We start from the raw sequence: 111,733 nt of genomic DNA, 5'->3' as shown, positions 1-111,733 counted from the left end.
ACGATCGACGGGTGGTGCGGCTGCGGATCACGCCGCAGGGCCGTGAACGCCTGGCTGCCGCCCACGACGACGTGGTGCGGAGACTGCGGGCCGCGTTGCCGGATCCGGCGCCGGAGGACGCCGAGATCGTCCGCCGGTACCTGCTGGCGGTGCTCGCGGCGACTGCCGATGCCGAGTCCGAGATCTTGTGAGGTTAGGGTTACCTCATGAGTTCTGGGTGGGTGGACCGGCCGTCGCGCCGGTCGTCGGGCAGGTGGACGTGCTGGGGCCTCGCCCTCGCGCTGGCGGCGGTGCTGGCCACGGGCTGCGCCGCGCAGCAGCCGGATGCGGGGAGCGGCACCGGCGACAAGGAGGTGGCCACCGGCGGCAGGCTCTTCTCCACGGCCGACGCGGAGACCGCGAAGCTGGGCGCCGACGTCGGGCCGGGCGTCTTCCCCCGCACGATCACCCACGCCCGCGGCACCGTCCGGCTGGAGGCGAAGCCCACGCGCGTGGTCGTGCTCGACAGCGGCGAGCTCGACGCCGTCCTGTCGCTCGGCATCACGCCGGTCGGGATGGCGAACCCCAACGGGCAGCCGCCGTCCTACCTCGCCGACAAGATCGCGGGCGTGACCAGGGTCGGGGACACCAACAACCTCGACCTCGAAGCCGTCGCGGCGCTGCACCCGGACCTGATCCTCGGCAGCAAGCTCCGCGTCGACCAGCTCTACGAGCCGTTGAGCGCCATCGCGCCCACCGTGCTCAGCATCCGGCCCGGATTCCCGTGGAAGGAGGACTTCCTGCTGGTCGCAGCCTCGCTGGGCGAGGAGGCCAAGGCCACCGAGGTCCTCAACGACTACCAGAAGCGGGCCGACGCGGTGAAGGCGTCGCTGTCGGGCGGCGCGCCCGCGATCTCGCTGGTGCGCTTCATGCCCGGCCGGATCCGGCTCTACGGGAACCTGTCGTTCATCGGCGTCATCCTCAAGGACGTGGGGCTGCCCCGCGCACCGGGCCAGGACTTCGACGAGCTGGCGCAGGAGGTCTCCACGGAGACCATCAACCGCGCCGACGGCGACTGGATCTTCTACTCGAGCTACGGGGCACCGGAGTCCACCGACCAGAACTCCGTGGTCAACGGGGGGCTCTGGAGCCGCCTCGGCGCGGTGCAGGCCGGCCACGTGCGCCCCGTCGACGACGAGGTCTGGTTCCTGGGCCTCGGGCCGATCGGCGCGATGATCGTTCTCGACGATCTCCAGAAGATCCTCGCCACTCCGTGACCGCGCCGCTTGGCCGGTAGCGTCCCGGCGGTGGCGCTGCGCGGGCTGCTGATGGACTACGCCGGAGTGCTCACCGACGGGCCGGAGCTGAGCGCGCTGGTGGAGCGGGCGCGGGCGGCGGGTGTGGCCACCGCTCTGGTGTCCGACGCCCACGAGGTGCCCGGCGAGTGCTCCGTGCTCTTCGACGCGGTGGTGCTCGGCCCGGCGCTCGGCGTGCGCAAGCCCGACCCGGAGGTCTTCCGCCGGGCCGCGGAACTTCTCGGGCTGCCGATCGGGCAGTGCGTGGTGGTGGACGACCAGATTCGCAACATCCGCGGCGCGCGGTCAGCGGGCGCGGTGGTGGTGCACCACCGCGACGCCGCCACCACGGCCGCCGAGATCGAGATCCTGCTCGATCTGCCTCCCGCCTGACGGCTACCGCTGCGGCGGTGTGCCGGGCGGCGCCTCGTCCGGGGCGTGGTCGCGGGTGGTGTCGCCTGCGCCCGTCCTCTGCTGGACCTGGTCGACGCCCTGGTCGATCTGGCTGTCGTGGCCCGCGACCCGGCCCTTGGCGGTCTCACCCGCCTTGTCGAGGCCCTGGTCGACCTTGTCGTCGTGCTTGTTCAGCAGATCCTTGGCCTTGTCCATGAAACCCATCACTGCACCCTCGTCCTGTCGCGGCGGTTCCGCTGACCGAGCTCACCCGTTCGGGCGAAGGCGGACGTGATGGGGGCGCAGTTCGTCCACGCTGGTGACGCCCATGAGCTGCAGGGTCCTGACGATCTCGCCGGCCAGGATGGTGACCGCCTTCTCCACCCCGAGGCGCCCGCCCGCCATGAGTCCGTAGAGGTAGGCGCGCCCGACGAGCGCGGCCCGCGCACCGAGCGCGATCGCCGCCAGCACGTCGGCGCCATGGGTGATGCCGGTGTCGACGAGCACCTCCGCACGGTCGCCGACGGCCTGGACGGTGGGCTCCACCAGCTCCAGCGGTACGGGGGCCCGGTCGAGCTGGCGGCCGCCGTGGTTGGACAGGAGCACAGCGTCGACCCCTGCGTCGACCACGCGGCGGGCGTCCTCGACGCTCTGGATCCCCTTGACCACGAGCTTTCCCTGCCAGGTGCTGCGCAGCCAGTCGACGTCGTCCATGGTCAGGGCGGGGTCGAAGATGCGGCCGATGAAGTCGGCGACGTTGCTGCCCTCGGAGGAGGACAGGTTGGCGAACACCAGTGGCTCGGTGGTGAGCAGGTTCAACCACCAGTGCGGGTGGCGCGCGCCGTCCACGAAGGTCTTCAGCGACAGGGCGGGCGGCACGGTGAGGCCGTTGCGCACGTCGCGGAGCCTGGCCCCGCCCACCGGAGTGTCGACGGTGAGGATCAGCGTGTCGTAGCCGGCCTCGGCGGCGCGCTGCACGAGGTCCTTCGCCGGTGCGCGGTCGCGCCACAGGTAGAGCTGGAACCACTTGCGGGCGTCCGGTGCGGCGGCCGCCATCTCCTCGATGGTGGTGGTGCCCATCGTCGACAGCGCGTAGGGGATGCCCACCTTCTGGGCCACCGCCGCCACCGCGTTCTCGCCCTCGTGGTGCATCATCCGCGTGAAGCCGGTGGGCGCGAAGGCGAACGGCAGGTTCGATCGCTTCCCCAGGATGTCGCGGCCGGTGTCGACGGTGGAGACGTCGCGCAGCACCGTGGGCGTGAACTCGACGCGGGCGTACGCCTGGTGGGCCCGGTGCAGCGACAGCTCACCGTCGGCGGCGCCGTCGGTGTAGTCGAACACGGCTCGCGGCGTGCGGCGCCGGGCGATCACCCGCAGGTCCTCGATGCTCGCGGCTCGCAGCAGCCTGCGCTCCGCGGCGTCACGCACGAACGGGGCCGGCCGCAGCAGCGGGCGGAGCTCGGAGGGGCGGGGAACCCTGCGCTGCACCATCAGGTGAGCGTAGATCCCCCTCGGGGACGGCGCTGCGTCTCAGCGAGCCCGGCGGGCGAGCTCGAACGCAGCGACGGCGCCCGCACTGGCCACCCCGAGCGACTCGACGCCACCGTGCATGGGGATCGCCAGCAGACCGTCGACGAGTGAGCGCACCGACTCCGACAGCCCGTCGGTCTCGTTGCCCAGCACGAGTGCGACGCGGGCCGGTAGCTCGGCGTCGAGCAGCGACGCGCCGCCCGCGTCGAGGCCGTAGAGGGTGAAGCCGGCGGCGGCCAGCTCGGCGCAGCCCTCCTCCACGGTGCCCGCCCGCAGCACGGGGGCCCGGAACGCGACGCCTGCCGATGCCTTCACGACCAACGGGTCGATCGCAGGCACCCCGCGGCGGGGGAGCAGGACCCCGTCGAGGCCTGCCGCGGTGGAGCTGCGCAGGATCATCCCGACGTTGGCGGGGTTGGTCAGCCGGTCGAGCACGAGCACCGACGCAGGCGCGCCGGGGGCGAGCGCAGCCACGAACTCGGCGACCGGCGCCATCCGGGGCGCGACGACGTCGGCCAGCACCCCCTGGTCGTGCCGCCCGTTGCCGGCGAGCACCTTCACCCGGTGCGCCGACGCCCACTGCACCGGCACGTCACGTTCGCGGGCGGCCGCGGTGATCGCGCGCACCGGCTCGCCCCGCAACCCGTCCGCCAGTATGACCTTGTCCACCTTCAGCCGGCCGTCCTGCAGTGCCTCCAGCACCGGCTTGCGCCCGTAGACGGTGATGAAGGTGTCCTTGGGTGAACGGGCTCCCGGCTCCGGGCCACCGCGCTCCCCACTCGCGCTCCGCACGGGTGTCAGCGTGCCACTTAGTATCTCGGGCATGCCGCCCCGGCTCTCCGCACTCGACGCCTCGTTCCTGTATCTGGAGCAGCCGACCACCCCCATGCACGTGGGCGGAGTGTCGATCTTCCGGAGGCCGCGGCCGCCCGGCCCGTCCGGCGGGTTCGACTACGACCGGCTCGTCCAGCTGATCGAGCAGCGGATCGCGCTGGTGCCGCGCTACCGGCAGAAGGTGCGCTACGTCCCCGGCAACCTCGCCCGGCCCGTGTGGGTGGACGACCCCGACTTCGACATCGCCTACCACGTGCGGCGTTCGGCGCTGCCCAAACCGGGCTCCGACGAGCAGCTCACCGAGCTCGTTGCCCGGCTGATGTCGCGCCCGCTCGACCACACGCGTCCGCTGTGGGAGATGTACCTGGTGGAAGGGCTGGCGCGGGGGCGCACGGCCGTCCTCACCAAGACCCACCAGGCCATGGTCGACGGGGTCAGCGCCTTCGACATCGGCCAGGTGATCCTCGACGTCGCGCCTCCCGGCACCGCGGAGTCCCCGCGTCCCCGCAACGGCCCCGCGCCGCGTGCGGTGCTGGAGGAGCTGTGGATGCCCCGGCCGGAGCCGACCGACACCCAGCTCATCCTCGGAGCCGTGGCCGAGGCGGTGGCCCGGCCCGGCGAGATCGCCGACAACGTGCGGGCGGCGGCAGGCGACGCGCTGGCCACCGTCGGCAAGATCGCCGGGACGGCGGGCAACCTGTTCTCGATGGCGCGGGTCGCGAGCCGTCGCGCCCCGGGCACGCCGCTCAACGTCGACATCTCCACGCAGCGGCGGTTCGCGGTGGCGCGCACCCGGCTGGACGCCTACCGGAAGGTGCGGGCCGCCCACGGGTGCACCGTCAACGACGTGGTGCTCAGCGTCGTCTCCGGTGCCCTGCGCAACTGGCTGCTCTCCCGCGGCGAACCGGTCACGTCGTCGTCGTCGTTGCGGGCGATGGTGCCGCTGTCCGTGCGTGGCGAGGCGGACGTCCCCAGCTCCGCCACGGCCGGGTCGCTCGGCAACCGCGTCTCCTCGTTCATCGTGGACCTGCCGGTCGGTGAGCCGAGTCCGGTGGTGCGGCTGCACCACGTCACGCACGCGATGCGCGAGCACACCTCGACCGGCCAGTCGGTGGGTGCGGACACCCTGGTCCGAATCGGTGGGTTCGCCCCGCCTACGCTGCACGCCCTGGGAGCGCGCGCCGCGAGCGGGTTCTCGAAGCGGATCTTCAACTTGGTGGTGACGAACGTGCCGGGACCACAGTTCCCGCTGTACGCCGCAGGTGCCCGAATGCTCGAGATGTTCCCGGTGGTGCCGCTGGCCAAGGGCCAGGCGCTCGCGATCGGGCTCACCTCCTACGACGGCGGCGTCTACTACGGCTTCAACGGCGACCGCGACGCGATGTCCGATCTCGACGTCCTCGCCGGAATGGTCGACGAGTCGCTCGACGAGCTCCTCTCCACGGTGGGTTCGTGATGCGCGTCTACGTGCCCGCCACCTGGCCGATGCTGCGCACGCTGGTGAAGAACGGCAGCGTCGACCCGATCGGCGGCACGGCGTTCGCGCTCACCCCCAAGCTGCGTGAGTCCTACACCAGCGGTGAGGAGGAGGAGCTCGAGTACGCCGCGCTCACCGAGGCCGCCAGAGCATCGCTGCGGCTCCTCTCGGTGGAGTTCGGGCTGGGCGAGGACTCCACTCCCGCTCGGCGCGTGGTCATCGCCGCCGACCTCGAGAACGTCACGCTGCGGCCCGACCTCGACGACGGAGCCGTCCGGATCGCCGGCGGGGTGCCGTTCGAGTCCATCGCCGCGGTGCACGTCGACACCGACGAGGCCGAGTACGCCGTGCGTCAGGGCGCCGGTGCCGTCGACGCTGCCGACATGGGCGACCTCGACGCGGAGTTCCTCGTCGGCGAGGCCGAGGACCACGAGCTGGCCTGGTACGACCCGTCCGAGGTGGCGTTCCTGGTGGAGCTGGGCTGACGGGTCAGCGGCGGTCGCGGCGGTCGCGGCGGCGCTGGGCGCGCCCCTCGTCGGAGCCCCCGAGCCCGCCGCGGTAGACCAGCGCACCCATCACCGGAATGAGCAGGAAGAAGTACCACTGCTTGGTGATGAGGAACAGCGCCACCGCTACGACCGGGGTGATCATGACGAGCCGGGGGCCCCAGCCGTCGAGGAAACCGCCCTTCACCGGCGCCACCTCACCCGCGGCCGGGGCGACGGGGAGAGGCGCGGTCAACGGGGGCTGGGCGGCCGTGCCCGGGAGCTGTGGGTGAGGCTCCGGCAGGTCGGTGAACAGCTCGGCGATCTCGGAGGCGACGACGGCGGCCGACGCCCTCGCCGTCCGGTCGGCGTACTCCTCCACACCGAGCCGGCCTTCCGACAGGTGCTCGTCAAGTGCCTTCATTGCCGCGGTGCGTTCAGCAGTGCCGATCCGCAGGGGCGAGGATTCTTCCCCGGACGTCATACGCAGAGAGTGCCAAACCCGTCAACGTAGGGCGACAAGGACCCGGCGCAGTGCGTCGAGCCGTCCGGGCGACAGCAGTCCCTTCTCCGCGAGGGCGTCCAGTGCGCACTCCGGATCGGCGGGGGGCCCGAAGTGTCCGCAGCCGCGCGGGCAGTCATCGATCGCTGCCGCGAGATCGTCGAACGCGGCCAGTACGTCGTCGGGGGTGACGTGGGCGAGTCCGAAGGACCGGACGCCCGGCGTGTCGACGACCCAGCCACCGCCGCGCTCCTCCGGCAGTGGGAGGGCGAGTGCTGCGACGGTGGTGTGGCGCCCCTTGCCGACGGCCGACACGATCCCGACGGCTCGCGCGGCGTCCGGGACGAGGGCGTTGACCAGCGTCGACTTGCCCACGCCCGAGTGCCCGACGAGCGCTGACACCTTGCCGGCGAGTACGCCGGCGAGCTCGGTCGGTTCCTGGTCGCGGCGGGTCACGAGCACGGTCAGGTCGAGCTCGCGGTACTGCGCGGCGAAGACCTCGGGGTCGCCGAGGTCGGCCTTGGTCAGGCAGAGCACCGGAGTGAGGCCGCCCGCGTAGGCGGCCACCAGGCAGCGGTCCACGAACCCGGTGCGCGGCTCCGGGTCCGCCACAGCGGTGACGATGACGAGCTGCTCCGCGTTGGCGACGATCACCCGTTCGAAGGGGTCGTCGTCGTCGGCGGTGCGGCGCAGCAGCGTGCGGCGTTCCTCGACCCGCACGATGCGGGCGATCGTGTCGGTCGCGCCCGACAGGTCGCCGACGAGCCCCACCCGGTCGCCCACGACGATCGGGGTGCGGCCGAGCTCGCGGGCCCGCATCGCGGTGACGGCAGGCCGGGTGCTGTCGGCCCCGGGGGCGCAGGTCCAGCGCCCGCGGTCGACGGTGGTGACCATCGCCTCGGCGGCGTCGGCGTGCTCGGGACGGGTCTTGGTGCGCGGCCGGGAGCCTCGCCTGCCGGGACGCACGCGGACGTCGGACTCGTCGTACTCGCGGCGGCTCACTCCGGCGTCACACCCGCCTCGTCCGGGGTCACCGGGCCGTCTCGAGGAGCGCGGCCCAGCGTGCCGGGAAGTCGGGGATGGTCTTGTCGGTGCAGCCGACGTCGTCCACCGAGACCGACGGCACGAGCAGCCCGATCAGCGCTCCGGCGGTGGCCATCCGGTGGTCGGCGTAGGCGCCCCAGAGCCGGTCGGCCGGGGCGGTGAGCGGCGCCGGCCGGATCTCGAGCCCGTCCGGGGTCTCGGTGACGTCGCCGCCGAGCGCGCCGATCTCGGTGGCGAGTGCCGCCAGCCGGTCGGTCTCGTGCCCCCGGATGTGGGCGACGCCGCGGATCCGGGAGGGACCCGTGGCGAGCGCCGCGACGGCCGCGACGGTCGGCGTCAGCTCGCTGGCGTCGTGCAGGTCGACGTCGACGCCGCTGAGGGCGTCCGGGCCGCGCACGGTCATCCCGTCCGGCCCCGGCTCGACGGTGCAGCCCGCCTGCGCGAGCACGGAGAGGATCTCCACACCCGGCTGCGTGGAGTCGGAGGGCCAGCCCAGCACGGTCACCTCGCCGCCGGTGACCGCGGCGGCGGCGAGGAACACCGCGGCGTTGGACAGGTCGGGCTCGGCCGTCCACTCCCGGGCGGCGATCCGGCCGGGGGAGACGCGCCAGGTGTTGGGCTCGCCGTGCGTAGCGCCAGCGAAGCGCGCATCGACGCTGACGTCGACGTCCACGCCTGCGGTGCGCAGCATGTCGACGGTCATCTCGATGTGCGGCAGCGACGGCACCGGTTTGCCGTCGTGGTGCACGGTGACGCCCTTGTCGTAGTGGGCGCCGGACAGCAGCAGACCGGACACGAACTGGGACGACGCCGACGCGTCGATCACCACGTCACCCCCGGGAACCGCACCGGTGCCGTGCAGGGTGAACGGCATCCGGTCCCCGTCCACTCGCGCACCCAGTGCGCGCAGCGCGTCGAGCACCGTGGCCATGGGGCGCTCCCTGGCGCGCGGGTCGCCGTCGAACCGGACCGGGCCGTCGGCCAGCGCTGCCGCGGGCGGCACGAAGCGCATGACGGTGCCGGCCAGCCCGCAGTCCACCACCCCGCCGCCGCGCAGGCCGTCGTGCGGGGCGAACGTGACCCGTTCGCCGTCCACCTCAACCGGGACGCCGAGCGCACGCATGGCGCCGACCATCAGCGCTGTGTCGCGGGTGGCAGGGGCCCCGGTCACGGAAGCCGCACCCCCCGAGAGCGCGGCGAGCAGCAGGGCGCGGTTGGTGACGGACTTCGACCCCGGCACGGACACCCGGCCGCGGACGGGGCCGGTGGCGAGCGGGGCAGGCCATGGGGTGGTCACCCCCGCAATGATTCCCCATGCGGGCCCGTGTGCCGGTCAGGAGGCCGCCGGAAGCAGGTGTCGACGCCGCCCGCGCCCGCCCCGACGGTGCCGTCCGGCTCCTGGAGCGCCTCGCGGACCTCGCGCGCTGATCGGTGGGACGATGGAGTCATGTGCGGCCGATACGCCTCCATCAAGGCTCCTGCCGACCTCGCCGACGAGTTCCGCGCGGTCGACGCCACCGACGGCGTGGCGACGCCGGACTACAACGTGGCGCCCACCAAGCAGATCATCACGGTGGTGGAGCGGCACCCCCGTGACGAGGACGGCACGCCCGACCCGGACACCACGGAGCGCACGCTCCGGATGGTGCGCTGGGGGCTCGTGCCGTCCTGGGCCAAGGACCCCAAGGCGGGTGCCCGCATGATCAACGCCCGGTCGGAGTCGGCGGCCACGAAGCCGGCGTTCCGCCGGGCCGTCAACGCACGGCGGTGCCTGATCCCGGCCGACGGCTGGTTCGAATGGCAGCGGGGCCCGGAGCACAAGCAGCCGTACTACACCCACTACGCCGACGGCAGCTCGCTCGCGATGGCCGGGCTGTGGGAGTACTGGAAGCCGAAGGACGACCCCGACAACGAGTACCCGAACGGGCTGGTCACGGCGGCAGTGCTCACCACCGAGGCCGTCGGGCCGCTGGCGCAGGTGCACGACCGGATGCCGTTGGTGCTCCCGCGGTCGGCGTGGGACGCCTGGCTCGACCCGGACGCCGGTGCCGACGCCGACGCGGTGGCGGCTCTGTTGGCCCCGCCGTCGCCCGACCTGGTGGCGGAGCTCGAACTGCGACCGGTGTCGCCGCGGGTCAACAGCGTGCGCAACAACGGGCCCGAGCTGCTCGAACCGCTCCGCACCGAGGACGTCCGCGAGCCGCTGCAGCTGGACCTCTTGGCCGGACCGAACCCGAAGTGACCACCGAGGTCGCGACGCCGCACGGGCCGGCCCGGCTCACCCGCCACGACGCCGACGGCGAGGCGCGGGCCGTGCTGCTGCTCGGGCACGGCGCGGGCGGCGGGGTGGGCGCGCCGGACCTGCTCGCCACGGCAGGCACCGCCGTCGCGGCCGGAGTGCACGTCGTGCTGGTCGAGCAGCCGTACCGGGTGGCCGGGCGCCGCGCTCCCGCTCCCGCCGCCCAGCTCGACGCGGCCTGGCTCGCGGTGGTCGAGCACGTCCGGGCCGAGCTGGGGCTGCCGCTGCTGTTCGGCGGACGCAGCTCCGGGGCCCGGGTGGCGTGCCGGACCGCCACGGAAGGCGGGGCCATCGGCGTGCTGTGCCTGGCGTTCCCGGTGCACCCCCCGGGCAAGCCCGAGAAGGACCGGCTGGCCGAGCTGGCCGCACCGACGGTCCCGGTGCTCGTGGTGCAGGGCCTGACCGACCCGTTCGGCCGTCCCGAGCCCGCTCCCGGGCGGGAGGTGGTGCTGCTGCGCGGCGACCACAGCCTCAAGAGCGACACGCCTGGCCTGCGCGCCGCGGTGGCGGACTGGCTGACCAGGCACGTCGGCGCCCTCACCCCGGCCCCGTAGCGGTCTCAGGGGACGGCGGCGATCGGGGCGAACCGGGCTCCGGTCAGCCGCACGAGATCGGCGGGTGAGAGCTCCACCTCGAGCCCGCGCCGGCCTGCGCTGCAGAACATCGTGTCCAGGTGCTCGGCGGAGGCGTCCACCACCGCGGGCAGGCGCTTGCGCTGTCCCAGCGGGGAGATGCCGCCCGCCACGTAGCCCGTGGCCCGCTCGGCGAGGGTGACGTCGGCCATTTTCGCCCGCTTGCCCCCGACGGCGGCGGCCAGCGCTTTGAGGTCGAGCATCGCCAGCACCGGGACGATGCCGACGGTGAGGGCCCCGTCCACGTCGGCGACCAGTGTCTTGAACACCCTCGACGGGTCCAGCCCCAGCAGCTCGGCGGCCTCCGGGCCGTAGGCCTGGCCACTCCCGTGCGTGTAGCTGTGCAGCCGGTGCTCCACCCTCTGCTGGGCGAGCAGTGCGGTCGCCTGCGTTCCCTTCCCGGCCATTCCGGAACGATATCCAGCGGGGAATCACCCGCTGGAGACGGACGTTGTCAAGAGGGTGAAACAGGCAGTGATGGATGCGCCACGCCCGGCGATTCGGCTGCGTCCGGCCCACGAGGCGGCGCGCGGCGGCGTAAGCTCGTCCCGTCAACAGGCCGGGTCGAAGATGGCCGGCCCAGAGGTCGCAGCTCGTGCGACCCGACGGGAGAGGAGCAGGGTGCCGGGCACCGAACAGGCGGCTGAAGCGGCTATCACCGCAGACCACGAGGTCGAGGTCGAGCAGGAGCTGGAGGAGTCGACCGAGGAGCGGGCTGCCCGCTTCGAGCGCGACGCCATGCCCCTGATCGACCAGCTATACGGTGCTGCCCTGCGGATGACGCGCAACCCGGCCGACGCCGAGGACCTCGTCCAGGAGACGTACCTCAAGGCCTACTCCGCGTTCCGGACGTTCCGCGCCGGCACCAACCTCAAGGCCTGGCTCTACCGGATCCTCACCAACACCTACATCAACGGCTACCGCAAGCGGCAGCGCCAGCCGATGCAGTCGGCCACCGATGAGATCAGCGACTGGCAGATCGCGCAGGCCGGTGAGCACACCTCCCAGGGCCTGCCCTCGGCCGAGATGGAAGCGCTCGACCGGCTTCCCGACACCGACGTGAAGGTCGCTCTCCAGCAGCTGCCCGACGATTTCCGGATGGCGGTGTACCTCGCCGACGTCGAGGGCTTCGCCTACAAGGAGATCGCGGAGATCATGGGCACCCCGATCGGCACCGTGATGTCGAGGTTGCACCGGGGTCGGCGCCAGCTCCGTGACATGCTCACCGACACCGCCCGCGACCGCGGGTTCCTGCGTGGAGAGCAGGAGGTCTCCTCATGAGCTGCGGGAACCATCACGACACCGACTGCTCGGAAGTACTCGCCGAGGTGTGGCTGTTCCTCGACCACGAGTGCGACCAGTCGCGCCGGGCCCTGCTGGCCCAGCACCTGGACGAGTGCGGCCCGTGTCTCGCCGAGTACGGCATCGACGACAAGCTGAAGAAGCTGCTTGCCAGCAAGTGCGGCGGTGAACACGCCCCCGACGAGCTGAAGAACCGGCTGCGCCGGCAGATCCGGGTGGCGGTCCTCGAACAGGCCGACGTCACCGTGGAGTCTGGCCCCGACGGCACCACCACCACGGTCGAGGTGCGGAGCACCCGTATCGAGCAGCGCGGCTGAGCACGCGCGCCGTACAACCGACGGTCGAACGACGGAGCGCCGGGGCCATCGGCCCCGGCGCTCTCGTACAGCACGATCAGATGCTGCAGAATCAGGTGTTGGGCCGCTTGCCGTGGCTGGCCGCGCTCTTCTTGCGGTCGCGGCGCTTGCGTGCGCGCTTGGACATGGTTCCCTCCCCTGCTCCTGGGTTCTCCGCGATCGGACGTCGTCCCGTCGGTGCCCCGATTCTCCCACGTGCTTGACTGGAGCCGAGTTCGTGGGGCGAGGCGCCCCGGCCGGGAGGGGTAGTCGAGTGTCCACGCTCAGCGAGCTGCTCGCCGAACACACCGAGCTGGCCGGCGATGCCGTCGACCACCTGCAGCGGGTCGTGGCCGAGTGGCAGCTGCTCGCCGACATGTCGTTCGCCGACTTCCTGTTGTGGGTTCCCCTCACGCCGCCCGACCGGCAGGCCGGCCCGCAGGAGTTCCTCTGCGTGGCTCAGGCCCGCCCCACCACGGCGCCGACCGCGCACCCCGAGGACGTGGTCGCCGCGCGCGTCCGCTCCGCGGACAACCCGCAGCTGCGCCGGGCCGTCGTCGAGGGCCGCATCTGCCGGGAGGAGAACCCGCGCTGGCACCTGGAGGTGCCGGTGCGCCGCGAGACGATCCCCGTCCGCCACGGCCGGTCGGTGGTCGCGGTGCTGTCCCGCGACACGAACCTCGCGATGCCGCGGGTGCCGAGCCCGCTGGAGATCGCCTACCTGGGCAGCGCATCCGACCTGTGCCAGATGGTGGCCGACGGGACGTTCCCGCCGCGTGCCGCCATGGCGGGCGCCGACACCAGCCCCCGCGCAGGTGACGGGCTGATCCGGCTCGACGCGCACGGCCTGGTCGCCTACGCGAGCCCCAACGCGCTGTCGGCCTACCACCGCATGGGACACGCCAGCGATCTGGTCGGCCTCTCGCTCACCCAGGCCACCCGGGAGCTCGTGCACGACCCGTTCGACGCCGCCGAGGTGGCGGCGCGGATCGGGGCGGCGCTCGACGGGCGGCACTCACTGCGGATGGAGGTGCGCGCCCGCGGCGCCGTCATGCTCGTGCGCGCGCTGCCGCTGCGCCCGCGCGGTGACGCTGCGGGCGCACTGGTGCTGGTCCGCGACGTCACCGACCTGCGGCGCCGCGACATGGCGCTGCTCAGCAAGGACGCGACCATCCGGGAGATCCATCACCGGGTGAAGAACAACCTCCAGACCGTGGCCGCGCTGCTGCGCCTGCAGGCCCGCCGCACGGCGATCCCGGAGGCCCGCCGGGCGCTCGCGGAAAGTGTTCGGCGTGTCAACTCCATCGCGCTGGTGCACGAGTCGCTCTCGGTCTCCGTGGCCGAGCGGGTGGACCTCGACGAGCTGGTCGACAAGGTGCTGCCCGCCATCGGGGACGGCGCCACGGCCGAGTTCCGCGCCAAGGTGCGACGGGAGGGCAGTTTCGGCACGCTGCCCGCCGCCCTGGCCACGCCGCTCGTGCTCGTGCTCACCGAACTCGTGCACAACGCGCTGGCGCACGCCTTCGAGCCCGGACACGCCGGGGAGGTGGTGGTGTCCGCCCAACGGTCGGCCGGTGCGCTCGACGTGGTGGTCGCGGACGACGGGCGGGGCATCCCTCCCGAGTTCGACCCGGAGTCGTCGAAAGGGCTGGGACTGCAGATCGTGCGGACGTTGCTTGACTCAGAACTCGACTCCGCGCTGCAGGTTCGACCCCGTCCTGGCGGGGGAACCGAGGCCGTCATCAGGCTCTCGTTGCGGGGACGTTAGCCTTCAGCTGTGGTCGAGGAGTCCGGAAGCGCGGTCGCAGCCCGGTCCGTCGATCTCCTCCGGAGCTGCTCCAGCGTGCGCCCGGTGAAACGACCGCGGGCCCGAAGCCGGGTGCAGTCCGGCCTCGGGCCCGCGGCGGGGGAGGTTGATGTTGCTGTGTATCAGGCGGTGCGTGCGCGCGTGCGCGCGTTGCGGCGCTTCAGGGCCCGCCGCTCGTCTTCGCTCATGCCGCCCCAGACGCCTGCGTCCTGGCCGCTCTCAAGTGCCCAGGTGAGGCACTCGGTGACCACGGGGCAGCGCCGGCAGACGGTCTTGGCCTCGGCGATCTGCAGCAACGCAGGCCCGCTCGTCCCCACGGGGAAGAACAGTTCGGGGTCCTCGTCGCGGCAGATAGCGCGGTGACGCCAATCCATGGTCTCTCGGCTCCTTGTACTAGCGCGATCGGGGTCGCGCCGATCGTCTGTCACGGTGTTTCCGCGCTTGTGAATCGTTTCACGAGCGCGCTCGGTGTTCAAGGTCCGAGGTCCACCCAGGTGAGCACTCTCACCCACTCATAGCAACGATCTCCGCCACGATCGGTTACCAACTGCGTACCGCGATCGTGACTCGTCACCATGAGCGATCGACCTCGTCCCGCCCACCGGAGTCGGGTTACCCCGCCTCCGAAGGACCATGCGAGAGGATCCTCGCGATCACTCGCTTGTCCGAGACCCACCTTGGGGCAACGTTTGCCCAGGTGCGAGCCCTTATCGGCTCGACGGTCCACAAACATCGGTGAGTGGACGCGAAGCCTCACCCTCGTGAGTGAAAGGACCCGCCCAGCTGCGACGAGCTGCGCGTCTCACACGATGACCCGTAGCGCCGCGAACACGGTACGAAATCACCCTTTGGTACTTCGGGGGATGATCCGAACGGCCCAGAGCAGCTTGGCGTTCCTTCCAACCAGGGCTGTTCAACGCGCCCCTGACCTCGGGAATTCCCGCCCGTGCCCGGGACGGGCGCACTGCCCGCTCGCCGGCGGGCCTATTCTCGGCCCTGTGAGGGCGCAGCGACCGGCGGCGGGACCGCCGAGGCAGGTCCGGCTGGCCGGGGTGCTGGTCGGGCTGCAGGGGCTGCTGGCCATCGGCTTCGCGGTGGCGCTGGGCGTGCGGTCGTTCGAGCCCGGGGTCGCCGCCGGCAGCGTGGTCGGCGAGGCCGGCTACTTCGTCGTCATCGGCGCTGCACTGCTCGCCGTGGGCGTCGGGCTCTTCACCGGGCGCCGCTGGGCGCGGACGCCCGCGATCGTCACCCAGTTGCTCCTGCTCCCGGCGGTCTACTCGCTGATCGGACCGTCGCGGCAGCTCGTGCTGGGACTGGTGGCTCTCGTCTACGTCGGGTCCACGTTCATGCTGCTCATCAGCGAGCGGTCGCGGGAGTGGTCGATGGGCATGGACGCCCCGGACGCCCCGGACGTTCGGAGCTAGGCGCTAGGAGCCGCTCAGGGCGCTGCGCGTGCCCTCGTCGGCCAAGGCGTCGAGCGCGTCGCCGTCGAGGCGGAACGTGGTCCACTCGTCCATCGGCACGGCCCCGATCCCGCGGTAGAAGGCGATCGACGGCTCGTTCCAGTCCAGCACCGACCACTCCAGCCTGGCGTAGCCCCGCTCGGCGCAGACGCCGGCCAGCGTCGCCAGCAGGGCCCGGCCGAGCCCGTGTCCGCGATGGGTGGGGCGCACGTAGAGGTCCTCGAGGTAGACGCCGTGGACGCCGCGCCACGTCGAGAAGTTGAGGAACCAGAGTGCGACGCCGACGACCTCGGCAGTCCCGTCCGGTCCGGCGACCTCGGCCACGTGCCCGAACAGCGCCGGCGCCGGGCCGAACAGCGCGGTGGCCAGCTGCGGCTCGGTCAGCGTGCAGGACTGCGGTTCGCGTTCGTACTCGGCGAGCGCGTGCACCAGCGCCACGACGGCGGGGATGTCCTCGGGGCGCACGCCACGGATGCGATCGGTCAGCACACGGGAAGACCCTAATCGACCACGGCCGGACCGCTCGGCGCTGCGGTGGCGAGGACGCCGTCGATCCGGGCCGGTGGGCTCAGCCCAGCGCCCGGAGGTTGACGTGCTCCAACTGCGGGACGCCCCGCTCGTCGCCCAGCACGGCGAAGGACGGCGCCGACATCGCGAACCGGACGCCCTCGGTGACGGGAAGCCCGATCCAGCGGCTGACGAGTACGCGGCTGAAGTGCCCGTGCCCGACGAGCACCACGTCCCCGCGGTCCAGTGCGGCCCGGGCGTCGGTGAGCACGCCGTCGGCCCGCTGCCTGACCTCTTCGGCCGTCTCACCGCCGGGGCAGGGGGCGGTCCAGACCGTCCAGCCGGGGACGGTCTCCCGGATCTCCTCCGTGGTCAGGCCCTCGTAGTCGCCGTAGTTCCACTCGGACAGCCGCTCGTCGACGCCGTCGACGTGCAGCCCGGCGAGCTCGGCGGTGTCGCGGGCGCGGCTGCGGGGGCTGGAGAGCACGAGGGCGGGCGGCTCGGCGCCGCGTAGCCGCAGCAGCAGATCGCCTGCCGCCTTGGCGAGGCTGCGCCCGCGTTCGGTGAGCGGGACGTCGGTCCGGCCGGTGTGCTTCCCCGACAGCGACCACTCCGTCTCGCCATGGCGCAGCAGGAACACCCGGCTGGAGGTCACGGCAGCGACAGTAGTGCGCGATCGGTCGCGGCGCGGGGTCTACGGGCCGACGGCCGGCTGGGAGGCGGCGGCCACGAACTTGTTCGCCCACTAGAAGGGTGGCGGCTCGTCGGTGGCTGTGGCCTTCTTCTGGGTGCGGGGTTCGGTGAGTGGTGGTGGGTCGACGCGGTAGGTGTGGCCGCTGGGTGTGGTCCAGAGGATCGATCCGTCGGGGTACTGGCTGACGCTCCAGCCCGGCATGGCTTTGAGTCGGTGGTGGGGCCGGCACTTCGGGCCGAGGTTGGCTGCCGATGTCGGGCCTTGGTCGGTGGTGGGGTCGAAGGGCATGTTGTGGTCGAGGTCGCAGCGGTCGGCGGGGACGCGGCAGCCGGGGGCTTGGCAGTACTGGTGGCGCGCGGTGTCGTGGTCGGTGAGGTGGGGTGGGGGTCGGTAGCGGGTGGTGCCGTAGTCGAGCAGGGCGCCGGTGAGGGGGTCGGTGACCAGGCGGCGCCAGGTGCTGTTGGGGTCGGCGGCCAGTTCGCGGGCGGTCTGGGCGGGGATGGGGCCGTGGCCGGCGAGCTCGCCGGGTTCCTCGCAGATGCCGCGGAGGGTGTCGAGGAAGACGGGCGGCCGCGCGGCGGCGGCACTGCCGCAGCCGCGGGCCGCGAGATCCGCCTGATCGCCCTGGCAAGGGCGAACGCACGACTCTCGGAATGATCACGCCACGTCGACCTCCGGGACCGAGCCCGACGAGTTCGGCGAGGGGGCCCCGGTCGCGGCGCTGCTAGGCTGACACGGTGCGCACGATCGTGAAGTTCTGGTGGCCGCCGGCAGGCGGCTCCTCCGACGTGCGCTGACACTCAGCAACCCTCCCAGGCCGCCCGCGCAGGCGGCCTTCGTCGTTCCCGGGGCCGTCGCGGGGTGGCCGCCGACCCGAGGAAACACGATGCGACTCTCCGGGATCACCCCGTCCGGCCACGCCCAGCTCGGCAACCACCTGGGCGCGATCCAGCGCTGGGTGTCCGACGGCGGCCCGGACGACCTGTACTTCGTGTCCGACCTGCACGCGATGACGACCACCCACAACCCGGGCAGGCTGCGGGCGCGGACCAGCGAGATGCTGGCCGTGCTGGTGGCGTCCGGGATTCCGGCCGAGCGGGTGTTCGTGCAGTCGGATCTGGCGCGCGAGCTGGGTGCGCTGACGTGGATCCTGGAGTGCACCTGCAGCTACGGCGAGGCCGCGCGGATGATCCAGTTCAAGGAGAAGGGCAGCGGGCAGCCGGGAGTGCGGCTGAGCCTGCTGACGTATCCGGTGCTGATGGCCGCCGACATCCTGCTGCCGGGCGCGGACGAGGTCCCGGTCGGCGAGGACCAGAACCAGCACGTCGAGCTGGCGCGGGCCCTGGCCCGGCGGTTCAACAGCACCTACGGCGAGGTGTTCACGGTGCCGCGGGCGGTGCTGCCGTTGACCGGCGCGCGGGTACGCGACCTGGCCGACCCGACGCGCAAGATGTCGAAGTCGGCACAGGACTCGGCCGGGGTGGTGTTCGTGCTGGACGAGCCCGACCTGATCCGGCGCAAGGTGCGGCGGGCGGTGACGGACGGGTCGGCCGACGTCGCGTACGTGCCGCAGGAGCGTCCCGGGGTGGCGAACCTGCTGGAGATCCTGGCCGGCTGCCGTGGTGGCCGTCCGGCTGACCTGGCAGCCGAGTTCACGTCGTACGGCGCGCTCAAGGAGGCCGTGGCGGACGCGGTGATCGAGACGCTGCGCCCCATCCGCGAGCGGACGGTCGAACTGCTGGCGGACCCGGGTGAGCTGGCCAGGGTGCGCGCGGAGGGCGCCGCCCGTGCCGTGGAACGGGGGGAGCACCGCCTGGGCTCGGCGATGCGGCTGATCGGCGCGGGCGCTCAGCGGCCGGGCGCGCTCACGGGAGCGGTCGCGCACGCGTAGGCGACGCCAACCGCCACCGTCCGTGGCCTGCCGTAGGGGCGTACATCGACTTATTGGCGCTCACTTCCGGAATCACCTTTTTCGGGTGGAGTGTCGGCCGGTCGGCACTGGCACGGTCTCGTGGCTTCGGCGAGTGTCGACAATTGTCGAGGAGGGACTTCATGGCGACCATGGAAGGACCAACCCAATCTGTTCAGCCGAAGCGACCGGGCCGGACGGATGGGGTGGCGGGCGAATTCACCGTCTTCTGCAAGATCAAGCCGGGCCACGCGGATGCACTGCGCGAGGTACTCGACGAACTCATGAGCGCCCTGGGGACGGGTGACCGGGCCGCGCTGCGACAGATCGGCACGCTGCACGACGCGCGGCACGTGATCTTCGACAACGATACACAATTCATGTTCGCCAGTGTCTTCGACGGGTCCTGGGACACCTACATCGACGACTTCGCGACGACAGTGGTGGGGGAGAGGTTCGACAGAGTCTTCTCGCACGCAGAAGGGTTTCCCGGCATCAAGGATCCGAACGTGAAGGAGTGGTTCGTCTCCCAGCAGGAGCCCGCGCTCGTCTTCGTCAGCTCTTATCCCGACCTCACCGTCAAGCAGATCTGGAAGGACCAAACCATCAATGAGGCGTTCCAGGCGGTGCTCGACACCCCGGAATTCCAGGCGGCGCTCGACAATCCCGCCAACAAGGAACTGCTGGCCACACCGGCCTTCCAGAAACTGCTCGACCAAGCCGCGGGCTGACCTCGCCGAACCCACCCCGAGTGGATCGATGTGACATACCTGGGGAGACACGACAGTCATGAGCGCGGAGGCAACCGACGTACCGAGCGTGAGTCTCGAGATCGACGACATCCAGAGCGGAGCGCTGCGCCCCCGGCCGTCGCCGTACGTGGGGAAGTTCTTCGTGCTCCGCGTCGACGACCGGCGGGACGGCCGTGGCATGCTGCGGCGGCTGCTTCCGGCGGTCGACGGTGGCCTCCCCGGCCCCGATCCCGATCCCGATCACGATGCCTGGGCCTCCGTGGCCGTCACCCACCACGGTCTACGCGCTCTCGGGGTGCCCCAGGACTCGCTCGACAGCTTCCCGCTCCCGTTCCGGCAGGGGATGGCGGGCCGGGCGGACCTGATCGGTGACGTCGGCGAGAGCGATCCCGCTCACTGGGAGCCGCCCTTCGGAACATCCGATGTGCATATCGTGGTGAGTGCGATCTCGCCCGATGCGGCCCGTCTGGAAAAGGCGCTGGAGCGGGTCCGCACCGCCTACCAGGAGACGTCCGGCGTCACGGTGGTCTGGCAGCAGGACATCCACCAGCTTCCTACCGGGCGCACCACGCTCGGCTTTCGCGACGGGATCAGCCATCCTGGCATCGAGGGTAGCGGAATACTCGGCACCAATCCCCACGAGGCCCCGCTCAAGGCCGGCGAGTTCATCCTCGGCTATCCCGATGAGACCGGCAACCTGCCGCCCATGCCGCAGCCCGATGTCCTGGGTCGCAACGGCACCTACCTGGCCGTCCGCAAGATTCACACCAAGGTGGCGGCCTGGCGTCAGTACTTGACCAAGAACACATCGACCCCGGAGGAGGAGGCGCTGCTGGCGGCGAAAATGGTCGGGCGCTGGCCGAGCGGGGCGCCATTGACCCTCTCTCCCGACCGCGACGACGCGGAACTGGGCGCCGACCCGCGCCGCAACAATGATTTCCTCTACCGGGAGAACGACGATCGCGGTTTCAGATGTCCCGCCGGTGCGCATATCCGACGGGTCAACCCGCGCGATTCCGACATCATCGGGGAGGCACGGCTGCACCGCATCATCCGTCGCGGTACCACCTACGGCCCGCCGCTGCCGGAGGGTGTGCTCGAGGACGACGGCGCCGATCGGGGTCTCGTCGGAGTCTTCATCGGTGCCCACCTGGACCGGCAGTTCGAGTTCATCAAGTCCGAGTGGGTCAACGAGGGAAACTTCATCGGGTACTCGGGCGAGACGGACCCGGTGGCCGGGCATCGCGACGGAACGGGCAGCGTCACCATCCCGCAGCGGCCGGTCCGGCGGCGCCTGCAGAACATGCCGAGCTTCGTGGTCACGCGGGGCGGCGAGTATTGCTTCCTCCCGGGGTTGCGTGCCCTGCGCTGGCTCGCCGAGTTGGAGACCTGACGGCCATGGCCATCAGGTGGCACTCTGACGGGAGATCGCCTTGAGCGTGTTGCAGACACTGCAGAACCTGTTCACCCTCGCCTTCGTCGTGACGAGCATGCTGGGCATGGGCCTGAGTCTCACCGTCTCCCAGATCATCCAGCCGCTTCGGAATACGCGGTTGGTGGCCCTGGCGCTCGCCGTGAACTTCGTCGTCGTACCCGCAGTCGCGTTCGGCCTGTCCCGGATCATCCCGCTCGACCAGGACGTGCAGATCGGGTTGTTGCTGATCGGCACCGCAGCCGGCGCACCATTTCTGCCCAAACTCGCCCAGATCGCCAAGGCGGACATCGCGTTCGCCGTAGGACTGATGACGATTCTGATGCTGGTGACGATCGTCTACCTGCCGCTCGTGCTGCCGCTGCTGCTGCCGGGAATCGAGGTCAGTGCCCTGGAAATCGCGCTGTCCCTGATTGTGACCATGCTCGTGCCGCTGGTCATCGGACTGCTCATCAAGGCTCGATACGAAGGCATCGCCCAGGCCATGCAGCCGCCCATGGCGCAGATCTCGACGATCAGCCTGGTGCTGCTTCTCGTGCTGATGCTGGCACTGAATTTCAGGAACGTGCTCGACCTGTTCGGCACCGGCGCCATCATCGCCACGCTGCTGTTGATCGTGATCGCGGTCCTGGCGGGATACGTACTCGGTGGCCCGCGCACGAGCACGAAGCAGGTACTGGCACTGGGAACGGGCCAGCGGAATCTGTCGGCCGCTTTCATCATCGCGACGAGCAACTTCGCCGGCCAGCCGAACGTACTGGTCTACGTGGCCGCAGCGGGACTGGTGGGAATGGTCGTCCTGTTCCCGACGGCAGGAGAGTTCGGTAAGCGCGCCAAGGTCGTCCCGGGCACGGATCAGCCCGCGGCGTCGGGGCAGGCGTGACTGCCCGCGGAAGCCGCAGAAAGGACCGGTCGAGGTCATGGCATCACAGTTCGTTCCCTACACGCCGGACGTCGAGACCGTTGAACCCCGGTTCAACGAGGATCTGCAGACGGTCATCGAGAAGACGGAGCGCTACATCGCCGAGTCCCTCACGGCCGGCGGCACCGGCCGGGCCGTCCGCGATGCCCATGCCAAGGGGTATGGCCTCGTCCGAGGGGAGGTCGAGATCCTGGGCGGGTTGCCCGCCGAGTACGCGCAGGGCATCTATGCCACACCGGGACGACATGGTGCGCTCATCCGATTCTCCAACGGATCACCCCACGCCGGAGCGGACGCGCGGCTCGGCAGCGCGACCGGACTGGCGCTGAAGATCTTCGACATCGACGGCCCGACTCTGCTGGCGGACGAGCCCGACACGCGCACCTTCGACTACACCAACATCAACGGGCCGATCTTCTTCTGCAACACGGTCGACCACTACCTGTTCATCCAGGACCTCTTCCTCGACGCGCCGAGCTACTTCGCCCGAGGCCGGCCGGGAGCCCATCAGTTCTTCCGCGACTTCGTGACCGGAAAGGGGACGCTCGACCCGGACGACTGGGCATGGGACGAGTTCCTGGCGTTCCTGCGGCTGTCGCAGATATCCCCGGTGAACGTACTGCTGTCGACCTACTGGTCCATGGGCGCGGTCCGCCACGGCGACTACATCGCCAAGGTCCGTATCGCCCCCGACCCCGCCTTCGCCGACGCGGTGGTCCGGCGCGCTGTCGACCCGGCGTCGGCAGCGGAGGTCTTCCGGCCGGCCCTGGTGGCCGAACTGTCCGAACGCCCCTACGCCTTCGACATCCAGGTCCAGCTGAGCACCGATCTGGAGCGGATGCCGGTCGAGGACGTCACCGTGGAGTGGCCCGAGCGGCTCTCGCCGTTCGTCACGGTGGCCAAGCTGCGGATCCCACAGCAGGACATCTCCGGCGACGGCAACCTCGAGAAGATGGATGGGCTGTCCTTCACGCCGTGGCGGGTGACGGCCGAACACGCGCCTCTCGGCAACATCATGCGCGCACGCAAGAACGTCTACCGCCACTCGTCGATCCTTCGTCACAAGCTCAACGAACAGCAGCGCACAGAACCCCGCAGCGCCGACGAGTTGCTGCCGTGAACCAGCAGCGCCCGGGCGCTCTGCCGGCCGCCGGCAGGCGGCCCGACAACGAAGAACGGCGCTGACCTGCGGAAGAGTACTTCCGCCGGTCAGCGCCGCTTCAGCGCCTGGATCAGGCAGCCGACTTGGTCTCCCAGAAGATCTTGTCGATCTGGGCGATGAGGTCGAGCAGTTCCTGGCCGGTCGCCGGGTCCAAGGAGGACTTGGCGCCGTCGGCCCCGCCGCCGGCCTTCTTGGTGGCCTTGTTGAACAGCTCGTGCAGCTCCGGGTACTTCTCGAAGTGCGGCGGCTTGAAGTAGTCGGTCCAGAGCACCCACAGGTGGTGCTTGACGAGATCCGCGCGCTGCTCCTTGATCAGGATGGCCCGGCTGCGGAACTCGGGGTCCTCGTTGCTCTGGTACTTCTCCTGGATGGCCTTGACCGACTCGGCCTCGATGCGGGCCTGAGCCGGGTCATACACGCCGCAGGGGAGGTCGCAGTGCGCGGTGGCCTCCAGCCGCGGGCGGAGAATGCGGGACAGCAGCCGCATGGGTCCTCCCTGGTTGGTGATCGTTCTGGCTCGTCCGACACTACTCTGGGAGTTCTGTCGCAGCAGAGCGGCGAGGGGGTGCGCGTGCGCTGGCGGAGGGTCGCCGTACGGGGTCCGTCGATGTCGCCGACCTTGCGTGACGCCGATGTGGTGCTCGCCCGGTTCGGCGCCACCGCCCGTCCGGGGGACGTGGTGCTGGTGCGGTGGGCCGCACGTCCGGACCAGCTGTCGGTGAAGCGGGCGGTGCGCCGGTCCGGCACCGGGTGGTGGGTGCTCGGCGACAACCCCTACGGCTCCACCGACTCGCGAGCACTGGGCGAGGCCGAGGTGCTCGCCGTGGTGGCCTGGCGGCTGTGGCCGCGGCCCGGACGGCTGCGCCACTCGCGCCACTGGGCCGCACGGTCCGTTCCGGACAAAGATGACGAGCAGTGACAGCAGCGGCAGCCGGGTAACCCATCCTTACCGAGCCACCCCCACATGGATGCACCGGTGACACAGGGTGCTGACCAGCGGGTTCTCGTCCTCAACGTTAGGTAGGCCGTTTGGGCGGTCGTCCAGATCGAGCGCGATTCGGCGTCGTTGACCCGGTGAGATAGACGCCATGACCGCTGGGGGCCACGTGGATGAGCTCGGACGCCAATCAGGTGAGGGTTCGGCCGGTGGGCAGGCTGCTGGGCCGAACGAGGCCGACCGGCTGATCACTGAAGCCGCGGCACGGGCGGATCTGCTCCGCTCTCGCCACGCGGTCTTCGGCCGTGAGATGCACCCGCGGGCGGCGATGTTCCTCGCCCGCGCGGCGCGTGCCACGGCCGCCGCACCGCAGCGGGCCGAGGGGGAGCGGAGCGGGGACGCGGGCCAGGGGGAGCGGGCCACGGCGCCCACCACCGACCCGCGCGCCGTCCGGCTGGCGGAGCTCGACGAGCCCGGCGCCCGCCGGAGCTCGTCGCATGTCCTCCCGGCTCTGCGGGACGCCGTGTTCGGCAGCAGCCTTCTCCCGCACGCCACCGCGGGGCCGGAGATCGTGCCGTTGCCCGCGGCGCCCGCGCTCGTCTGCGACGGCGCCGAGCGCATCCTGCGCGTCAACTCGGCGCTGCTGCGGCTGTCGGGCCGGGACACGGACGGTCCGGCCGTCCATCCCGCCGACGCCATCCGGGGGGCGCACGAGCCCGGCGGTGGGCTGTTCGGGCTGACGTTGTCGCAGCTCGTCGTCGGCCCGGACGCCGACGCCCGGCTGGTCCGCGTGGACGGCAGCCGGGTGCGGGTGCGGGTGGTCCGCTGGGAGCTGCCGGGCGCCGGTCTCTCGGCCGTCGTGCTGGTCGAGCTGGACGACTGCTCGGCTCTCCAGAGCCGAGTGGTCGACCCGGGCTGGACCGCGGAGCTGGAGAGGTTGGCGCGGGTGGGCACCTGGACGTTCGACCTGGCCACGTCCACCCTGCACCGCAGCGAGACGCTGCAGGAGCTCTACCGCTCCCTCGGTGTGGACCCCGACGGTGCCGGGTCGGCACCGGTCGAGGGCCAGCAGGTGGCACTGCTGTGTCAGAGCCTGCGTTCCGGGGCGCGCACCGGCGACCATCACCTCGACCTGACGTTGCCCGGCAACCGGATGCTCAGCTGCCGGGCCGAGGTGGAGTGCTCCGACGACGGCACGCCGGTGCGGCTGGTCGGGGTCGTCCACGACGTGAGCGCGGAACGGCTGGCACGCAGGCGGGTGGAGCTGTCGGGTCAGCGCTTCGCCGACCTGATGTCCATCGTCCCGGCCGGTGTCGCGCTGGTGGACCCCTCGGGCCGGGTGGTCGACGCCAACCCGGGCCTGTGCCGGCTGCTCGACACCTCGCTGGAGCGCCTGCGCGGGATCCAGGCGGCAACGCTGTCGGTCGACGAGCTGTTGAGCCCGGAGACCTGGCCGGTCGAGGTGCCCGGGGCGGATGCCGGCCCGGTGCTCCCCGGCTGGCTGCGACCGGTACCGGCCGGTGCCCGCCACGCCTACCGGGTCGGTGCCGCGCCACTGCGGCGCGGCGACGGCACCACCGTGTGGTGCGAGATGGCGGTGTCGGTCACCTCCGCCGATGACGGCGGCTGGTTCTGGCTGGTCGCGTGCACCGACATCTCCGATCGGCGGCGCGCCGCCGAGGTGCTGCGGAGCGCGGGCACGGTGGACGAGCTGACCCGGCTGCCCAACAGGGCCGCCTGTCTCGAACTCGTGGACCGGCTCCTCACGGGAGCGTCCCGGTACCGGGTGGCGGTGGTCTGCGGCGACCTCGACGACTTCGCCAGGGTCAACTCGTCACTCGGCCACGAGGCGGGCGACGACCTGCTGCTCACCCTGGCGGGCCGGTTGCAGCGGGAGCTCCCGGTGAGCTGCACCGCCGGCAGGCTGTCGGGTGACGAGTTCGTGGTGATCTGCTCCGACTTCACCGAGGTGGGAGGTCCGGAGCTGCTCGCCAAGGTGGTCGCCGACCTGCTCACCACCACGATCACGGTGCACGGCAGGCCGGTGCAGCTCACCGCGTCGGTCGGGCTCGCCACGTCCGTCGGGACGAGCGAGGCGCGCGCCGCCGACCTGCTCCGGTTCGCGGAGGCCGCGATGCACGACGCGAAGCGACACCAGAGCAGGGGCGCGATCGGGATGGCCACCGACGGCATCGTGAGCTCCGCGACCCAGGCCCTGGATCTCGAGGCCGAGCTGCGGGAGGCCATCGCAGGCGACTCGCTCGTGCTGGAGTACCAGCCGGTGGTCGGCCCGGACGGCACGGTGCTCTCCGCGGAGGCCCTGGTCCGCTGGCCGCACCCGGACCGGGGGCTCATCTCGCCCGCCGACTTCCTGCCGGTCGCGCAGCGCAGCGGCCTGCTGCGCGAGCTGGACCTGTGGGTGCTGCGGACGGCCGCGCGCGAAGCGGCAGGCTGGCCGGAGCACCGCGGCCGCAAGCCGGCCATCGCGATCAACCTGGCGGGCCTGCTGCCCAGTGAGGTCGACTTCCTCACCGTGGTGAGCGGTATCGTCGCCGAGACCGGGCTGGCGTGGAACCGGCTCGTCCTGGAACTGGTGGAGACCAGCCTCGTCGCGCTGCCGCCGCACGCGCTGGCCGCGATGGCCGAGCTGGTGGAGCGAGGGCTGCGGTTCGCCGTCGACGACTTCGGCACGGGGTACTCCTCTCTCGCCCGGCTGAAAGAGCTCCCCGCGCAGACCGTCAAGGTCGACCGGTCGTTCGTCACCGGCATCGCCGACTGTCCCGCCGACTTCGCGGTGGCCCGCGCGGTCGTCGACATGGCGAGGGCGATGGGCCGCACCACCGTGGCCGAGGGTGTCGAGACCGCCGACCAGTTCCACGTGCTGCGCGGCATCGGCGTCGACGCCTACCAGGGGTGGCTCTTCTCCCGGCCACTGCCTGCGGTGCGGCTCCGTGACGTGCTGCTGCGGGGCAGGATCCCCACTCCGGCATCGGCCCCTCCCACCCCGTAGTCGATCTCGGTCGGGGCACGATCTGTCGCGGCTGTCGGTGGACCGGGATAGCCTCGTGTGACGCGGCGACCGGCAAGAGGTCGTCGGTGAACACGGAGGTCTCCCGGATGATCGAGTTCCGGGGCGTGACCAAGCGCTTCCCCGACGGCACAGTCGCAGTCGACCAGCTCGACCTCACACTGGACGCGGGGAAGATCACGGTCTTCGTCGGTCCGTCGGGATGTGGCAAGACCACGTCGTTGCGGATGGTCAACCGAATGATCGAGATCACTGAGGGCACGATCACGATCGACGGGCGCGACATCACGGCGGTCGATGCCGCCGAACTGCGCCGCGGCATCGGTTACGTCATCCAGCAGGCGGGGCTCTTCCCCCACCGCACGATCCTCGACAACATCGCCACGGTCCCGCTGCTGCTGGGATGGCCCAAGGTGAAGGCCCGGCAGCGCGCCACCGAACTGATGGAGGTCGTCGGCCTCTCTCCGGAGATGGCCCGGCGCTATCCCGGGCAGCTGTCGGGCGGACAGCAGCAGCGTGTCGGGGTGGCCAGGGCACTCGCGGCCGACCCGCCGATCCTGCTGATGGACGAGCCGTTCAGCGCGGTCGACCCGGTGGTGCGGGAGAACCTGCAGGACGAACTGCTGCGACTGCAGGCCGATCTGGGCAAGACGATCCTGTTCGTCACCCACGACATCGACGAGGCGGTCAAGCTCGGCGACAAGGTCGCGGTGCTCCGCACCGGTGGGGTGCTCGCCCAGTACGACGAGCCCGGCAGGCTGCTCGCGCGCCCGGCCGACGACTTCGTCGACGGTTTCGTCGGGCGCGACCGCGGCTACCGCGGCCTGGGCTTCCTGTCCTCGGCCGCGCTGCCGCTGGGCGAGCTCTCCACGGTCACGCTCGGCGAATCGCTTCCCGACGGCGCCGGGTGGGTCCTGGTCGTCGACGGCGCGCAGCAGCCGCTGGGCTGGATCCACGGGTCCGGCCGCAACGGCGCACCCACCGTCGAGCACGACCACCTCATTCCCGGGGGCTCGCTGTACGAGGTGGAGTCGGGGTCGCTGCGCAGCGCGCTCGACGCCGCGCTCTCGTCGCCGTCCGGCCAGGGGGTGGCCGTCGACGGCACGGGGAGCGTCGCCGGTTCGGTGAGCGCCGACGACGTGTTGCGCGCACTCGAGGACGCCCGGCCCGATCCCGCGGCAGCATGAGAGGCATGCGCCGATGACGTGGGTACTGGGCAACCTCGAGCTGATCCGGGATCTGACCGTGGAGCACCTGGTGTTCGCGCTCGTCCCCGTCGTGCTCGGGGTCGTTCTCTCGCTCCCGCTGGGCTGGCTGGCCAACCGCACGGGTCTCGGGCGCACGTTCACGATCAACGTGGCGGGTCTGCTCTACACCGTGCCGTCGCTCGCGCTGTTCGTGATCCTCCCGCCGCTGCTCGGCACGCAGATCCTCGACCCGATCAACGTGATCGTGGCGCTCACGGTCTACACGGTCGCCCTGCTGGTCCGCACGGTCGCCGACGCGCTCTCGGCGGTGCCTGCCGTGGTGGTCAACGCGGCCACGGCCATGGGATACCGGCCCGTGCGCCGCTTCCTCGCGGTTGAGCTGCCCCTTGCGGTGCCGGTCGTGGTGGCCGGCATCAGGGTGGCCGCGGTGTCCTCGATCAGCCTGGTCACGGTCGGGTCGGTGATCGGGTTCGGCGGGCTCGGCAAGATGTTCACCGACGGCTTCCAGCGGAGCATCCCACAGGAGATCATCGCCGGGATCGTGCTGGTACTCGTGATGGCGCTGGTCGTCGACGCCGCGCTGGTGGGCATCGGGCGCCTGCTCACCCCGTGGAGCAGGCCCGTCACCACGGCGAGGAGCGCGGCATGAACTACTTCGGGTGGCTCTTCGACCCCACCAACTGGACCCAACAGGGCGGCGTGTTCCAACGCCTGATGGAGCACATCGGCTACACGGCCCTCACGATGGTCATCGCGCTGGTCCTGGCGGTACCGCTCGGCGCCTGGATCGGGCACACCGGCCGTGGTGGGTTCCTGGTGGTTGGGCTGGCCAACGGCCTGCGCGCGCTACCCACGCTCGGCCTGCTCGTGCTGCTGGTCGGAGCGATCGGGATCGGCCTGATCGGGCCACTGATCGCGCTGGTCATCCTCGCCGTCCCACCCATTCTCGCGGGCACCTACGCCGGGGTGCGCAACGTCGACAGCGCGGTGGTCGACGCGGCGCGCGGCATGGGTATGCGTGGGCGCGACGTGCTGTTCCGGGTGGAGCTGCCCAACGCGTTGCCTCTCGTCGTCGGCGGCATCCGCAGTTCGGTGCTGCAGGTGATCTCCACCGCCACGATCGCCGCCTACGTCGCGCTCGGCGGGCTCGGGCGGTTCATCGTCGACGGCCTCGCCGTGCGCGACTTCCCGCAGATGATCGGCGGTTCGATACTCGTCGCCGCGCTCGCCATCGCGTGCGACCTGCTGCTCGCCGCGCTCCAGAAGCTGCTCGTCTCGCCAGGCCTCCAGACGGCTCCCGCGCGGGGCCGCAGGCTGCGGGCCGTGCCCGACCCCCGACCCGCCTCGCAGGCGGCCTGAACCCGTTCCCAGCCGAAGGACCACCTGATGAGACGTACCCAGATCGCCCGCTTGGCCGCACTGGCGGCCATCTCCGTCCTCGCCCTCGCGGCGTGCGGCGGCGGCTCCGACCCGCTCAACTCGGGAGGTAACTCCGCTGCGCCCTCCGACACGATCATCGTGGGGTCGGCCAACTTCACCGAGAACCAGATCCTCGCCGAGATCTACGCCCAGGCGCTCCAGGCCAAGGGCATCAACGTGGAGAAGAAGCTCAACATCGGCAGCCGTGAGACGTACTTCCCGGGTCTGCAGGACGGTTCCATCGACCTGATCCCGGAGTACACGGGCGTGCTCCTGCAGTTCCTCAACAAGCAGGCCACGGAGACCGCCCCGGACGCCGTGTACACGGCCCTGAAGTCGGCGCTGCCGGGCAGCCTCACGGTGCTCGACAGGTCGGCGGCCGAGGACAAGGACGCCGTGGTCGTCACGAGGGAGACCGCCACCCGGCTGAACGCCACGAGCCTCGCCGATCTCGCTCCCAACTGCGGGCAGCTGACGTTCGGCGGGCCCCCGGAGTTCCAGACCCGCCCCGACGGCATCCCCGGCATCGCCGAGACCTACGGGTGCAACTTCAAGGAGTACCGGTCCCTCGACGCGGGTGGCCCGCTCACCGTCTCGGCGCTGAAGAACGGCGACGTGCAGGCCGCCGACATCTTCACCACCGACGCGTCGATCCCGGCCAACGACTTCGTGGTGCTCACCGACCCGAAGGACAACTTCGCCGCGCAGAACGTCGTGCCGCTGATCAACAAGGCGAAGGTCAACGACACGGTCACGCAGGTGCTCAACGGCGTCTCGGCCAAGCTCACCACCGAGAACCTCACCGCTCTCAACGCGGAGGCTGCGAGCGACACGAAGCCGTCGGCGGAGACGGTGGCGAAGAACTGGCTCACCCAGAACGGCCTGGGGTGACCATGTCGGGCACTGGTGCAGTTCCGGGTGCGGTCCCGGGTGTTGTCGGGGCGGTCGGGGCGCTGCGCCGGTACCCGGTCAAGTCGATGCTCGGCGAGCCGCTCACCGAGGCCGTTCTCACGGAGGGCGGGGTCGAGGGCGATCGCCTGCTCGCCCTGCTCGACACGGCCACGGGGCGGGTCGCCACGGCCAAGCACCCCCGGCTCTGGCGGGCGTTGCTCGGGTTTACGGCCACCCGCGAGGGCGCCGGGGTGCGCATCACCCTTCCCGACGGCCGCACGGTCGGCGCAGCCGACGAGGGCATCGACGAGCTGTTGTCGGCGGTCCTGGGGCGCACCGTGGTGCTGGCGGGCACCCGGCCAGCCGGTGCCACGGTGGAACGGCCGGACCCGGTGGACGTGATGGCGGACGGGGTCGAGGCCGACGTGCCGTACGCAACGTTGGAGATCGCGCAGGGCACCAGCGGCTCGTCGTTCGTCGACTACGCCCCGGTGCACATCATCACCACCGCCACGCTCGACCGCATCGGCACCGAGGCGGTGCGCTACCGGCCCAACATCGTCGTCGACAGCACACAGGGGTCCCCCTTCTCCGAGAACGACTGGGTCGGCCGGGACATCACGATCGGCGAGGTCCGGCTGTGCGGCACGCTGCCCACCCCGCGCTGCTCGGTGCCGACCCTCGAACACGGGTCGCTGCCACGTGCCCTGCACGCCGTGCGCACGCTGCTCACGGAGAACCGGGTGGACGTGCCCGGCTTCGGCGTGCTGCCGTGCGCAGGCGTCTACGCCGAGGTGCTCCACGGTGGCGTGGTGCGCGAGGGTGACCAGGTCGTCCTGGGCTAGTGCGCCGGTCAGCGGTAGCCGGTGGTGTCCGCCGGCTTGCCCGCGTCCTGCACCTCCACCACGTAGCGCCAGGCGTCGGGCGCGGAGCCGTCGAGATCGGTGAACCCGTACTCGAGCGCCAGGCCGCCCGACGAGAGCGAAGCGCCCTGCCAGCGGTCCCGATGCGGGTCGGCCGCCAGCGCCGCCACCGCGCGGCCGACGAAGTGGGGTGTCTCGGAGATGGCGAAGTGCGGTTGCTTCGCGCAGGCGTCGCGCCAGCTGGCCTCGGTGACGCCGTAGACGTCCAGCATGAGCTCCGATCGCAGCCAGCCCGGCGTCACGGCCACCGCGGTGGCGCCGTGGCCGCCGACCTCGTGGGCCCAGCTTCGGGCCAGCCGGATCGGCGTGATCTTCGCGAGGTCGTAGAACACGTTGATGCGGTAGTTCTCGGCGTTGTACGAGGCGGTGCCGTCGGTGACCTCGACGACCAGCCCCCCGGGGTTGCGGATCAGCAGCGGGAACGCGTGGTGCGCGGTGACGAGGTGGGTGTCGACGGCGAGCCGGAGCAGCCGCAGCCCGTCGTCGAGGGAGTGCTCCCACACCGGCTTGTCCCATTCCGCCAGGAAGTCGCCGCCGAAGATGTCGTTCACCAGCACGTCGAGGCGGCCCTGTTCGGCGTCGATGCGGGCCACGAGCGCCTCGACCTGATCGGACACGAGGTGGTCGGTGGGCACCGCGATCCCGGTGCCACCCGCCGCGCTGACCAGCTCGGCAGTCTCCTCGATGGTCTCGGGCCGGTCGTACTCGCTGCGCTTGCCCCGGGTGGACCGCCCGGTCACGTACACGGTGGCCCCGGCCGCGCCGAGCTCCACCGCGATGCCCCGGCCCGCTCCTCGGGTGGCGCCCGCAACCAGGGCCACGCGGTCGGTGAGTGGCCTGTTCTCTGCCGTCATGGGCTCAACGGTGACAGGTTTCCCTGCCATCTCCTGTCGAGATAACGGCGGTCAGCTCGGTAAGGACGGTCATCCCACTGCTCGGGCACCGTCAGCCAGGGGCGCGGGCCACCCGCAGCGTGCGCACCGCCGACCGGATCACCACGGCGCACACCAGCGCGCTCACCGTGAACGCCGGAAGCGCGAACGGCTTCGTGACGAGCATGGCGGCTGTCGCCGGTCCGTTGACCAGGTTCATCAGCACGCCGGTGCCGCCGCAGACGACCGCACCGGTCACACCGGTGAGACCCGCCAGCACCGCGACCTGCCGGGTGGGGGCCGCTCGGAGGAACGTGACCGCGAGCAGGACGACGGCGACGGCTGCCACCAGGAAGCTCGCTGTGTCCTGCAGGCGCGCCAGCGCCACGACGAGCGCTGGGGGTGGCCTCGTGTCCCAGGACACCCCGTTGCGCCAGAGCAGGTCCCAGCCGAACGTCATCCCCGGGAAGGCCACCAGGAGCAGCAGTGCCGCCCACCGGCTCTGCCGCGCCACGAGTTCGTGCTGGTAGAGCGGGGCGATCTCGCGGACGGCGCCGAACTCGCGCACGGCGCGCACCGCCGCCTCCTGCGGAGCGAGCCCGCACGTGCGGTAGGCGGCGACGGCGTCGTGCAGTCCGTCGCGTGCCTCGCGCAGCATGCTCCGCCGGACGCGGGCCGGTCCGTGCAGCATCCGCGCCAACTCGGCGAGGTGCTGGTCGACCGGATCCTGGACGGTCACGACAGGCCTCCCGCCGGCCGTCCGGCGGCGGGCCGCAGCACCGCATCCACGACGGCGCTGAACTCGTTCCACTCGGCGCGCTGGCCGGCGAGGGCGTGGCGCCCGGATCGGGTGAGTGTGTACGTGCGCCGCTCGCGACCGGCGACGGTGCTCCAGGTGCCGGAGAGCAGCGCCGCGCGCTCGAGCCTGCGCAGCGCCGGGTAGACGGTGCCGGTGGGCAGGTCGAGGGCCCCACCGCTGCGCGTCTGCAGCGCTTCGATGATCGCGTAGCCGTGGCGGGGTCCGTCCTCGAGCACGGCGAGGATCAGCCCGTCGAGGTGGCCGCGGACGGCGTCGGGTCGCACGAGTAGGAACTCTACCTACTCCCACCTGCCGCGCATCAGGGCACGGATCAGGGACATCCCCGATTCATGTGTAGCCACGCTACTTATAGCGTCTTCGAGCGTGGACACTCTCGCTCCGGTCGCGCCGGTCGTGCGCAGACCTCGAATCTCGTTGTGGACGCTCCGGGTGGTGATCACCGTGCACGCGCTGGCGGTGCTCGCCCAGCCCGTACTGGCCGGGTTGTTCCTCACCGGCGACGTCGACGCGATCGGCGTGCACGGCATCGTCGGATCGCTGCTGGTCCTGGCCGGGATGGTGGCGATCGGCGTGGCACTGGCCTACGTGCTCGGCGGCCGGGGCCGGTTGTGGGTACTGCCGGTGGCGGCCCTGCTCTTCCTCGCCGACGCGTTCCAGGTCGCGGCGGGCTACGCACGGCAGCTGGAACTGCACATCCCGCTCGGAGTCGCGATCGTCGTCATCTCGGTGCTCCTGGCCGCCTGGGCGTGGAGCCCGTCGGCGGCCCGGCCGCGGACCCGGCGATGACGCCGCTGTCCCGCCGCGGCTTCCTCGGGCTGCTCGGCGCGGCGGGCGCCGGGGTCGCGCTGGCCGGTTGCGGGCTGGGTTCGACGCCGGGCCAGACGGGGGAGCAGCTGGTCAGTGCGCTGCCGTTGCCCGAACCGTTCCGGGTGCCGCTACCCGTGCCGCCCGTGGCGCGTCCCGTCGGGACCGACCCGACCGGGGCCGACCTCTACCGCGTGACGCAGCGCGTGGCCGACCTGGAGATCCTCCCCGGGCTGCGCACCCCGGTGCTCGGCTACGACGGGATCTTTCCCGGCCCCACGTTCGAGACCCGCCGGGGCCGGCCCGTCGTGGTGCTGCACCGCAACGAGCTGCCCGTGCCCACCGTGGTGCACCTGCACGGCGGGCACACCCCCGCCGAGAGCGACGGCTGGCCACTGGATCTGGTGCTCCCCGTGGGCAGCACCGCCGACCCGACGACGCACCACGGGATGCTCGGCGACCTCGCCGCCGGCGAGCGCCCGTACCGCTACCCGATGGACCAGCGCGCGGCGATGCTCTGGTACCACGACCACCGCATGGACTTCACCGGTCCGGCGATCTACCGGGGTCTCGCCGGTATCCACCTGGTGCGCGACGACGTGGAGGACGCGCTGCCCCTTCCCCGAGGCGAGCGCGAGCTGCCGCTGATGATCTGCGACCGGGCGTTCGCCGAGGACGGCTCCTTCGCCTACCCGGGGCTGGACCAGGGGATGCGTTCCGTGCCCGGTGTCGAGGACGACTGGATGGAGGGGGTGCTCGGCGACGTCGTGCTGGTCAACGGGGCGCCGTGGCCGGTGCACGAGGTCGACGCGGCGCGCTACCGGCTGCGGCTGCTCAACTCCTCGAACGCCCGCCGGTACCGGCTCGTGCTGCAGGCGCCGGGTGCATCGGACCTGCCGCTCGTCCAGATCGGGTCCGACAGCGGGCTGCTCGCCGCCCCGGTGACGCACCAGGCACTCGACATCGCCGCAGGCGAACGGTTCGACGTGGTCGTCGACTTCACGGCGCTGCCGGTCGGCACCGAGGTCACGATGGTCAACCCGCTGGGAACGGGCCGGACGACCGACGTCATGCGGTTCCGGGTGGTGCGCACCGGGAAGGACGACAGCCGGGTTCCCGAGCGGCTCGCGGACGTGGAGCCGCTCGTGCCGCCGCCCGGCGCCCTCCGGCGGACGTTCCGGTTCACCCGCGGCGCGGTCGGCGACCACCGGGGCTGGGCGATCAACGGCACCACCTTCGATCCGCAACGCTCACTCGCCGACATCCCGCTCGGCCAGACCGAGGTGTGGCGGTTCGTCAGCGACGTGCACCACCCCGTGCACGTGCACCTCGACGCGTTCCAGGTGCTGCGGCGGGGCAGCTTCGGGCCGGGGCCCTACGACGGCGGGTGGAAGGACACGGTGGACATCCGGCCCGGGGAGATCGTCGACGTCGCGGTGCGGTTCGAGCACCATGCAGGCCGGTTCGTCTTCCACTGCCACAACCTGGAGCACGAGGACATGGCGATGATGGCGACGATCCGCACGGTGTGACGTGCCCTCAGGGTGTGGTCGGCTCGCTGGGGACCACGGGCAGCAGACCGCGTTCGGCGAACACCTTCTTGGCCGCGAGGGTGGCGTTGAGAGCCCGCGGCAGTCCGCAGTAGACGAGCGCCTGCAGGAAGGCTTCGACGATCTCCTCGGGGGTGAGACCGATGTTCAGCGCCGAGTTGATGTTCAGCTCGAGCTGGGGTTCGGTACCGAGCGCCGTGAGCATCCCGAGGTTGAGGAGCTGCCGGTCGCGGCGCGACAGGTTCGGGCGGGCGGATATCTCCCCGAACGCCCACCCGACGACCTGGTCACCGAGCTCGGGTGAGACGTCGGCGAGGACGTCGAGGACTTTCAGACCGTTCTCACCGTTGGTCTCACGCAGGAGCTGCAGCCCGCGTTCGTACGCTTCCTTCGAGGCCATTCGGGGTTCCTCCTGAACATGGTGGACGAGCTTCGCGTGCCGTGCCGGTGACTCAGTGGTCCGCGTCGATCCCGATGTAGAGGCCGGCGACGGACGCGCCGTTGACCGTCGAGTCCACCATCCGGCGCAACCGGGCCGCCGCGACCTGAGCGCGGAAGGGGTCCCCGGACGACGGGCCGTGCATGATCTCCGCCAGCCACTGGTTGAACTCCTGGTACTGCCAGACGCGCCGCAGTGCGTCGTCGGAGTAGCCGGCCAGGCGGCTGTCATCGCCCTGCTCGTAGTGCGCCAGCAGGGCCTCGGTCAGCAGGAACGCGTCGTGCAGCGCCGCGTTCATCCCCTTGGCCCCGACCGGCGCCAGCAGGTGGGCGGAGTCCCCGGCCAGGTGGAGCCGCCCGTAGGACATCGGCTCGACGACGTAGTTGTGCATGTCGAGCACGCGCTTCTCCAGCAGTTCGCCCTCGACGAGCGGCTCGGCGTCCGGTACCTCGAGCCGTTCCCGCAGCTCGCTCCAGACCCGCTCGTGCGGCCAGTTGTCCGGGCTGTCCCCCGGCGGGACCTCCAGGTAGTACCGGCTGATGTCCGGGCTGCGCTGCATGAACGCGCCCAGCCCGTGCGGGTGCAGACCGAAGAGGGCGTGCGAGGTCGACGGGGGAGCCTCGGCGAGGATGGCCATCCAGCTGACGCCGAAGTCGTGCCGGACGACGCGCATCGCGCCCTCCGGAACGGCGTGGCGGGACACCCCGCGCGCGCCGTCGCAGCCGGCGATGAAGTCGCAGGTGATGACGTGCCGTTTCCCGGTCTCCGCGGCGGTGAAGGAGACGCAGGGCCGCGCGGTGTCGAGCCCGTTCAGCTCGACGTCCGTGACACCGAAGTGGATGGGACCGCCCGCCTCGTCCGCGTATGCCCGTACCAGGTCGGTGACCAGCAGCTGCTGCGGATAGACGTAGTGGTGTTGCCCGCTCAGGTCGCCGTACCGGAAGACGTACCGGGCGCCGTCCATGCGGAACTCGCACTCGCTCTGCGGCGTGGCGTGGGCGAGCAGGCCGTCGGCGAGGCCGTGCCGCTCCAGTGCGCGCACCACCCACTCCTCGATGAAGCCCGCCCGGGGCCGCTGCTCGATGAACTCCCTGCTCTCGGTCTCCAGGACGACGCAGTCCACCCCGGCGGTGCGCAGCAGGCGGCCGATGGCCAGGCCGGCGACACCGGCGCCCACGATGACGACGGAGGTGCTCGCGGCTCGCTCGGCGTTCGCATCGTGACCCACGCCCACACTCTGCCCCGCGGGAGGTGGCGACTTCAGGCACGTCGAACGAACTGTCGCCCGTCCCACATGCGCCGCGTCCCATTCGCCCCGCGTGGCCTCCTCTGCGATCGAGCGTGCCTCGCCCTCGCCCACCGGCTCTCCGTCGAGGCGATCACCGCCGACCGAGCATGGAAGTCCGTCGACGCGGGCGTGACGGTGCGGCTGCTGCGCTGATCCGAAGGGCGCGTCATCCCCCGTCGCCGCGCCCCGGCCGTCGGCTTCGCCTACCGTCGGAACGGACGAAAGCGACGGGGGCCGCATGAACGAGGGCGCACGGTGTGTTGTGGTCGGCGGCGGCCCGGCGGGGGTGGTGCTGACCTACCTGCTCGCCCGCGGCGGGGCCGAGGTGACGTTGCTCGAGTCTCGCGGCGACTTCGACCGCCGGTTCCGCGGCGACAGCATCGCCCCGTCGATCCTCGACCACCTCGACGTGCTGGGCCTTGCCGCGCCGATGCTCGCCACCCTGCCGCACGCGGTGGCCGACGCGTTCGTGTGGCGCACACCCGACCGCGCCTACACGCTCGCCGACTACCGCGACGCCAGCCGCACCCACCCCTACTACGCGCTGGTGCCGCAGGCGGAGTTCCTGCCGTTCATGGTGGCGCAGGCGCAGCGCTTCCCCGGCGTCGATGTGCGGATGGGCGCGCGGGTCTCGTCGCTGCTGCGCGATGAGGCCGGGCGGGTGGCAGGGGTGGAGTACCGGCAGGACGGCCGGCTCCACGAGCTGCGGGCCGACCTCGTCGTCGGAGCCGACGGGCGTAGCTCCAAGGTCCGCACGCTGTCGTCCGTCCGGGCGACGGAGCTCGGCGCGAGCCTCGACATCTGCTGGTTCGCCGTGCCGCGGCGCGCCGAGGACCCTCCGATGTCAGGTCTCGAGCTGCGCTGCGAGCCGGGCCAGAACCTCGCGGTGCTCGGGCAGGGCGCCGACTGGCAGATCGGCTTCACGATTCCCGCGGGCACGTTCCCCGAGGTCCGGTCGTGCGGCGTCGAGCCGCTGGTGGCGGTGCTGCGCAGGCTGGTGCCGTGGCTGGGCGACCGCATCGACGTACTCACCAAAGTCAACGACCTCTCGTTGCTGCCGGTCCGGATCACCAGTCTCGACCGCTGGGCCGAGCCGGGACTGCTGCTCATCGGCGACGCCGCGCACGTGATCTCGCCGGTGGGCGGCAACGGCATCAACCTCGCGATCCTCGACGCCGCCGAGGCCGCCAACCGGCTCGTCGGACCGCTCACCACCGCCCGGCCCGACCACGCGGCGCTCGACGCGGCGGCCCGGCAGGTGGAGCGGGTGCGGCGGCCGTCGGTCGACCGGGAGCAGCGGTTCCAGGTGCAGGTGGAGCGCAGCGCGGCGCAGCGCCTGCGCTCCGGTGACCCCCGCCCGCCGCTGGCGCTACGCGTGCTCTCCTCCGTGCCGGGCTTCGCCCGGTTCTCGGGTCGCCGCTCGGCACGGGCGCTCGCCGTGCCACCCCCGGTGCCGCAGATCCTGAACGGCGCGGCGGAACCGTGACCCTCGGGTGAGCGTCACCGCTGCCGGGACGGCCGCACGATGATCTCGTTGACGTCGACGTCGGGCGACTCACCGATCGCGTACGACACCGCGCGTGCGATGGCGTCCGCCGGGATCGCCTCGGCGCGATAGGTCGTCATCGCCTGGGCCGCCAGCGGGTCGGAGATGGAGTCGGCGAGCTCCGACTCCACCACGCCAGGCGACACCGTCGTCACACGGATGCTGGGTTCGACCTCCAACCGAAGGCCCTCCGTGATCGCCCACGCGGCGAACTTGGTGCCGGAGTACACCGCCCCCGTGGGAACCACCTCGTGCGCGCCGATCGAGGCGACCGTCACGAAGTGCCCGCTGCCTTGCCGCTGGAACACGGGCAGCGCCGCGGCGATGCCGTGGAGCAGGCCGCGGACGTTGACGTCGATCATGCGGTCCCACTCGTCGACGAGGCCCGCGTCCAGCCGGGAGAGCGGCATGACACCGGCGTTGTTGACCACGACGTCGATGTGGCCGTGCACGGTCACGGCGTCCTCGACGAACGCGGCGACGTCGGCGGGGTCGGTCACGTCGAGCCTGCGGGCGCTGATCCGGCCCGCACCCCGTTCGACGAGCGCGGCGAGCCGGTCCTCGCGACGCGCGCCGGCGACCACGTGGTGGCCCTCGCCGGCGAGCCGGACGGCGACCGCCTCGCCGATACCGCTCGACGCGCCGGTGACCAGGACGATCTTCGTATTCGTCATGCCCCCAGACTGCGTGCATCCGGCGGCCACGGTCAGGGTCTGGTCCTCCTGGGTGCGCTGCACACAGGCACGGTGGAGCATGCCGACCTACGCTCGCCGCATGGCCGCGACCGAGCTGGGTGAGTACCTACGCAGCAGGCGCGCGCTCGTCCGGCCCGAGGAGACGGGCCTGATCAGCACGGGCACCCGCCGGGTTCCCGGCCTCCGTCGTGAGGAGGTCGCCCTGCTGGCCGGGGTGAGCGCCGACTACTACATCCGCCTGGAGCAGGGGCGCGAACGGTCGCCGTCGGCGCAGGTGCTCGACGCGCTGGGCACGGCACTGCGGCTCGACGACGACGGCCGGGCCCATCTGTTCCGGCTTGCCGGGCTCGCGCCGCGACCCGCCCGCGCCGCGGTCACAGAGCAGGTGGACCCCGGTCTGCTCCGCCTCATGGAGGCCTGGCCGACCACGCCTGCGCTGGTCTACAACCGCGCCTACGACGTGCTGGCGGCCAACTCGATCGCCCGGGCCCTGTTCACCGGGTTCACGTTCTCGGGCAACCTGATGCTGCTGCTCTTCCTCGACCCACGGGCGCGCGACTTCTACGTCGACTGGTGGACGGTCGCCGCGAACTCCGTGGCGGGCTTCCGGCTCGGTCACGGCGCGGCACCCGGCGATCCCCGGGTGCGCGCCGTGCTGACCGACCTGCTCGAACACAGCCCGGAGTTCCGGGACCTGTGGTCCCGCCACGACGCCCGCGGCAAGGCGCTCGACACCAAGCTCGTCCGGCACACCGACGTCGGTCCGCTGACGCTGACCATGAAGACGTTCGACGTGCGCTCGGCGCCGGGCCAGGAACTGGTGGTCTACGACGCCGAGCCCGGATCCCGCAGCGCCGAGGGACTGCTGCTGCTGGGCACAATCGCGGCCACCGCCGCGCGTGACGCGTGACGGCACCTCGGTGGGCGGGTCAGAGCTGGGGGATCACCGAGCTGCCGTAAGCCTCGATCGTCTCCTCCCTGGCGTCGTGCATCGCGTAGATCGCGAACTGGTCGACACCGAGCTCGCGCAGCTGGGCGAGCTTCTCCAGCTGCGCGGCCGGCGGGCCGAGCACGCAGAACCGGTCGACCACCTCGTCGGGCACGAAGCCGGTGGACCGATTGTCGGCCCGGCCGTGGTGGCTGTAGTCGTAGCCGGCACGGCCCTTGATGTAGCCGCTGAGCTCGACGGGGACGGCTTCCGACGTCTCCCCGTAGCGCGTGACGAGGTCGGCCACGTGGTTGCCCACCATCCCGCCGAACCATCGGCACTGGTCGCGGGCGTGGGCGAGATCGGATCCCACGTAGGCGGGTGCCGCCACGCAGATCGTGATCTCGGACGGGTCGCGGCCCGCCGCCTCGGCCGACGACCGGACGGTCTTCACCGTCCACTCGACGAGATAGGGGTCGGCGAGCTGCAGGATGAACCCGTCGGCGGCGCGTCCGACCAGGTCGAGCGCCTTCGGGCCGTACCCGGCCATCCAGACCGGCAGCGACGCGCCCGCCGGCACCCACGGGATCTGAACCGTGGTGCCGTGCAGGTCGACCTCCCGGCCCTCCGCCAGCTCCCGGATCACGTGCATCGACTCCTCGAGCCGGGCCAGAGTCGTGGGGTGGCGGCCCTGCACGCGCACGGCGGAGTCGCCACGGCCGATGCCGCAGATCGTCCGGTTGCCGTACATCTCGTTCAGGGTGGCGTGCAGCGACGCGATGACCGTCCAGTCCCGCGTGGCGGGGTTGGTGACCATCGGCCCGACCATCAACCGGGAGGTCCGCTCGAGGATCCGCGGGAAGATGACGTAGGGCTCCTGCCAGAGGACGTGCGAGTCGAACGTCCAGCCGTGGCTGAACCCCAGCTCCTCAGCCCGCACCATCAGGTCGACGACGGTCTGCGCGGGTGGATCGGTCTGCAGGACGAGCCCGATGTCCAATGTGGACTCCATTCATCGCAGGTACTGGCAGGTGTCGCGCTTGAGGAATCGGCCGTGGCCTGCGTTGCCCCGGTACTCGCCGTCGTCGACCACGACCCGGCCGCGGGAGAGCACGGTGCGCACCTTGCCGGTGGTCTCCCGGCCCTCGTAGCAGGAGTAGTCGACGGCCATGTGATGCGTCTGCGCGGAGTGCACCTGGGTGGCGCTCGGGTCGTAGACGACGATGTCGGCGTCGGCTCCGGGCGCGATCGTGCCCTTGCGCGGGTAGAGGCCGAACATCCGTGCCGGGGTGGCGCAGGCGATCTCGATCCAGCGCTTGCGCGAGATGTGGCCCTCCACCACGCCCTGGTGCAGCAGGTCCATCCGCGTCTCGACGCCGGGTAGGCCGTTGGGGATCTTCGAGAAGTCGCCGATGCCCATCTCCTTCTGTCCCTTGAAGCAGAACGGGCAGTGGTCGGTGGAGACCACCGACAGGTCGTCGGTGCGCAGCCCCCGCCACAGCGCCGCCTGGTGCTCCGCCGGGCGCAGGGGCGTGGAGCAGACGTACTTGGCGCCCTCGAAACCGGGCTTGCCGAGGTCGTCGGTGGAGAGGAACAGGTACTGCGGGCAGGTCTCGGCGAAGGCGTTGTAGCCCTCGTCGCGCGCCGCGGTGACCTGTGCGAGCGCCTGTGCCGCCGAGAGATGGACGATGTAGATCGGCGCACCGGCCACCTGGGCCAGCTTGATCGCGCGGTGGGTGGCCTCGGCCTCGAGCAGGGCGTGGCGCACCTCGCCGTGATAGCGCGGGTCGGTGTGTCCCTTCGCCAGCGCCTGCTCCACCAGCACGTCGATCGCGATGCCGTTCTCGGCGTGCATCATCACGAGGCCGCCGGTCTCGGCGCCCTTCTGCAACGCGCGCAGGATCTTGCCGTCGTCGCTGTAGAAGACGCCGGGATAGGCCATGAACAGCTTGAAGCTGGTGACGCCCTCGCCGACGAGGGCCTCCATCTCCTTCAGCGAGCCCTCGTTGACGTCGGCCATGATCATGTGGAACGCGTAGTCGATCGCGCAGTTGCCGTCGGCCTTGGCGTGCCAGGCGTCGAGGCCATCCCGCAGGCCTCCGCCCACCTGCTGGATCGCGAAGTCGACGATCGTGGTGGTGCCGCCCCACGCGGCGGCCCGGGTGCCGGTCTCGAACGTGTCGGCCGCCTTCGTCCCGCCGAACGGCATCTCCATGTGGGTGTGCGCGTCGACCCCGCCCGGCACGACGTACATGCCGGTGGCGTCGATGACGGTGTCGGCGTTCCAGCCGTCGGTGACGGCGGACCCGGTGGCGGCGAGGGCCACCACCTGCTCCCCGTCGACGAGCACATCGGCGAGGAGCTCATCGGATGCGGTGACGACCAGCCCGTTCCGAACGACGACCGTGCTCATGGGGTGACCTCCTCCAGCGACGCCGTCAGGATGCTCAGGCCCTCTTCTGCCTCGGCGTGGGTCAGGGTCATGGGTGGGGCGATGCGCAGGACGTTGCCGTGGAGGCCGCCCTTGCCGACCAGCAGGCCGCGCCGCTTCGTGGCCTCCAGCACGGCGTTCGCCAGTTCGGGCGCGGGATCACCTGGCGTACCCGTGCCGGGCCGCACGATCTCCACCCCGATCATGAGGCCCTTGCCCCGGACGTCACCGACGATCGGGATCTCCTGCGCGCGGAGCCCGGCGAGCAGCGTGCTGCCGTGCCGTGCGGTGTTGGCCTGCAGGTCGTGGTCGAGTAGGTAGCGCAGGTTGGCCAGCGCGCCCGCCGACGTGAGCGGGGAGCCGCCGAACGTCGAGATCGAGTTGGCGCCCAGGCGGTCCATCACCTCGGCCCTCGCGATCACCCCGCCCATCGACAGCCCGTTGGCGACGCCCTTGGCGAACGTGACGATGTCCGGGGTCTCGCCGTGGGCCTGCCAGCCCCAGAAGTGCTCGCCCGTGCGGCCCCAGCCCGTCTGCACCTCGTCGGAGATCCACAGGATCCCGCGCTCGCGCAGCACCTCGGCGAACGCGCCCAGCAGCCCGTCCGGACCGGAGGTGAACCCGCCGACGCCCTGGATCGGCTCGGCGATGAACGCGGCGATGTCCCCGCCGGACTGGTCGAGCACGTCCTTCAAGTCCGCCACGCAGGCCGCGATGTACTCCCCGTCGGAGAGGCCGGCGTAGGGCGAGCGGTACTGCTGGCCGCCGTGCACGTAGTAGGTCTGGAACGGCGAGAGCGACGTGGGCGACCACGACCGGTTGCCCGTGATGGCGATCGTGGAGAACGACCGGCCGTGGTAGCTGTTGCGCAGCGCCAGTATCTGGTTGGACCGGCGGAACGCGCTGGCGAGCAGCAGCGCGGTGTCGTTGGCCTCGGTGCCGCTGGTGGTGAGGAAGACCTTGGCGTCCTGGACGGCCGAGACCGCCGCGATCTGTTCGGCCAGTTCCACCATCGGGCGGTTCAGGTACAGCGTGGAGCTGTGGATGATCCGCCCGGCCTGCTCGCTGACGGCCTTGGTCACCTCGGGCAACGCGTGCGCCGTCATCGTGGTGAGGATGCCGCCGAAGAAGTCGAGGTAGCGCTTCCCGTCGGTGTCCCAGACGTGGCGGCCCTCGCCGCGCTCGATCTCGATCGGCTCCTCGTAGTAGACGGCGAGCCACGACGGCAGGACAGCGCGGGTGCGCGCCAGCAACTCGCTCATCCCTCCACCAGCGGTCCGTAGGCGTCGGGACGGCGGTCGCGGTAGAACGCCCACTGCCGGCGCACCTCGTCGATCATCCCCAGGTCGAGATCACGCACCAGCAGCTCCTCGTCGTTGTCGGACGCCGTCTCCCCGACGAACTGGCCTCGGGGGTCGACGAAGTAGCTGGTGCCGTAGAAGTCGTTGTCGCCGTACTCCTCCACGCCCACCCGGTTGATCGCGGCGATGAAGTACTCGTTGGCCACGGCGGCCGCCGGCTGCTCCAGCTTCCACAGGTAGGCCGAGAGCCCGCGGCTCGTGGCGCTCGGGTTGTAGACGATCTGCGCTCCGGCCAACCCGAGCGCGCGCCAGCCCTCGGGGAAGTGCCGGTCGTAGCAGATGTAGACCCCGACCTTGCCGACGGCGGTGTCGAACACCGGCCAGCCCAGGTTGCCCGGCCGGAAGTAGAACTTCTCCCAGAAGCCCTTGACCTGCGGGATGTGGTGCTTGCGGTACTTGCCGAGGAAGGTCCCGTCGGCGTCGATGACGGCGGCGGTGTTGTAGTAGAAGCCCGAGCCCTCCACCTCGAAGACCGGTACCACGAGCACCATGCCGGTCTCACGGGCCAGCGCCTGCATCCGTTGCACGGTGGGCCCGTCGGGCACCGGCTCCGCCCACCGGTAGTGCTCCGCCTCCTGCACCTGGCAGAAGTACGGCGCGTTGAACACCTCCTGAAAGCCCAGCACCTGGGCGCCCTGCTCCGCTGCGGCGCGCGCGTAGGACTCGTGCACGTCGACCATGGACGCGGTGTCACCGGTCCACTTCGCCTGCACCAGCGCTGCGCGGACCACCCGGGAATCTCCCGCCATGTCTCGACCTCCGCCGTGCTCGCCCGGAAGGGGAAGGGGACACCTTCGAACGCGGGTGGCCTGCGGTGCAAGACCCATTCCGGCACGGACACCTGCTCGTCACACGCCCGTGCCAGAAGCCCCTACCCCGCCACGGTATGGAAACGCGACCCGTTCGTGACCTATCGTTTCCCTCGATCATCTGCACCCGCGAACGGGGTCGGGAGGGCATTCATGCCGTCGATGTCCGGCGCGCTGGCAGTGGTCTGTCTCGCCGCGGGGCTACTGCACGTGTTGCGGCTCGTGGTGCTGCGCCGCGACATCCTCGGCGAGATGTCCCACGCGGCCATGGGTCTCGGGATGGCAGCGATGTTCTCGCCGCTCGGCAACCCGCTGCCGGCCGCGGCGTGGTCGGCGGTGTTCGGCGTCTGCGCAGGCTGGTTCGCGGTGCGCGTACTCCGCGGCGCGGGCATCGGCGGCGAGGCGGCACACCACGTGGTCTGCGGTGGCGCGATGCTGTTCATGCTGGCGGTCGGGCATCCCGCCGGTGCTCTCGGCGGCCACGCCGCGCACGGCTCCACCGGGGCGGTCGGGGGCGCGGTCGCTCTCGTGTCGGCCACGGCACTGCTGCTCGCGGGCTACTTCGCGTGGCACGCGCTGCGCTGCGTCGACCGCACCCACCCGGCGCGGGAGCCGTCCACCGGATCGGACACCGCGGTGGCGCTGCGAGCGCCCAAGCTCTCGCTGTACGCACCCCGCACCGCGTTGATGGCGCACCTGGCGGTAGCCACGTCGATGACGGCCATGCTGCTGGGCATGCTCTGAGGTTCACCCCCGGTGGTTCAGGAAAGCCACTTTCCTGCCCGCACAGGACCTGAAAGTGGCTTTCCTGAACTTGGGGTCAGGGGCGCTCGACGGTCAGCTGTTGCCCTTGCCCGGCTTGTCGGGCTTGCCGGGCTTGTCGGGGCCCTTGCCGGGCTTCGGGCCGTTGCCCGGCTTGTCGTCCACCACGGCTCCGGTGCCGGGGTCGAGGGTCACCGCCTTGGCCTTGGGGCCCTTGAAGTCGAGCATGTTCGTCAGGTCGCCGGCGGACGTGTCGTAGGACGCGTCGCCGATCCGGCCGGTCGACCAGTTGTCCTCGATGAACTTCAGCACCGAGGTCTGGTCGGTCCGCGTGTGGTCGACGAAGTTCACCTTGCTGTACGGCGAGATCACCTGGAGCGGCAGCCGGGGGCCGTAGCCGCAGCGGTCCGCGTACGTGCCGACCCGCGCCGGTGCGCCGGTGCAGATGCCCTGGTCCTGCGACGCGTCCTGCGAGCCGCTGATCACCGCGTGCGCGTGGTCGTACCAGCCGTCGGAGTCGTCGTAGGCCAGCACGATCGCGGTCGAGGCCCAGTCCTTGGACTGCTGGATCTTGTTGACCTCGTCGACGACGAACCGCTGCTCGTCGATCGGGTCCGAGTTGGCGGCGTGGCCGTCCTCGTAGGCCGGGGCCTTCAGGAAGCTGACCGCCGGCATGCTGCCCGCCGCGAGTGCGGCGTCGAAGTCGGCCGTGTCGTACTGGTGGTTGGCCTGGTCGGTCTGCCCGATCGCCGCCACGGAAGTCGGCGGCAGGTGCTTCGGGTTCGACGTCGAGGGGTAGTACTGGAACGGCTCGTGGTGCGGGCTGTAGTCGGTGACGGCGATGCCCCCGATGTTCTGGTGCGTCTGGCCGCACACCGCGAAGCCGTTGGCGGTGCCCGTCGGGCGGAACCCGCCCTGGAACCAGCCCCAGGTGACACCCTTCGCGTTGAGCAGGTCACCGATGTTCTTGCCGTCCTGGCTGGCCAGGTTGTCGGTGGCCGTGTGGTTCTTGTCGGAGCAGTCGTCGTACGCGGGGTCCGGGTCGCTCACCACGGTGCCCACGCCCTTCGCGTCGGGCGACTTCACGAACGGGTCGGACACCGGGTCGTGCGTCACCGACGTGAGGGCCTTGGTGCCGTGCGTCTGCCCGGAGATGAGGTTGATCGCCCCGGGCGTCGACGGGCCGAACGTCGTGTTGAACGAGTTGTCGCTCATCGCGTAGTGCTGCGCGTAGTTCCACAGCCCGGTGACGGTGTTGCCGTCGTAGTAGTCCATGACCAGTCCCGGCTGGCCGAACAGGATCGGCTGCCCCGTGCACGTGTCCGTCTCGGTCTTCTCGACGAACTGATCCATCTTGCCGCCGTTGAACGCCGCCTGCTCGGCGCCGTAGCTGTGGTTCTGGTCGCAGGTCAGCGCCTGCGACGGGGAGAGCCGCTGCGGGTTGAAGGCGTTCGGGTTCTTCGTCAGCAGATCGGGGGTGAGCCCGTCGACCTTCGGGGTGTTCTTGGCCGCCGCGAACGGCGTGCCGTCGGCGTTGGTGGCGTGGGGGTAGGTGCCGAAGTAGTGGTCGAACGAGATGTTCTCGCCGAAGATCACGACGACGTGCTTGATCGGCGTGGCGGTCGTGAACTGGTCGCCGTGCTTCGCGGCCGTCGGGGGAGCGTCCGCGTTGGCCGTGGACACGGTGACCGCTGCGAGCACGGCGGCCGAGACCACCGCGCACGCACCGAGCAGTGAACGCCGTCGGCGCCAGCTGCCGGGTTTCTTTCCCACTTGTCCTCCTGGTCGGGAATTCTTCTGGTGATATCGGGGGAGGTGAATCAGGCGAGCAATGCACGGCCGTAGTGGTCGTCGGGACCGGTGACGCCGGGCAATGCGAAGAAGTAGCCACCGCCGAACGGTGAGATGTAATCCACGAGGGGTTCGTCGGTCAGCCGTTGCTGGACCGCCTCGAACTGCCGCCGGAGATCCTGCTGGTAACAGGTGAAGACCAGCCCCTGGTCGAGGTTGCCGTTGCTGTCGAGCCCGCGGTCGTAGTTGGTGGCCCGGCGCAGGATCCGGCTCGAGTCGGTGTCGGGGGTGCGCGGGTTCGCCCGGCGGATGTGGCTCGTCAGCGGGATCACGGTCCCGACCGGGTCGTCGGCGTAGCGCGGGATGTCGGTCTCCGCCCCGCCGTCGAGGGGGGCGCCCGTGTCGCGACGGCGGCCGATCATGTTCTCCTGCTCGCCCAGCGACACGCGGTCCCAGAACTCCACGAGCATGCGGATCATGCGGACCACCTGGTAGCTCCCGCCCGCGGTCCACGACGGCTCGTCCTGCTGCCCGACGCCCACCCAGACGAGGCGGTCCATCTCGTCCGCGTCGGTGGGGTCGGGGTTCGCGATGCCGTCCTTGAAACCCAGCAGATTGCGGGGCGTGCCCGTCGGGCGGGGCGGTGAGCTGAACCCGTTGGCCCGCCACCGCGGCTGCATCCCCCCGCGGGTGGCGCGGGTGATGTCGCGCAGCGCGTGGATCACGGTGTCGCCCGTGGTCGCCGTGAGCGTCAGGCTCAGGTCGCCGTGGCACTGTGCCGGGTCCAGCGCGTCGCCGGCGAACGCCGGCATCGGCGTCAGCCTCGCCGGCCTGCTGCCGGCGAGCCCGTAGCGGTCGTCGAAGAGCGATGCGCCGACCCCGACGATCACTCCGAGGTCGCCTGCCGGCACCTCGGGTCCGAGCACGCCGGAGTCGGGCGGTGGCGCACTGATGCCCAGTGCGGGCGGGACGCCGCCACTGGTGAGGAACCGGGCCCGGTCGGTGACCGCGCGGAACAGATCGGTCAGCTCGGCCCGGTTCTCGGCGATGACGTCGAACGCCACGACGATGCTCTGACCGACGGGCGGCCGCAGGATCGCCGCCTGCCGGGCGCCGTGGAACGGCACCGCAGGCGCTGCGTCGGCTGCGCCGCTCTCCGTGGCCGCCGCCATCCCGCCACCGGCCACGGCGGCGGCGGTCACGCCCGCTCCGACCACCGCCCGCCGCAGGAAGGCGCGGCGGGGTAACGACCCGCTCACGAGTCCCGCCGCGGCGCGACGATCGTGGCGATCGGGGCGAGCTGTTCGGTGAGCTCGCCGACCGCGCCGTCGATCTCGTCGTGCTGGGTCCGGTTGAGCGCGGCGACCGGCGTCCAGCCCCCGTCGGGGCGCCTGGCGGCCTGCACGGCGGTGGTGGCGCGGTCCAGCCACGAGTCCACCGTGGTCAGCGCGGGCATCCGGGGCTGGAGCAGTGGGCGCAGCACGCCCAGCACCGTCCGGGTGCCCTCGATGTCGGCGAGGGTGGTGGCGAGGGTGGTGCCGCTGCCGAAGTCGATGCGGCCGCTGACCTCGAACTGCAGGGCGTTCTCCATGATCTCGTGGGCGCGCAGCGCCAGGTCGTTCGGATCGATCTGCGCGTCAGGGAAGGCCTGCCGCAGAGCACGCGCGTCGGCGTCGAGCCGGTCGGCCACGGCGGCCAGCGCAGGCATCGGCTCGTCGTGCCACAGCCCGAACTCGAGCCGGTGGAAGCCGGTGAAGTCGGGATCCGAGGTGCCGCCCGCGAGGTCGCCGGGGGTGCCGTCGATCGCCGTGGCGGCATCGCCGAAGGCGCCGTAGGCCGCGCCCAGCCGCGAGTAGGACAGGTGCGCGGTCAACCACGCCGCCTCGCTCGCCCGGCGGTCCCCGCCGTGGACGGTGGTGGCGAGCGCGCCGGTGTCCCGGACGAGCACGTCGAGGCCGGTGATCACCTGCTGCTCGTAGTCCTTCTCGGGACCGAGGAGGTCGTTGCGTGTCACCGGGACCACGGCGGGGCTGGGCCGCACATCGCTGCCACTGATCCGGACGGTCGGTCCGACGACGGCGTCGGCTTCGTCGGGAAGGCAGCGGAAGGCGTACTCGCCGTCGCCGAGGATGACCGAGAGGGGGCGGGTGGTGCCGGAACCGATGCCTTCGACCTCGCCGAAGATCCCGCCCGTCGTCGGGTCGATCAGGTCGACGGTGGTGGTGACGGCCCCGGTGTTGCGCACCTGGAAGGTCTGCGCGCCGGGCTTCGGGGACGTCCAGTCCTGCCCGCACGACGACCGGGACACCGAGATCTGTGGGTCAGATGCGGCGATCGGGGCGGGCGGTGGCCGCATGACGATCACGGCGGCCACCGCGAGCGCGACCGCGGCGACCGCCGCGACCACACCGATGATCCAGCGGTTTCCTGCCGAGCGGGGCACCCTTGATCTCCTGCCGTCCGAACTGTCCGTCCGAACGCAGTATGCGAGCGGAAAAGACCGGAGATGGCGCGAAGGCCGTGCTTTTCCGCGAGTTCACTGATGCTTCGACTTTCGGTCGTCGAAGCATCAGGAGCCCGTTGTGTGATCGCCGGTAATGTAGAGGAACGGCTGGTTGTTCGGAAAAGTACCGAGCTATCCCATTCGTCAGCCGAACCGGTTGATCAGGTCGGCCACCAGCAGCACGAAGAACAACGCGGACGCCGCGGTGAGCAGGGTGTTGGACAGCCACCCCGAGCGGCCCTCCGGGGCGATCCTCTTGGAGTTGAGCAGCATGATCAGCGTGATCCCGAGGAACGGCATGAAGGCGGCTCCGAGCACGCCGTAGACGAGCGTGAGGGCGAACGGCCGGTCGAAGAACAGCAGTCCCATCGGCGGCAGCGTGAGCCAGAGCAGGTACCCCCGGAAGGGCAGGCTCTTCTCGGCCTCCCTGGCCTCGTAGCCGGTGGCGGTGGCGGTGGCCGGCCCGCCGGCGACGGCCTCGTCGCCGATCTCGGCCTTGGCCCCGTGAGGGAGCCGTATCGTCCGCGTCCAGTCGGTGAACAGCAGGCTCACGCCGTTCCACACGCCCAGCAGCGAGGTGGTGGTGACGGCCAGGAAGCCGACGAGGAACATGATCCGTGCCCAGTCGCCGTACCGCGCGCCGAGTTCGGTGCCGAGGGTGAGCAGGCCGCGGTCGCTCTCGGTGAGGTCCTGCCCGAGCAGGATCTCGGCCCCGACGATGAGCATGGCGATCACGAAGATCGCGGTCATGATGTAGCCGACCGCGTTGTCGAGCCGCATCATCGACAGCCAGCCGATGCCCTTCCAGCCCTTGGCGATCATCCAGTAGCCGTAGGCGGCCATCGTGATCGTGCCGCCGACACCGCCGATGAGCCCGAGCACGTAGATGACCGAGCCGTCGGGCAGCCGCGGGACCAGCCCGTTCGCGAGGGCGCCGAGGTCGGGCGAGACGAGGAACGCGACCGACACCACCGACACGAACTTGATCAGGACCAGCACGGTCATGAACTTCTCGAAGACCTGGTAGCGCTGCATCCACACCAGCGCGAGGCCGATGACGCCGGCGATCATCGCCCAGTAGCGCACCGACAGCCCGCCGAACAGCGCGTTCAACGGGAGGCCGACCGCCGACATCGCCGTTGCCCCGTAGACGAAGCCCCAGATCACGATGTAGACGCCGAAGAAGACGGTGGCCCAGTAGCCCAGCCGCCGCCAGCCGTCGAGCAGGGTGGCGCCGGAGGCGAGGTTCCAGCGACCCACACCCTCACCGAGTGCGAGCTTGAGGGCCGCGCCCAGCACGGCGGCCCACAGCAGCACCGTGCCGAAGCGGGCGCCTGCCACCATCGTGGCCACCAGGTCGCCCGCACCGACACCGGTGGCCGCGGCCAGCAGGCCCGGTCCGAGCTGCCTGATCTTGGCCCCGAATCCGGTGGGTGGTGTCTTCGTGGCGATATCGGATGTCATGCGCCCCCGCTCCTCGTCGTGCTGGAAGTCTCATCCGGAAGGTTTGGGAAGAACGTAGGGCTCAGCTCCCCCTCGCGGCCAGGGCAGAGATCGGTAACGGCCCGCACGCAGCCGGTAGTGGTGTCGCGACTAGATTTCCCCCTGTACAACCGGCACGGGTACACGAGCACGGGCACGACGGGGAGTTCGGTTCATGGCGAGCATCGAAGAGGTTCGGGCCGGCATCGCGCTGGCCAACGACAAGGCCTCCGAGAGCCTCGGTGCACTGCAACAGGCGCACTCCTCGCTGGAGCAGGCCCAGGGTGCGCTGCAGCGGGCCACCGAGGGCAGCGGGCAGGCCGACGTGTCGGAGGCCAACGGGTTGCTGGCCCAGGCCGTCGGCAGCATCAGCGAGGTGCAGCAGGCGGTCCACGCGGCGATCCAGGCCTCCGAGGGCGTTGCGAACCGGCTGTGACGCACCGGAACGATCACGATGAGTGAGCTCGGGGAGATCCGAGCCGTGCTGGCAGGCGCGGCCGAGCAGATGGTCGAGGCCTACCAGCACGCCGGTGTCGCGCGCGCCCGCATCGCCGACGCCGTCGCCGTGCTCTCCGGTCTCGGCGAACAGCACTCGGAGCCGCTCGTGCCGGTCGAGCTGCGGCGCGCGGCCGAGGAGCTCGAGCGCGGGCTGGGTCTGATCTCCACCGGAGCCACGGCCGTCGCCGACATCAGCGCCCGGCTGTAGGGGGCCGGAGTGGCCCGCGGACGGAACCGGCGCGAGCGGGTCGCCGAGGCGTTCGACGACTTCTACGCCGCGGCGGCCCGGGCGCTCGGTGCGGCCGACGGCCTACTGGCCGCCGCCGCGCAGGCCCACGCCGAGGCCATGGTCGAGATGTGGCTGCGCACCGACGGGCTCGCCGCGGCGCAGGTCGATCCCGCGCTGCGCGGCCTGCTGGACAACCCCCGGCTGGCCGGTCCGGTCGAACGCATGCGCACCGACTGGGCCGCCGCACTCGCCCCGTGGCTCGAGACCGGGCCCCCGCGGCTGGCCGAGATCCTTGCGGACGCGGCGCCCGGCTCGGCCGGGCGCGATCCCGCCGAGTGGATCGACCAGGTCGGCCGGGTCGAGGGCGGCGGGCCCGTGCCGTCGCTGTGGACCATCGGCACCGGCCGGATCGCGACCGGTGGGCCCGGTTTCCCCGTCGCCGTCCCCCTGCTCGACGAGTCGCACCTGCAGATCACCTCCACCCACGACAGCCGGCTCCGTGCCGAGGCGATGCTCGAGCGCCTGCTGTTGCGGGTGATGAGCTACTTCCGGCCCGGCGTGGTGCAGCTGCACGTCTGGGACGTCGGGCAGTTCACCGGCGCGCTGCCCGGGCTCTACCCGCTCACGCGCACCGGGTTGCTCACCGTGCACGACCCGGGCAGGCTCCCGCAGCTGCTCGAGGAGCTGTCCGACCGGATCCGCCGGGTGCACACCCGGGTGCTCGTCGACGGCCACAACTCGTTGCGTGCGCTGGCCGAGGCGGCCGGCGCGCGCAACGAGCCGTGGATCGTCGCGGTGCTGTTGGGGAACCGGTCGGCGCTGCGCGAGGACGACCATCGCCAGCTGCAGCGCGTGGCCAGGGGCGGTCTCGCCTGCGGTGTCCAGCTCGTGCTGCTCGACGTACCCATGACGGTGAACGCGCCGATGGAGACGGTGCGCCTGGACGACGAGGGGCTCGCCTCGGCGTCGGTGACCGGGCCGTACGTCACGGTCGAACCGGAGTCTCGGCCGGCGTCCAGTGCGATCACCCGCGCCTGCCACCTGATCTCCGACGAGCACGAGAACTGGCGGAGCCGGATGGGGTCCTTCGCCGACCTGCTGCCCTCACCTGACAAGCGGGGTGAGGCCTGTTCGGCCGCCGGTCTCCATGCCCCGGTCGGCTTCACCGACGGACGGCCGGTGGACATGGTGCTGGCCGACGCCTCACCCCATGCCCTGATCGGCGGCCCGAGTGGCTCGGGCAAGACGAACCTCCTGCTCACCATGATCAGCTCCATGGCCGCCCGCTACGACCCGGACGAGCTGGAGTTCTACCTGCTCGACTTCAAGGAGGGCGTGTCCTTCGCCCAGTTCGCCCCGGGCCGCCGTGACCAGACCTGGCTCCCGCACGCCCGCCTCGTGGGCGTCAACATCAACACCGACCGCGAGTTCGGGCTGGCGCTGCTGCAGTTCCTCGCCGACGAGATGCGCCGGCGCGCCGAGGCCGCGAAGTCGCACGAGGTGACGAAGCTGGAGGAGCTGCGCGCCGCCGATCCCGCGGGGCGCTGGCCGCGGATCGTCGCCGTGATCGACGAGTTCCAGTACCTGTTCGCCGAACGCGACGCGGTCACCAGGGCGGCCACCATCCTGCTGGAGGACGTCGCCCGCCGTGGCCGGTCCCAGGGCATCCACCTCGTGCTGGCCAGCCAGGACGTCTCCGGGATCGAGGCGTTCTGGGGCCGGGCCGCGATCTTCGAGCAGTTCGTGCTCCGGATCGCGCTGCCCCGCGCGCGCCGGGTGCTCGCCGATCTCAACGACGCGACCCTCGATCTCCCGCGCTGGCACGCCGTGCTCAACCACGAGTCGGGGATCAGGCACGGCAACGAGATCATCCGGATCCCCGACGCCACCGGGAGCGGCACTCCGGGGACGGCGCCGGTTGCGGACTCCGGGGTCCACGCGGTGCAGCGCGAGCTGTACGAGCGCCACTCCCACGATGGCCGGGCACAGCCGCGACTGTTCGACGGCAGCCGGGCCCCCCGGTTCGCCGACCTCGTCGGCGAGCTCACCGACAGCACGACTCCCACCCGGAGCACCGAGGAGGCCCCGCCTCGCGCACTGGTCGGGCAGTCCATCGACGTGGCCGGCAGCGCCACCTCCGTTCCGCTGCCCGCGGTGCCCGGGCGCAACCTCGGCGTTCTCGCCTCGGTCGGCCGCGACGCGGTGCAGGTGCTCGGGGCGGCGGCGGGCTCGCTCGCCGGCCAGTTCCGGCCCGGCGAGGTCGACGTGCTGATCGCGCCCCTCGTGACGGAGGCGGTCGACCCCGCCGTGCGGCTCTCGGAGCTCTTCCGGGCGTCCGGCCACGTCACGGAGACCGTGGCGCTCGACGGTGTCCGGGCGCGGGTCGATGCACTCGCCGCCGAGGTGACCGAGCGGCTCGGCGGTGCCGGGTCGCGCCGCCCTGTCCTGCTGGTGCTCTACGCCGCCGACGCCGCCGACACGAAGCTGGAGCGCGAGGGCACCGAGTCGATGCGCAGGCTGCTGCGCTTCGGCCCGGAGACCGGTGTGCACGTGCTGGGCTGGTGGCGCAGCGTGCCGCGGCTGCGCGCGCTGCTCATGATGAGCGCCTCGATCGACGACCTCGGCGCGTGGATGGCCCTGGACGTGCAGGGTTCCGAGCTGCAGGCGCTGGTGCCCGGAATGGCGATCAACTGGTCCCCCCGGCCGGGCCGTGGGCTGTTCTTCGACCGCGCGCAGCACGCGGCGCCGGAAGTGGTCATCGTGCCGTCACTGGAGGAGCTGTGAACGCAGAGCCCGGGCACCGGGGCGTCCAGGAGAAGGCCGCTCGGGAGTACAAGGAGGTTCTCGCCGGCATCACCGTGGCCGTCGACGCGTTGCGCGAGCGCGACCGGGCGCGGGCCGCGGTGCTGGCCAGGGAGCTGCTGCGGCTCGAGGACGACATCATGCGGGCAGGCGAGCGCGCCGCACTGACCAGGTTCGGCGTCGACCTGCATTGGGACGCGGCGCTCGAGGCCCTGTGGGTGGAGTCGTGGTTGAAGCTGCGGCCCAAGCCCGCACCGGACCCGAGCGCCGACGCCACCGACCTCGCCGCGCTGGACGCCGAGGTCGATCAGCGATCGGACGAACTGCAGGAGGCGGTGCGCCGCAGGCGCTTCGGGTTCCCCCGCCTCTGACGCACCCGCGAGCCCCTCAGCTCGCGATGACCACCAGCACCTCGCCGTCGTCGCGCGGCACCACGAGCAGGACCTGGCGTCGGCCCGCTGCGACGAGGTCGGCCGCCGTGGAGGCATTGACGGTGCGCTGGTCCCGGACGTCCAGCTCGGCCGGGTTGCCGTCGGCATCGGTCAGCTGGATGGTGCCGCCCCGCGTGAGTCCCACGGTGCCCGCGTCCGAGGGCAGGGTGATCACGGTGGTGGCATCGGAGCGCACCAGCGTCGCGGTGCCGGGCTGGGAGGGCGCGGCGGGGAGCCCGTCCCCTCCCTGCGGGGTCCTGATCAGCCGCAGCGTCTCGCCGCCCGGCAGGCTCACGGTGTTGGGGGCGAGGGCGGGCTGGGGAGTCGGGTTGCCGGCGGCCGGGCCCGGGCCACCCCGGGAGGCGGTGGTCGGCGCTGCAGCGCTGGTGGTCGTGGTCGTGGTCGTGGATGTCGTTGTGGTCGGCGCGGTCGCGCTCGGCGTGGTGGACGGGCTCCCGGCCCGTGGGCTCGTGGATGCGGCGCCGGCCGGGGCGGTCGTTGTCGTGGCCGCGTCGGTGGGGGTGGGCCGTGTCGCGGTGGCGGCCGGGGAGGTGGCTGTGGTGCCGTCGGCCGGGGCCGTCGTGGTCGCGGGGGTCGTCGTGGCGGCATCGGCCGATGGCGTGGCCCCGGGGCTGGTCGGAGCCGGTGAGCCGGCTGCGGCGGCCACCGGGTCGGTCGTCGGGTCGGTCGCCGGGGCGCCGGTGGGGGCGGCGGCGAGCTGGGGCACGTCCGGAGCCGGTGGGGCCATGAACTCGGTGGGGGCGGGCGGCACCTCGGGCGCGGGAACCGGCGGGACCGGCACCGGCAGGTCCGGCTGGTGCAGCAGCCCGGGCGCGTCGCGGCCTGCGGCGGGTCGGGTGGCCCCGAGGTAGTCGTCGCCCGGGTAGCGGACGAAGGCCGTGCGCACGGGCCTGCCGAACGTCGGAGCGTTGATCATCCGGCCGTTGCCGAGGTAGAGCCCGACGTGGTGCACGCGTTCGGGCACCCCGTAGAAGACGAGGTCGCCCGGTTCCAGCGGGGCGCCTGCCGGCACGTGCGGCCCTTCGTAGTACTGCGTGTGGGCGGTGCGGGGCAGCGAGATGCCGGCGTAGTCGTAGGCGGCCGTGGTGAGGCCGGAGCAGTCGAAGCCGGCCTCGCCCGCCTGCGGGCCGTCGCCGCCCCACACGTAGGGCAGGCCGCGCTGCGCCATCGCGAAGGCGATCGCCACCAGCGACGCGGTGCCGGGCTTCGCCGTGGTGGTGATCCTCGGCAGCGCCGGCACGCGGACGGCGGGGAGCGGCGCAGCGGACGGCCGCGCCGCGGGCGGGACGACGCCGCCCGGAGCCGTGAGATCAGCCAGTGTGAGACCGAGGGCCAGCGATCCGGCGCCGCCCTGGCGGCCCCCGACGATCCGCGTGCCCGACGCGACGGGCCGTACCGGCACGGTGGCGGCCGGGCCGGGGGCCGCCGTCGCGGCTGACGGGGTGACGCCGGGCGGAGGTGCGAGCATCGTGCCGGACGGGACGGCGAGCAGCGTGCCCGTGACCAGAGCGAGAATCCCGACGGGCGTCCAGCGGACAGGTGAACGGCGGGGCCTCGTCGTCACGATTCGTTTCCTCTGTCCCCGATCACGTAGCCCGATCGTGCCCGCGTCGGCACCCTCGCGCCAGACCTGTCGCCGCAACCGTGAGACATGTCGGCAATCCGTCACCAGCGCGACAGCGCAGGTTCGGCAAGGGCACGATGGCGGCATGGTCTTCACCGACGCGCGCGAAACCGCCCGGATGCTGCGGGAGAAGGAGGTGTCCGCCCGCGAGGTGCTGGCCGCGCACCTTGCGCAGATCGAGCGGTGCAACCCGGAGATCAACGCGGTCGTGACGCTCGTCGCCGATCGGGCGGCGGACGAGGCGGCCGCCGCCGACGAGCGGCTGGCCCACGGCGAGGAGGTCGGGCCGCTGCACGGCCTGCCCGTGGCGCACAAGGACGTCCACGACACGGCCGGGATCCGCACCACGTTCGGCTCGCCGTTGCTGGCCGACAACGTTCCCGAGCGCGACGCGCTGGTCGTGGAGCGCATGCGGGCCGCGGGCGTGATCACGATCGGCAAGACCAACGTGCCGGAGTTCGCGGCGGGCAGCCACACGATCAACCCCGTCTTCGGGGCGACGCGCAACCCCTACGACCTCGGCCGGTCGGCCGGTGGGAGCAGCGGGGGAGCCGCGGCCGCACTCGCCTGCGGCATGCTGCCGATCGCGGACGGGAGCGACATGGGCGGGTCGCTCCGCAACCCCGCGTCGTTCTGCAACGTGGTGGGCCTGCGCCCCACGCTGGGCCGGGTGCCGACGTGGCCGAGCGCGGCGCCGTGGTCGAGCATCTCGGCCACCGGACCGATGGCCCGCACGGTCTCCGACGTCGCACTCCTGCTCGGTGTGCTTTCCGGACCCGATCCCCGCGACCCGTCCGCTCTCGACACCCCCGGGTCGCAGTTCGCCGCCGAGCCGGCCACCGACGTCCGCGGACTGCGTGTCGCACTGGCCCCCGACCTCGGTGGGGCGGTGCCGGTCGCCCCGGAGGTCCGGGCGGTGATCGAACGAACCGGGGCCGTCTTCGAAGAGCTGGGGTGCGTGGTCGAACCCGCCTGCCCCGATCTCACCGGCGCCGACGAGGCCTTCCGGACGTTGCGGGCGTGGCAGTTCGACACCACCTTCTCGGCGCTTCTCGACGAGCATCCCGACGCGTTCAAGGCGTCGCTGCGCGACAACATCCTCGCCGGTCGGACGCTCACCGGGCGCGACGTCGCCCGCGCCTTGGCCCTGCAGGCCGCTGCGCAGGAGCGCGTGCGGGAGTTCTTCGGCCGGTACGACGCGCTCCTCGCCCCGGTGAGCCAGGTGCCGCCGTTCCCGGTCGAGTGGGAGTACCCGACCGAGGTGGCCGGGGTGCCGATGCGCGACTACGTCGAGTGGATGGCCTCGGCCTACCTGATCTCCGTCACGGGCAGCCCGGCGCTGTCGGTGCCGGCGGGGTTCACGCCGGACGGCCTGCCGGTGGGCGTGCAGATCATCGGGCCGCGCCGCGGTGAGAACGGGCTGCTGCGGATCGGCCGTGCGTTCGAGCAGGCCACCGGCCACGGGCTCGTCCGCCCCGCCGTCGCCGCACCGCGGTGATCCGCGGATGCGCCACGCCTCGGGTGCGGCGGTCTCAGCCGTTCCGTCCCGAGCCGGCCACCAGCTGCCTGCGCACCGCGTGCGCAGCCGCCCGCTGCTCGTCGCGCTCGGCGGCGAGGCTCTCCTGGCTGCGCTCGGGGCACCAGTGCATCCGGCCCGCCGCCAGCGTGCAGGTGGGCCGGTGCAGCACGCCGATGTCCTCGGTGGGGTCGCCGGGGACCGCGACCACATCGGCGGCCAGTCCGGTGTCGAGCCGGCCGGTCACCGCACCGAGCCCGCACGCCATGGCCGCACGGTGCGTCGCCGCCCCGATGACCTCGCGGGCGGACATGCCCGCGTCGGCCAGCACGTCGAGCCCGTCGGCGTAGTTCTCGAACGGGACGAGGCCGATGCCTGCGTCGGTGCCCGCGACCAGCTCGATGCCCGCCTCCCGCATCGCCCGCAGGTTCGCGATCAGCGCCTCCCGCTCGTCCCACGGGCAGAAGTAGGGGTCGGGCAGGCACGCGGTGTTCATCGTGGGGCAGACGACGATCCCGCGCTCCGCGATCCGCCGGGCGATGTCCGGGTCGAACCGGGAGCCGTCCTCGGTGACCCAGCCGCAGTGCTCGATCATGTCGACCCCGGCTTCCACGGCGCGGCGGATGCCCTCCACCCCGAGCGCGTGCGTGGTGACCGGCATGCCGAGCCGATGCGCCTCCTCGACGCAGGCCCGCAGCTCCTCGACGGTGTAGCGGGCGTGCCACGGGCGGCTGCCCGCGGTCATGAACCCGCCGGTGGACATGATCTTGACGACGTCGGTGCGCTGCTTGGCCCGGATCCGGACCTCCCGCACCACCTCGAGTGCGCCGTCGGCCTCCCCGCCCATCGCCCACGCGTGCCCGCCGGTGACGGTGATCGGCGCGTTGGCCACCTGCAGCCGCGGGCCGGGGACGAGGCCGTCGCGCACCGCGTCGCGGATCGTCGCGGCCACGGCGCCGCGGCAGCCGAGGTCGCGGGCGGTGGTGACACCGGCGTCCAGCAGCCGGCGGGCGCTGTTGACCATCCGGCACGCCAGCTCGGCGTCGGTGGCGGTCAGCTCGCTGACCGTGGAGGTCACGCTGCCGTCCATCGCCAGGTGGACGTGGCAGTCGACCAGGCCGGGCAGCAACGTGCGGTCACCGAGTTCGACCAGCCGGACGTCCGACGGGGCCTCGCGGGAGACCCGGGCCCACGGGCCGGCCGCGGCGATGCGCCCGGCCACGGCCAGCACCGCGCCGTCCGCGATCACGGGTCCGTCCGCGTCGGGCAGCAGTCGGTCCGCGCGCAGGAGGACGGGTGCCGGCTCCCGGGAAAGCTCGTTCATCCAGCTCCTCCCGCCAGGACATCGAGCCAGGACGTTACGGTCGGATTCAACTTAGGTCAACGGTGTTCAATCGTATTGACATCTGGAGATCAAGGTTGCAGTCTTCACGACCATTACCAGGGGGCGTACCGCCGCACGTGACCGAGGGAGACCACCGTGTCCAGGACGCCACCCACGAGGCCGACGCCCCTCCTCCGCCTGGTGCAACCACGAGCGCGCCGCCGCTGGTACCGCCTCCTGCTGGTGGTGCCGTTCCTGTGGTGCATCGCCGCGGCGCCCTGGGCGGGGCACGTGCCCTATGCGTTCGGACATGTGCCGTTCCTGCTGGTGTGGATGGTGGCGGGCGTGCTGGTCGGCAGTGCCGCGATCGGCGTCGTCTACCTGATGGACCGTCGCCTCGGCCACCTGAACGACGCGGCCTAGGCGGCCATGACCTACTTCATCGCGCTGCTGGTCGGCGTCGGGTCGATCGTGGTGGGGGCTGTGCTCGCGGCCCGCGGCAAGCGGCTCGACATCGCGGAGTGGGCGGTCGGTGGCCGCAACTTCGGCAGCTTCCTGTTCTGGTTCATCCTGGCGGGCGAGACCTTCACGACCTTCGCGCTGCTCGGGGCGTCCCAGAGCGTGTACGTCGACGGTGCGGCCGGCTACTACGTGCTGGGCACCGTGGTGCTCACCTCGGCGATCGGCTACTGGGTCGTGCCGAAGATCTGGCGGGCAGGCAAGACCCACGGCCTGATGACCGAAGGCGACTACTTCACCGCCCGCTTCGACGCGCCCTGGCTGGGCGCGGTGCTGGCGTTGTTCGGCATCGTCGGGCTGCTGCTCTACTCCGAGGTGCAGCTGACCGGTCTCTCGCTGGTGCTCCAGACGCTCTTCGGCCAGGGCATCCCCGGCACCTGGTACGTGGTGATCGCCGGGCTCGCCGTCGTCGTGTTCATCTTCACCGGCGGCATGCGCAGCGCCGCGTTCGGCGCCGTGGTCAAGGACATCCTGCTGCTGGTGGTTCTCCTCGCCATAGCGTTCAGCGCCGCCCGGGCGGCGGGTGTCAACGGCTGGGGCGGGATCTTCGACGCCGTGGCCCGCGAGCACCCGGACGCTGCGACGTTGCCGGGGATGACGTCGGGCACGGCGAGCAACGACTGGTGGTGGATGAGCTTCCTGCTGCTCACCCCGATCGGGGCCTTCGTCCTGCCGCACTCGTTCCAGGTCTCCTACAGCGCCAGGGACGTGGCCACGGTCCGCCGGAACCAGGTCATCCAGCCGCTGTACTCGCTGTTCTACGTGCTGATCATCGTGATCGCGCTGGCCGCGTTGCTGGCGGAGCCCGGGCTGAAGGGATCGCAGGCCAACGGCTCGCTCCTGGTCTTCGTCCGGGATCATTCCCCTCCCTGGCTGGTCGGCCTCCTCGCCGGGGCGGGCATCCTGGTGGCGCTGGTGCCCACCGCGGTGCTGCTGCTGACGTGTAGCACCCTGTTCACCCGCAACGTGTACGCGATGGTCCGGCGCGGGGCGAGCGACCGGGAGCAGCTGCGGGTGGGCCGGATCGGCGTCGTCGTGCTCGCCGCCATCGCCGTCGGCGTCACCACCACGCAGAACACCGCGCTGGTCAACATCATGGTGAACGTCTACAACGCGATCGGGCAGCTCGCCCCGGCCCTGTTCCTCTCGCTGCTCTGGCGGCGGGTCACGGCGGTCGGCGCGCTGTGCGGCGTGGTGGTCGGCACGGCAGGCATCGTGCTCCCACCGCTCAGCTCCGCCCTGCTGGCGCTGTGCCCGGACGGCACCGTGGTGGGGCTGCCCGCCCTCGTCCTCAACGTCGTCGTGACGGTGCTCGTGAGCCTGGTGACGCGGCCACCCGATGAGGCGGCGATCGCGGTCGGCATGCCGCACGTGAGAGTGGCCGCGATGCGGGCGGACGGAGTAGCGCTGCGAGGATGACGCCGTGGTAGGCACCAGGATCCGTGCGCTGCGCACCGCGCGCGGCATCACCGTCACCGAACTCGCGCGCCGGGCCGAGGTGTCCACCGCGCTGATCAGCCAGGTCGAGCGCGAGCTCGCCGACCCCAGCCTCGTGACCGTCCGCAAGATCGCCCGCGCGCTCGACGTCCCGCTGTTCAGCCTCTTCGAGGAGTCCGAACCCGAGGACGTCGCCGTGGTACGGCGCGACGGCCGGATGCAGGTGCAGTCCCCGGGCGGCATCGCCTACTCCCGCATCTCACCGGGACGGGGCCGCCTCGAGATGATGCAGGGTGTGCTCTCACCCGGAGGCGCGTCGGCGGCGGAACCGTGGTCGCACCCCAGCGAGGAGTGCGCGCTCGTCACCGCGGGCAGGCTGGTGGTCGAGGTGGCAGGCACCGAGTACGCGCTCGACGTGGGCGACAGCTGCTACTTCGACTCCCGCCTCCCGCACCGCTACGTCAACCCCCACCGCGAGCCGGCCGAGTTCGTCGTCTCGATCACCCCACCCGGCTACTGACTCCGGTCAGTCGTCGAGGTCGTCGGAGTCGTCGCGGGCGAGGAAGCTCGCCAGCCGTTCCACCGCGTCCTCGAACGCCGGGTTCTGGTCGACGAAGGCGCGGAGCCGGTCGGCCAGCCACTCGACGCTGACCTGCTCCTCGCCTCGGCGCTCGGTGAGCTCCTCGATGCCGCGGTCGGTGAAATACACGCAGACAGGTTAGACGGTGCGAGCCGCACCCGGGCGCCCCGGTGAGGGCGCCGGTGTGCGGCTCGCGCCGATCCCGATGAGTTACCGGTCGCCGAGCGCGGTGTCGATCAGCGCCTTCTGCTCGACCTCGTGCACCTTGGACGAACCCGGCGCGGGAGCCGCCATCCGCCGCCGCGACACCCGCTGGAACCCGACGAGCCGGGGCAGCATCTCCGGCAGCACCAGCCCGAAGAACGGCCAGGCGCCCTGGTTGGCCGGCTCCTCCTGCACCCAGCGGATGTCCTCCGCGTTGGGGTAGCGCTCGAGCACGGCGGCGAGCTGGCGGTCCGGCACCGGGTAGAGCTGCTCGATGCGCACGATCGCGGTGTCGTCGATCTCCCGCTTGTCACGGGCGGCCGCGAGCTCGTAGTAGATCTTGCCGCTGCACAGGAGCAGCTTGCGGACGCCGGAGGCGGGACCGTCGGTCTCCCGGAAGCGCGGGTCGTCGATCACCGAGCGGAACCGGCCGCCCGTGAAGTCGGACACCGGGCTCACGACGGCCCGGTTGCGCAGCATCGACTTCGGAGTGAAGACGATCAGCGGGCGGCGCACCCCGTCCATCGCGTGCCGGCGCAGCAGGTGGAAGTAGTTGGCGGGCTCCGACGGGAGCGCCACCGTCATCGACCCCTCCGCACACAGCTGCAGGAACCGCTCGATGCGGCCCGAGGAGTGGTCCGGACCCTGGCCCTCCAGACCGTGCGGCAGCAGCATCACGATGTCGGCCGTCTGGCCCCACTTCGCCTCACCGGACGAGATGAACTCGTCGATGATCGACTGGGCGCCGTTGACGAAGTCGCCGAACTGCGCCTCCCACGCCACGAAGGCGTTGGGGTTGGCCACCGAGTAGCCGTACTCGAAACCGACGGCCGCGAACTCCGACAGCGCCGAGTCGTAGGGCAGGAACCGCTCCTGGTCCTCAGCGAGGTTGCGCAGCGGGTAGTACTCCTCGCCCGTCTTGCGGTCGATCACCACGGAGTGCCGCTGCACGAACGTGCCGCGGCGGGTGTCCTGGCCCGACAACCGGATGAGCTTGCCGTCCATCGCGAGCGAGCCCAGCGCGATCAGCTCGCCGAACGCCCAGTCGATCCCGCCCTCACGCGACATCTGGTAGCGCCGCTGCAGCACCGGCTTGACCCGCTGGTGCACGGTGAACCCCTCGGGGAGTTCGTTGTGCGCGTCGCCGAGGCGGTGCACCACCTCCAGCGACACCGAGGTGTCGAGGTCGGTGGGCACCGACTGCTCCTGCTCGACCGACGGGCTGGGCGTCGCCGGCGTCTTCTCCAGCTCCCGGACCTCGTTGAAGACGTGCTCGAGCTGGTTGGAGAAGTCGCGCAGCGCGTGCTCGGCCTCCTCCATCGAGATGTCGCCGCGCCCGATCAGCGACTCCGTGTAGATCTTGCGGACGCTGCGCTTGGCGTCGATCACGTCGTACATCGCCGGCTGCGTCATCGAGGGGTCGTCACCCTCGTTGTGGCCGCGCCTGCGGTAGCAGATCATGTCGATCACGACGTCGTTGTTCCACCGCGCGCGGTACTCGACCGCGAGCTTGGCCACCCAGACACAGGCCTCGGGGTCGTCGCCGTTCACGTGGAAGACGGGAGCGTCGATCATCTTGGCCACGTCGGTGGAGTACTGCGAGGAGCGCGCGTGCTCCGGCGCGGTGGTGAAACCGACCTGGTTGTTGACCACGACGTGCACGGTGCCGCCGGTGCGGTAGCCGCGCAGCTTCGCCAGGTTCAGCGTCTCGGCCACCACGCCCTGGCCGGCGAACGCGGCGTCGCCGTGCATCATCAGCGGCAGGACGCTGAAGCCGCCCTCGCCCTTGTCGAGCAGGTCCTGCTTGGCCCGGACGATGCCCTCCAGCACCGGGTCGACGGCCTCGAGGTGCGACGGGTTGGACGCCAGCGAGACGACCGTCTCGCCGTCGCCGAACATCCGGAAGTACTTGCCCTCGGCGCCCAGGTGGTACTTCACATCGCCCGAGCCGTGGGCCTGGCCGGGGTCGAGGTTGCCCTCGAACTCGCGGAAGATCTGGCTGATCGGCTTGCCGACGATGTTGGCCAGCACGTTGAGCCGGCCACGGTGGGGCATACCGATGACCACCTCGTCGAGCTCGTGCTCGGCGGCCTTGTCCAGCACGGCGTCCAGCAGCGGGATGACGGTCTCGCCGCCCTCCAGGGAGAACCGCTTCTGCCCGACGTACTTGGTCTGCAGGAACGTCTCGAACGCCTCGGCCGCGTTGAGCTTGCTCAGCACGTACTTCTGCTCGGCCGGGTTGGGCTTCTGGTGCGGAACCTCGATGCGTTCCTGCAGCCAGGTGCGCTGCTCGGGGTCGGCGATGTGCATGTACTCGGTGCCGATGGTGCGGCAGTACGAGTCGCGCAGCAGGCCGAGCACGTCGCGCAGCTTCATCCGCTCCTTGCCGCCGAAACCGCCGACGGCGAACTCGCGGTCGAGGTCCCACAGCGTGAGGCCGTGCGAGAGCACGTCGAGGTCGGGGTGGCGGCGCTGGCGGTAGTTCAGCGGGTCGGTGTCGGCCATCAGGTGGCCGCGCGTGCGGTAGGCGTCGATCAGCTCGATGACGCGGGCGGTCTTGTCGACGGCGCCGTCGGGGATGTCCTGCACCCAGCGGATCGGCTCGTAGGGCACCCGCAGGGAGCGGAAGATCCCGTCGTAGAAGCCCTCCTCGCCGAGCAGCAGGGCGTGGACGCGGCGCAGGAAGTCGCCGGACTCGGCGCCCTGGATGATGCGGTGGTCGTACGTGGAGGTCAGCGTGATGATCTTGCTGATGCCGATCTCGGCGAGCCGTTCCTCGCTGGCGCCCTGGAACTCCGCCGGGTACTCCATGGCCCCGACGCCGATGATCGCGCCCTGGCCCGTCATGAGCCGCGGCACCGAGTGGTTGGTGCCGAGCGTGCCGGGGTTGGTGAGGCTGATCGTGGTGCCGGCGAAGTCCTCCGACTGCAGGTTGCCGCCGCGCGCCTTGCGCACGATGTCCTCGTAGGCCGACCAGAACTGGGCGAAGTTCATCGCCTCGCAGCCCTTGATCGAGACGACGACGAGCGAGCGCTGGCCGTTCTTACCCGCGAGGTCGATCGCGAGCCCGAGGTTGACGTGGTCGGGCTGGACGACGGTGGGCTTGCCGTCCTCCTCCACGAAGTGCCGGTTCATCACCGGGAAGTCGGCCAGCGCCTTGACCACCGCGTACCCGATGAGGTGGGTGAAGGAGATCTTGCCGCCGCGCGTGCGCGTGAGCTGGTTGTTGATCACGACGCGGTTGTCGGCGAGCAGCTTCGCCGGCACCGCCCGCACGCTCGTGGCGGTGGGCACCGCCAGCGAGGCGTTCATGTTCTTGACGACGGCCCCGGCGGCGCCGCGCAGCGCCGTGGAGCTGCCCCCGCCGCTCGTCGGGCTGGGCTTCGCGGCCTGGGAGGTGCTGCCGGCGGCGGGCTTGTCGGAGGCCGTGGTGGTGGCCGAGCCCGTGGCGGGGGTCTTCTCCCCGGCGACACGGCCGCCCTTCACGGCGGCCCCGCCCTTTGTAGCGGCCCCGTCCTTTACAGCGGCCCCGTCCTTTACAGCGGCCCCGTCCTTTACAGCAGCAGAGCCCTTCGCCGTGGCCGAGCCGTTGGTGGACCCGGAGCCGGGTCCGTCGGAGGCCGCGGGCGGCGGCGTCATCGCCTTGCGGTCGCCGACGCGGCGGCGCTCACTGGGCTCGGCAGGCTCCGCCGCGGGGGTGGGTGCCGGCGCGGCGGCGGTACCCGGTCGGTCGGCGGTGGGGGTCGGGGTGCCGTTGCTGCTGGAAGCGCTGTTCTCGTCGGTGGGACGGTAGTCCGCGAAGAACTCGTGCCACGCTGGGTCTACGGAGTCCGGGTCGTCGAGGAAGCGCTGGTACATCTCCTCGACGAGCCATTCATTGGGACCGAACTGGCCTGCTGCATTCGAGGTACTACTGCTGGACACGCTGAAGACCGCCTTGATCGGATCGCATCGTCTCGCCGAGGACTGCACCCCAGGTTAGTCCTCCCGGATGAGGAGGGGGTACCGCGCGCCGGGGGAGGCGTAGCATGCTTGGCCGCCGCCACCTGATCAGGTGCGGGGACGGTCACCCGGCGCGTCCACCACGGCCGTACGCACCGCGGTGGTGCTGATGACGGTTCCCTCCGGCAGCCCACAGCGCGAGTCCGTGCGGAGGGTGTCGCGTTCCCCGGCGAACTGGCCGTCGGCCGGATCGATCAGCAGTTCGGTACGGGTGCGACCAGCGTCGTGGACGATGGCGAGGCACGCGTGGCCGTCCACATTGAGCACGCGGTCCTGCACCGACACTCCCGGCAGCCCGGTGAGGGCGCGGTAGAACGTCGCTCGCAGCTGACCCGGCACCAGCGCCGTGCGCAATGCCGTGACGGCCGCGGCGAACGGGCCGAACCAGCTGCCGGGGTTGTCCTCCAGCAGGCGCGCGAGCAGCCCGGCCGAGTCGGTGGGCAACCCCTGGATGAACTGCGCGGTGGGATGCTGCCAGCTGCCCCGTCGTGGGGTGACCGGACCGCAGAAGCCGTCGAACTCCGTGCTGCCGTCGGTGCGGAACTCGCCGTACGGGGCCCGGAACCGGCCGACCGGGGCCACGTCCCGCAGGTCGAAGCCGTCGTCGGCAGCCTCCTGCGCTGAACCCGTCAACCAGGTCTGCGCACCCGTCAGCTCCCGCTCCAGCACCCACTCACGCTCGGGCCGGGCGGGCACCCACTGCCGGAGCCGGTGCTCGGTGAGGTGCTGGTGCGGGCCGAAGGTCCCCAGCCACCACGCGTGAGTCTCGACGTACCGGTACTGGTCGGGCGCCATCGGTCGGTCGGACACGGCGATGGCTAGGTCGAGCAACGCACGCTCCTGCGGTCGTGGAGTGGGTTCGACACAGAGTGTGGCTTGGTGACCGTCCGTCAATCGCGGCGGCCCCCCTCACTCAGGCGATCCACTCCTTGACCTGCGCGAGCAGCTTCAGCGGGTCGCTACCGACCGGGTTCACGTGCATATGCGTCACGCCTGCCTCCCGCAAGGCCTCGATGCGCTCCCGCACGTGCGACGGGGGGCCGATGAGCGTGGCCTTGTCGATGAAGTCGGCAGGCAGCGCCGCGGCCGCCTCCTCCTTGCGGCCGTCCAGGTAGAGGTCCTGGACGAGCGTCGCCTCGTCGCCGAAGCCCTGGCGGCGGAACACGGTGTTGTAGAAGTTGCGGCCACGCGCGCCCATCCCGCCGATGTAGAGGGCGAACATGCCCCTGGCCAGCTGCCGCGCCGGCTCGAACATCTCCTCCTCGAGCGCGAGGATCCCGCCGCCGGTGATCTGCAGCGGGCCGAGCTCGGGAGCCCGCTTGGCGGCCCCCGCGTCCAACGCAGGCCCGAAGACCTCGCGCAGCTTCTCCGGCATCAGCACGGTCGGCAGCCAGCCGTTGGCGAGCTCGGCCGTCATCTCGACGTTCTTGTCACCGAGCGACGCCACCCAGATCGGGATGTCGGCCCGGCGCGGGTGGTTGATCAGCTTGAGCGGCTTGCCCAGCCCGGTGCCCTGGCCTTCGGGCAGCGGGATCGGGTACAGGCCGTCGTTGGTGACCGGCTCGCGTCGCCACACCTTCCGGCAGATCTCGATGATCTCGCGGGTACGGGCGACGGGCTTGTCGTAGGGGACGCCGTGGAACCCCTCGATCACCTGCGGACCGGACGCGCCGAGGCCCAGGATCGCGCGCCCGCCGGACAGCGCGTCGAGGCCGGCCGCTGTCATCGCCGTCAGGGTGGGGGTGCGGCTGTAGATCGGGAGGATGCCGGAGCCGATCTGTACCCGCTCGGTCTTCGCGGCCAGGTAGCCCATCAGCGACACCGCGTCGAAGCTGTACGCCTCGGCCACCCACACGACGTCCAGACCGGCCTGCTCCATCGCGACCACCGCGTCCGCGTTGCGGACCGGATCATCGCCGTACTGGAGTTGCGTCGAGAGCAGCATATGGACAGCCAACACAGGGGTTACTGGTCAGTCAAGTAAGCCGGTCCGATCACTGGTGCCGACCGGCCCCCCATTGCAGCAAAGCCACGTTCATGCAAGCACGTTGCCGCAACGTGGCTTTGCTGCAATACAGGGGGCGGTCCCGTCACCTCCGCCAGAAGAGGTGGTGGGTCACGCCGCTCGGGCTGGGCACGACATCGAGGTGGAACTGGTCGCGCAGCTCATCGGGCGACTCCCAGAGGCGCGACCCGGATCCGAGCTTCATCGGCGAGACCGCCACGTGCAGGGTGTCGACGAGGCCGGCGTCGACGAACTGCCGGATGGTGGTGGCCCCGCCGCCGAGCCGGACGTCCTTGCCCTGCGCAGCGTTCCGCGCCCGCTCGAGGACCGATGCGGGGTCGCTGTCGACGAAGTGGAACGTCGTGTCGGAGAGGGTGAACGACGGACGCTCGTGGTGGGTCAGCACGAACACCGGGGTGCGGAACGGGGGCTCGTCGCCCCACCAGCCGCGCCAGCTGTGGTCGAGCCAGGGGCCCCGCTGCGGGCTGAACTTGTTGCGGCCCATGATCTCGGCGCCGATGTTGCGCTCGTAGTCCCGCGTGAGGTAGTCGTCCAGGCCGCGGCTCCCGCCGGGCTCGGTGCGCATGGGCCAGCTCGCCGTGGCGCCGCACCAGGCGAACATGTCGCCGGGGTCGGCGTGCCCGAACGGTCTCTCGAGGCTCTGGTGTTCGCCGGCCCCGTACCCGTCGCTCGACACGTTGAAGTTCTGCACTCTGAGCAGCTGACTCACGCAATTCCTCCTGCAACTTCGGCGCCCTCGTCCGGCGCCGTCAGGAGAGAGTCGGAGTCGGCTCGCCCGTCTCGACATCACCACGAACAGAATTCGTCGGCGCGGCTCGGTGGTCGATCCACCGACGCCCACCCGGACCTCGCGGTCGCGGCCGGCCCGGGGGGTGGCAGCTGATCAACTGGCCGCCCTGTCGGGGCCAGGTTCTGTGGGCATGCTCCTGGCCCAGGCCGGGCCCACTGAGGATCGGTTCGAGCGGTTGGAACGGATCGGGGCCTGGGAGAAGGTCATCGCCTGGGCGCAGGCGCGGCAGTTCGCGGAGATCAGCCAGTTCGTCGCCGCGGCCGAGGCTGCTCCTGCTGCGGGTCTGAACACAGCGCAGGCGGTCACCCATGATCACCGACCGCAGGTCATGACCCATACAGGACACGCCCTAGTTGGGGTCAGTGGCGCAGGTGCTCGTCGAAGAACTCGATGGTGCGGTCCCAGGCCACCCGCGCCGAGGTCTCGTCGTACATCGACGGGGCGTCCCAGTTGGAGAAGGCGTGCCCGGCGTCGTAGCGGTGCACGGTGGCGTTGGGGCGTCCGGCCATGGCCTGCTCGACGGCGTCGATGTCCTCGGCGGGGATGTAGGGGTCGCGCTCGCCGTAGTGGAAGAGGATCGGGCACTCGATCTGCTCCGCCAGCCCGAGCATGCCCGTGATGCCGGAGCCGTAGTAGGAGACCGCGGCGTCCGGGCCCTGCCCGTCCACCCGGGAGGTGGCGGCGAAGAGGTAGGCGAGCGTGCCGCCGAGGCAGAAGCCCACACCGCCGACCTTGCCGTCACAGGCGGGCATCCGCCGCATGTGGGCGAGCGTGGCGGTGATGTCGGAGCCCGCGAGCTGGAAGTCGAGCTGTTGGACACGCTCGAAGCCCTCGGCCATGCCGGACTCGTCCTTGCGCTCGAACCTGGGCTCGATCCGCCAGAACATGTCGGGCGCGAGCACCAGGTAGCCGGCGGCGGCGAGCCGCTCTGCGAGCCCGCGGATGTTGTCGTTGACGCCGAAGATCTCCTGGAAGATCAGCACCCCGGGTGCGGGGCCGGTCTCCGGGACGGCGCAGAACGCGTCGAAGACACCGCCGTCGGCGGCAGTGATCTTCTCGTAGTGGGAGCTGACCATGGCCTGCAGCGTAACTACGCTGCTGTCGTGAGTTTTCGTGTCGTCCCGGCCGCGTATGTCCTGCCCCTCCGGCGCGTCGGCGAGACCGACGAGGTGCTCCTGCAGCTGAGATGCGGCACGGGCTACCGGGACGGCTACTGGGCGGCGGCCGCCGCCGGTCACGTCGAGGCCGGGGAGTCGGTGTACGCCGCGGCGTGTCGCGAGGCCGAGGAGGAGCTGGGCATCGGCATCGTCCCCGCCGACCTCGTCCCACTCACGGTGATGCACCGCACCCAGGGCAACGGCCGGGCGATCGACGAGCGTGTCGACTTCTTCTTCTCCTGCCGCACCTGGACGGGTGAACCCCGGCGGGCGGAGCAGACGAAGTCGGCGGACCTGCGCTGGTACAGCTTCGACGACCTGCCGGAGCCGGTGGTGCCGCACGAGCTGTCCGTGCTGGAAGGCCTGCGGAGGGGGGACCTGCCGGCGATCGTCAGCGTCGGCTTCGACCCGGCCGGGATCTCCGGCTCCGGCGTTCCCCGCCGCTGACGCGGCAGCGGATCACGACGTCGGGACGCCCGGCAGGAGCTGGACGACGAGCGAGCGCGCGGTCGCCGTCAGCGTCTCGATGTCCAGGCCGGTGCGCCCCATGAACACGAGCCCCTGCTGCGCGGCGAGCAGGGTGCGCGCCGTCTCGACCGGGTCGGCACCGGCAGGCACATCGCCCTCGGCCTGCGCCCGCGCAACGCACTCGGCGACCAGCGCGGTGGTGGCCTCGTAGGTGCGCCGGGCCTCCGCCAGGACGTCGGGGTCCGCGGCGGCGAGCTCGCAGGTGCTGTTCGCCATGAGGCAGCCGCGCCGGGCGGCCTCCCCGCCCGTGTCGTTCACCGGCGCCAGCACGAACGCCCGCAAGGCGTCCAGGGCCCTGGGCGCGGAGTCGAGCATCTCCCGCAGGTACCCGTGGCTGACGTCGGTGTAGTTGCGCAGCGCCCGGAGGAAGAGCCGGTGCTTGTCGCCGAAGGCGGCGTAGAGGCTGCCCTTGCCCAGCCCGCTGACGCGGAGCAGATCCTCCAGCGAGGTGGCCGCGTAGCCGGCGTCCCAGAACTGGTCACGGACCGCTTCCAGGACGCGCTCCTCGTCGAACTGTCGTGGTCTCGCCATGCGACCAGTGTACGCAATTCTTGACTGATCGGTCCACCACTCGTATTGTGGACTGAACAGTCAAGAACTCGATCACGAGGAGTTCCGCAAATGAGTCAGCTCGACGAGAAAACTGCTCTGGTCACCGGCGGAAGCACGGGTATCGGGCTCGCCGTCGCGAAGCGCTTCGTGGAGGAGGGAGCCCACGTCTACCTGACAGGGCGCCGGCAGCCGGAACTGGATTCCGCCAGTGCGCTCCTCGGCGACGGCGTCACGGTCCTGCGCAGCGATGTCTCCGACCTCGACGACCTGGCTCGCGTGTTCGGTGTCATCGAGGACGGCGGCAGAGGTCTGGACGTCGTCTTCGCGAATGCCGGCGGCGGCGACATCGCCACCCTCACCGACCTCACGCCGGAGAACTTCGACAGGACCTTCGGTAGCAACGTCCGGGGCACCGTCTTCACGGTCCAGAAGGCGCTCCCCCTCCTGAACGAGGGCGCGTCCATCGTGATCACCGGGTCCAGCTCGGCCAGCCGCGGTACGGCCGGCTTCGGTGTCTACTCCGCATCCAAGGCGGCGGTCCGCCAGTTCACGCGGGTCTGGGCCGCCGAGTTGGGCCCCCGGGGTTTCCGCGTCAACACCGTCACTCCGGGGCCGACCGACACACCCGGACTGCGCGGCCTCGCCCCCGACCCGAGTGCGGCGCCCGGCCTCCTGGACGCCATGGCCAAGCAGCTTCCGCTGGGACGGGTCGCTCGGCCTGCGGAGATCGCCAGTGCCGTGCTCTTCCTCGCGTCCGACCAGTCGAGCTTCATGACGGGAAGTGAGCTCTTCGTGGACGGCGGCGAGGTGCAGTCCTACCTCTGAGGCCGCACCGGCGTTCTACACCAGGCGGCGTTCGTGGCCCTCCCAGTAGGGCTCGCGGAGGGTCTTCTTCAGGACCTTGCCGGTGAGGTTGCGCGGCAGTTCCTCCGCCACGTCCACGGACTTCGGGCACTTGAACCCCGCGAGCCGGTCACGGCAGTAGGCGAGCAGCGCCTCGGTGTCGACCTCGACGCCGGGCGCCGGGACGACCACGGCCTTGGGCACCTCGCCCCACCGGTCGTCGGGCACCCCGATCACGGCGACGTCGGCGACCGTGGGGTGCTCGGCCAGCACCCGCTCGATCTCGGCGGGGTAGATGTTCTCCCCACCACTGATGATCATGTCCTTGATCCGGTCGGTGACGTAGACGTACCCGTCGTCGTCGAGGTACCCGCCGTCCCCTGACCGCAGCCAGCCGTCCGGTGTGATGGCGGCGGCCGTGGCGTCCGGCTTGCCCCAGTAGCCCCGCATCAACTGCTGGGTGCGCACCCAGACCTCACCGACCTCGCCGCGGGGTACCGGGCCGCCGGTCGCCGGGTCGCGGATCTCGATCTCGACGCCGTGGATCGGCGTGCCGGCGGACACGAGACGATGCGTGACGTCGGGATTCTCGTGGTCCTCCGGGCCGAGCGCGCTGACGACGCCGCACGCCTCGGTCATGCCGTACACCTGGTTCATCACGCCGGGGAACAGCTTCAGGCAGGCCCGCATCACCGGCAGCGGCATCGGGGAGGCACCGTAGGCCACGGCCTTGAGCGCCGAGAAGTCGCGGTCGGCGGCCCCGGGCACCTGGGCCATCACCGCCATCAGTGCCGGCACGAGGAACGTGTGGGTGATCCGCTCGGACTCGAGCACCTCGAGCACCGCGGCCGGATCCGGCAGCCGCAGCATCACGATCTGCGCACCGGCGGAGATCGTGATCAGCGCATAGCTGGTGCCACCGACGTGGTACAGCGGCATCGCGACCTGTACCCGGGCGTCCGGGTCGATCCGGAAGTCGACCGCGGTGTTCTCCGCGTGGGCGAGCATCCCGCGGTGCGTGAGCATCGCGCCCTTCGGGAAACCGGTGGTGCCCGACGTGTAGAGCTGCACGAAGCAGTCGTCCGGGTCGGCGGGGTAGACCTCCGGATCGGGCCGGTGTGCCGCCAGCCAGGCCTCGTACTCGTCGTCGGCGCCCCCCACCTGGATCACGCGCTCGACCGTGGGTAGCTGGTCGCGCACCTGTTTCACGGCCGGGGCGAACTCCGGGCCGACGAACAGGATGCGCGCCGCCGCGTCGTTGACGACGTAGACGATCTCGGGTGGCGCGAGGCGGAAGTTCACCACCGCGTTCGCCGTGCCGATCTGGGCGCAGGCCAGCGTGAGCTCGAGGCAGGACGGGTGGTTGAAGTCGAGTACTGCGACCCGGTCACCGGGACGCAGCCCCTCCGCGCGCTGCGCCGCCGCGTTCTGCCGCACCCGGCGGGCCAGCTCGGACCACGTCCGGACGGTGTCGCCGAAGCGGAGCGCCACCGAGTCCGGCCGCTCGTTCTCCCACCGGGCGAGCGTCGAGGTGAAATCGGTGAGCTGGCTGGTCATGCGGCCTCCCGGTGACGGTGGGCGGGCGGACACTCACGGTGACGATGCGCATGGTAACGACGAGCGGCGATCACGAGAAGCCGGTGGTTCCGGCGTGGGGACCCGCTCGGTGGACGATCACCACGGCTGGCTACGGTGACGACCCTCGCCCCCGTGTCGCCACCAGCAGGCGCCGACCGCTCGGAGTCCCGACATGAGCTCTCCCCGGCAGGTTCCCCAGATGCGTGCGGCAGCGCGTCGGGTCAAGGCGGGGGGTGAGAGGTTCCTCGGTGGCGTGCTGCCGGGAGCCTCGGCGCGCAGGCTCCGCGAGGCGGCCTACGCCGACGACTGGGCCGCCGCCAACATGGAGGCACGGCGCGCCACGGGCCCGCTGTGGGTCGTGCTCGGCGACTCGGCCAGCCAGGGGATCGGCGCCACGACCCGCGAGGTGGGTTACGTCGGGGTCGTGCACGAGGCGCTGCGCCGCCGCGACGCCTGGCGCGTGGTGAACCTGTCGCGGGCAGGCGCCGACGTGGCGGACGTCCTCGGCCGCCAGCTCCCCGAGCTGGCCTCGCTCACCGCCGAGGAGCCGGCAGCGCTCGTCAGCTGCATCATCGGCGCCGAGGACGTCGCCCGGCACACCCCGGGGCTGGACACCTCGCTGCGCCAGGTGATCGCCGCGCTGCCCACCGGCTCCGTCATCGGCACCATCCCGCGCACCGGACGCGGCGGGCCGACCGCGGCGCTCGACGCCGTGATCCGCGAGGAGGCGGCGCGCCACCAACTGCGCATCGCGGAACTGCCCTCCCGCCAGCTGGGACGCGTCCGCGACCACGCGATCCTCGGCGACGTCGGGCACGGCGCGTGGGCCAAGGCCGTGCTGGCGGCGATCGACGGGCCGCCCGCCGAGATCGCCACGACCACCGACCCCGCCCTTCCCGTGGTGCCCGCCCTGCCCGATCCGAGCTAGTGCCGAGGAAACGAGGTTCCATGCCTGTATCCGGTGTCCAGGTGGATGCATCGCAAGGCGGAGGAGGCGCCGATACCGTTGTTGTATCGGCGCCGACGACAACGCCGCGAGGCGCCGCCTGGGCGCCGGAGGCGGGCAGGACGACCTCGTTTCCTCGGCACTAGTCCTCTCCGATCGGATGAACGATCGGAGCGGGCGTGTCACCGTCCAGGGACTGAGCAAGCGGTTCGGTTCCGTCGTCGCCGTGGACGGGGTGACGTTCTCCGTGGAGCCCGGGGTCGTCACCGGTTTCCTGGGGCCCAACGGGTCGGGCAAGACCACGACCCTGCGGATGATCGTCGGGCTCGTCACGCCCACCACCGGTGACGCGCGCGTCAACGGGGTGCCGTTCGCCGAGCTGTCCGATCCGGGGCGGGTCGTCGGCGCGGTGCTCGAGGCCCAGGGGTTCCACCCGGCCCGTACCGCGCGCAGGCACCTGCTGGCCTGCGCGGCCGCGATCGGTGTGCCCGACGCCGCGGTCGACCACGTGCTCGCCACCGTCGGGCTCACGGCCGATGCCGACCGGGGCGTGGGCGGCTACTCACTGGGGATGCGGCAGCGGCTGGCCCTCGCCGTGGCCCTCCTCGGAGACCCGCAGGTGCTGATCCTCGACGAGCCGGGCAACGGGCTCGACCCCGAGGGCATCGCGTGGCTGCGGGCCTTCCTGCGTGCCTTCGCCGCGCAGGGGCGCAGCGTGCTCGTCTCCAGCCACCTGCTCGGCGAGGTGGAGCAGACCGTCGACCACCTCGTGGTGATCAGCAGGGGCCGCTGCATGTTTCAGGGGCCGCTCGCCCAGCTGCGCGGGTCGCGCCGGGCGCGCGTACTGGTGCGGTGTGCCGCGCCGGCCCGGCTGGCCGACGCGCTCGCCCGCACCGGCATCCTGGAGATCGACACGCTGCCCGACGGCCGCCTCGGGGTGGCCGGCACCGACCCCGTCCACGTCGGGGACGTGGCGCTCGCCGCAGGCGTGGCGATCTACGGCCTCGCCGAGGAGAAGATCGATCTGGAGCAGCTGTTCTTCCAGCTCACCGCCGAACCGTGGCGGGCGGGCTGATGGGACGGCTGCTGCGCGCCGAGCTGCGCAAGGTGTCCTCCACGAAGCTGTGGTGGGGACTCCTCGTGCCCGCGGTGGTGCTCTCGATCATCATCAACGTGTTCGGTGGCCTGTTCACCGCGGCGATCCCGGACGACGGGGGCAGGTTGCCGCTGCTGCTGGGGTCGCTGGCCTACACGCTCGGCCTGACCGCGGTGTTCGCCGCCTGCTACGGCGTGGTCGCCACGGCGGGGGAGTTCCGCCACCGGACCATCACCTCCACCTACCTGCTGGGACCGAGGCGGTGGGGGGTGCAGCTGGCCGCGATGGCCGTCAGCGCCGTCGTCGGGGCCGGCTACGGCGCGGTGGTGGCGCTGGTGGGGGTGCTGGCCGGACTCGCCGGTCAGGCGGGCAGCGCATTCCCCTCGGTGGGTGCACTGGTCGCCGTCACCGCGATCGGCATGGTGGTGTCCGCGCTCTGGGCGGCGCTGGGTGCCGCGCTGGGCGTCGTGGTCGGCAACCAGGTGGGTGGGCTCGTCGGCGTACTGGTGTACCTGCTCCTCGGGGAGCTGCTGATCTCCGCGCTGCTCAACAGTGCCGACTCCGTCACGCTCCAACGGCTCACGTCCTACCTCCCCGGCAACGCGGGCGACATCGCGATCTACGACATCCCGGCCAGCGTGCTCGCGGGTCCCCAGATCGGCAGCAGGCTGGTCGAGACGCTGGCCGGCGTCACCGCTCCACCGCCGTGGTGGGGCGCGCTGCTCGTGCTCGCGGTGTGGACGGCGGCGGTGGGTGCGACGGGCTGGGTGGTGGGTTCTCGCCGCGACATGACGTGACGCCCGCGCGGCCCCGGGACTCGACGCCGGCATGTCGCCACTGTGACGTCCGCCATGTGATGTGTCGCTTGTGAGGTGATGTTCGTCGGCGCCGCCTGTCGGGGCCGCGGCTTACGGTGTGTTCGTGCCCGACGCTGCTCCCCCTGGCTGGATTCGCCGACTCGTCCGTGCCTGTTTCCGACACCCCGGCGTCGCCGTCGGCGCACTCGTGGCGTCGGTGTTCGGGGTGGGACTCGACGCCGTGGGCCCGCTGCTCACGCGGGTGGTAGTCGACGACGCGGTGCAGGGGTCCACGGCCGTGCTCGCCGCTGTGGTGGTGGCCTTCCTCGTGCTGGCCGTGGTCCGTTTCGTCTCGGCCTTCTTCCGGCGCTACCTCGCAGGCAGGCTCGCCCTGGACGTGCAGCACGACCTGCGCCGGCAGGTCTTCGCCGCCGTGCAGCGGCTCGACGGCGAACGCCAGGACGCGCTGCGCACCGGCCAGGTCGTCTCGCGGGCGATCACCGACCTGCAGCTCGTGCAGTCGATGCTGTCGCTGGTGCCGATCTCGCTCGGCGGGGTGGTGCTGGTGGTGGTGTCGATCGGCGCGATGCTGTGGCTCTCACCGCTGCTCACGCTGGTGGCGCTGGTGCTCCTGCCCGCGGCCACGTGGATCACCCTGCGCACGAGGACCACCCTGTTCCCGGCCACCTGGTCGGCCCAGCAGCGGGCGGCCGACATCGCGCAGCAGGTGGAGGAGACGGTCACGGGCGTCCGGGTCGTCAAGGGGTTCGGGCAGGAACGCCGCGAGGTCGCGTCCCTGGAGGGGGGCGCGCTGCGGCTGTTCGCCGAGCGCATGCGGGCCGCGCGGCTCACCGCCCGGCTCAACCCCACGCTGCTCGCGCTGCCCACGCTCGGGCAGGTCGGCGTGATCGGGCTCGGGGGCTGGCTCGCGCTGAACGGCTCCATCAGTCTCGGCACCTTCCTCGCCTTCACCACCTACGTCGCGCAGCTCGTCGGCCCCGCGCGGCTGCTCGCCTCGCTCGTGGTGAGCGCCCAGCTCGCGCGGGCGGGGGTCGAGCGGGTGTACGACCTGGTCGAGTCCCGGCCCGACGTCGTCGACCCCGAGGAGCCCGTCGCGCTGCCTCCCGGCCCGCTGTCGGTGGAGTTCGACCACGTCCGGTTCGGCTACGGCGACCGCGAGCCGGTGCTGGCCGACGTGTCGTTGCGCGTCGAGCCCGGTGAGACCCTCGCGCTGGTGGGGCCGCCCGGCTCCGGCAAGTCCACGGTGGCGCTGCTGCTGCCGCGCTTCTACGACCCGCAGAGCGGCGAGGTGCGCCTGGGTGGCGTGCCACTGCCCCGGATGCGGATGGCCGACCTGCGCAGCGAGCTCGGCGTGGTGTTCGAAGAGGCCTTCCTGTTCTCCGACACCATCCGCGCCAACATCGCCTACGGGCGTCCCGACGCGAGCGACGACGAGGTGCGGGCGGCGGCCCGGGCCGCGCAGGTGGAGTCGTTCGTCGAGGTGCTGCCCGACGGCTACGAGACGATGGTCGGCGAGCGTGGGCTCACGCTGTCTGGCGGCCAGCGCCAGCGCATCGCGCTCGCCAGGGCCGTGCTCACCGACCCCCGGGTGCTCGTGCTCGACGACGCCACCTCCGCGGTCGACACCGCCACCGAGGCCGCCATCCACGAGACGTTGCGCGCCCTCACCGCCACCCGCACCACGGTGCTGGTGGCGCACCGCCGTTCCACGCTCGCCCTCGCCGACCGCATCGTCGTGCTCGACGCAGGCCAGGTCGTGGACGTGGGCACCGAGGCCGAGCTCACCGACCGCTGCGCCCTGTTCCGGGAGCTCCTCGCGGTGGCCGACCCGGAGTCGGCATCCCCTGCGGCCATTCCTGCGGCCGACCCGGCGAAGCTGCCCGTCGCGTCGCCGTCCGCCGGCGCGTGGCTCGCGCAGGCCACCCCGGAGCTCTGGCCGGAGCCCGCGGCTCCGGCGCCCGGCGTGCGGGGCGGCGGCTCCGCGCGTGGTGGAGCGGCCGGCGGCGGGGGTATCGGCGGCGGCAGCGCATCGGCGGTGGCAGGCGCCGTGCCGCCCACACCGGAGCTGATGGCCGCCGTGGAGGCGCTCCCGCCCGCCACCGAGCGGCCACGCCTCGGCAGCACCGACCCCACGGCGCCCGACCCCGAGTTCCGGCTGGCCCGGCTGCTGCGGCCGGTGCGCGCGCTGCTCGTCGTCGGCGTCACGCTCGTGGCGCTCGACGCGCTCGCCACCCTGGCGTTCCCGAGCGTCGCGCGCCTCGCCGTCGACGGGGGGATCTCCGCACACGCGCCTGCCGTCCTGCTCACCGCCGCGCTGGTGGGGCTCGCCGTGGTGGTGCTCGACTGGGCAGTGGTGGCCGGGCAGACCGTGGTGGCCGCCCGCGCCGGGGAGAGCCTGCTCTACCTGCTGCGGGTGCGCAGCTACGCCCACCTGCAACGGCTCGGGCTGGACTACTACGAACGCGAGCTCTCCGGCCGGATCATGACCAGGATGACCACCGACGTCGACGCCCTGTCGACGTTCCTGCAGACCGGTCTGACGCAGGCGGTGGTCAGCCTGCTCACCATCGTCGGGGTGGCTGTGGCGCTGCTCGTCACCGACATTGAGCTCGCGCTGGTGGCGCTCGCCGCGCTGCCGGTGCTGGTGGTCGCCACCGTCGTGTTCCGCAGGGTGTCCTCGATGGCCTACGCGGAGGCCCGCGAGAAGGTCAGCATCGTCAACGCCGACCTGCAGGAGAACGTCACGGGCGTGCGTATCGCCCAGGCCTACGTCCGCGAGGAGCGCAGCGCCACCACGTTCGGCGAGCGCAGCGCGGCCTACCGGCACTCCCGGCTGCGGGCGCAGACCTACATCGCCACGTACTTCCCGTTCGTGGCCCTGCTGTCCGACGTCTCGCAGGCGGTGGTGCTGGGCGTCGGGGCGGCGCGCGTGGCGTCGGGGGAGCTCACACCGGGTGTGCTCACGGCGTTCCTGCTCTACCTCGGGCTGTTCTTCGCGCCCGTCCAGCAGCTCTCGCAGGTCTTCGACGGCTACCAGCAGGCCCGGATCGGTCTCTCCCGCATCTCCGACCTCCTGCGCACGCCCACCTCGGTGCCGCCGGAACCCATCGGCGACCCTGTGACGGTGCCGCCCCGGCTGCGTGGGGAGGTCGAGCTGCGCGACGTCGGGTTCGCCTACGCCGGTTCCGACGGCCCGGCGCTGGAGCACGTGTCGGTGCGTGTGGCGCCGGGTGAGACGGTCGCGTTCGTCGGAGCCACCGGTGCGGGCAAGTCCACCGTGGTCAAGCTGCTCGCCCGGTTCTACGAGGCGGGCAGCGGGGCCGTGCTCGTCGACGGCGTGGACATCCGGCGGTATCCGCTGGACGACTACCGGCACCGGCTCGGCATCGTGCCGCAGGAGCCACATCTGTTCACCGGCGACGTCGCCGCCAACATCGCCTACGCCCGGCCGGACGCCACTCCCGCCGAGATCGAGGGCGCCGCACGGGCCGTCGGCGCGCTCGACCTGGTGCGCAGCCTGCCCGGAGGGTTCCGGCACCTGGTGGGCGAGCGGGGGCAGGGCTTGTCGGCGGGGCAGCGGCAGCTGGTGGCGCTGGCCCGCGCCGAGCTGGCCGATCCCGACCTGCTGCTGTTCGACGAGGCCACCGCGGCGCTCGACCCGTCCACCGAGGCCGCGGTCCTCGCCGCGAGCGACCGGGTCGCGGCCCGGCGCACCACCTTCGTCGTCGCCCACCGGCTGGCCACGGCGGCCCGGGCCGACCGCATCGTCGTGCTCGACGGTGGGCACGTCGTCGAGACGGGCACCCACGACGAGCTGCTGGCCGCGGGTGGCTTCTACGCGAGGCTGTGGCAGGCGGGGGAGCTCGAACCCGCAGCGTAGCGACAGGTGTGGAGCACTAAAGGGCTGAATCCTGCCCGATATCGGGCACAGAAGTTGGAGTATGGGCGCCCGCAGGGCACTATCAGCTCTCGTGCCCGCCGGACCGTACGACGATCTCATCGCGCACCTGGTTCGCAGCACCCCGCTCAACGCGGGTGAGGCGACGCGCGTGGTGGCTGAGGTGGTCGGTTACTTCGCCGAGGAGCTGCCGGAGTTCGTCCGGCGGCGGCACGCGGAGCTGAAGAACCGCGGGCTCACGAACGATCAGATCTTCGCCGTGGTGGGTGCGGAGCTGGCGGCGCGTCGTGTGGCGCCGCCGCCGCAGTCGACCCGCCAGCTGCGGCGGATGGTCTACGGCTAGTGGACGAGAACCGAGAGGACACTGTATGTGCGGCATCGTCGGTTACGTCGGTCCCCAGGACGCCGCCCCGATCCTGCTCGAGGGTCTGGGCCGCCTGGAGTACCGCGGCTATGACAGCGCCGGGGTGGCGCTGAGCTCCAAGGGTGCGCTCAAGGTGCGCAAGGTGAGCGGTCGCGTGGCGGACCTCGCCGCGGAGCTTCCGGCCCGGTTCAAGGGTTCACCCGGCATCGGCCACACCCGCTGGGCCACCCACGGCGAGCCGAACGAGGTCAACGCCCACCCCCAGCTCGACGCCGCGGGCCGTATCGCGGTGGTGCACAACGGCATCATCGAGAACGCCGACGAGCTGCGCGCCAAGCTCACCGCCGACGGCGTGGAGTTCGTCTCGCAGACCGACACGGAGGTCGTGGCCCATCTCGTCGCGGCGGCGTTCGCCGCCGGGGCAGGCGACCTCGAGCAGGCCGTGCGGCAGGCCCTGCGCCAGGTGGTCGGCGCCTACGGGCTCGCGGTGCTGGACGCGGAGTACCCGGACCGGATCGTCATCGCTCGCAACGGCAGCCCGGTGCTGCTGGGCGTCGGGGAGAAGGAGATGTTCGTGGCGTCCGACGTCGCCGCGCTCATCGGGTACACCCGCCAGGTCGTCTACCTCGACGACGGCGAGCTCGCGACGATCACGGCAGGCGGCTACCGCACCTACACCCTCGACGACCGGTCCACGGCGAAGAGTCCGTCCACGATCGACTGGGACGTCGTCGGGGCCGAGATCGGCGACCACGCGCACTACCTGATCAAGGAGATCCAGGAGCAGCCGCGCACGATCGAGCGCGCGCTGAAGGGGCGCATCGACGAGCGGTTCGAGACCGCCCACCTCGGCGGCCTCAACCTGAGCGTGCGCGAGGCGCGCGAGGTGAAGCGCGTCAAGATCCTCGGCTGCGGCTCGGCCTGCTACGCGGGTGAGCTGGGCGCGCAGCTCATCGAGGACCTCGCCAGGGTGCCGGCGAGCGCCGAGGCGGCGTCGGAGTTCCGCTACCGCAACCCGGTGGTCGAGCCGGACACGCTGTACGTCGCCGTGAGCCAGTCCGGCGAGACGATCGACACCCTCGCGGCGGTGCAGGAGCTGCAACGCAAGGGCGGGCGCGTGATCGGCATCGTCAACGTCGTCGGCTCGACGATCGCGCGCCAGGTGGACGGCGGCATCTACCTGCACGCCGGCCCGGAGATGTCGGTGGCCGCCACGAAGTCCTTCACCTCGACCGTCGCGGCGTTCGCGCTGCTGGCGCTGCACCTCGGCCGCATGCGCGACCTGTCGCCCGAGCAGGGGCGGCGCATCATCGCCGGCCTCAACGCGCTGCCCGGCCAGCTCACCGAGATCATCGAGCGGTCCGAGATGATCGCCGGGGTGGCGGCGGAGATCGCGCAGAGCCGCAGCGTGATGTTCGTGGGCAGGCGCCGCGGGTGGCCGGTGGCGCGGGAGGGCGCGCAGAAGCTCAAGGAGATCTCCTACGTGCACGCCGAGGCCTACCCGTCGGCCGAGCTCAAGCACGGCCCGCTGGCCCTGATCAGCCCGGAGATGCCGACCGTGGCGATCGTCCCCGACGACGACCTGCTGGACAAGAACACCTCGACGCTGTCGGAGATCAAGGCCCGCAAGGGCCCGGTGATCGCGGTCGCGCACCGCGAGCTGCCCGCCGAGCTGGCCGACCGCACCCTGGTGATCCCGAAGAACGAGCCGGAGCTCGACCCGATCCTGATGTCGGTCCCGCTGCAGATCCTCGCCTACCACGCCGCTGTCGCGCTGGGGCGGGACGTGGACAAGCCCCGCAACCTCGCGAAGAGCGTCACCGTGGAGTAGTCCCGGCGAGCCAGGGACAGAGGGCGATCGGCTCGATGCACATCGGGACGTGCGGGTGGCCGACGTAGCTCTCCACCGGCCCGTCCGTGCGCCAACCCAGGCGGTGGAAGAACCGTTCGTTGGCCTGCTGCACGTGCGCGCGCATCAGCCGGCCGCCGCGCGCACCGGCGGCGGCCACGGCGAACCGCACGAGTGGGGCGCCGACGTTGGCCGTGCGGAACCCGGGCAGCACCGCGAGCCGGTCGCCCAGCCATTCGCCGGGCCCGACCGGGTAGAGCCGCACGGTCCCGGCCGGGCGTCCGGCGTGCAGCGCGAGCACGTGCACGACGTCGGTGCGGGCGTCGTGCGCGTCCTCGTCGGTGCCGGCGAAGAGGTGCTGCTCCGCCACGAACACGGCGTGGCGGATGAGGTGGTGCGCGGCGAGCCCGGCCGCGTCACGGACCGGGCGGCAGTGCACCGGGTCGACGCCCACCAGCACGTTCACCGGCGGCACCGGGCGTATCCGCTGCGCCCGGGACAGTGCAGGCGCGGTCATTCCGGCCGCCTGCCGATCTGCAGCAGCGGCGCGCCGCCAGGAGCACCGGTCGGCCCGCACGGTGCGGGCGACCCGGCGTTCTGCACGAGGTTCAGCGAGGAGCACGCCTGGCAGCGTGCGCAGCCCGCCACGGCGGTGTCGGCGCCCAGCCCGCGCTCCGCGAGGAACCCGGCGACCTTCCGGTAGATCGGCTCGGTGTACTCGCGGGACGGCGCCGGCACGTCCTGCATCAGCGAGCCGGCCACCGGCCGCAGCGGCACGACGAACGGGTAGACGCCGATGTCGACGGCCCGCCGGCACATCTCCACGGTCAGGTCGGGGTCCTCGCCCATGCCGAGGATGACGTAGGTGGAGACCCGGCCCTCGCCGAAGAGCCCGACGGCGTGCTCCCACGTGCGGAAGTAGGTCTCGATACCGGTGCGGTACTTGCCGGGGGCGACGCGCGCCAGCACCGCGGGGTCGAACGACTCCACGTGGATGCCGAGCGCGTCGACCCCCATGTCGTGCACCTGGTCGATGGTCGACAGGTCGCGGGGCGGCTCGAACTGCACCTCGACCGGCAGCCCGGCGGCCTCCTTCACCGCCTGGCCGCACCGCGCCACGTAGAGCGCGCCGCGGTCGGGTGCCACCGACGAGCCGGTGGTGAGCGTCGCGTCCACCGCGCCGTCGAGTTCCTTGGCGGCGACGGCCACCTCGGCCAGCATCTCGGGGGTCTTCTTCGCGATGGTGCGCCCGGCCGCGAGGGAGAGCCCGATGCCGCAGAAGCCGCACTGATCGGAGTTGCCCCAGTAGTTGCAGGCCTGGACGACGGTGGAGGCCAGCGAGTCCAGGTGTAGCAGCGCGATCTGGTGGTAGGGGACGCCGTCGGCGGTGGTGAGGTCGTAGAACCGCGGCCGGGCCGTGCCCGCCACCGACGCGACCTTCACACCGTCGCGGTAGATGGCCTGGCCGTCGTCCTCGGCGCGCAGGGAGTACGGCGACGTCGGGCTCGGGGGCACCGTCACCGGGACGCCCTCGATCCAGAGCATGCCCGAGTCGGACGGGCCGGCGCCGCCCTGGCGGGACGTCTCCAGCGTGGTCTCCAGCCGCAGGCCCACGCTCTGCAGCTCCATGATCAGCCCGGCCACCCCGAGTGTGGTGCCCTCGTCCACCGCCGTCATGCCCGTCCCCCTGGGATCGTTCACTAGAGTAACTGCTCGTGTCCCATAGGAAACCCCTCGGTCCGGCTGTGTCAAGCGACCGGTCCGTCGCTGCATCCGACGTCACGCGGGTCGCGCTGGTCAGCCACTCGACGACGCCCCGCGGCGGGCACGTCCACACTCTCGGGCTCGCCGAGGCGCTGCACCGCGGCGGGCAGCCCGTGCACCTCGTGGCGCTCGGTGACCCCGTCGCCGGGCTCTACCGGCCGACGGAGGTGCCGCACACGGTGCTGCGCGGACCGTCGCGCGAGGGCACCACGCTGGAGCAACGCGTGCTCAGCGCGATCGACCTGCTCGCAGCGGGCCTCGCGGAGCGCATCGGCGAGTTCGACGTGCTGCACGCCCAGGACTGCATCGCCGCCCGCGCGGCGCTGCGGGCCCGTGCGGCCACGGGAGCCGACGTGCGCGTGCTGCGCACCGCTCACCACGTCGACGACTTCACCACGCCCGTGCTGATCGACTGCCAGCGCCGGGCGATCACCGAGCCGGACCGGGTGCTGGTGGTGAGCGAGCAGTGGCGCGCGATTCTGCGAGACGACTTCGGTGTGACGGCCACCGTGGTGCCGAACGGGGTCGACACGGGCCGTTTCCCGCCGGTGCCGGACGCGGAGCGGGCAGCGCTGCGCCGGCGGGTCGGTGCCCGCGGTCCGCTGGTGCTCGCCGTCGGGGGGATCGAGCCGCGGAAGGGGAGCCTCGTCGCGTTCCGGGCACTCGCCGAGCTGGCCGCCGAGGCCGACGCCGCGGGTACACCGCGCCCGGTGCTCGCCGTCGTCGGCGGTCACTCGTTCCAGGACTTCGCGCCCTACCGGGAGGCCGCACTCGCCGCGCTGCCCGGCCTCGGGCTCCGGGCGGGCCGGGACGTCGTGGAGCTCGGCACCGTCAGCGACGCCGAGCTGGGCGCCTGGTACGCGGCCGCCGACGTGCTCGCCTACCCGTCGCTCAAGGAGGGCTTCGGGCTGGTGACCATCGAGGCCATGAGCCAGGGCCTGCCCGTCGTGGCCAGCGACGTGCCGGTGTTCACCGAGTACCTGACCCACGGCGAGAGCGCGCTGCTCCCCGCCGCGGGCGATCCCGTGGAACTGGCCGCGGCCCTGCGCTCCGTGCTCACGGACGTCGCGCTGCGGGACCGCCTGCGGGCGGCCGGGCCCGCGGTGGCGGCGCGGTACACGTGGGCCGCCGCCGCGGCCCGGCACGCCGAGATCTACGCCGAGCCGGTCCCGGCACCGGCGGGCTGAGCTCGCCGACGTTCGACGTCCACGCGTTCCGCGTTCGGCGCCGCACTAGCGTGGCTCGCATGCCGTCTCTGCTCCCCAGCACCGCCAGGACGCTGCTCGCCCGCACCGCTCGCGCCCAGCGTGACGGTCGCGTTCCCGCGCTGGTCGCCGGCGTCGTCCGCGACGGCGCGCTGGTGTGGTCGACCGGGCGCGGTGAGATCACCGAGCCGCACCAGGACGTCCAGTACCGGCTGGGTTCGATCAGCAAGACCGTCACCGCGATCACCGTGCTGCGGCTGCGCGACGAAGGCCGGCTCGACCTCGACGACGTGCTCGACGCGCACCTGCCCGGCACACCGCTGGGCGACCGGACCGTCGGCCAACTGCTCTCGCACCTCGCCGGCGCCGGGTCGGAGAGCCCGGGGCAGTGGTGGGAGCGGGCCCCGGGCACCACGCTGGAGGGCCTCGGGCTCTCGGCCGCCGACGTGGTGCTGCCCGCCGCGCGCCGCTTCCACTACTCCAACCTCGGGTTCGGGCTGCTCGGTGAGCTGGTCGCCAGGGCCCGAGGCCGATCATGGGCCGAGGTGGCCCGCGACGAGGTGCTCGCCCCGCTCGGTATGACGCGCACGACCACCCGCCCGTCGGGTCGCGCCGCCCAGGGCTACGCGGTGCATCCCTGGGCCGACGCCGTGCAGGTCGAGCCCGAGCACGACGCGGGGGTGATGGCCCCGGCTGGCCAGCTGTGGGCCACCGCCACCGACCTGGCCCGGCTCGCAGCGTTCCTGCTCGGCGACACCGGCGGCGTGCTCTCGCCCGCCACGCTCGAGGAGATGACGATCCCCGCGGGCATCGACTCGTCGGCAGCGACGTGGTCGTCCTACGGGCTGGGTGTGCAGGTCCAGCGCGTCGGTACCGACCCGGCCCGGCCGGGCCCGGTGCTGGTCGGCCACGGCGGGTCGATGCCCGGGTTCCTCGCCGGCCTCTGGGTCGACCGCGAGGAGGGCACGGGCGCGCTCGTGCTGGCCAACACCACCTCGGGGCTGGACAACGGCCTGACGGGGGCGTTGCTCGCCGACCTGCGGGCTGCCGAACCCCGGATCGTCGACCCGTGGACGCCGGAGAGCTCGCCGGTGCCGCTGGGGCTGCTCGGCCCCTGGTACTGGGGCCCGTCGCCGTACGTGCTGCGGGCGATCCCGGGAGGGCTCCTGCACCTGGGCGGCCTCGGCAGGCCGGGACGCACCAGCCGGTTCCGGCCGGGCCCCGACGGCACCTGGGTGGGTCTCGACGGCTACTTCGCCGGGGAGACGCTGCGGCTCGACCCGGTGGCGCTCAACCTCGCGACGTTCGTCTTCACCCGCACGCCCTACGACCCCGCGGCGCCGGTGCCGGGTGGGGTCGACGAGGCCGGATGGGGCTAGCCGGCCACCGTCTCGGGTGCGTCGGGCGCCGGGATGATCGCCGGGAGATGCGCCCGGGTGGACGAGGCGATCACCACCGTCCCCGCCAGTGCGATGAGGACCAGGGCTCCCAGCATCACGGGGTAGCTCGCCAGCCCCGAGAGAGCTGCGAGCACGGTGGGCAGCAGGAAGCCGACATAGGCCAGCGCGTAGTAGACGCCGGTGATCCCGGCGAGCTCGGCGGCCGGCGTGATGCGCTGGATCTCCAGCAGCCCGGAGACCACCGCGATCCCGTACGCGCAGCCCAGTACCACCGCGGCGGCGAGGGCCAGCCACGGAGAGCGCAGGTACGCGCCGACCACGCTGATCGCGAGCCCGCACGACATGATGATCATGGAGACGACGACCGCGCGTGCGTCGGTGACCCGGTCCAGGCGCTTGGCGAGCGGCTGGACCGCGGCGCCCGCGCCGAGCGTGCAGACCGTGAGCAACGTGGAGTACGCCAGGTCCCAGTGACCGAGGCGGCCGCCGACCACCTGCGGCATGGTGGCGTAGGCCACCCCGGCCGCTCCGAAGACCCACGGGGCCATCGGCAGGATGACGCGCAGGAAACGGGGGTGGCGCGCGGTCGGCACGCTGAACCGGGACGCCCCGGGGAGGTCGACGACCCCGCCGGCGGCCCGCGGACGGGTCTCGGGGCAGTGCAGCAGCAGCGGGAGCACCGCGGCCGTCAGGACCACGTGCACCACGTAGGGCGTCACCATGGGCCACGGTCCCCACTGGGCGAGCACGCCGGCCACTCCCGCGCCGAGCCCGAAGCCCAGCGTCAGCGCGAGGGCCGGGCGTCGTGCCCCGGCGCCGGGCTTGGCCGCGGTGTCGAAGGGGGGCTCGGAGAGCTCCTTCGTCCAGGTGGTGCCGACGGCCATGGCGATCGCCACCGCCACCCCGGTCACGAACCGGCCGAGGAAGATCGGCACCGGACCGGCCTCGCCCAGCGCGAGCAGCCCACTCGCGAGCACCGACAAGATCACGGCGGCGATGGTGAGCGGCCGCCGCCCGTACCGGTTGGACAGCGCGCCGACCACCAGCAGCGCGGGGGCCAGCCCGACCACGTACGCGCCGAGGAACTCGTCCACCGTGAGGACCGAGTAGCCGGCCGACTCCCGGTACATCACGAGCAGCGGGGTGAACTGGTTGCCGCCCCATCCGCAGCAGAACATCGCCGCCGCGACGGCGAGCCACGAGCGCCTCATCGCCGCGACCCCCGTTCCGGACGGTGGGTGCCGTCGAGGTGCGACCGCAGCAGCTCCGCGAAGCCGTCGGCGTCCCCCTCGGCCACCGTGTCGGCGAGCGCGCCGTGCTCGCGCAGCACGACCTCCACGTGTCCCCGGTTCGGGCCGAGGACGTGGATGCTCATCCGGCGCTGCCGGTCGGCCAGCGTGGCGTAGAAGCGAGTGGTCAGCGCGTTGCCACCGGCAGCCACGATGGCGCGGTGGAAGGCCTCGTCGGCGTCGGCGAAGGCCACGAGATCATCCGAGGCGGCGTGCTCCTGCTGCCGCCTGACGATCGCGCGCAGGCCGGCGGCGGCCTCGTTCAGGGACGCGCCGGTGTTGATCCCGCGCACCAGCCGGCGCACCGCGGCGGTCTCGATGGCCTCCCGCGCGTCGAGCACGTCGTCGGCCTCACCCGGCGGGACGGGCGCGACGACCGCCCCGCGCTTGGGGATCAGGTGCAGCAACTCCTCGGCCTGCAGCCGCAGGAACGCCTCCCGTACGGGGGTGCGACTCATCCCGAGCCGCTCGGCGATGTCCCCCTCGCTGAGCAGGTGGCCGGCGGGCAACTCGCCGGTGAGCACGAGCTCCTTCGTGGCGAGATAGGCGCGAACGGCGGCGGGCACCGTGGCGGAGTCGGACGATTTCGCGGGCATGGCTTCGAGGCTAAGTGTGAGATGCAACCTTGTATCTATGACCTACGGCTCACCCCCCGAGCCCCCCGAATCCAACCCCGCAGGAGACCTCGGTGAACTGATCACGGCGCCGCGAGTTCGCCGGCCGGCCCGGTGATCGCTGCCAGATCCACCTGTTTGCCCTGGTGGGGGCGGAAGGGTGGGTCTCGGACCGATCATGGTGCTGCAAGCTCGCTGGCCGGCTGGGTGGTCGCCGCGAGATCCACGGATTCGCCCTCGTGGGGGCGGAAACCCTGGTCTCGGAATGATCAGGGGCGCGGTCAGGTGTCGGCGAGGAGGCGGGCGCGGTGGGACTCGATCTCGGGGCGGCGGGGGTCGCCGGGCGCCAGGCGACCCACGAGCCGGTCGTGCACCTCGAGATCTCCGCGGCCCAGCAGGTGTCCCGCGAAGTCGGCGAGCAGGTCGGTGTCGTCGGCGTCGAGCACGGCCCGGCGGAGGCTCGCCTCCAGCTCGTCGCGCAGCGCCCGGATCTCCGGGGCCTCGGACCGGGGGAGCAGGGGGCCGGGGCAGGCGCGGAGAGCGTCGGCGGGGCGTCCTGCGCGCAGCGCCCGTCGGACCACCTCGAAGTCGGCGTCGACGGTGGCGTCGAGCCGGTAGGGGCGGGTGCGCAGGACGTCGGAACCGATGAGCGTGCGCAGCCGCAGGATTTCCCCGCGAACCGTGGTGGGGTTCCCGTCGTCGCCGTAGAGCAGCAGCGCGAGCCGCTCGGCGGTGAGGCCCTCGGGGTACAGGGCCAGCGCGGTGAGCAGCTCGGCGGGCCGCAACGTCAGGGGCATCGGCTGGCCGTTCAGGAGCAGGCCGGGTGTGCCGTGGCCCAGGAAGCGCAGCGAGAGCGCGTTGCGCCGGGGGGCCGCGCTGGCCCGGTGCGGCGCGCGCAACAGGTAGCCCTCGGCGAGTGGCTCGACCGCCACCTCCCGGCCGTCGTCGAGCCGGATCCGGTCGGCACCCAGCGGCAGCACCACGCGCTCCGGCCAGGTGCCGTACGGCTCGCCCGCAACGATCCGCCCGGTGGACGTGACCAGGGCGCCCGCCCCGCCACGCAGGCTCGAGAGGTGGGGCATGTTGAGCACGCGCAGCCGCTCGTCGGCGATGGCGAGGCGCACGCGGAGCTGGTTCTCGGCGAGCTGGGCGGTGGCCGACACGAGTTGCACCACCGCGGGGTGCATGGATTCCAGCGCTCCGCTGATGTCGATCGCACCGAGGATGTCGCCGGTGTCCGGGTCGTGGACGGGGGCCGCTGCGCAGGTCCAGGTGTGATAGGCGCGGACGAGGTGTTCCGCCGAGTGGATCTGCACCGGCGCGTCGACGGCGAGTGTGACTCCCATCGCATTGGTGCCGATCGCGTCCTCGGTCCACCGCGTGCCCGGCGAGAGTCCGACACCGTCGGCGGCGTGCAACAGCTTGAGCGCGCCCTCGCGCCAGAGGATGGTGCCTTCGGCGTCGGTCACCAGCATCACGTGCATCGCCTCGTCGGCGATGCTCACCAGAGTGCTGCGCAGCAGCGGCATGACGGCGTTCAGCGGGTGGGCCGCTCGCAGGTCAGGCAGGTCGGTGTCGCGCAACACCACGGGAGGGGTGCGCCGGTCGGGATCGACGTGCGCGGCCAGGCTGCGTCGCCATGACTCGGACACCAGCGAGCGGGCCGGGACATCGGGCACGTCCCCGGCAAATACGTCGTCGAACACCTTATGGAGCAGGCGGGCGTGCTCGGCGGCGTCGTGCGCTTCATGCGTCGTCATCAGCACTCCGAGCGTCATCGCCCCAGGACCGCTCCATCATCACGCAGTGATCCGCCAGCAGCAATAGCGGCCCGTTGCGCGTGCAACGTCCGGGCAACGTGAGCGGTCCTAACCTGGCCGCACCATCCGACTGACGAGGGCAGAGAGGTTCCCTGTGACGACGGACGCCGTGCTCGACATCCGCCCCGCCGTGCTGGAACCAGGCGCGGCCGTGAGGCCCCCCGTAGCGCGCCGAACGGCGCGCATCCTGGTCGTGGACGGCGAGGGGATCGTCCGTTTCGGCCTACGCCAGCTGTTCGCCCCCGACCCGCACCTCGCCCTGATCGGTGAGGCCGCCACTCCGCGCGATGCGCTCGTGGTGGCCGACCGCTGCCCGCCCGACCTCGTCATCCTGGACGTCGACCTCGGCCGGGGTGACGGCGCAGGCGTCGACCTCGCGCGGACGCTGCTGGAACGTCACCGCGGAGTGCGGATCCTCGTGCTGACCGGGTGCCGTGACCGCGAGATCATGCTGCGCGCCGTGCGTCTCGGCGTGCACGGTTACGTGCGCAAGGGCGCCGACGCCGCCGACATCGTCCGGGCCGTGCACACGTTGCTGCGGGGCGAGAGCGTGTTCGACTCGGGCAGCGGCACCGGCGGGGTCTCCCCCGACGTTGCGCGGGACGACGACCGGCCGCCGGTTCGCGGACTAGGCTCCGCGATGCTGACCGAGCGCGAGAACCAGGTGCTCCGCCTGTTGGCCGTGGGCATGTCGAACCGCGAGATCGGGCGCAGGCTGGTGATCAGCGAGGCCACGGTCAAGTTCCACGTCCGCAACCTGCGGGACAAGCTCGACGTCCGCCGCCGCACCGAGATCGTCTACACGGCGACGCGCCAGGGCATCGTCTAGCCGCTCGCCAAGTTGCAGCAAAGCCACTTTCACGCAACCTCGTTGCCGCAAAGTGGCTTTGCTGCAACCGGAGCGGCCGTGCTCCTGTCCACCATGCGCGGCAGGCGTTTACGATGCTGTACGTGGAGGCGGCCGAGCGTGGTTCGTGGGAGCCCATCGTCGGTGCGATCGGGCCCAAGCTCCGTGAGGCGCGCCAACAGCTCGGGCTGTCGTTGCAGCAGCTCGCGGCGCGGGCCGAGGTGTCGGCCGCGGCCATCCACAAGGTGGAGCGCGGCGACATGGTCCCCACCATCACCACGCTGCTGAAGCTCGCGAACGCTGTGGGCAGGCCGATCGGCCACTTCGTCGACGACGGCACCCCGCCCGCCCCGGTCGCGACGCTGATCCGGGCCGACGAGCGCCCGGCTGCGCCGCCGGAGTGGGCACCCGCCGCCGAGGGTGTGGCCGCGGCTGCCGTCGCCCTCCCGACGGCACGCCTGCCCGCCAGCGGTGTGGTGGCGGCCGAGGTGGAGCCCGGGGGTGGCAGTGGCGACACCAGGCCGCTGCGGCCCGGGGAGGAGGTGCTGCTCGTGCTGGTAGGCGCACTGCAGGTGGAGGTGGCCGGCGAGCGGTACCGGCTCGCTGCCGGGGACGCGTTGCACTACCCCACGGACCGCCCGCACCAGTGGCACAACACCGATTCGGTGCCTGCCCGGGCCGTCTGGTTCTCGGTGCGGTCGTGACGAGCGCACCGGAGACGGCCTCCCTCACCGAGATCGTCGACGCCGTGCTCGCCCATCCCGGGCTGCGGGCGAAGGCCGAGATCGGACTGGTGGGCGAGGCCCTCGGCGCGGACGCGACGGGGGGCACCGACTGGCTTTCCGGCCCTGGTGACGACGGCGCGGTGGTCGAGGCGGCCGGTACCAGGGTGGTGGCCTGCGGGGAGGCGATCTTCCCGCCGTTCGTCAGCGCCGACCCCCACGGCGCGGGTTTTGCCGCGGTGCTCACCAACGTCAACGACCTTGCCGCGATGGGTGCCGAACCGCTCGGCATCGTCGACACGGTGGTGGCGTCCGAGCCGCTGGCGCGGGCGGTGCTGGCCGGGATGCGGGAGGCCGCGCTGCTGTACCGCGTGCCGATCGTCGGTGGTCACCTCACCGTCCACGACGGGCCACCCGCGGTGTCGGCTTTCGGGGTGGGGCACGCGCCGGTCCCGCTGTCGGTCACCCGCGCCGAGCCGGGTCAGTCGCTCGTGGTGGCGGCCGCGCTCGACGGGGAGATGCGGGACGACTTCCCGTTCTTCCCCGCCTTCCGGAGCCGGGGCGAGCGGTGCGCGGGAGACGTCCGGCTGCTCGCCTCGCTCGCCGGGGACGGCACCTGTGTGGCCGCGAAGGACATCAGCATGGCGGGGCTCGTCGGGTCGCTGGCCATGCTCCTGGAGCGTGACGGGCTGGGCGTCACGGTCGACCTCGACGCCGTGCCCGCTCCGGCAGGCGTCGCCCTCACGCGCTGGCTGAACTGCTTCCCGAGCTTCGGGTTCCTGCTCTGCGTGCCACCCGGACGCGAGGCCGAGTGCCTGGCCGCGTTCGCCGACCGCGACCTCGCGGCTGCCGTGGTGGGCGTGCTGGACGACACGGGCGAGCTTGCGCTCCGCTCGGGCCCGGAGCGGGCCACCGTCCTGCGGCTCGACGAGTTCCGCGTGACCGGGCTGCCCCGGTAGCTCGTTCAGGGGCCGGCGACGCGCAAGCGCCGCCGGGGTGGCCCGACCGGGTCGAGTGCCGGGCAGATGCCGGAGCCGGCAGCCATGGCCATGCCCGGTTGTGCGGGGGCGGGCGCCGCGCGCAGGGCGATGTCGGTGGCCAGCCCGAAGATCCGCAGCATCCGCTCCGGGTCGTGCCAGCGGTGCCGCTGGGCGAAGTCGAGCCACTCGTGCGGTGCGATCGTGGTGTCGGTGGGGTACTCCAGCTCGGCCCAGGTCACCGCGGTCTCGAACAGGTCGACCATGGCGTCCGGGTCGCTCTCCACGCGTAGCAGCTGGTCGTGGTGGGCGTGGCGCGCCGGATCGGAGCGGCACTGCCCGTGGCAGGCGAGCCGGGTGAGCCGCTCGGGCTGGTGCGATCGCGACACGGAGGCCTCCCGGGTAGGAACGGACCCTCCGATGCTGACCGATCCAGCAGTTCCCGGCGGTTGCGGTGATGTTGCGCGGAGGTGAACCCGGGAGCGGGTGTCAGCCGAAGAAGACCTCGGCCTCCGCGTACAGGGCCGGGTCGACGAGCTTCAGCTCCTTGGTGGCCTCCGAGAGGGGCACCAGTTCGATCTCGGTGCCGCGCAGGGCGGTCATCATGCCCCACTTGCCGTCGTGGACCGCGTCGATGGCGTGCAGCCCGAACCGGGTGGCGAGCCAGCGGTCGCGGGCGGTTGGGGTGCCACCGCGCTGGACGTGCCCGAGCACGGTGGTACGGGCTTCCTTGCCGGTGCGCGCCTCGATCTCGCGGGCCAGGTAGTCGCCGATGCCGCCGAGCCGGACGTGGCCGAACGCGTCCTTCTCCCCGGTGCGCAGCACCTCGTCGCCGTCCTTCGGCTTGGCGCCCTCGGAGACGACGATGATCGGCGCGTAGTCGAGCTGGAACCGGGACTCGACCCACTTGCAGACCTGGTCGATGTCGAAGCGGATCTCGGGGATGAGGATCGCGTTGGCTCCGCCTGCCATGCCGGAGTGCAGTGCGATCCAGCCGGCGTGCCGTCCCATCACCTCGACGATGAGCGCGCGGTGGTGCGACTCGGCGGTGGTGTGCAGTCGGTCGATGGCGTCGGTGGCGATGTTGACCGCGGTGTCGAAGCCGAACGTGTAGTCGGTGCCGGACAGGTCGTTGTCGATCGTCTTGGGGACGCCGACGACGTTGACCCCCATCTCGTGCAGCTTCGTGGCGACGCCGAGCGTGTCCTCGCCCCCGATCGCGATGAGCGCGTCGACGCCGAGGTTCTGCAGGTTGCGCCGGATCTTCTCGACGCCGCCCTCGATCGCGAACGGGTTGGTGCGTGAGGAGCCGAGGATGGTGCCGCCGCGCGGGAGCAGGCCGCGGACCGCGGGGATGTCGAGCGGCTTCGTGAGCGCTTCGAGCGGGCCGCGCCAGCCGTCCCGGAACCCGAGGAACGAGTAGTCGTACTCCGGGACGCCCTTGCGGACGACCGCCCGGATGACCGCGTTGAGTCCGGGGCAGTCGCCGCCACCGGTGAGTACGCCGACACGCATGGGCTCTCCATCGATGCAGAAGCTCAGGTCGTGGACACGCTAGTCCCACGCGTGGTCATTGTCCCGCGGTCACCCGGTCCGCCTCCTCCAACTCGCCGTAGGGGGTGACCAGCCCGTCCCGGGTGGTGCGTACCAGGTCACGGCGGTGCAGGAGCAGCTGTGCGAGTGCAAGGAGCAGGTACACCCCCGACAGGACGACGATGAGCAGCCGGTCGGCGTCGGTGGGCAGCGTGATGCCGGCGACGAACTGCACGGCGAACAGCACGAACAGCGCGATCGCGCCCCGGGCGGTGAGCCCCAGGGTCACCAGCAGGCTCACCGCGAACACCGACTGCGCGGCGGTCAGCAGCAGCTCGAGGCGTTGCTGGGTGTCGAGCGGGAGCCCGCTCGCCGAGCCGGACGCCACCGCGAAGACGATCGGGATCGTGCCCACCAGCAACGTCCACTGGTTGACCTTGCTCGACAGCAGGGTGCCCAGTGAGTCGCTCGCCCTGAGCCGGGCCGCGTAGAGGCACGCGACGATCAGCTCCGGTGCCTCGCTGGCCAGCGGAGCGACCCACTGCACGAGCAGGAACTGATCCACGCCCAGCTGGCTCCCGGTCTGCACCAGGCCCTCGGCGAAGTGCTCGGCGCAGGTCAGGATGACCACGCCGGCCAGGACGAACATGCCGATGTACGTGGCGCGCCGGGGGGTGCGGCCGAGGTCGGCGACCCAGGCCGAGGTGCCGATGAGGTCCGGTTCGGTGGCCGGTGCCCCGGCGAGCCGCACCGCGTACACCACGAAGATCGCGATGAGCACCACCGCGTCGAGCAGCGTGAGCGACGTGCGCAGCGGCAGGTGCAGGGAGTAGAGCGTGGCGATGCCGAGGAAGACGATCTCCGCCGACATCGAGCGTTGCATCGTGACGCGGCCCGGGGCCGACGAGGCACTGGTGCGGCCACCCGTCCGCCGGGCCCGGACCACGGCGAGGGTGGCCACGAGGACGACCAACGGCCAGCCGACGCCGACCAGTATCCGGTTGGCGCCGGTCATGTTGGCCAGGGCCAGCGAGCACGGGTTGGCCCCGCCCGGAGCGGGCAGGCAGGTGCCGTGCTCGGCGTAGACGTGCCCGGCCCGCAGGCTGAAGACGAAGTCGACGGCGTACTCGGGCAGCACGGCCAGCAGCGCCAGCAACGCGAGCGCGAACCCGGCGCTGATGTCGACCTGCGCGGCCTCTGCGGCCCACGACAGCACGAACGCCGCGCCGATGATCGCCACCCCGTAGACGGCCGCGGCCAGCGGCGGCGGGAGCACCGGATGGGGGAGCCCGAGGTAGAAGGCGCCGCCCAGGTAGGTGCCCGGAAGTGCGACGAGTACGGCGATCAGCAGTGGCAGCGGCGGCCGGGGCCGGTTCGGGGGCACTGCGCCGTCGTACCCGGACACCGCAGGGGCGAACCTCCTCAGGCGACCTGGTCCACCAGGCCGTAGTCGCGCGCTTCCTGCGCGGTGAACCAGCGGTCCCGGTCGGCGTCCGCCGTGATGGTCTCGACGGACTGGCCGGTGTGGTGGGCGGTGAGCTCGGCGATCTCGCGCTTCATCTGCCCGAACACCCCGGCCCGGATGGCGATGTCGGTGGCGTTCCCGCCCACCCCCGCCGACGGCTGGTGCATGAGGATCCGCGCGTGCGGCAGCGCGTAGCGCTTCCCCGGCGTCCCGGCCGAGAGCAGGAACTGCCCCATCGACGCCGCGAACCCGACGGCCCACGTGGCGACGTCCGGGGTGATCAGTTGCATGGTGTCGTAGATGGCCATCCCCGCGGTGACCGAGCCGCCTGGCGAGTTGATGTACAGCGTGATGTCGCGGTCGGGGTCCTGTGCCGTCAGCAGCAGCAGTTGCGCGGTGATCCGGTTGGCGATCTCGTCGTCGACCTCGCGGCCGAGGAAGACGATGCGCTCCTCCAGGAGGCGGTCGAGCACGGGGTCGGCCCCGGGGCCGGCCTGCGGTGCTGCTCGCATCACGGGACCGCGCAGCGCGGGGGGCAGCGGTCGGGGTGTGGGCGGCGCCGGGCGGCCGGGAGGTTCGGGTACGGGGCGTGGGTGTGGCGGCGGACCCGCTCGGTGGTGCAGGGGCTGGATCGACACGATGGTTCCTCCCGTATGTGTGGTGCCCGACGGTAGGGGCGGGGCACCCCGGCGCGGAGCGCTGTTCGCTGTCGGCGGTGCCTGTTCGCCAAGGGAGATACGGGTTTGGCCACCGGGCCGGGCCGGGTAGTGGGCGGCGTGCAGGACGACGCACGTTCCGTCGACGGTGACAACGCACGTTCCGTCGACGGGGCCCACGAACGTCCCCCCGGCGCGAGCGACGAGCTGGTCGAGGCGGTCGGCAAGTTCGGTGAGGCCGTCGAGTACATCGAGCGCGCCCGCGGGCACCTCTACTCGTTGCACCAGCTCGTCGGACATGCCGACCTGCTGCTCGACGAGGTCGTGGACGGCCTGCGGGCCACCGGACACGACGATCTGGCCACGCAGGTGCAGGACGAACTGCTCGGCGCCAACGTGCTCCCCGGCCGGTGGACCTTCCAGGTCGTCGAGGAGTTCGACGACGGCTACTACGCCGCGTTCACGTCGCTCGAGAAGCGAGTGCGCGACGAGACCATGCTGGGCCGCCGGCACGTGTTCGAGGCGGAGATGAAACAGCAGCGGCGCACCCACGGCCGCCGGGGGCACGAGCCCACTCCCGACGGGACATCCTGAGCCCCTCGCCTCCTGGTCGACTTCGGGCTTCCCAGCCCTGGGGTTGATCACTTACGTTCGTCGCGTTTGTCCGAACCCAGGAGGATGACCGTGGCTCAGCCCTGCCCGGATCGCGCCGGCGCTCGCCCCGGCCCCGTCGCACTGCCGATGCTCACCGACGGCCACGCGCGACGCCACGGCCTCACCTGCCTGTACCGGTGCGGCAACGCCTGTGCCCACGACGAGCCGAACCCGTCGGGCAACGAGTACTTCGCCGATGTGCTCGCCCGCTCGGTGAGCCGCCGCGGCGTGCTGCGGGCGGGCGCGGTGCTCACCGTCGCCGCCGGCGCGAGCACCGTGTTCGCCGGTACCGCGGCGGCGTCCCCGGCCGCCGCACCCGGCGCGGCACCCGAGCGATCTCCGCGGGGGCTCGACTTCGAGCCGATGGCCCCCAACACCGTCGACGCGATCACGGTGCCGCCGGGTTACCGCAGCCAGATCGTGATCCGCTGGGGCGATCCCGTCGTGCCCGGTGCGCCCGAGTTCGACTTCGAGAACCAGAGCGCCGACGCGCAGGCCGGTCAGTTCGGCTACAACAACGACTTCTGCGGCCTCGTCCCGTTGCGCCGTGGCGGTGGCGAGTCGTACCTGATGTTCAACAACCACGAGTACACGATCGAGCCGCTGATGTTCCGCGGCTACGACGCGGAGAACCCGACGGAGGAGCAGGCCCTCATCGGCATCGAGGCGCACGGGCTCTCGGTACTCGTGGTGGAGCGCGACCGGCGCACCGGGCAGATCACCCCCGTGCTCGACAAGACCTACAACCGTCGCTACAGCGGCAGCGCCGAGTTCGTGGTCGACGGTCCGGCGGCCGGTTCCGACCTGCTGAAGACCTCCGCCGACGAGACGGGGACCGTGGTCCTCGGGACGTTCAACAACTGCGCGGGCGGCGTCACGCCGTGGGGCACGTTCCTGACCGGCGAGGAGAACGTCAACCAGTACTTCGCGAACGCCGCCGCCGTCACCGACCCGGCAGGGAAGGAGCGCGCCGCGCGCTACGGCCTGACCACGGGCGCCTCGGAGCGCAAGTGGGAGCGGTTCGACCCGCGCTTCGACATCGCGAAGGAACCCAACGAGCCCAACCGCTTCGGGTGGATCGTCGAGGTCGACCCGTACGACCCGAAGGCTCGGCCGGTCAAGCACACCGCGCTGGGCCGCTTCAAGCACGAGGGCGCCAACATCCGGCTCACCCGCAACGGCCACGCGGTCGCCTACATGGGAGACGACGAGCGCTTCGAGTACGTCTACAAGTTCGTCTCCGACAGGGCCATGAAGAGCGGCAACAGCCGCCGGGACCGGGAGCACAACCGGAGCATGCTCGCCTCGGGCACGCTCTACGTCGCGAAGTTCACCGGTGACAGCCCCGCTGCGGAGGTCGACGGCACCGGCACCCTCCCGGCCGACCACGCGTTCGACGGTGGCGGCGAGTGGATCAGGCTCGCCTCGGGGGACGAGTCGTTCGTCGACGGGATGACGGCGGAGGAGGTGTACGTCTTCACGCGACTGGCCGCCGACAAGGTGGGTGCCACCAAGATGGACCGCCCGGAGGACGTCGAGCCCCACCCGCACACCGGCAAGGTCTACCTGGCGCTCACCAACAACACCGACCGCGGCAAGGCCGGTGCGGCCCGCACCGCTCCCGCCGACGAGCCCAACCCGCGCACCATCAACACGCACGGGCACGTCATCGAACTGGTCGAGGCGGGGAACGACGCGACGGCGACGACGTTCGGGTGGTCGATCCTGCTGCTCTGCGGCGACCCGAACGACCCGAGCACCTACTTCGGCGGGTTCGACAAGAGCCAGGTCAGCCCGATCACCTCTCCGGACAACATCGCGTTCGACGGCCACGGCAACCTGTGGCTCGCCACCGACTCCGGCCAGGCGCTGGGCATCAACGACGGGCTCTACGGCGTGTCGCTGGAGGGCCCGACCCGGGGGCGGACCACGCTCTTCGCCACCGTCCCGGTGGGCGCGGAGTGCTGCGGCCCGGTGATCGGCGACGAGTTCGTGCTGATCTCGGCGCAGCATCCGGGTGATCTCGACGACGCGAGCCCGGAGGCGCCTGCCTCGCTCTTCCCGGACGGCCCGGGCAGCCAGCCGCGCCCGTCGGTGGTGAACATCTGGAAGGAGGGCGAGGACGGAGGTCCCGGCCGGATCGGCCAGTAGTCCCGGTCAGCGGCAGCGCTCGGCCAGTGGGTAGCCCTCGTCGGGGGCGCTCTTCTGGAATGAGATGTGCACGTGGTCGTTGTGGTTCTCGGTGTCGCCGCCGCGGTCGGACATGCGTTCCCAGCCGTCGCCGTAGTTCGCCCGCTGCTCCCAGAGCACGTAGGTGACCCCGAGCTCGTCCTGGTTGGCGAGCGCGCACTCGGCGATCCGGTCGCCGCGCTCGCCGCGGACCATCAGGTCGAGGGCGTGCCCGCTCGGGTGGTCGGAGCTGCGGCTGCGCTGTGCCACGCCGCCCAGGCGCGGCTCGTCGTAGAGGCAGCTGAGGAAGCCGGCGGCGTCGCGTACCCACGGCTTCACGCGGCCGAGGCCGTCGAGGTCGGCATCGCAGTTCGCACTGGCCTCCCAGGCGGCGCGCTCGTCCTCGACCCGGCGGGCCACCTCGGCGAGGCCCGCGGCCTTGACGAGGCCGGCGACGTCGACCTGGACGGGCTCGGGCTCGTCGGGCGCACTGGACACCAGTACGACGCCGGTGCGCGTGCGGAGGCTCGCGGCGGCGTGGTCGTCGACCGGTTGCTCGTCGGAGGCGAGCTGGATCAGTGACGACTCGTCCGCCGCGGCTCCCGGAGCGGGGGCGGTGGCCATGCCGACGGTGGGCACCACGACGGCGAGCACGCCGCCGGCCGCGGCAGCCGCGTTCATGCCGTTGCGCACGGCGGTGGGGGTGGCGACGCGGTGGCGTGCGCCGGGACGACGGGGCGGTTCGGTGAGCGCACCGGGGAGCGCGACCCCGGTGTCGGGTCGCGGGTGCGCGTACCGGCCGCTGGGGGAGCGGTGCCGAGACACGACCTGCCTTCCAGACCTCGTGACCCGGGCGGGTGTCCGGCTGGGGAACCGGTGGATCGGGGAATCCGTGTCCGCTGGGAGAGCCGAGTCACTGACTGGTCCGGCGCCGACGATAACCAGTGATCACGCTATGACGCGAACCCCTTACTCAGCGTGAGACGAACGAAGCCTGAGATGCGACGAGCGGGCGTGTCGCAGCGGCCATCAGCAGCCGCGGAGTTCTCCGCTGCCCTTGCCGGAGCCGAAGGAGACGTGGACGTGGTCGAAGTGGTTGGCGGTCACACCGCCGCGGTCCTCCATCGGCTGCCAGCCGTTGCCGTGGTTGATCTGCTGTTCCCAGATCACGTACGAGATGCCGAGCGCGTCCTGGTTGCGCAGCGCGCATGCCGCCAGCTTGTCGCCGGTGGCGCGGTCGACCATGAAGTCGACCGCCTTGCCGGACGGGTGGTCGGAGGTGCCTGCTCGGCCGGCCACGCCGTGCATCGTGGGCTCGCCGAACCGGCAGCCGAGGATCTCGGCTGCCGCGCGGACGTAGGACTTGACCGCACCGAGCCCGGAGGTGTTCAGGCCGCAGTCCGGGGACGACAACCCGGCGGACGAGACCTTCTCCTCCTCGGCCTTCCTCTTCGCCTGCGCGGCGCGTTCCTCGGCGGCGGCACGCTCGGCCGTGACCCGGGCGATCTGCTGCTCGACGAGCTGCACGGCCTTGACGAGATCGCCTGCGTCGACCACGTCCGGATCCGGCACGACCGGCTCCACAGCGGCGCGCAGCAGCACGTCCGCGCTCTGTACGGGGACGGCCAGCGCGGCGGGCGCTGCCGTCACCGGTAGTGGGGACGCGGCCCCGATCAAGGAGAACGCGCCGCCCGTGACGGCGACGGCGGCGGCACCCCGATAGATCGGGGTGGGTACGGACCGATGCGCGCTGCGTCCCACCGCGGGATGGCCGGTGGCCATCCCCGGTGAGTTCTGGTGCGCGCGTCGGCCCCGGGGGGAGCGATGCCGAGCCACGACCTGCCTCCGGATCGACGGCTTCGGCTGGACGTCCGGTCGGGGGAGCCGGCGGGTGGGGAGTCCCGTGTCCTGTTCGTGACCGTGCCGTCATTGATCCGAGAGCGAACGTAGGCAACCCCGGCGGGACTTGTGCGTCGTAGCGGTGCTCAATGGGATGAAAAGGCGGCGGACAGCGGCGAGCGGCGGGGTGCCGCCCGTTCGTCGCCTCGAGGCCGCCGATCGAGAAGGCGCAGGCTAACTGGACAGGTTACCTGTAGAGTTTTGCCGCATGGCAGCTGTAAACGCCCGTTCGACGGCCGTGGGTCTGGCGCTGGCGATCCAGCGGTTGGGGGCCCGGATCCGTTCGGAGGCCGGTCTCGACACCTCACCGTGGAGCCGGAGCCAGCTCCAGGCTCTGGACCGGGTGGTGCAGGGCCCTCCGATGACCACGACCGATCTGGCCTCGGCGGAGTACGTACGGCCACAGTCGATGGCGCAGACGCTCGAGGCCCTCGAGAAGGGTGGCCTGGTCGCCCGCCGCAGGGATCCGGGCGACGGGCGCCGCGTGCTGATCCTGGCGACCGACAGCGGTCGCGAGGTCGTGCAGTCCTTGCTGGAGAAGCGCAACGCGTGGCTGACCGCAGCCATCGAGCACGAGCTGGACGCCAAGGAGCTGGCGGCACTTCCGGCTCTCGTCCGGATGCTCGACCGGCTCGCCGACTCCGACGCGCCACCGGTCGCGCGCCGGGCGAGCGACCGGAAAGGCACGTCGGAGTGAGCTCCACCGTGCACCCGGTATCGCCCCGCCCCGCCGTCGAGACGCCCGGTTGGCGGTTCCTCACACCGCTGCTCGTCGGCTCCGCGCTGAACCCGATCAACAGCTCGATCATCGCCACGGCGCTGGTGGCCATCGGCCGGGGCTTCGACGTCGGCCCGGACTCGACCGCGAGCCTGATCGGTGCGCTGTACCTGGCGAGCGCGATCGGCCAGCCCGCCATGGGCAGGCTCGGTGAGCGCCTCGGCCCCCGGCGGGTGTTCCTCGCCGGGCTCGTGCTCGTCGGCGCCGGGGACTCCTGGGCGCGCTGGCCGTGAGTCTGCCCATGCTGGTCGTGGCCCGGGTGGTGCTCGGGCTCGGCACGTCAGCCGGCTACCCGACCGCGATGATGATCCTGCGCCGGTGGGCGGCCGCCCACCCGTCGGCCTCGACCGGGGGCTCGCTGGGTGCGCTGGCGATCGCGGGCCAGGTCACGGCGACGATCGGGCTTCCCCTCGGCGGTGTGCTGGTCGCTCTCGGGGGCTGGCAGATCACCTTCCTGATCAACATCCCGCTGGCTCTCGTCGGGGTGGTGCTGACGCTCCTGTGGGTCCGCCGGGACGTCGCACGGGAGGTGGCGAGCGGCCCTCGGGAGTCGGCGGTCGACGCCCTCGATCCCGGCGGCCTGGTGCTCTTCGCCGGGCTGATGGCGAGCCTGCTGTTCTTCCTCGGCGATCTCCGGCATCCGAGGTGGGTGCTGGTCGGCGCGGTCTGCGTCCTCCTCGCCGCCCTGGTCATGTGGGAGCTGCGGGCCCGGCATCCGTTCATCGATGTACGCCTGCTCGTCCGCAACCGGGCGCTGACCATGACCTACGTGCGGGTGGCCGTCACCTTCCTCATCACCTACTGCGTCTTCTACGGCTTGACGCAGTGGTTGGAGGAGCAGCGCGGGCTCTCCGCGGGCGGGGCCGGTCTCGTCATGCTCCCGATGTCGGTGCTGGCGGTGCTGATCTCCGTGCCGTTCTCCCGGCGCAACATGGTGCGCTCGGCCCTCGTCGCAACGGCGGGCGGTGCGGTCGTGGGCTCGGTCGGCCTGCTCGTGTTCACCGCCAGCACGCCGCTGTGGGTTCTGACGCTCGTCATCACGGTCTTCGGCGTCTGCTCGGGCCTGGGGATGATCGGCAACCAGGCCGCGCTCTACCAGCAGGCCCCCGCCGAGCACGTCGGCGTCGCCGCCGGTCTGATGCGCACGTTCATGTACACCGGGGCGATCTCGTCCTCCAGCCTGATCAGCGCGTCCTTCGGCGAGCGCGCCACCGACCCCGGCCTGCGCGTCGTGACGCTCGTCCTGCTGGGGCTGGGCGCACTGCTCATGCTGCTCACCCTGGTGGGGGCACGCGGCCTCCGCGGACCTTCCGCGGGGACGGCTCTCAGGGGGTGAACACGCAGAACTCGTTGCCCTCCGGGTCGGCGAGGACGTGCCAGCCGATGTCGTCGCCGCGCGGGCGCAGCAGCCGCGCGCCGTGGGCGAGCACGCGGTCGAGGTCCTCGGCGGTGACGTCGACGTGCACGCGGTTCTTGCCGACCTTCTCGTCCGCGGTCGGGCTGACCACGAACCACTCGAAGGGCGCCCCGGGAATGTCCCCCACCGCCCACGCCGTCTCGTCCTCCGACACGAGGTGGCCGCCGAACAGCTCCGCCCACCACGTCGCCGTGGCGCGGGGGTCGTGCGCGTCCAGCACCAGCTCGTAGAGCAGCTGGTCGGGCGGTGTCTCCCGGACGAACGCGCAGAACTCGCCGCCGTCCGGATCGGCCATCACCGTCCACGGCAACGTGTCGTCGAGTACGGAGGCGCCGAGGTCCACGAGGTCGTCGAGCGACCCGGTGTGGATGTCGAGGTGCAGCCGGTTCTTCGCGACCTTCGGTTCGGGAACCGCGTTGACCCAGAGGGTTTCCTGTGACGTCGGGCCGGAGAGCCGGACGACCGAGCCGCGGTGTGTGTCGAGCTCCAGGCCCAGCGCCGCCGACCAGAACCGGCCCACCCGCGCGGCGTCCTCGGCATCGAGGCAGAGGTCCTTGTAGGCGGCGGGTGGGCCGGCGGTCGTCATCGGAGCACGATAGAGCGGTTCGGGTGCTCAGCGCTGTCTGCGGTACTCCACGGTCCGGCCGTTCAGCGGCTGCAGCTCCCGTGCGTTGCCCTTCGGGAAGAGCTTCTGGAAGGCCTCGACGGCGGAGTCGGAGATGGCCCGGTGCTGGCGCAGCACCAGCCAGGACACCCCCTCGGTGTACGGGGCCGTGGTCAGCGAGCCGTCATAGCGGAACGTGGAGAGGTCGTCGGGGAGCGCGCTGCGCAGGTCGGCCGTGATGTCCTTCTGCGGCCCGCACTCCTGCACGCGGGCGCGGAGGACCTCGTCCTGCAGGGTGCCGCCGCGTCCACCGCCGGTGAGGAAGAGACCGACGACGAGAGTCTGCCCCTTCGGTCCGGTGTGGACGAAGTGCTGCTCGAGGGGGAACCGGTGTCCGTCGAGCTCGTGCTCGGAATGGGTGTGGAAGTGGAACTGTGTGAGCTCGTAGCGGACGCCGCCGACGTGCACGGCGGCCGTGCCGGCCGGGATCTCCGCCTCCACCGTCTCCTCCGGGCCGCGGACGGTGCAGCCCGCGGCGTCGCCGGGCGCGTCCTTGCTGACGTAGTGGACGTGCAGGTCGACGTGCCGCGGGTAGTCGACCACGAGCTCAGGCAGCTTGGTGGCAGCGACGGCTGACCGGGACCGGATGTCGATCGGGCTCTGTCGGCGCGGGGCGGCTTCTGTCGTCGACGGGGCGGCCACCGCCGTCGAGGCGGACGACGCCACCATCGCCGCGGCGGCGACGGTGGGAACACCGATCAAGAAGGAGCGTCGGGAATGACTCACGTCTCTGTTTCCTCCTGTTTGGAATGATCTTGGTCGCCCGTCAGGAGGATACGTCGGGAGATCATCTACCAGAAGGCGCGCGCCGCCCGTGGACCCGCCGGCCGTCGTCCGGATCGTCCCTGGCAGACGTGCCCGCGGCCCGATCGTCGGTATCAAGGACCGGGGCATCGGCGTACACCTGGTATCTCCAGCGCTTACGACGCAAGTGGTGGCGCATGACGAGCTGCACGATCGAGGTCCTGTCCGATGCTGCAGAACCGGCACGATGAGCGTGAGGTGCTCGACCGGCTGCTGAAGGCCGTTCGGGCAGGTCGGAGTCGAGCTCTGGTGGTGCGGGGCGAGCCCGGTGTGGGCAAGACGGCTCTGCTGGAGTACGTGGTGGCACAAGCGTCCGGCTGCCGGGTGGAGCGCATCGCGGGCGTCCAGTCGGAGATGGAGATGGCCTTCGCAGGGCTGCACCAGCTGTGCGCGCCGATGCTGGGGCCGCTCGGGCGGTTGCCCGAGCCGCAGTGCGACGCGCTGCGCACGACGTTCGGGCTGGTGGCCGGACGGGCCCCGGATCGCCTGCTGGTCGGGCTGGCCGTGCTCGGCCTGCTCGCCGAGGTCGCCAGGGAGCGGCCGCTGGTCTGCGTGGTCGACGACGCGCAGTGGCTCGACCGGGCCTCTGCGGAGGTGTTGACGTTCGCTGCGCGACGGCTGGTGGCCGAGTCGGTGTCGGTGGTGTTCGCATCGCGGGTGGGGTCGGAGGACGAGCCCTCGAGCGGCTTGCCGGAGCTGGTGGTCGCGGGCCTGTCCGACGCCGACGCGCGGGAGTTGCTGCGCTCCGCGCTACCCGGGCTCGTGAACGAGCGGGTCTGTGACCGGATCGTCACCGAGACCCGCGGCAACCCGCTGGCACTGCTGGAGCTGCCCCGGGGGCTGACGCTCGCGGAGCTCGCCGGCGGGTTCGCGTCGCCGTCACGCGCGCCGGTGCAGCGGCGGATCGAGGAGAGTTTCCGCAGGCAGCTTGCGCCGCTGCCGACGCCCACCCGGCAGCTGTTGCTGGTCGCCGCAGCGGAACCGCTCGGAGACCCGCTGCTCGTGTGGCGAGCCGCCGGACTGCTCGGCATCAAGCCCGATGCGGCCGGACCGGCAACTGCGGCCGGGCTCGTGGAGATCGGCACGCGAGTCCGGTTCCGACACCCGTTGCTGCGCTCGACGGTCTACCGGGAGGGCTCCGCCGAGCAGCGGCGCATTGCGCACCGGGCACTGGCCGAGGCCATCGATCCCCGCGCCGACCCGGATCGCCGCGCCTGGCACCGGGCCGAGGCGACCTACGGTCCGGACGAGGGCGTCGCCGCGGATCTCGAACGTTCCGCCGGACGGGCGCGGGCCCGCGGTGGCCTGGCCGCTGCTGCGGCGTTCCTGGAACGGGCCGCCCAGCTCACCCTCGAACCCGGCCGCCGGGCCGGGCGGGCGATGGCTGCCGCGCAGGCCACCCACCAGGCAGGCGCCTCCGAGGATGCTCTGGAACTGCTGTCCGTCGCGGTGACGGGCCCGCTCGAGCCACTGCAGCGCGCTCACGCCGACGTGCTGCGCGCCCAGATCGCGTTCACGACCAACCGCGGCAGCGAAGCACCCCCGTTGCTGCTCAAGGCGGCCAGGCAGCTTGAGCCACTCGACATCCGGTCGGCACGCGACACCTACCTGGATGCACTCTCTGCCGCCGTGTTCGCCGGCTCGTTGGCCACTTGCGCCAGCGTGCGGGAGGTGGCCGAGGCCGCACGGGCGGCGCCTCCTGCACCGCAGCCTCCTCGGCCGGTCGATCTCCTGCTGGACGGTCTGGCGGTGTGGTACACCGAGGGTCCAGCCGCCGGGGTGGCGGAGCTGAAGCGGGCGCTTCTCGCCTTCCGCAGCCCGGACATCAGCGCAGAGGACGGGCTGCGCTGGTTCCTGCACGCTCATGTCACCGCCGGGATCCTGGGAGACGACGAGAGCTGGGACGTGCTGGCCACCCGTTACGTCCAGCTCGCCCGGGAGGCCGGGGCGCTGTGTGAGCTCCCCCTCGCGCTGACCGCGCGCATCACCACGCACGTGCTCGCCGGTGAGCTGGCCGCGGCCGCGTCGTTGCGCGCCGAGCTCGCGGCGGTGACCGAAGCGACCGGCAGCCCGCCTGCGCCGCACGGTGCCGTAACGCTCGCGGCATGGCAGGGGCGCGAGGCCGAGGTCGCGGACCTCGTCGATACCGCCAATGCGGGAGTTCTGCGCCGCGGCGAGGGTGGCGGGCTGGCCATGATGTGCTGGGCGCAGGCCCTCCTGCAGAACAGCGTGGGCCGGTCCGAGGAGGCGCTGGCCCTGGCCACGAGAGCCGCGGAGGCCACGGAGGGGATCGGGCTGCCGACCGCGACCCGGGGGGCGCTGGCCGAGCTGGTCGAGGGAGCGGTCCGCTGCGGGCGGCCCGAGCGCGCCACCGCCGCTGTTCGCCGGCTCACCGAGGTGAGCCACGCCTGCGGCACCGACTGGGCGTTGGGCGTGGCGGCACGCTCGCGTGCCCTGGTGCTCGACGGCCAGGCCGCTGAGACCACCTATCGTGAGGCGATCGACCGGCTGGGCCGCACCCGCATCCGCAGCGAGCTCGCCCGCGCCCATCTCCTCTACGGCGAGTGGCTGCGCCGCGAACAGCGCCGCGTGGATGCCCGCGAGCAGCTCCGTACCGCCCACCAGATGTTCACGACGATGGGCGCCGAGGCGTTCGCCGCGCGCGCGGATCGCGAGCTGCGGGCCACCGGCGAACAGGTCCGCAAACGGGGCATCGAGGTCGGTGGTGCGCTCACCGCCCAGGAAGCTCAGGTCGCCCGGCTCGCAGGCCAGGGCCTCACCAACCCCGAGATCGCCGGCCGGCTCTTCATCAGCGCCCGAACCGTCGAGTGGCACCTGCGGAAGGTCTTCCACAAGCTGGGCATCACCTCACGAACGCAGCTCCGTCTCTGAGTCCCCGAGCTGTCCCCGGGGGCCCCCAGGGACAGGACCAGGGTCCGTATCCGGGCGCGAGCTCGACATCGCTGCCCCATTCTCCGTGATGTGGACCTCACACAGGTTCGAATCGTGCCGGGCGAAGCCTCCGTGATCACCATTCGATGAACGACGCCGACCAGCACCTGAGCTCCACCGATCCTGACAAGGAGGAGGATGCGGCCGAAGCATTCGTCCGCACTGTGCACGACGCCGCCGGCCCGCTGTTCTGCTTCGCCCTGCGGCTGACGGGCAACACGGAGCGGGCCGAGGATGTCGTGCAGGAGACACTGTTGCGTGCGTGGCGGCACGCCGCGTCGGCGCGCGGAGCCCCCATGCCGCGCCCGTGGTTGTTCCGGGTCGCCCGCAACCTCGCCATCGACCTGTGGCGCTCCGACCACAAGCGGCCGATCATCGTCGGCGACGACGACGCTGTGAACACCGTGCCGGCGAAGGACCAGTTCGAGAGGGCGGTGCAGCGCTGGGACCTAGCCGCGGCCCTCAGCCGCCTCGGGCCGCATCACCGTGACGTCCTGACCACGATCTATCTTCAGGACAGCTCCGTCGCGGATGCGGCCCGCCTGCTGGGTATCCCGACCGGCACGGTGAAGTCACGCACCCACCACGCCCTGCGTGCGCTGCGCGTCGTGCTGGGGACGGAGAAGACACTCTGACCGCCCTCGCGCGTCGCGGCTCCCACCAGAATGGGAGGTGACATCGGCACTGGTGAAGAGGTGAACGGATGCCCGCACTGCGAATCGACCGGCACGGCGACATCGCCGAGCTGGTGATCGACCGCGAGGAGAAGCGCAACGCGATGTCCTACGAGATGTGGGGGTCGCTGCCCGCACTGGCCGCCGAGGTCGACGCCGACGAGTCGGTGACGGTGCTGGTGGTTCGTGGTGCCGGCGCGCACTTCTGTGCCGGCGCCGACATCAGCGAGTTCGGCACCCGACGCGCCACGGCCGACGCGGCGCGCGTGTACGGCGACCAGGTCGAGCAGGCGGCACACGCGCTGGCGGAGATGCGCAAGCCGTCCATCGCGATGATCCAGGGCTACTGCATCGGCGGTGGCTGCGAGCTGGCGTTGGCCTGTGACCTCCGGTTCGCCGACACCACCGCCCAGTTCGCCATCACGCCGGCGAAGCTCGGCATCGTCTACGGCTTCACCTCCACTCGACAGCTGGTCGCCGTGGTCGGGCCGGCGTTCGCCAAGTACCTGCTCTTCTCGGCCAACCGGATCACCGCGGAAGATGCGTTGCGGGTGCGCCTCATCGACGAGCTCGTCGAACCCGACGCGCTGGAGAAGAGGACAACCGACTTCGCCCGCACCATCGGCGCGCGCTCCCAGGTCTCCGTCCGGGGCAGCAAGCGGCTCATCCAGAAGATCATGGCGGGCCAGGACGTGCCCGACACCGAGGCCACCGAGCTGCCGATCGACGCCGTCTCCAGCGACGACTACCGGGAGGGTGTCAGCGCATTCCTGGAGAAACGGCTCCCGGAGTTCCGCGTCCACTGAGGAGTGCGGGTGCCACCGGAGTGCCGGCGGCGCCGGGGCTGCCACGGGACGCCGCGCCGGGCGGTAGCCCGATGATCCGCTTGAACGCGCGGCTGAAGGCGGCCTCGGACCGGTAGCCCATCCGGCTCGCGACCTCGGCGACCGTGGTGCCGTCCTCGGCGAGGAGGGTGCGGGCGGTCTGCATCCGCCACCGCGTGAGGTACCGCATCGCGGGCTCGTCGACGAGTTCGGTGAAGCGGGCCGCGAAGGCCGAGCGCGACATGGCCAGCTCGTTCGCCAGCGACGCCACCGTCCAGTCGTGGGCGGGGTCACGGTGGATCAGCGAGATGGCGCGTCCGATCTGCCGGTCGCGCAGCGCGCCCAGCCAGCCGCGCTGCGCCGCGGGATCGGTCTCGATCCACGCGCGCAGGGCCTGGATCACCAGGATGTCCGAGAGCCGCGTGATGACGGCCTCGCCGCCCGGACGCATCTCGGCGGCCTCGGCGGCCACCAGTCGCAGCGTGCTCTGCATCCACTCGGCCTGCGGTGACCCCGCCGGCTCCATGTGGATCACCACCGGCAGCAGCGGGAGGATGTGGTGCGCGGCCGGGTGGTCGAGTCGCACCGCGCCGCACACCAGCGTGGTGGCCGCGCCGCCGCCACCGTGGCGCAGGATCGCGTACCGGTTCTGGAACTCATGCTCGAGACCCGTCACGTCCGGAGTGATGACGTCGGGCCCGCTGCCCAGCACGTGCCCCCTGCCGTGCGGCACGAGCGCCAGGTCACCCTGCTGGAGCCAGCGCGGCTCCGCCCCGTCGACGTCGAGGCGGCACCGGCCCGCCGTGACGATGTGGAACCACAGGCAGTCATCCCACGAGGGCATGGTGAGGCCCCACGGCGCCGTGAGCTCCGAGCGGCAGTAGAAGGTCCCGGTGACGCGCAGGAAGTGCAGCGCCTCCCCGAGCGCGTCCTCGGAGTGGAGCCGATCGTCGACCAACACGGGTCGAGTCTGCGGTGTCGATTCCCCGGCGTCCAGAGGATCGGGACGAATGAGCATGAACCGGCGACTTCCGGGCATGGAAGGTCCGAACGATCGGCTCGATGGTGGACGAACACGACGCCACGGACCTGCGGAGGAACGCCATGATCACGGTGATGGGCGCGACCGGCCACGTCGGCCGGCAGATCACACAGCGACTGCTGGACGCGGGGGAACCCGTCCGCGCGATCGGTCGCAACCCGCAGGCGCTGGCGGCGCTCGCCGCCGCAGGCGCCGAGACGTGGGCAGGCGACGTCGCCGACGCCGCATTCCTGACCCGGGCCTTCCGCGGGGCCGACGCCGTGCACACCCTCCTGCCCTACGACCCGACATCGGCCGACTTCCACGCGGAGCAGCAGCGTCTGGGCGAGGCGATCGTGGCCGCCGTGCAGGCGGCCGGGGTCCGCCGTGTCGTGGCGCTCAGCAGCCTCGGTGCCGACCTCCCGGAGGGCACCGGCTTCATCACGAGCCTGCACGCGCAGGAGCAGCGGCTCCGCCGGGTGCCCGGGCTGGACCTGTTCTTCCTGCGGCCCGGCCTGTTCTTCGAGAGCATCACGGCCGCGGTGGACCTGGTGCACGCGATCGGCGTCAACGCCGACGCGGTGGCGCCCGACGTGCCGGTGCCGATGATCGCCACCAGAGACGTTGCGGAGGCAGCAGCCGCGGCACTTCTCACCCGTGACTGGTCGGGCGTGCAGGTGCGGGAATTGCACGGACCGTGCGATCTCACCT

The 111,733-nt window shown here is 71.8% G+C and carries 110 protein-coding genes and 1 pseudogene (2 of these 111 running past the window's edge); 60 read left to right on the top strand and 51 right to left on the bottom strand.

From position 1 onward, the window contains the following. The 3 genes in view from AC5L35_RS14870 to AC5L35_RS14860 are tightly spaced (at most 30 nt apart) and all read left to right on the top strand, a layout consistent with a single transcriptional unit that may run on beyond the window. On the top strand, positions 1–191 hold the 3' portion of the coding sequence (locus tag AC5L35_RS14870) for a MarR family winged helix-turn-helix transcriptional regulator (RefSeq protein ID WP_495060203.1). The gene continues 271 nt to the left of window position 1, outside the view; only the last 191 of its 462 coding nucleotides appear in the window; its start codon lies off the left edge, out of view; it ends in the stop codon at positions 189–191. A gap of 15 nt (positions 192–206) precedes the next feature. Then, a complete protein-coding gene (locus tag AC5L35_RS14865) occupies positions 207–1,256 on the top strand; it encodes an ABC transporter substrate-binding protein (protein WP_495060202.1) in 1,050 nt (349 codons plus the stop codon). Positions 1,257–1,286: 30 nt separating this feature from the next. After that, positions 1,287–1,667: an HAD-IA family hydrolase gene (locus AC5L35_RS14860; protein WP_495060201.1), complete on the top strand. Its 381-nt coding sequence runs from the start codon at positions 1,287–1,289 to the stop codon at positions 1,665–1,667. 3 nt (positions 1,668–1,670) lie between these two features. On the opposite strand, the gene AC5L35_RS14855 is transcribed toward AC5L35_RS14860, so the two are convergent. Genes AC5L35_RS14855 through AC5L35_RS14845 form a run of 3 tightly spaced genes read right to left on the bottom strand, consistent with a single transcriptional unit; the run spans position 1,671 to position 3,989 of the window. Then, the gene (locus tag AC5L35_RS14855) at positions 1,671–1,892 is read right to left on the bottom strand and encodes an antitoxin (protein WP_495060200.1); all 222 of its coding nucleotides are present in this window, start codon (positions 1,890–1,892) and stop codon (positions 1,671–1,673) included. A 42-nt stretch (positions 1,893–1,934) separates the two neighbouring features. Next, the gene (locus AC5L35_RS14850) at positions 1,935–3,158 is read right to left on the bottom strand and encodes an alpha-hydroxy acid oxidase (RefSeq protein ID WP_495060199.1); all 1,224 of its coding nucleotides are present in this window, start codon (positions 3,156–3,158) and stop codon (positions 1,935–1,937) included. 39 nt (positions 3,159–3,197) lie between these two features. Next, positions 3,198–3,989 carry a TrmH family RNA methyltransferase gene (locus AC5L35_RS14845; RefSeq protein ID WP_495060198.1) on the bottom strand — a complete coding sequence of 264 codons (792 nt, stop codon included), beginning with the start codon at positions 3,987–3,989 and terminating at the stop codon, positions 3,198–3,200. 31 nt (positions 3,990–4,020) lie between these two features. Between AC5L35_RS14845 and AC5L35_RS14840 the strand changes: the two genes are divergently transcribed. Beyond that, complete coding sequence (locus tag AC5L35_RS14840; RefSeq protein ID WP_495060197.1) at positions 4,021–5,487, top strand: WS/DGAT/MGAT family O-acyltransferase; 1,467 nt, start codon at positions 4,021–4,023, stop codon at positions 5,485–5,487. Then, positions 5,487–5,993 (top strand): DUF6912 family protein, encoded by a 507-nt coding sequence (locus AC5L35_RS14835; protein WP_495060394.1) that lies wholly within the window; start codon positions 5,487–5,489, stop codon positions 5,991–5,993. The genes AC5L35_RS14840 and AC5L35_RS14835 overlap by 1 nt, the downstream gene beginning before the upstream one ends. A gap of 4 nt (positions 5,994–5,997) precedes the next feature. Here AC5L35_RS14835 and AC5L35_RS14830 read toward each other — a convergent pair whose 3' ends face one another. From AC5L35_RS14830 to aroA, 3 genes are read right to left on the bottom strand one after another with little or no spacing between them, the layout of a single operon-like run. Then, positions 5,998–6,477: a DUF1707 SHOCT-like domain-containing protein gene (locus tag AC5L35_RS14830; protein WP_495060196.1), complete on the bottom strand. Its 480-nt coding sequence runs from the start codon at positions 6,475–6,477 to the stop codon at positions 5,998–6,000. 21 nt (positions 6,478–6,498) lie between these two features. After that, entirely contained in the window at positions 6,499–7,497 is a 999-nt protein-coding gene (gene rsgA / locus AC5L35_RS14825; RefSeq protein WP_495060195.1) for a ribosome small subunit-dependent GTPase A, read from the bottom strand. Between the two features lie 28 nt (positions 7,498–7,525). Beyond that, positions 7,526–8,836, bottom strand: a complete 1,311-nt coding sequence (aroA, locus tag AC5L35_RS14820; RefSeq protein WP_495060194.1) for a 3-phosphoshikimate 1-carboxyvinyltransferase — start codon at positions 8,834–8,836, stop codon at positions 7,526–7,528. Positions 8,837–8,986: 150 nt separating this feature from the next. On the opposite strand from aroA, the gene AC5L35_RS14815 reads away from it, so the two are divergent. Together AC5L35_RS14815 and AC5L35_RS14810 are read left to right on the top strand one after the other, a co-directional pair. Beyond that, complete coding sequence (locus AC5L35_RS14815) at positions 8,987–9,781, top strand: SOS response-associated peptidase (RefSeq protein ID WP_495060193.1); 795 nt, start codon at positions 8,987–8,989, stop codon at positions 9,779–9,781. After that, positions 9,778–10,392, top strand: a complete 615-nt coding sequence (locus AC5L35_RS14810; protein ID WP_495060192.1) for an alpha/beta hydrolase family protein — start codon at positions 9,778–9,780, stop codon at positions 10,390–10,392. The genes AC5L35_RS14815 and AC5L35_RS14810 overlap by 4 nt, the downstream gene beginning before the upstream one ends. Before the next feature lie 5 nt (positions 10,393–10,397). On the opposite strand, the gene ybaK is transcribed toward AC5L35_RS14810, so the two are convergent. Beyond that, on the bottom strand, positions 10,398–10,877 hold the full coding sequence (ybaK, locus tag AC5L35_RS14805) for a Cys-tRNA(Pro) deacylase (protein ID WP_495060191.1): 480 nt from the start codon (positions 10,875–10,877) through the stop codon (positions 10,398–10,400). A 247-nt stretch (positions 10,878–11,124) separates the two neighbouring features. Here ybaK and AC5L35_RS14800 point away from each other — a divergent pair, with 247 nt between their 5' ends. Both AC5L35_RS14800 and rsrA read left to right on the top strand, forming a co-directional pair. Further along, positions 11,125–11,751 (top strand): sigma-70 family RNA polymerase sigma factor, encoded by a 627-nt coding sequence (locus AC5L35_RS14800; RefSeq protein WP_495060393.1) that lies wholly within the window; start codon positions 11,125–11,127, stop codon positions 11,749–11,751. Further along, the gene (gene rsrA, locus AC5L35_RS14795) at positions 11,748–12,089 is read left to right on the top strand and encodes a mycothiol system anti-sigma-R factor (RefSeq protein WP_495060190.1); all 342 of its coding nucleotides are present in this window, start codon (positions 11,748–11,750) and stop codon (positions 12,087–12,089) included. The genes AC5L35_RS14800 and rsrA overlap by 4 nt, the downstream gene beginning before the upstream one ends. A gap of 91 nt (positions 12,090–12,180) precedes the next feature. Here the strand turns inward: rsrA and AC5L35_RS14790 are convergent, their stop codons facing one another. Then, positions 12,181–12,255 carry a 50S ribosomal protein bL37 gene (locus AC5L35_RS14790; protein WP_379659185.1) on the bottom strand — a complete coding sequence of 25 codons (75 nt, stop codon included), beginning with the start codon at positions 12,253–12,255 and terminating at the stop codon, positions 12,181–12,183. A gap of 126 nt (positions 12,256–12,381) precedes the next feature. Here AC5L35_RS14790 and AC5L35_RS14785 point away from each other — a divergent pair, with 126 nt between their 5' ends. Continuing rightward, positions 12,382–13,875: a sensor histidine kinase gene (locus AC5L35_RS14785; protein WP_495060189.1), complete on the top strand. Its 1,494-nt coding sequence runs from the start codon at positions 12,382–12,384 to the stop codon at positions 13,873–13,875. A gap of 161 nt (positions 13,876–14,036) precedes the next feature. Here the strand turns inward: AC5L35_RS14785 and AC5L35_RS14780 are convergent, their stop codons facing one another. Further along, positions 14,037–14,288 carry a WhiB family transcriptional regulator gene (locus AC5L35_RS14780; protein WP_075950692.1) on the bottom strand — a complete coding sequence of 84 codons (252 nt, stop codon included), beginning with the start codon at positions 14,286–14,288 and terminating at the stop codon, positions 14,037–14,039. Between the two features lie 624 nt (positions 14,289–14,912). On the opposite strand from AC5L35_RS14780, the gene AC5L35_RS14775 reads away from it, so the two are divergent. Beyond that, positions 14,913–15,338, top strand: a complete 426-nt coding sequence (locus AC5L35_RS14775) for a hypothetical protein (RefSeq protein ID WP_495060188.1) — start codon at positions 14,913–14,915, stop codon at positions 15,336–15,338. Positions 15,339–15,341: 3 nt separating this feature from the next. Here AC5L35_RS14775 and AC5L35_RS14770 read toward each other — a convergent pair whose 3' ends face one another. The 3 genes from AC5L35_RS14770 to AC5L35_RS14760 form a co-directional block, all read right to left on the bottom strand. Beyond that, complete coding sequence (locus AC5L35_RS14770) at positions 15,342–15,866, bottom strand: GNAT family N-acetyltransferase (RefSeq protein ID WP_495060187.1); 525 nt, start codon at positions 15,864–15,866, stop codon at positions 15,342–15,344. Between the two features lie 79 nt (positions 15,867–15,945). Next, positions 15,946–16,539, bottom strand: coding sequence for an acid phosphatase (locus AC5L35_RS14765; protein WP_495060186.1), 594 nt, complete (start codon positions 16,537–16,539; stop codon positions 15,946–15,948). Positions 16,540–16,629: 90 nt separating this feature from the next. Beyond that, positions 16,630–16,779: a hypothetical protein gene (locus AC5L35_RS14760; RefSeq protein WP_495060185.1), complete on the bottom strand. Its 150-nt coding sequence runs from the start codon at positions 16,777–16,779 to the stop codon at positions 16,630–16,632. 306 nt (positions 16,780–17,085) lie between these two features. Here AC5L35_RS14760 and AC5L35_RS14755 point away from each other — a divergent pair, with 306 nt between their 5' ends. The 6 genes from AC5L35_RS14755 to AC5L35_RS14730 all read left to right on the top strand — a co-directional run bounded on the left by AC5L35_RS14755 (position 17,086) and on the right by AC5L35_RS14730 (position 22,713). Then, a complete protein-coding gene (locus AC5L35_RS14755) occupies positions 17,086–17,235 on the top strand; it encodes a hypothetical protein (protein WP_495060184.1) in 150 nt (49 codons plus the stop codon). Between the two features lie 229 nt (positions 17,236–17,464). Further along, the gene (trpS, locus tag AC5L35_RS14750; protein WP_495060183.1) at positions 17,465–18,469 is read left to right on the top strand and encodes a tryptophan--tRNA ligase; all 1,005 of its coding nucleotides are present in this window, start codon (positions 17,465–17,467) and stop codon (positions 18,467–18,469) included. A gap of 161 nt (positions 18,470–18,630) precedes the next feature. Next, positions 18,631–19,218, top strand: coding sequence for a hypothetical protein (locus AC5L35_RS14745; RefSeq protein WP_495060182.1), 588 nt, complete (start codon positions 18,631–18,633; stop codon positions 19,216–19,218). Between the two features lie 58 nt (positions 19,219–19,276). Next, complete coding sequence (locus AC5L35_RS14740) at positions 19,277–20,632, top strand: Dyp-type peroxidase (protein WP_495060181.1); 1,356 nt, start codon at positions 19,277–19,279, stop codon at positions 20,630–20,632. A 46-nt stretch (positions 20,633–20,678) separates the two neighbouring features. After that, positions 20,679–21,554, top strand: coding sequence for a bile acid:sodium symporter family protein (locus tag AC5L35_RS14735; protein WP_495060392.1), 876 nt, complete (start codon positions 20,679–20,681; stop codon positions 21,552–21,554). A gap of 37 nt (positions 21,555–21,591) precedes the next feature. After that, positions 21,592–22,713 carry a catalase family protein gene (locus AC5L35_RS14730; RefSeq protein ID WP_495060180.1) on the top strand — a complete coding sequence of 374 codons (1,122 nt, stop codon included), beginning with the start codon at positions 21,592–21,594 and terminating at the stop codon, positions 22,711–22,713. A gap of 112 nt (positions 22,714–22,825) precedes the next feature. Here the strand turns inward: AC5L35_RS14730 and sodN are convergent, their stop codons facing one another. After that, the gene (gene sodN, locus AC5L35_RS14725) at positions 22,826–23,242 is read right to left on the bottom strand and encodes a superoxide dismutase, Ni (protein WP_495060179.1); all 417 of its coding nucleotides are present in this window, start codon (positions 23,240–23,242) and stop codon (positions 22,826–22,828) included. 78 nt (positions 23,243–23,320) lie between these two features. Between sodN and AC5L35_RS14720 the strand changes: the two genes are divergently transcribed. The 7 genes from AC5L35_RS14720 to AC5L35_RS14690 all read left to right on the top strand — a co-directional run bounded on the left by AC5L35_RS14720 (position 23,321) and on the right by AC5L35_RS14690 (position 31,083). Continuing rightward, the gene (locus tag AC5L35_RS14720) at positions 23,321–23,674 is read left to right on the top strand and encodes a S26 family signal peptidase (protein WP_495060178.1); all 354 of its coding nucleotides are present in this window, start codon (positions 23,321–23,323) and stop codon (positions 23,672–23,674) included. A 169-nt stretch (positions 23,675–23,843) separates the two neighbouring features. Next, a complete protein-coding gene (locus AC5L35_RS14715) occupies positions 23,844–26,702 on the top strand; it encodes a putative bifunctional diguanylate cyclase/phosphodiesterase (RefSeq protein ID WP_495060177.1) in 2,859 nt (952 codons plus the stop codon). 107 nt (positions 26,703–26,809) lie between these two features. Further along, on the top strand, positions 26,810–27,907 hold the full coding sequence (locus tag AC5L35_RS14710) for an ABC transporter ATP-binding protein (protein WP_495060391.1): 1,098 nt from the start codon (positions 26,810–26,812) through the stop codon (positions 27,905–27,907). 13 nt (positions 27,908–27,920) lie between these two features. Continuing rightward, positions 27,921–28,577: an ABC transporter permease gene (locus AC5L35_RS14705; protein WP_495060176.1), complete on the top strand. Its 657-nt coding sequence runs from the start codon at positions 27,921–27,923 to the stop codon at positions 28,575–28,577. Beyond that, on the top strand, positions 28,574–29,287 hold the full coding sequence (locus AC5L35_RS14700; RefSeq protein ID WP_495060175.1) for an ABC transporter permease: 714 nt from the start codon (positions 28,574–28,576) through the stop codon (positions 29,285–29,287). The genes AC5L35_RS14705 and AC5L35_RS14700 overlap by 4 nt, the downstream gene beginning before the upstream one ends. Positions 29,288–29,314: 27 nt before the next feature. Then, positions 29,315–30,238, top strand: a complete 924-nt coding sequence (locus AC5L35_RS14695; protein WP_495060174.1) for an ABC transporter substrate-binding protein — start codon at positions 29,315–29,317, stop codon at positions 30,236–30,238. A 2-nt stretch (positions 30,239–30,240) separates the two neighbouring features. Further along, positions 30,241–31,083 carry an MOSC domain-containing protein gene (locus AC5L35_RS14690; RefSeq protein WP_495060173.1) on the top strand — a complete coding sequence of 281 codons (843 nt, stop codon included), beginning with the start codon at positions 30,241–30,243 and terminating at the stop codon, positions 31,081–31,083. 8 nt (positions 31,084–31,091) lie between these two features. On the opposite strand, the gene AC5L35_RS14685 is transcribed toward AC5L35_RS14690, so the two are convergent. The 3 genes from AC5L35_RS14685 to AC5L35_RS14675 form a co-directional block, all read right to left on the bottom strand. After that, complete coding sequence (locus AC5L35_RS14685) at positions 31,092–32,015, bottom strand: SDR family oxidoreductase (protein ID WP_495060172.1); 924 nt, start codon at positions 32,013–32,015, stop codon at positions 31,092–31,094. Between the two features lie 91 nt (positions 32,016–32,106). Then, positions 32,107–32,772, bottom strand: a complete 666-nt coding sequence (locus tag AC5L35_RS14680) for a permease prefix domain 1-containing protein (protein WP_495060171.1) — start codon at positions 32,770–32,772, stop codon at positions 32,107–32,109. Further along, entirely contained in the window at positions 32,769–33,116 is a 348-nt protein-coding gene (locus AC5L35_RS14675) for a PadR family transcriptional regulator (protein WP_169396783.1), read from the bottom strand. The genes AC5L35_RS14680 and AC5L35_RS14675 overlap by 4 nt, the downstream gene beginning before the upstream one ends. A gap of 100 nt (positions 33,117–33,216) precedes the next feature. Here AC5L35_RS14675 and AC5L35_RS14670 point away from each other — a divergent pair, with 100 nt between their 5' ends. Next, positions 33,217–33,639 carry a hypothetical protein gene (locus AC5L35_RS14670; RefSeq protein ID WP_495060170.1) on the top strand — a complete coding sequence of 141 codons (423 nt, stop codon included), beginning with the start codon at positions 33,217–33,219 and terminating at the stop codon, positions 33,637–33,639. After that, positions 33,636–35,189, top strand: coding sequence for a multicopper oxidase family protein (locus AC5L35_RS14665; protein WP_495060169.1), 1,554 nt, complete (start codon positions 33,636–33,638; stop codon positions 35,187–35,189). Before AC5L35_RS14670 ends, AC5L35_RS14665 begins: the two co-directional genes overlap by 4 nt. A gap of 7 nt (positions 35,190–35,196) precedes the next feature. Here the strand turns inward: AC5L35_RS14665 and AC5L35_RS14660 are convergent, their stop codons facing one another. Then, complete coding sequence (locus AC5L35_RS14660) at positions 35,197–35,607, bottom strand: carboxymuconolactone decarboxylase family protein (RefSeq protein WP_495060168.1); 411 nt, start codon at positions 35,605–35,607, stop codon at positions 35,197–35,199. Positions 35,608–35,659: 52 nt separating this feature from the next. Further along, positions 35,660–36,874, bottom strand: a complete 1,215-nt coding sequence (locus AC5L35_RS14655; RefSeq protein ID WP_495060167.1) for a 4-hydroxybenzoate 3-monooxygenase — start codon at positions 36,872–36,874, stop codon at positions 35,660–35,662. Between the two features lie 66 nt (positions 36,875–36,940). Here AC5L35_RS14655 and AC5L35_RS14650 point away from each other — a divergent pair, with 66 nt between their 5' ends. Both AC5L35_RS14650 and AC5L35_RS14645 read left to right on the top strand, forming a co-directional pair. Then, positions 36,941–37,087, top strand: coding sequence for a hypothetical protein (locus AC5L35_RS14650; RefSeq protein WP_495060166.1), 147 nt, complete (start codon positions 36,941–36,943; stop codon positions 37,085–37,087). An 85-nt stretch (positions 37,088–37,172) separates the two neighbouring features. Next, positions 37,173–38,420 (top strand): FAD-dependent monooxygenase, encoded by a 1,248-nt coding sequence (locus tag AC5L35_RS14645; RefSeq protein WP_495060165.1) that lies wholly within the window; start codon positions 37,173–37,175, stop codon positions 38,418–38,420. 14 nt (positions 38,421–38,434) lie between these two features. Here AC5L35_RS14645 and AC5L35_RS14640 read toward each other — a convergent pair whose 3' ends face one another. Next, on the bottom strand, positions 38,435–39,154 hold the full coding sequence (locus AC5L35_RS14640; RefSeq protein ID WP_495060164.1) for an SDR family oxidoreductase: 720 nt from the start codon (positions 39,152–39,154) through the stop codon (positions 38,435–38,437). A 100-nt stretch (positions 39,155–39,254) separates the two neighbouring features. Between AC5L35_RS14640 and AC5L35_RS14635 the strand changes: the two genes are divergently transcribed. Continuing rightward, positions 39,255–40,085: a helix-turn-helix domain-containing protein gene (locus AC5L35_RS14635; protein ID WP_495060163.1), complete on the top strand. Its 831-nt coding sequence runs from the start codon at positions 39,255–39,257 to the stop codon at positions 40,083–40,085. A gap of 19 nt (positions 40,086–40,104) precedes the next feature. On the opposite strand, the gene AC5L35_RS14630 is transcribed toward AC5L35_RS14635, so the two are convergent. From AC5L35_RS14630 to AC5L35_RS14615, 4 genes are read right to left on the bottom strand one after another with little or no spacing between them, the layout of a single operon-like run. Continuing rightward, positions 40,105–41,103 carry a TIGR03842 family LLM class F420-dependent oxidoreductase gene (locus AC5L35_RS14630; protein WP_495060390.1) on the bottom strand — a complete coding sequence of 333 codons (999 nt, stop codon included), beginning with the start codon at positions 41,101–41,103 and terminating at the stop codon, positions 40,105–40,107. 12 nt (positions 41,104–41,115) lie between these two features. Continuing rightward, a complete protein-coding gene (gene hydA, locus AC5L35_RS14625; RefSeq protein WP_495060162.1) occupies positions 41,116–42,516 on the bottom strand; it encodes a dihydropyrimidinase in 1,401 nt (466 codons plus the stop codon). Then, positions 42,513–43,796: an aspartate aminotransferase family protein gene (locus AC5L35_RS14620; RefSeq protein WP_495060161.1), complete on the bottom strand. Its 1,284-nt coding sequence runs from the start codon at positions 43,794–43,796 to the stop codon at positions 42,513–42,515. The genes hydA and AC5L35_RS14620 overlap by 4 nt, the downstream gene beginning before the upstream one ends. Continuing rightward, a complete protein-coding gene (locus AC5L35_RS14615) occupies positions 43,793–44,644 on the bottom strand; it encodes a nitrilase-related carbon-nitrogen hydrolase (protein WP_495060160.1) in 852 nt (283 codons plus the stop codon). The genes AC5L35_RS14620 and AC5L35_RS14615 overlap by 4 nt, the downstream gene beginning before the upstream one ends. A 213-nt stretch (positions 44,645–44,857) precedes the next feature. On the opposite strand from AC5L35_RS14615, the gene AC5L35_RS14610 reads away from it, so the two are divergent. Beyond that, the gene (locus AC5L35_RS14610) at positions 44,858–45,448 is read left to right on the top strand and encodes a DUF5134 domain-containing protein (RefSeq protein ID WP_495060159.1); all 591 of its coding nucleotides are present in this window, start codon (positions 44,858–44,860) and stop codon (positions 45,446–45,448) included. Between the two features lie 93 nt (positions 45,449–45,541). Here AC5L35_RS14610 and AC5L35_RS14605 read toward each other — a convergent pair whose 3' ends face one another. The 4 genes from AC5L35_RS14605 to AC5L35_RS14590 form a co-directional block, all read right to left on the bottom strand. Continuing rightward, a complete protein-coding gene (locus tag AC5L35_RS14605) occupies positions 45,542–47,239 on the bottom strand; it encodes a phospholipase C (protein WP_495060158.1) in 1,698 nt (565 codons plus the stop codon). A 47-nt stretch (positions 47,240–47,286) separates the two neighbouring features. Next, positions 47,287–48,459, bottom strand: a complete 1,173-nt coding sequence (locus AC5L35_RS14600; protein ID WP_495060157.1) for a Dyp-type peroxidase — start codon at positions 48,457–48,459, stop codon at positions 47,287–47,289. Between the two features lie 53 nt (positions 48,460–48,512). Next, the gene (locus AC5L35_RS14595) at positions 48,513–49,700 is read right to left on the bottom strand and encodes an EfeM/EfeO family lipoprotein (protein WP_495060156.1); all 1,188 of its coding nucleotides are present in this window, start codon (positions 49,698–49,700) and stop codon (positions 48,513–48,515) included. Between the two features lie 204 nt (positions 49,701–49,904). Further along, positions 49,905–51,224, bottom strand: coding sequence for an Nramp family divalent metal transporter (locus AC5L35_RS14590; protein ID WP_495060155.1), 1,320 nt, complete (start codon positions 51,222–51,224; stop codon positions 49,905–49,907). Positions 51,225–51,417: 193 nt separating this feature from the next. Between AC5L35_RS14590 and AC5L35_RS14585 the strand changes: the two genes are divergently transcribed. Genes AC5L35_RS14585 through AC5L35_RS14570 form a run of 4 tightly spaced genes read left to right on the top strand, consistent with a single transcriptional unit; the run spans position 51,418 to position 55,142 of the window. Beyond that, positions 51,418–51,678, top strand: coding sequence for a hypothetical protein (locus AC5L35_RS14585; protein WP_169396800.1), 261 nt, complete (start codon positions 51,418–51,420; stop codon positions 51,676–51,678). 18 nt (positions 51,679–51,696) lie between these two features. After that, positions 51,697–51,948 carry a hypothetical protein gene (locus AC5L35_RS14580; protein ID WP_495060154.1) on the top strand — a complete coding sequence of 84 codons (252 nt, stop codon included), beginning with the start codon at positions 51,697–51,699 and terminating at the stop codon, positions 51,946–51,948. A 9-nt stretch (positions 51,949–51,957) separates the two neighbouring features. Then, a complete protein-coding gene (locus AC5L35_RS14575; protein WP_495060153.1) occupies positions 51,958–54,753 on the top strand; it encodes an FtsK/SpoIIIE domain-containing protein in 2,796 nt (931 codons plus the stop codon). After that, on the top strand, positions 54,750–55,142 hold the full coding sequence (locus AC5L35_RS14570; RefSeq protein ID WP_495060152.1) for a hypothetical protein: 393 nt from the start codon (positions 54,750–54,752) through the stop codon (positions 55,140–55,142). Before AC5L35_RS14575 ends, AC5L35_RS14570 begins: the two co-directional genes overlap by 4 nt. 907 nt (positions 55,143–56,049) lie before the next feature. Here AC5L35_RS14570 and AC5L35_RS14565 read toward each other — a convergent pair. Next, positions 56,050–56,406, bottom strand: a pseudogene (locus AC5L35_RS14565) (C40 family peptidase); the annotation flags it as partial. A gap of 526 nt (positions 56,407–56,932) precedes the next feature. On the opposite strand from AC5L35_RS14565, the gene AC5L35_RS14560 reads away from it, so the two are divergent. Beyond that, positions 56,933–58,345: an amidase gene (locus AC5L35_RS14560; RefSeq protein WP_495060151.1), complete on the top strand. Its 1,413-nt coding sequence runs from the start codon at positions 56,933–56,935 to the stop codon at positions 58,343–58,345. Between the two features lie 34 nt (positions 58,346–58,379). Here AC5L35_RS14560 and AC5L35_RS14555 read toward each other — a convergent pair whose 3' ends face one another. Next, on the bottom strand, positions 58,380–59,687 hold the full coding sequence (locus AC5L35_RS14555) for a metal-dependent hydrolase family protein (RefSeq protein WP_495060150.1): 1,308 nt from the start codon (positions 59,685–59,687) through the stop codon (positions 58,380–58,382). 201 nt (positions 59,688–59,888) lie between these two features. On the opposite strand from AC5L35_RS14555, the gene AC5L35_RS14550 reads away from it, so the two are divergent. The 3 genes from AC5L35_RS14550 to AC5L35_RS14540 are packed head-to-tail and all read left to right on the top strand — an operon-like array spanning position 59,889 to position 62,163. Continuing rightward, the gene (locus AC5L35_RS14550) at positions 59,889–60,110 is read left to right on the top strand and encodes a hypothetical protein (RefSeq protein ID WP_495060149.1); all 222 of its coding nucleotides are present in this window, start codon (positions 59,889–59,891) and stop codon (positions 60,108–60,110) included. A gap of 6 nt (positions 60,111–60,116) precedes the next feature. Then, positions 60,117–61,625 (top strand): sodium:solute symporter family protein, encoded by a 1,509-nt coding sequence (locus AC5L35_RS14545; protein WP_495060148.1) that lies wholly within the window; start codon positions 60,117–60,119, stop codon positions 61,623–61,625. A 4-nt stretch (positions 61,626–61,629) separates the two neighbouring features. Further along, complete coding sequence (locus tag AC5L35_RS14540; RefSeq protein WP_495060147.1) at positions 61,630–62,163, top strand: helix-turn-helix domain-containing protein; 534 nt, start codon at positions 61,630–61,632, stop codon at positions 62,161–62,163. Between the two features lie 6 nt (positions 62,164–62,169). Here AC5L35_RS14540 and AC5L35_RS14535 read toward each other — a convergent pair whose 3' ends face one another. From AC5L35_RS14535 to AC5L35_RS14510, 6 genes are all read right to left on the bottom strand, one after another. Further along, entirely contained in the window at positions 62,170–62,352 is a 183-nt protein-coding gene (locus AC5L35_RS14535) for a DUF6104 family protein (protein WP_495060146.1), read from the bottom strand. Positions 62,353–62,433: 81 nt separating this feature from the next. After that, positions 62,434–66,285, bottom strand: a complete 3,852-nt coding sequence (locus AC5L35_RS14530; protein WP_495060389.1) for a multifunctional oxoglutarate decarboxylase/oxoglutarate dehydrogenase thiamine pyrophosphate-binding subunit/dihydrolipoyllysine-residue succinyltransferase subunit — start codon at positions 66,283–66,285, stop codon at positions 62,434–62,436. Positions 66,286–66,477: 192 nt separating this feature from the next. Next, positions 66,478–67,260 (bottom strand): hypothetical protein, encoded by a 783-nt coding sequence (locus AC5L35_RS14525; RefSeq protein ID WP_495060145.1) that lies wholly within the window; start codon positions 67,258–67,260, stop codon positions 66,478–66,480. 82 nt (positions 67,261–67,342) lie between these two features. After that, entirely contained in the window at positions 67,343–68,374 is a 1,032-nt protein-coding gene (locus AC5L35_RS14520) for an LLM class F420-dependent oxidoreductase (protein ID WP_495060144.1), read from the bottom strand. Positions 68,375–68,519: 145 nt separating this feature from the next. Further along, on the bottom strand, positions 68,520–69,164 hold the full coding sequence (locus AC5L35_RS14515; protein WP_495060143.1) for a dihydrofolate reductase family protein: 645 nt from the start codon (positions 69,162–69,164) through the stop codon (positions 68,520–68,522). 440 nt (positions 69,165–69,604) lie between these two features. After that, positions 69,605–70,321, bottom strand: a complete 717-nt coding sequence (locus AC5L35_RS14510; RefSeq protein ID WP_495060142.1) for a dienelactone hydrolase family protein — start codon at positions 70,319–70,321, stop codon at positions 69,605–69,607. 27 nt (positions 70,322–70,348) lie between these two features. On the opposite strand from AC5L35_RS14510, the gene AC5L35_RS14505 reads away from it, so the two are divergent. Beyond that, on the top strand, positions 70,349–70,849 hold the full coding sequence (locus AC5L35_RS14505) for an NUDIX domain-containing protein (protein WP_495060141.1): 501 nt from the start codon (positions 70,349–70,351) through the stop codon (positions 70,847–70,849). A 12-nt stretch (positions 70,850–70,861) separates the two neighbouring features. On the opposite strand, the gene AC5L35_RS14500 is transcribed toward AC5L35_RS14505, so the two are convergent. Continuing rightward, positions 70,862–71,461, bottom strand: a complete 600-nt coding sequence (locus AC5L35_RS14500) for a TetR/AcrR family transcriptional regulator (protein ID WP_495060140.1) — start codon at positions 71,459–71,461, stop codon at positions 70,862–70,864. Between the two features lie 90 nt (positions 71,462–71,551). On the opposite strand from AC5L35_RS14500, the gene AC5L35_RS14495 reads away from it, so the two are divergent. Next, positions 71,552–72,307 carry an SDR family NAD(P)-dependent oxidoreductase gene (locus AC5L35_RS14495; RefSeq protein ID WP_495060139.1) on the top strand — a complete coding sequence of 252 codons (756 nt, stop codon included), beginning with the start codon at positions 71,552–71,554 and terminating at the stop codon, positions 72,305–72,307. Between the two features lie 15 nt (positions 72,308–72,322). On the opposite strand, the gene AC5L35_RS14490 is transcribed toward AC5L35_RS14495, so the two are convergent. Further along, positions 72,323–73,882 (bottom strand): long-chain-fatty-acid--CoA ligase, encoded by a 1,560-nt coding sequence (locus AC5L35_RS14490; protein ID WP_495060138.1) that lies wholly within the window; start codon positions 73,880–73,882, stop codon positions 72,323–72,325. Between the two features lie 193 nt (positions 73,883–74,075). Here AC5L35_RS14490 and AC5L35_RS14485 point away from each other — a divergent pair, with 193 nt between their 5' ends. From AC5L35_RS14485 to glmS, 6 genes are all read left to right on the top strand, one after another. Further along, entirely contained in the window at positions 74,076–74,831 is a 756-nt protein-coding gene (locus AC5L35_RS14485) for an SGNH/GDSL hydrolase family protein (RefSeq protein ID WP_495060137.1), read from the top strand. Between the two features lie 178 nt (positions 74,832–75,009). Further along, positions 75,010–75,924, top strand: coding sequence for an ABC transporter ATP-binding protein (locus AC5L35_RS14480; RefSeq protein WP_495060136.1), 915 nt, complete (start codon positions 75,010–75,012; stop codon positions 75,922–75,924). Next, entirely contained in the window at positions 75,909–76,742 is an 834-nt protein-coding gene (locus tag AC5L35_RS14475; RefSeq protein WP_495060135.1) for a hypothetical protein, read from the top strand. The genes AC5L35_RS14480 and AC5L35_RS14475 overlap by 16 nt, the downstream gene beginning before the upstream one ends. Before the next feature lie 124 nt (positions 76,743–76,866). Further along, the gene (locus AC5L35_RS14470) at positions 76,867–80,643 is read left to right on the top strand and encodes an ABC transporter ATP-binding protein (protein WP_495060134.1); all 3,777 of its coding nucleotides are present in this window, start codon (positions 76,867–76,869) and stop codon (positions 80,641–80,643) included. A 91-nt stretch (positions 80,644–80,734) separates the two neighbouring features. Then, complete coding sequence (locus tag AC5L35_RS14465) at positions 80,735–81,004, top strand: hypothetical protein (RefSeq protein WP_495060133.1); 270 nt, start codon at positions 80,735–80,737, stop codon at positions 81,002–81,004. Between the two features lie 25 nt (positions 81,005–81,029). Continuing rightward, positions 81,030–82,856 carry a glutamine--fructose-6-phosphate transaminase (isomerizing) gene (gene glmS, locus AC5L35_RS14460; protein ID WP_495060132.1) on the top strand — a complete coding sequence of 609 codons (1,827 nt, stop codon included), beginning with the start codon at positions 81,030–81,032 and terminating at the stop codon, positions 82,854–82,856. On the opposite strand, the gene AC5L35_RS14455 is transcribed toward glmS, so the two are convergent. Further along, on the bottom strand, positions 82,843–83,391 hold the full coding sequence (locus AC5L35_RS14455) for an MSMEG_0567/Sll0786 family nitrogen starvation N-acetyltransferase (protein ID WP_495060131.1): 549 nt from the start codon (positions 83,389–83,391) through the stop codon (positions 82,843–82,845). The two genes, glmS and AC5L35_RS14455, sit on opposite strands and share 14 nt — an antisense overlap. Next, positions 83,388–84,551 carry an MSMEG_0568 family radical SAM protein gene (locus tag AC5L35_RS14450; RefSeq protein WP_495060130.1) on the bottom strand — a complete coding sequence of 388 codons (1,164 nt, stop codon included), beginning with the start codon at positions 84,549–84,551 and terminating at the stop codon, positions 83,388–83,390. The genes AC5L35_RS14455 and AC5L35_RS14450 overlap by 4 nt, the downstream gene beginning before the upstream one ends. Positions 84,552–84,619: 68 nt before the next feature. On the opposite strand from AC5L35_RS14450, the gene AC5L35_RS14445 reads away from it, so the two are divergent. Together AC5L35_RS14445 and AC5L35_RS14440 are read left to right on the top strand one after the other, a co-directional pair. Next, complete coding sequence (locus tag AC5L35_RS14445; protein WP_495060129.1) at positions 84,620–85,825, top strand: MSMEG_0565 family glycosyltransferase; 1,206 nt, start codon at positions 84,620–84,622, stop codon at positions 85,823–85,825. A 59-nt stretch (positions 85,826–85,884) separates the two neighbouring features. Next, the gene (locus AC5L35_RS14440; RefSeq protein ID WP_495060128.1) at positions 85,885–87,222 is read left to right on the top strand and encodes a serine hydrolase domain-containing protein; all 1,338 of its coding nucleotides are present in this window, start codon (positions 85,885–85,887) and stop codon (positions 87,220–87,222) included. Here the strand turns inward: AC5L35_RS14440 and AC5L35_RS14435 are convergent. From AC5L35_RS14435 to AC5L35_RS14425, 3 genes are all read right to left on the bottom strand, one after another. After that, the gene (locus tag AC5L35_RS14435; protein WP_495060127.1) at positions 87,219–88,454 is read right to left on the bottom strand and encodes an MFS transporter; all 1,236 of its coding nucleotides are present in this window, start codon (positions 88,452–88,454) and stop codon (positions 87,219–87,221) included. The two genes, AC5L35_RS14440 and AC5L35_RS14435, sit on opposite strands and share 4 nt — an antisense overlap. Continuing rightward, on the bottom strand, positions 88,451–89,128 hold the full coding sequence (locus AC5L35_RS14430) for a GntR family transcriptional regulator (RefSeq protein WP_495060126.1): 678 nt from the start codon (positions 89,126–89,128) through the stop codon (positions 88,451–88,453). The genes AC5L35_RS14435 and AC5L35_RS14430 overlap by 4 nt, the downstream gene beginning before the upstream one ends. A gap of 299 nt (positions 89,129–89,427) precedes the next feature. Further along, on the bottom strand, positions 89,428–90,906 hold the full coding sequence (locus AC5L35_RS14425) for a GAF domain-containing protein (RefSeq protein WP_495060125.1): 1,479 nt from the start codon (positions 90,904–90,906) through the stop codon (positions 89,428–89,430). Positions 90,907–91,060: 154 nt separating this feature from the next. Between AC5L35_RS14425 and AC5L35_RS14420 the strand changes: the two genes are divergently transcribed. The 3 genes from AC5L35_RS14420 to AC5L35_RS14410 all read left to right on the top strand — a co-directional run bounded on the left by AC5L35_RS14420 (position 91,061) and on the right by AC5L35_RS14410 (position 93,494). Next, positions 91,061–91,795 carry a LuxR C-terminal-related transcriptional regulator gene (locus AC5L35_RS14420; protein WP_495060124.1) on the top strand — a complete coding sequence of 245 codons (735 nt, stop codon included), beginning with the start codon at positions 91,061–91,063 and terminating at the stop codon, positions 91,793–91,795. A 113-nt stretch (positions 91,796–91,908) separates the two neighbouring features. Then, positions 91,909–92,517, top strand: coding sequence for a cupin domain-containing protein (locus tag AC5L35_RS14415; protein WP_495060123.1), 609 nt, complete (start codon positions 91,909–91,911; stop codon positions 92,515–92,517). After that, positions 92,514–93,494, top strand: coding sequence for an AIR synthase related protein (locus AC5L35_RS14410; RefSeq protein WP_495060122.1), 981 nt, complete (start codon positions 92,514–92,516; stop codon positions 93,492–93,494). Before AC5L35_RS14415 ends, AC5L35_RS14410 begins: the two co-directional genes overlap by 4 nt. A 5-nt stretch (positions 93,495–93,499) precedes the next feature. On the opposite strand, the gene AC5L35_RS14405 is transcribed toward AC5L35_RS14410, so the two are convergent. The 4 genes from AC5L35_RS14405 to AC5L35_RS14390 form a co-directional block, all read right to left on the bottom strand. After that, positions 93,500–93,901, bottom strand: coding sequence for a hypothetical protein (locus AC5L35_RS14405; protein WP_495060121.1), 402 nt, complete (start codon positions 93,899–93,901; stop codon positions 93,500–93,502). A 100-nt stretch (positions 93,902–94,001) separates the two neighbouring features. After that, positions 94,002–95,027 carry a 6-phosphofructokinase gene (locus tag AC5L35_RS14400; protein WP_495060120.1) on the bottom strand — a complete coding sequence of 342 codons (1,026 nt, stop codon included), beginning with the start codon at positions 95,025–95,027 and terminating at the stop codon, positions 94,002–94,004. 55 nt (positions 95,028–95,082) lie between these two features. Continuing rightward, on the bottom strand, positions 95,083–96,450 hold the full coding sequence (locus AC5L35_RS14395; protein ID WP_495060119.1) for a calcium:cation antiporter family protein: 1,368 nt from the start codon (positions 96,448–96,450) through the stop codon (positions 95,083–95,085). Between the two features lie 17 nt (positions 96,451–96,467). Further along, positions 96,468–97,022 (bottom strand): ATP-dependent Clp protease proteolytic subunit, encoded by a 555-nt coding sequence (locus AC5L35_RS14390; protein WP_495060118.1) that lies wholly within the window; start codon positions 97,020–97,022, stop codon positions 96,468–96,470. A 351-nt stretch (positions 97,023–97,373) separates the two neighbouring features. Between AC5L35_RS14390 and AC5L35_RS14385 the strand changes: the two genes are divergently transcribed. Continuing rightward, entirely contained in the window at positions 97,374–97,760 is a 387-nt protein-coding gene (locus AC5L35_RS14385) for a hypothetical protein (RefSeq protein ID WP_495060388.1), read from the top strand. Between the two features lie 147 nt (positions 97,761–97,907). Beyond that, a complete protein-coding gene (locus tag AC5L35_RS14380; RefSeq protein ID WP_495060387.1) occupies positions 97,908–99,971 on the top strand; it encodes a PhoX family protein in 2,064 nt (687 codons plus the stop codon). A 6-nt stretch (positions 99,972–99,977) separates the two neighbouring features. Here the strand turns inward: AC5L35_RS14380 and AC5L35_RS14375 are convergent, their stop codons facing one another. Continuing rightward, a complete protein-coding gene (locus AC5L35_RS14375; protein WP_495060117.1) occupies positions 99,978–100,814 on the bottom strand; it encodes a VldE C-terminal domain-containing protein in 837 nt (278 codons plus the stop codon). Between the two features lie 204 nt (positions 100,815–101,018). Further along, on the bottom strand, positions 101,019–101,771 hold the full coding sequence (locus AC5L35_RS14370) for a VldE C-terminal domain-containing protein (protein WP_495060116.1): 753 nt from the start codon (positions 101,769–101,771) through the stop codon (positions 101,019–101,021). Between the two features lie 325 nt (positions 101,772–102,096). On the opposite strand from AC5L35_RS14370, the gene AC5L35_RS14365 reads away from it, so the two are divergent. From AC5L35_RS14365 to AC5L35_RS14355, 3 genes are read left to right on the top strand one after another with little or no spacing between them, the layout of a single operon-like run. Then, positions 102,097–102,585, top strand: a complete 489-nt coding sequence (locus AC5L35_RS14365; protein ID WP_495060115.1) for a MarR family transcriptional regulator — start codon at positions 102,097–102,099, stop codon at positions 102,583–102,585. Continuing rightward, complete coding sequence (locus AC5L35_RS14360; protein WP_495060114.1) at positions 102,582–102,899, top strand: MFS transporter; 318 nt, start codon at positions 102,582–102,584, stop codon at positions 102,897–102,899. The genes AC5L35_RS14365 and AC5L35_RS14360 overlap by 4 nt, the downstream gene beginning before the upstream one ends. After that, entirely contained in the window at positions 102,896–104,002 is a 1,107-nt protein-coding gene (locus AC5L35_RS14355; protein WP_495060113.1) for an MFS transporter, read from the top strand. Before AC5L35_RS14360 ends, AC5L35_RS14355 begins: the two co-directional genes overlap by 4 nt. On the opposite strand, the gene AC5L35_RS14350 is transcribed toward AC5L35_RS14355, so the two are convergent. Next, positions 103,992–104,669, bottom strand: a complete 678-nt coding sequence (locus AC5L35_RS14350) for a VOC family protein (RefSeq protein WP_495060112.1) — start codon at positions 104,667–104,669, stop codon at positions 103,992–103,994. The two genes, AC5L35_RS14355 and AC5L35_RS14350, sit on opposite strands and share 11 nt — an antisense overlap. A gap of 27 nt (positions 104,670–104,696) precedes the next feature. After that, positions 104,697–105,473, bottom strand: a complete 777-nt coding sequence (locus tag AC5L35_RS14345; protein ID WP_495060111.1) for a carbonic anhydrase family protein — start codon at positions 105,471–105,473, stop codon at positions 104,697–104,699. Between the two features lie 246 nt (positions 105,474–105,719). Between AC5L35_RS14345 and AC5L35_RS14340 the strand changes: the two genes are divergently transcribed. From AC5L35_RS14340 to AC5L35_RS14330, 3 genes are all read left to right on the top strand, one after another. Then, positions 105,720–108,443: a helix-turn-helix transcriptional regulator gene (locus AC5L35_RS14340; RefSeq protein ID WP_495060110.1), complete on the top strand. Its 2,724-nt coding sequence runs from the start codon at positions 105,720–105,722 to the stop codon at positions 108,441–108,443. Between the two features lie 146 nt (positions 108,444–108,589). Next, a complete protein-coding gene (locus AC5L35_RS14335) occupies positions 108,590–109,138 on the top strand; it encodes a sigma-70 family RNA polymerase sigma factor (protein ID WP_495060109.1) in 549 nt (182 codons plus the stop codon). Between the two features lie 68 nt (positions 109,139–109,206). Beyond that, positions 109,207–109,983, top strand: coding sequence for an enoyl-CoA hydratase/isomerase family protein (locus tag AC5L35_RS14330; protein ID WP_495060108.1), 777 nt, complete (start codon positions 109,207–109,209; stop codon positions 109,981–109,983). On the opposite strand, the gene AC5L35_RS14325 is transcribed toward AC5L35_RS14330, so the two are convergent. After that, complete coding sequence (locus tag AC5L35_RS14325) at positions 109,937–110,962, bottom strand: AraC family transcriptional regulator (protein ID WP_495060107.1); 1,026 nt, start codon at positions 110,960–110,962, stop codon at positions 109,937–109,939. The genes AC5L35_RS14330 and AC5L35_RS14325 overlap by 47 nt on opposite strands. 101 nt (positions 110,963–111,063) lie before the next feature. Between AC5L35_RS14325 and AC5L35_RS14320 the strand changes: the two genes are divergently transcribed. Continuing rightward, on the top strand, positions 111,064–111,733 hold the 5' portion of the coding sequence (locus AC5L35_RS14320; RefSeq protein WP_495060106.1) for an NAD(P)H-binding protein. The gene runs 257 nt beyond the window's last position; the window shows 670 of its 927 coding nt (coding positions 1–670); its start codon is at positions 111,064–111,066; its stop codon lies beyond the right edge, outside the window.

The sequence above is a fragment of the Pseudonocardia sp. OZ21 genome (genome assembly GCF_059359135.1).
This window is presented reverse-complemented; position numbering and strand designations above follow the sequence as displayed.

Excerpts from the sequence above, each read along its gene's own strand:
- AC5L35_RS14865 (WP_495060202.1), top strand. The coding sequence starts at position 207 with ATGAGTTCTGGGTGGGTGGACCGGCCGTCGCGCCGGTCGTCGGGCAGG.
- AC5L35_RS14855 (WP_495060200.1), bottom strand. The coding sequence starts at position 1,892 with ATGGGTTTCATGGACAAGGCCAAGGATCTGCTGAACAAGCACGACGAC.
- AC5L35_RS14850 (WP_495060199.1), bottom strand. The coding sequence starts at position 3,158 with ATGGTGCAGCGCAGGGTTCCCCGCCCCTCCGAGCTCCGCCCGCTGCTG.
- AC5L35_RS14840 (WP_495060197.1), top strand. The coding sequence starts at position 4,021 with ATGCCGCCCCGGCTCTCCGCACTCGACGCCTCGTTCCTGTATCTGGAG.
- AC5L35_RS14835 (WP_495060394.1), top strand. The coding sequence starts at position 5,487 with ATGCGCGTCTACGTGCCCGCCACCTGGCCGATGCTGCGCACGCTGGTG.
- AC5L35_RS14830 (WP_495060196.1), bottom strand. The coding sequence starts at position 6,477 with ATGACGTCCGGGGAAGAATCCTCGCCCCTGCGGATCGGCACTGCTGAA.
- AC5L35_RS14815 (WP_495060193.1), top strand. The coding sequence starts at position 8,987 with ATGTGCGGCCGATACGCCTCCATCAAGGCTCCTGCCGACCTCGCCGAC.
- ybaK (WP_495060191.1), bottom strand. The coding sequence starts at position 10,877 with ATGGCCGGGAAGGGAACGCAGGCGACCGCACTGCTCGCCCAGCAGAGG.
- rsrA (WP_495060190.1), top strand. The coding sequence starts at position 11,748 with ATGAGCTGCGGGAACCATCACGACACCGACTGCTCGGAAGTACTCGCC.
- AC5L35_RS14780 (WP_075950692.1), bottom strand. The coding sequence starts at position 14,288 with ATGGATTGGCGTCACCGCGCTATCTGCCGCGACGAGGACCCCGAACTG.
- AC5L35_RS14760 (WP_495060185.1), bottom strand. The coding sequence starts at position 16,779 with ATGCCGGGCTGGAGCGTCAGCCAGTACCCCGACGGATCGATCCTCTGG.
- trpS (WP_495060183.1), top strand. The coding sequence starts at position 17,465 with ATGCGACTCTCCGGGATCACCCCGTCCGGCCACGCCCAGCTCGGCAAC.
- AC5L35_RS14745 (WP_495060182.1), top strand. The coding sequence starts at position 18,631 with ATGGCGACCATGGAAGGACCAACCCAATCTGTTCAGCCGAAGCGACCG.
- AC5L35_RS14740 (WP_495060181.1), top strand. The coding sequence starts at position 19,277 with ATGAGCGCGGAGGCAACCGACGTACCGAGCGTGAGTCTCGAGATCGAC.
- AC5L35_RS14730 (WP_495060180.1), top strand. The coding sequence starts at position 21,592 with ATGGCATCACAGTTCGTTCCCTACACGCCGGACGTCGAGACCGTTGAA.
- sodN (WP_495060179.1), bottom strand. The coding sequence starts at position 23,242 with ATGCGGCTGCTGTCCCGCATTCTCCGCCCGCGGCTGGAGGCCACCGCG.
- AC5L35_RS14715 (WP_495060177.1), top strand. The coding sequence starts at position 23,844 with ATGACCGCTGGGGGCCACGTGGATGAGCTCGGACGCCAATCAGGTGAG.
- AC5L35_RS14710 (WP_495060391.1), top strand. The coding sequence starts at position 26,810 with ATGATCGAGTTCCGGGGCGTGACCAAGCGCTTCCCCGACGGCACAGTC.
- AC5L35_RS14705 (WP_495060176.1), top strand. The coding sequence starts at position 27,921 with ATGACGTGGGTACTGGGCAACCTCGAGCTGATCCGGGATCTGACCGTG.
- AC5L35_RS14700 (WP_495060175.1), top strand. The coding sequence starts at position 28,574 with ATGAACTACTTCGGGTGGCTCTTCGACCCCACCAACTGGACCCAACAG.
- AC5L35_RS14695 (WP_495060174.1), top strand. The coding sequence starts at position 29,315 with ATGAGACGTACCCAGATCGCCCGCTTGGCCGCACTGGCGGCCATCTCC.
- AC5L35_RS14690 (WP_495060173.1), top strand. The coding sequence starts at position 30,241 with ATGTCGGGCACTGGTGCAGTTCCGGGTGCGGTCCCGGGTGTTGTCGGG.
- AC5L35_RS14685 (WP_495060172.1), bottom strand. The coding sequence starts at position 32,015 with ATGACGGCAGAGAACAGGCCACTCACCGACCGCGTGGCCCTGGTTGCG.
- AC5L35_RS14665 (WP_495060169.1), top strand. The coding sequence starts at position 33,636 with ATGACGCCGCTGTCCCGCCGCGGCTTCCTCGGGCTGCTCGGCGCGGCG.
- AC5L35_RS14660 (WP_495060168.1), bottom strand. The coding sequence starts at position 35,607 with ATGGCCTCGAAGGAAGCGTACGAACGCGGGCTGCAGCTCCTGCGTGAG.
- AC5L35_RS14650 (WP_495060166.1), top strand. The coding sequence starts at position 36,941 with ATGCGCCGCGTCCCATTCGCCCCGCGTGGCCTCCTCTGCGATCGAGCG.
- AC5L35_RS14645 (WP_495060165.1), top strand. The coding sequence starts at position 37,173 with ATGAACGAGGGCGCACGGTGTGTTGTGGTCGGCGGCGGCCCGGCGGGG.
- AC5L35_RS14640 (WP_495060164.1), bottom strand. The coding sequence starts at position 39,154 with ATGACGAATACGAAGATCGTCCTGGTCACCGGCGCGTCGAGCGGTATC.
- AC5L35_RS14635 (WP_495060163.1), top strand. The coding sequence starts at position 39,255 with ATGGCCGCGACCGAGCTGGGTGAGTACCTACGCAGCAGGCGCGCGCTC.
- hydA (WP_495060162.1), bottom strand. The coding sequence starts at position 42,516 with ATGAGCACGGTCGTCGTTCGGAACGGGCTGGTCGTCACCGCATCCGAT.
- AC5L35_RS14620 (WP_495060161.1), bottom strand. The coding sequence starts at position 43,796 with ATGAGCGAGTTGCTGGCGCGCACCCGCGCTGTCCTGCCGTCGTGGCTC.
- AC5L35_RS14615 (WP_495060160.1), bottom strand. The coding sequence starts at position 44,644 with ATGGCGGGAGATTCCCGGGTGGTCCGCGCAGCGCTGGTGCAGGCGAAG.
- AC5L35_RS14610 (WP_495060159.1), top strand. The coding sequence starts at position 44,858 with ATGCCGTCGATGTCCGGCGCGCTGGCAGTGGTCTGTCTCGCCGCGGGG.
- AC5L35_RS14590 (WP_495060155.1), bottom strand. The coding sequence starts at position 51,224 with ATGACATCCGATATCGCCACGAAGACACCACCCACCGGATTCGGGGCC.
- AC5L35_RS14585 (WP_169396800.1), top strand. The coding sequence starts at position 51,418 with ATGGCGAGCATCGAAGAGGTTCGGGCCGGCATCGCGCTGGCCAACGAC.
- AC5L35_RS14580 (WP_495060154.1), top strand. The coding sequence starts at position 51,697 with ATGAGTGAGCTCGGGGAGATCCGAGCCGTGCTGGCAGGCGCGGCCGAG.
- AC5L35_RS14560 (WP_495060151.1), top strand. The coding sequence starts at position 56,933 with ATGGTCTTCACCGACGCGCGCGAAACCGCCCGGATGCTGCGGGAGAAG.
- AC5L35_RS14555 (WP_495060150.1), bottom strand. The coding sequence starts at position 59,687 with ATGAACGAGCTTTCCCGGGAGCCGGCACCCGTCCTCCTGCGCGCGGAC.
- AC5L35_RS14545 (WP_495060148.1), top strand. The coding sequence starts at position 60,117 with ATGACCTACTTCATCGCGCTGCTGGTCGGCGTCGGGTCGATCGTGGTG.
- AC5L35_RS14530 (WP_495060389.1), bottom strand. The coding sequence starts at position 66,285 with ATGTACCAGCGCTTCCTCGACGACCCGGACTCCGTAGACCCAGCGTGG.
- AC5L35_RS14520 (WP_495060144.1), bottom strand. The coding sequence starts at position 68,374 with ATGCTGCTCTCGACGCAACTCCAGTACGGCGATGATCCGGTCCGCAAC.
- AC5L35_RS14510 (WP_495060142.1), bottom strand. The coding sequence starts at position 70,321 with ATGGTCAGCTCCCACTACGAGAAGATCACTGCCGCCGACGGCGGTGTC.
- AC5L35_RS14500 (WP_495060140.1), bottom strand. The coding sequence starts at position 71,461 with ATGGCGAGACCACGACAGTTCGACGAGGAGCGCGTCCTGGAAGCGGTC.
- AC5L35_RS14495 (WP_495060139.1), top strand. The coding sequence starts at position 71,552 with ATGAGTCAGCTCGACGAGAAAACTGCTCTGGTCACCGGCGGAAGCACG.
- AC5L35_RS14490 (WP_495060138.1), bottom strand. The coding sequence starts at position 73,882 with ATGACCAGCCAGCTCACCGATTTCACCTCGACGCTCGCCCGGTGGGAG.
- AC5L35_RS14485 (WP_495060137.1), top strand. The coding sequence starts at position 74,076 with ATGAGCTCTCCCCGGCAGGTTCCCCAGATGCGTGCGGCAGCGCGTCGG.
- AC5L35_RS14480 (WP_495060136.1), top strand. The coding sequence starts at position 75,010 with ATGAACGATCGGAGCGGGCGTGTCACCGTCCAGGGACTGAGCAAGCGG.
- glmS (WP_495060132.1), top strand. The coding sequence starts at position 81,030 with ATGTGCGGCATCGTCGGTTACGTCGGTCCCCAGGACGCCGCCCCGATC.
- AC5L35_RS14455 (WP_495060131.1), bottom strand. The coding sequence starts at position 83,391 with ATGACCGCGCCTGCACTGTCCCGGGCGCAGCGGATACGCCCGGTGCCG.
- AC5L35_RS14450 (WP_495060130.1), bottom strand. The coding sequence starts at position 84,551 with ATGACGGCGGTGGACGAGGGCACCACACTCGGGGTGGCCGGGCTGATC.
- AC5L35_RS14440 (WP_495060128.1), top strand. The coding sequence starts at position 85,885 with ATGCCGTCTCTGCTCCCCAGCACCGCCAGGACGCTGCTCGCCCGCACC.
- AC5L35_RS14435 (WP_495060127.1), bottom strand. The coding sequence starts at position 88,454 with ATGAGGCGCTCGTGGCTCGCCGTCGCGGCGGCGATGTTCTGCTGCGGA.
- AC5L35_RS14430 (WP_495060126.1), bottom strand. The coding sequence starts at position 89,128 with ATGCCCGCGAAATCGTCCGACTCCGCCACGGTGCCCGCCGCCGTTCGC.
- AC5L35_RS14425 (WP_495060125.1), bottom strand. The coding sequence starts at position 90,906 with ATGACGACGCATGAAGCGCACGACGCCGCCGAGCACGCCCGCCTGCTC.
- AC5L35_RS14415 (WP_495060123.1), top strand. The coding sequence starts at position 91,909 with ATGCTGTACGTGGAGGCGGCCGAGCGTGGTTCGTGGGAGCCCATCGTC.
- AC5L35_RS14400 (WP_495060120.1), bottom strand. The coding sequence starts at position 95,027 with ATGCGTGTCGGCGTACTCACCGGTGGCGGCGACTGCCCCGGACTCAAC.
- AC5L35_RS14390 (WP_495060118.1), bottom strand. The coding sequence starts at position 97,022 with ATGCGAGCAGCACCGCAGGCCGGCCCCGGGGCCGACCCCGTGCTCGAC.
- AC5L35_RS14380 (WP_495060387.1), top strand. The coding sequence starts at position 97,908 with ATGCTCACCGACGGCCACGCGCGACGCCACGGCCTCACCTGCCTGTAC.
- AC5L35_RS14370 (WP_495060116.1), bottom strand. The coding sequence starts at position 101,771 with ATGGCCACCGGCCATCCCGCGGTGGGACGCAGCGCGCATCGGTCCGTA.
- AC5L35_RS14365 (WP_495060115.1), top strand. The coding sequence starts at position 102,097 with ATGGCAGCTGTAAACGCCCGTTCGACGGCCGTGGGTCTGGCGCTGGCG.
- AC5L35_RS14350 (WP_495060112.1), bottom strand. The coding sequence starts at position 104,669 with ATGACGACCGCCGGCCCACCCGCCGCCTACAAGGACCTCTGCCTCGAT.
- AC5L35_RS14340 (WP_495060110.1), top strand. The coding sequence starts at position 105,720 with ATGCTGCAGAACCGGCACGATGAGCGTGAGGTGCTCGACCGGCTGCTG.
- AC5L35_RS14335 (WP_495060109.1), top strand. The coding sequence starts at position 108,590 with ATGAACGACGCCGACCAGCACCTGAGCTCCACCGATCCTGACAAGGAG.
- AC5L35_RS14330 (WP_495060108.1), top strand. The coding sequence starts at position 109,207 with ATGCCCGCACTGCGAATCGACCGGCACGGCGACATCGCCGAGCTGGTG.